The following is a 115,343-nucleotide window of genomic DNA, read 5'->3' on the forward strand; positions in this document are numbered from 1 at the left end:
TCAGCAACGGCCTGTGCGCGGTCCTTCGACAGCGCAAGGTTTTCCCGAGCATCGCCTGTGCTGTCGGTGTAGCCCTCAATGCGCACCACGCGTTTGGGATTGAATTGCAGGAACTGCACGACCTTCAGCACCGTGCGGTTGGCCGAGCTTTTCAGTTCGGCGCGGCCGGTATCAAAGAGCATGTCGCCGAGGGTCATCACCAGCCCGCGCTCGTTCTGCTGTGTCGACAGACTGATCACCTGATCTTCCGCCCACTTGCCTTGTTGCTGGGCACCGGCCAGCTTGGCTTCACGCAAAGCCAGCTGCAGGCGCTGACGCTCCAGTTCCAGTCGCGCGAGCTTTTCCTGATTCAACAGCAGCTTGCTGTGCTCCCGGGCAATGGCGCTGTAACGGCTGCTCAAGTAGGCGTAATGACTGACGTCGTCAGCGCTGCCGATATAACTCGACAGGCGCTCGGCCCGGCCGAGCAATTCGCCGGCACGGATGACATCCTTCGGCGCGCTGCGCAGGACGTTGGTGTCTTCCTTGACCTTCTGGTAATCGGCAATGGCACCCTGCAACGACTGCTCACTGCTCTGGTGGCCGGCACAGCCCGCAAGACCGGCACTGGCCAGCATGAGGCCGAGACTGAGGCTTCGCACGACAGCATTCATTGGCTGGCCCCCAACTGCTTGCGCAGACGCTCGAGCCGGGTGTTGACCTGAGCCACCTGCGCTTCGCTCTTCCGGGTCAACACTCGGGCCTCGGCCAGACGCGCGTCCAGCTCGGCCTGTTCGGCCTGCATACGCGCATCCTTGTAGGACTTGTCCGCCATGTCGGCGCGAGCCTGGGTCAGCTTCGCCTGGGCTGTCACCAAGTCCGGTTCTTCATCCGTAGCACCGACTGCAGTGGCCTGGGCAACAGCCTGTTCGGTGAGTTTGAGTTGTTCGGTGGGCGCCGGGTCGTTGGCGCAGCCGACAAGGGCGGCGAGCACGACAGCGCCAAATACAGGCTGGATTTTCAAGAGAAAGCTCAAAACACATTCCTACTGATGGAGGGCATTGCCGGACTGCTGCAATTGGTTTTTCCACAGGTCCAGATTGCGCATGACGGCTTCACCGGAGCGACCGGAAGCCGCCAATTCTGTCATTTTTTCGCCAGCTGTCCGCGCAGCCATGGATCGTTGCAAGCCGAATTGAACGACAACGCCAGATAAAACCCCGGATGATCGAGAACCGCGGGCTGGGTTTGCAGGTCTTTGGCGATGTCCAGCGCCTGGGTCACAGCCATGCCGGCGTAGCGGCCGGCCAGGACAAATTCGACCTGCCCCGCCGCCAGTTTCTGAAACGCCTGAACGAGACTGGCCTGCTTCTCCAGCGTCAACTGCGCCCTGATCGCCTGATCGAATCCGGCGGTCACCCGGGTCTTCTCTGACATGGCCCCAGGATGGCCCTGCAGATCGGCCAGTGAGTTGAACGGCTGCTCGTGGCCGTTGCGGGTCCAGACCATGATGTCGTTCTGGGCGATGGGCGGGTGAATAAAGTCCAGGGATTCCAGCTCGGCGTTGTTGAGCGGCGTGTCGGCGAGCATGTCCATGCGCCCGGTGCGCACTTCCTCAAGGGCCTGGCTGCGCTTGCCGCCATACAGCAGCTCGACCTTGACGCCGACCTGCTGCGCGACCTCCTTGAGCAGATCGGCATTGGCGCCCATCAGGTGTTTGGGGTCTTGGGGGTCGCGCCACAGGTACGGCGGCGCATCCGGGCTGCCGGTGACAATCAGCCGGTCACACTTGCCCGCAGACCAGGCCAGCGACGGCAGCAACAGCAACCCGCCCAGCAGTGAAGCCAGCGTCTGCTTTAGCGACAACATGACGACGTCCTTTTTCAGCCCATAAAAAACCCGTCAGTTCCGACTGCCTGAGCGCTGGTTCATCAAGGGAACACGCTTGCGGCAGCCCGAACGAACGGGTTCTCTTTATAAGTCAGGGAAGTGGATTAAACCAGCTTCTCCAACTCAGGGATCGCTTCGAACAGATCCGCGACGAGGCCGTAATCCGCCACCTGGAAGATCGGCGCTTCTTCGTCCTTGTTGATCGCGACGATCACTTTGGAGTCCTTCATGCCTGCCAGATGCTGGATCGCGCCGGAGATGCCGACCGCGATGTACAGCTGTGGCGCGACGATCTTGCCGGTCTGGCCGACCTGCATGTCGTTGGGCACGAAGCCTGCGTCGACGGCCGCGCGGGAAGCGCCGACCGCTGCACCCAGCTTGTCAGCCAGGGTGTAGAGGTGCCTGAAATTTTCGCCGTTCTGCATGCCGCGGCCGCCGGAAACAACGATCTTGGCAGCGGTCAGTTCCGGACGGTCGGACTTGGCCAGCTCTTCGCTGACGAAAGACGACTTGCCCGCATCGTGAGCTGCGCTGACGGCTTCAACCGAGGCAGAACCGCCTTCAGCTGCCACAGCGTCAAAGCCGGTAGCCCGAACGGTGATGACCTTCACGGCGGCCGACGACTGAACGGTCGCAATGGCGTTGCCCGCATAGATCGGGCGCTTGAAGGTGTCAGCGCTTTCAACCGAGATGATCTCGGAGATCTGGTCGACGTCCAACTGGGCGGCAACACGCGGCAGGATGTTCTTGCCGTTGGAGGTCGCCGCGGCCAGCACGTGGCTGTAGGCCGAAGCCAGCTCGACGACCAGCGGGGCGACGTTTTCCGGCAGTTGGTGTTCGTAGGCCGCATTGTCAGCCACGAGGACCTTGGACACGCCTGCGATTTTTGCAACAGCTTCGCCAACGGCACCGACATTGTGGCCCGCGACCAGAACGTGAATGTCACCACCGATCTTGGCAGCCGCGGCAACGGTGTTGAGGGTGGCGGGAGCGATTGCGCCGTTTTCGTGCTCAGCGATAACCAGGGTCGTCATCAGATCACCTTCGCTTCGTTTTTCAGTTTATCGACCAGTTCAGCAACCGACTTGACCTTGATGCCTGCGCTGCGGGCAGCCGGGGCTTCAACCTTCAGGGTCTTGTTGGTGGACGCAATCGAAACACCCAACGCATCAGGGGTCAGCACTTCGAGCGGCTTTTTCTTGGCTTTCATGATGTTCGGCAGCGACGCGTAGCGCGGCTCGTTCAAGCGCAGGTCGGTAGTGACAATGGCCGGCAGCTTGAGGGAAACGGTCTGCGCGCCGGCGTCGATTTCACGGGTGACATTGACGCTGTCGCCGGAGACTTCGACTTTCGAGGCGAACGTGCCTTGGGCATAGCCGCTCAGCGCAGCCAGCATCTGGCCGGTCTGGTTGTTGTCGCTGTCGATTGCCTGCTTGCCGAGGATGACCAGCTGCGGCTGCTCTTTGTCGACAACAGCCTTGAGCAACTTGGCCACGGCCAGGGAGGTCAGTTCGTCAGCGGATTCTACGAGGATGGCGCGATCGGCACCCAGTGCCAGCGCGGTGCGCAGTTGCTCCTGAGCCGTGGTCGGACCGATGGAAACGACAACGATCTCGGTCGCAACGCCCTTCTCCTTCAGGCGCACGGCTTCTTCTACAGCGATTTCGCAGAAGGGGTTCATCGACATTTTAACGTTGGCGAGATCGACGCCGGAGTTGTCCGCTTTGACGCGAACCTTGACGTTGTAGTCGACCACTCGTTTGACAGCTACAAGAACCTTCATGGATTCCTCGTTTCTCTCCGGTGAAAAGAAAATCGCCAGGCCATGCCCGGCGATGGGTACTCGTCAGTGTAAAGAATACCTGTGAAAACAACGTATTCGCGGTTGCCGAATGCGGATGTCAGCAAAAGCGGCGACGCTACGGCGGCAATCCAAGCCAGACGTTGATCGCCCGTGTAAACTGCAGCGCGCCGCCAGCGTGGGGCTGAAGGTGGCGCGGAGGCGATGCTCACGTTGCTTTTAGCGGTGTTCTGCTGCCAACAGGTTTGTACCGGCAGCCGAGGCGAACAGCCAGCTGGGGCGAGTGCAAAACCGCCCGTATCTTGACCGCAACGTCTGGTCGGGTCAATACGACATAAACGCCAGTCACAAGCCGCCTCACCATGATTTATCAGGGTTTCGGCCGATTCAAACAAACGTTTGTATTGGACCTGCGAGGTGGTGTAGATATAATGCGCGCCTTCACGATGACACCCGGGCGAACGACCTTCCCGGTGTCGGTTTTAGCCATCTATAAAAATACGTCTAAAAATACGCCGTTGAGCCTTGAGTAGGAGATAGCCTGTGGAACGCGAATTTATGGAGTTCGACGTCGTCATCGTCGGAGCCGGGCCCGCCGGGCTGTCTGCCGCTTGCCGCCTGAAACAGAGAGCCGCTGACGCCGGTCAGGAAATCAGCGTCTGCGTCGTGGAAAAAGGCTCCGAGGTCGGTGCCCACATCCTCTCCGGCGCGGTGTTCGAACCCCGCGCCCTCGACGAACTCTTTCCTGACTGGAAAGCCCTCGGCGCCCCGCTCAACACTCCGGTCAAAGGCGACGACATCTACGTGCTGACCGGTGCCGACGCCAGCCAGAAAGTCCCGGGCGCATTCGTTCCCAAGACCATGCACAACGAAGGCAACTACATCATCTCCCTGGGCAACCTGTGCCGCTGGATGGCACAGCAGGCCGAGAACCTGGGCGTCGAAATCTACCCGGGCTTCGCGGCTCAGGAAGCGCTGATCGATGAAAGCGGCGTGGTGCGCGGGATTCTGACCGGCGACCTGGGCGTCGACCGCGAAGGCAATCCGAAAGAAGGCCTGTACACCCCCGGCATGGAACTGCGCGGCAAGTACACGCTGTTCGCCGAAGGCTGCCGTGGTCACATCGGCAAGCAACTGATCAACCGCTTCAACCTCGACAGTGAGGCCGACGCCCAGCATTACGGCATCGGCTTGAAGGAAATCTGGGAAGTCGATCCGGCCAAACACCAGCCAGGCCTGGTGGTGCACACCGCCGGTTGGCCGCTGGACATCATGGGCACTGAAAACACTGGCGGCTCGTTCCTTTACCACCTGGAAAACAATCAGGTCGTGGTCGGGCTGATCGTGGATCTGTCCTACGCCAACCCATACCTGTCGCCGTTCGATGAATTCCAGCGCCTCAAGCATCACCCGGTCCTCAAGCAATACCTGGAAGGCGGCAAGCGCATCAGTTACGGCGCTCGGGCCATCTGCAAGGGCGGACTGAATTCGCTGCCGAAGATGGTCTTCCCCGGCGGCGCGCTGATCGGTTGTGACCTGGGCACGCTTAACTTCGCCAAGATCAAGGGCAGCCACACCGCCATGAAGTCCGGCATGCTCGCCGCTGAAGCAGTGGCGGATGCGTTGTTTGCCGGCAACGAGGGTGGCGACGCGCTGAACGGCTACGTTGAAGGTTTCAAAGCCAGCTGGCTGCACGAAGAACTGTTCGCCAGCCGCAACTTTGGCGCGGCGGTTCACAAGTTCGGCGCCATCTTCGGTGGGGCGTTCAACTTCATCGATCAGAACCTGTTCGGCGGCAAGATCCCCTTCACCCTGCACGACACCAAGCCGGACTACGCCTGCATGAAGCTGGCGGCCGACTCGAAGAAGATCGACTACCCGAAACCCGACGGCAAGCTGAGCTTCGACAAGCTGAGTTCGGTGTTCATCTCCGGCACCAACCACGAAGAAGAACAGCCCTGCCACTTGAAGCTGAAGGACCCGAGCATCCCGATCAGCGTCAACCTGCCCAAGTGGGATGAGCCTGCTCAGCGGTACTGCCCGGCGGGGGTTTACGAGGTGGTGACCCAGGAAGACGGCGCGAAACGCTTCCAGATCAACGCGCAGAACTGCGTCCACTGCAAAACCTGTGACATCAAGGATCCGTCGCAGAACATTACCTGGGTAGCACCGGAAGGCGCAGGCGGGCCGACCTATCCCAATATGTAAGGGAAGCGGCAAGCTTCAAGCTTTGAGCTGCAAGCTTCCCGGCTGAATCCGGTCCTACTGACACTGCGCGTGTTCAGTGGGACCGGCTTTAGCCGGGAAGGCGCAAGCGGCCACATCGCACAATTGATGGTGCGCACGCTGGCCTCTTCCCGGCTGAAGCCGGTCCCACAAAGACACCGCGTACCCTCGTAGGACCGGATTTAGCCGGGAAGCTTTTAAGGTTCAGCAACCACCCTCACGCTGATATTTTCAGCCGCTCGCCCTCCTCCCCGGATTGCGCTCGAAGTAGCGTTTGTACTCGCGACTGAATTGCGAGGTGCTCTGATACCCGACCTTGTGCGCGACCTGCGCCACCCCCATGCCTTCGCCGATGAGCATCTGTTGAGCCTTGAGCAGCCGCACGCGCTTCAAGTACTGAACGGGTGACAGCAGCGTGCTGCGTTTGAAATGCTCATGGAAGGTTGAAGCGCTCATGTTGGCGCAGCGGGCCAGATCCTCGACGCTCAATGCCTCGTCGTAGTGATCGCGCAGGTAGTGCAACGCTGCCGCGATACGGGCGAAGTGGCCGGTCTGCTCGACCAGCGCACGCAGCACCCCGGCTTGCGGACCGCGCAACGCGGCATACACCACTTCCCGGACCCGGGCCTGGCCCATCACTTGCGCGTCGAGTGGATCGTGCAGACAGCGCAGCAACCGCTCCACGCTCTCGCGCATCGGCGCATCCAGCTCGGCGGAGGTCATGGACTCCGGCGTCTGCGCCTTGACCTTGACGTTCGGCGCCTCGCCCATGGCCTGAACAAGCTCACCCAATAGAGCCCGATCAATTGATACGGCAACGCCATACATCGGCGCCTCGGCCGTCGCGAAGGTTTCGCACATGAACGGCACGGACAACGCCTGCACCAGATAATGACCGGCGCCGTATTCCAGGGTTCGCGGGCCCAGGCGCGCGAGCTTGCTGCCCTGAGCAATGATCACCAGGCTCGGTTCATAGATCTGCGGGCTGCTCGCGACGTAATAATCCCAGGACATCGCCTGCACGCCCGGCACTCGGGTGTCGACGAAACCCGGGCGCGGCGCCAGCGGTTTGATAAGGGAGACCAACTCGGCGTTGGCGTCGGAATGGGAGAGTGGAGACATGGGCAGCCGTACGGAGGATTTGACACCGCAATCATCGCAGATCAGCGGCGCGAAGCCCTACTCGATTGATCAAATCCGGAGGATCAGGCATGACAGGCGGAGGAATGACCATGGCCGACGATGCCCTGCGTGGGGAGAATGGACCGCCTCAACTGTCATCGTTTTCGAGGTTCTTCATGTACACAGCCATCGGTTACGCCGCCCAGTCCGCCACCAACCCCCTCGCCCCTATGACGTTCAGCCGCCGCAGTCCGCGGCCGGACGACGTGGCCATCGAGATCCTCTACTGCGGCGTCTGCCACTCCGACATCCACCAGGCGCGCAACGAGTGGGGCATCGCGGTGTACCCCCTCATGCCGGGTCATGAGATCGTCGGCAAGGTCACCGAAGTCGGCGCCAACGTCAGCAAGCACAAAGTCGGTGATCTGGTCGGCGTCGGCTGCATGGTCGATTCCTGCCGTCAGTGCGAAGCCTGCGCCCGCGACCTTGAGCAGTATTGCCTCGAAGGCGCGACCATGACCTACGCCACTCCGGACCGCGTCGACGGCAGCAACACCATGGGTGGCTATTCCAACAGCATCGTGGTCAGCGAGCACTTCGTCGTGCGTATCCCGGAGAAACTCGACCTGGCCGCTGCCGCACCGATCCTGTGTGCCGGCATCACCACCTATTCGCCGCTCAAGCATTACGGCGTCAAGGCCGGCGACAAAGTGGGCGTGCTGGGCATGGGCGGTCTGGGCCACATGGGCATCAAGTTCGCCAAGGCCATGGGCGCGGAAGTGACGCTGTTCACCCGCTCGGCGAGCAAGGCTGAAGAAGGTCGTCATCAGGGTGCCGACCACGTCATCGTTTCGACGGATGCCGAGCAGATGAAAGCGGCTGCCGGTCATTTCGACTTCCTGCTGGACACCATTCCGGTGCAGCACGACCTGAACCCCTACCTCGAAACCCTGCGATTTGACGGCGTGCACATTCTGGTCGGCCTGATCGAACCCGTGGACCCCGCGCTGCATGCCGCCAATCTGGTGATGAAGCGTCGCGTGCTGGCGGGCTCACTGATCGGCGGCATCGCCGAAACCCAGGAGGTGCTGGATTTCTGCGCCGAGCACGGCATCACCTGCGACATCGAGATGCTCGATATCAAGCACATCAACGAGGCCTACAGCCGCATGATTGCCGGTGACGTGAAATACCGTTTCGTGATTGATATGGCCACGTTGAAGGCCTGATCCACGGGTTCGCCCCGCGCGCAATGCGGGGCGAACGGCGACACCCCTACCGCGAGCGTTCAAGCCACTCCGGCTGGAGCGCCGATTCAGCATGAGGCGCCTCATCCGGCTCGGGCGCAGCGCTGGCCTCGGCGACCCCGTGAGCCAATGGTGCAACCTCGCTGGGTGCATGCTTCCGTCCCTTGACCACCGTCACCGTAGGCGTGGCAACCACCGCATTAGCCATGGCTTTCAGTGCTGTGGCTTCCCTCGTGGCGCGGCGAGCCGCAGGCGAAGGCTTCACAGCAGACTTGGCGGTCGCCTCCGTTTGTGCGGCTGGCGAGGTAGCTCCGCTGATTTCGAGTTGGCCGAGCTCGCGCTGGCGCAGCATTTCGCTGGCAGCTTCACGCACCTCGCCCACGCCCTGCAATAACGCCAGGCTTACGTGGACGTCGTGCTTGAAGTCGCGGATGTAGTGCCGGGTTTCATCAGCCTGGCGCTGCATGTCAACCAATGCTGTCTCCAGCAGTGAAATAGTGGCGCGCAGCTTCATCTGTTTTTTGCGTTTTCCGGCTGGCGTGGAGTCGAGACGGTCCCGCTGCTTGCCAAGCTTCTTCTCCACCTTGCTGTGTTTCTTTTCGAGCTTAGCGAGCTTCTTTTCAGCCCCGGCGAGCGCTTGCCCACAGGCGTGCTCAAAATGCTCCAGCAAGATCGTGGCCAGCTCCTGAAGCAGCTGCAGTGGTGTGAGCTCAGTTTTTTGTTTGTTCGCCATACCAGCCTCCCCTTCCCGAATCGCATGTGCCCTGGCCGGTCGGCCAATGGCGTCTGAACAGTTAAGACCGCGGGTCGGGGTTATGGTTGGGTCGATCACGAGCCGCTTCATCGATCGCTTCACCAGCAGGCGCTTTCCAGGATTTCAACAGGGGTGATTGCCGTCCATTGCGTCAACGTTTCGCCCGTTATCCCCTGCTCTGCTCATCTACACGCTAGCCACCCAACTCCGCAGACAACCGTGCCGCGGCGTCCTTGATCACCGGCACCAGGTCGGCCATCTTTTCCAATGGCATGTACGGCACGGTGCTGGCGATGCTGATGCCAGCGACGATCTGTTTGCTGGCGTCACGCACGGGCGCGGCCACGCAGCGGATCGACGGTTCGTTGTCTTCCAGATCGAACGCATAACCGCCCTGCACGTACTCGCGCATGCGCGCCTGCACCTGCTCCCAGGTCTGCTCTTCATGGGCCGGCCACAGCGGATTTTTGCCGGTGGTTGGCACGCTGATCTCATACAGCCGTTGCCATTCGCTTTCCGGGCTGTCCAGCAGCAGCGCCTTGCCGATGCCGGTGCGCGCCAGCGGCATGCGATGGCCCACTCGCGAACGCATCTCCGGACCATTGCGGCCGGGATTCTTGTGCAGGTACAGCACCTCGTCGCCATCGCGCATCGCCAGGTGCACAGTGTCGCCGGTGAGCGCCGATAATTCGTCGAGAAAGGGTTTGGCGAGCACCAGCAGCGGCACTTCTTCCTGGGCCTGGAACCCCAGTTCGATCAACCTGGGCCCGAGGAGATAACCCGTTTGCGGCACCACTCGCAGGTAGCGCTCCTCCACCAGACAACTGGCAAGCCGGTGCGTGGTGCTGCGGGTGGTGCCGATGAGCCGGGCGATTTCCTTGAGGTCGCGAGCGCCGCTGGCGACCGCATGAATCACGCCCAGGCCGCGAATCAGCGTTTGCGTGCCGGTGGGTGCAGGGTCTTTGCCAGTGACGGCGGTGTCGGATGCATCTTGCATGGCGCGCCTTATCGAATCAGAAAACCGGCGTCATTATCGTCGCCAGCCTTGAAGCCTGCCAGCGTTGTGCAGAATTTGCTCTGCGTCGGCACAGGGTCATGACCACTCGATGCGTTCGACCTTGCCCACCAACAGCATGTCGGACAACGCGCCGTACGCACGCTCGAAGACCATCGCATTTTCCCCAAGATTCACCTTGGTAGCACGCTTCCCAGGGCAGATAATTAAGCAGTTTCGCTGATGAAGGATTCCGCAGGCATGAGGCAAAAGGTTCTGAGACTTTCGCAAAATCACCATGGCCGTGACTTTGTCGTAGGTGACATTCACTTCAAAACCACCGACTTGTACAAAGGCCTGCACAAACTAGGCTTTGACAGCAAGACTGACCGAGTCATCGGCGTCGGCGACCTCATTGATCGCGGCCCGGGCGTGCTCGATGGGCTTAAGCTTTTGGGCGAGCCGTGGTTTTTCACCGTAATGGGCAACCATGAACAGATGCTGATTCGGGCTTACCGTGAAAACCCGGACGCTCGTTATGGCTCTCATGGTGCGGGTTGGTGGGCAACCGTCGCCGATGAGTCGAAAGAGATGATCATCGTCAAGCTTGAGACCCTCCCTACCCTCATCGAGATCGAATCACCCCTTGGGGTCGTCGGCGTTATACACGGGGATGTACCGAGAGGCTTGTCCTGGCAGCGGTTCGTCAACGATATCGACAACGCGGAAGTCGAAGAAATAGCCCTCTGGGGGCGAGAGCGGATCAAAAAACATAACCGTCAAGGCGTCGCCGGCGTATGGCGTGTTTGCACGGGTCACACATGGATTCCAGAGCCGTTACGCCTCGGGAACGTGCTCGCGCTGGATTGCACCGGAGGCGGCGACGGGCCTTTGGGGATTTACTGCGTCCAGGACGATACCCTCTATGTCGACGGTCTTTCCGTGGCGCTTGACCAAGCTGAAGTTTTCACGGAGTTGCTTAAAGATCTAGAGCGCACGCAGGCAGAACTCAACAACACGTTGAGTGCTGGCACGCTAATCGAATCCCAACGCCTGAGCCATAAGGTTGAAGGTTTAGCGGGTCGGGCGAATACTGCCTGGCGTGCACTGCAGCCTGAGCTCGAAGCGTCTCAGAAGCTCTTGAATGAGCTCCACGGGCTCAGCCTGCTTGGCGGGGAGCGTAGGGTCATGAAGCTAAAAGAATTACGGTCTGCATACGAAGGAACCCACATTGAAGGATTACTGAACAGGCTGTTCTCCTAAACGCGAGCGCTGTTGCTTCCCGACAGTAACCGGGGGCAAGACTGATGACTTGGAACAGGTGATGGATCATCGATGGCTGACCTTGCACGCCACAACTCGTTGAACATGGTGGCGCGTCTTGTGATTGCTCGGTCAGCATAACAATGGGGCGCTACCCCATAATCCAGGGTGTATTTGCCATTCGCTTGCGGTGTATTCGCTGATTGCATACGAAGTATCGTTTGCTGTGACCAGCACTGCGGGAAATTGCGCGAACGTAATCATTGCGGCAGCGAAGTCTTGGCACTCTTTCACTTAAAGACCCTTTCTGTAAATTCAAAGGTGCCGCGGGGTAAGCGCGAAGTCCCTCGAGCCACAAGTCTATCTTGCGTCGTGGCTAAGTAGTGGCTCAGCTCAAGTTCCCGCGATCTATTACTTGAATACCTCTCTATTACTCATCCCGCGTAGACATGCGACTGCGGAGGTCGCCAAGCCCCACGCTGAACCAACTAAAGACGCGCTACTTGCTCTACAGTGGAACTAAAATGCCACCATCCAGGATTGCACCTTAGTTGTGCCTGCTCCGTCTGGATGCCTCATCACAGCGCCTTGTGCCCTATCATCCGCTTGTTTTCTTGCTATTGGGTTTGTATCAAATTTGAAACAAATAAGTTGCCATCTCCTGCGCAGCGGACTATTTTCTTACGGCGCTCACTAGGGAGCTAATAAATAAAAAAGGTGTGCAGGGATGCGAAGGTTCAAGCCGTCCAATGCTGTCCGTTATTCCGTTAAACCCGCAACCACGACCGCACTTTGCGCGTTGTCTTTTACCTTTGGCTGCTCGGCTTATGCCGACTATGCGGAACAGGGAAGTTAGGTGACGCGGCCAGTTGGCGCTCGGAAGAGTTTCAGAGTGACTGGGGATTGGGCCGTATCCAGGCTGACCAGGCCTATGCTGCCGGTATCACCGGCAGCGGCGTAAAAATCGGCGCAATGGACTCAGGATTCGACCCCTCTCATCCCGAAGCCAGCCCATCCCGGTACCATGCGGTAACGGCCAACGGCACCTACGTAAATGGTTCGCCCTTTAGCGTTACGGGTGCCATCAACCCTAATAACGACACCCACGGCACGCACGTGACCGGGACCATGGGCGCGGCCCGGGATGGCGTTGGCATGCATGGCGTGGCGTACAACGCGCAAATCTATGTGGCCAACACCAACCAGAGCGACAGCTTCCTGTTCGGCCCGAGCCCGGATCCGCAGTACTTCAAGGCGGCCTATGGCGCGCTGGCCGATGCCGGTGTGCGGGCGATCAACAACAGTTGGGGTAGCCAGCCGCCGGATGTGACCTACGCGACGTTGAAAGGCGTACAGGCTGCCTATGCCCAGCATTACAACCGGGGCACCTGGCTGGATGAAGCGGCTAACGTGTCGCGCAAGGGCGTGATCAACGTCTTCAGTGCTGGCAATACTGGCTATGCCAACGCCAGTGTGCGTTCTGCGCTGCCGTATTTCGAGCCAGACCTGGAAGGCCACTGGCTGGCGGTGTCTGGCCTGGACAGCGCCAATACGCAGCGCTACAACCAGTGCGGCATTGCCAAATACTGGTGCATCACCACGCCCGGGAGGCTGATCAACAGCACCGTGCCTGGCGGCGGCTATGCGCTCAAGTCCGGTACGTCCATGGCCGCGCCCCATGCCACGGGCGCATTGGCGCTGGTGATGGAGCGCTATCCGTACATGAACAACGAGCAGGCCTTGCAGGTGCTGCTCACCACCGCGACCCAGCTCGATGGTTCGGTCACCCAGGCGCCCAATGGCACTGTGGGCTGGGGTGTGGTCAACCTGGAGCGGGCCATGCGCGGCCCAGGCCAGTTGCTGGGCTCCTTCGATGCCACCCTGGCCGCCGGCCAAACCGATGTCTGGAGTAACAATATTTCTGATCAGGCGTTGATCCAGCGTCAGGCCGAGGACACTGCTGAACAGACCGCCTGGCAGCAAACCCTGGTCAGCAGAGGTTGGCAGAACGGCGTGGCCAGCACCGCCAGCCAACAGGACCAGACCGACTACGCCGTGGGCACCGCCCGCGCTGCGGCAGCGGCTCAGCGCCAGTATCAAGGCAGCCTGATCAAGTCCGGCGCGGGCCGACTGATCCTTGAAGGCAACAATACCTATCGCGGCGATACCCAGGTCAACGGTGGTGTGCTGTCGGTCAATGGCTCCCTGGCGTCCGCCGTGCAGGTCAATGCGGGTGGCACCCTGGGCGGCAATGGCCAGGTCGGTAACCTCACCGCGTTAAACGGCGGGCAGGTTGCGCCGGGCAACTCCATCGGCACCTTGCGGGTGAACGGTGACTTAACCTTCGCGCCGGGCTCAACCTACGCGGTAGAGCTTTCGCCAACGGCCAGTGACCGCATTGTGGCCACCGGCAGTGCCACGGTGTCGGGGGCCAACATGACCCTGGCCCTGGACCCAACGCCGCTGCCATTAAATGCCACGCCCGGCCAAACCCTGATTGGCCGTCAGTACAACGTGTTGCAAGCCGCCAATGGTGTGAACGGGCAGTTTGCTGCGGTCACCTCCAACTACGCTTTCCTCGGCGGCCGGCCGGACTACGCCGCTAACGGCGTCGCGCTGAATATCGAGCGCACGGCGGCTTTCGACAGCGTGGCGCGAACCCCTAACCAGTCAGCCGTGGCCTCGGCCGCCGAGCAATTGGGGGCGGGCAACGCGGTGTATGAAAACCTGCTGCTCGCTCAAAGTGCCGCCTCGGCCCGGGAAAGTTTCCAGCAGCTGTCGGGCGAGATCTACCCGGCAGTCGCCACCCAGTTGATCAATGACAGCCGCTATGTACGTGATGCCGTTGGCGAGCGCCTGGGCGCCAGCGTGTTCGGCGCCGACGCCAATACGGCAGCGCAAGACAATGTGTGGTTCAAGGCCTTGGGCGCGTGGGGCAAAACGGATTCCGGTAGCGATACGGCGGGCTATACCTCATCCATTGGCGGCGTGCTGGCGGGTGTCGACGGCGACGTAGGTGAAGCCACGCGCCTTGGCCTGGTAGGCGGCTACAGTGACAGCTCGGTGAATATGGGCTCGGGCACCCATTCCCGTGCATCGGTAGACAGCTACCATCTGGGCGCGTACCTGGGTCATGAGATCGGCGCCTGGCGCCTGACCTTCGGCGGTGCCTACAGCTGGCACCGGATCGACGGCAGGCGCGATGTACAAGTCGGCGGCGCCAGTGGCCAGGAGAAAACCAAACACGATGCGCAAACCGCACAGGTATTCACCGAAGCGGCGTACCGTATTCAGTTGCAGCCCGCAGTGCTTGAACCCTTCGCCAACCTGGCCTATGTGCACCTTGGCACGGATAGCTTCAGCGAGAAGGGAGATGCTGCAGCGCTTGCATCCGGCAGCGATACCCGTGAAGCCGTGCTCGGCACGCTGGGTGTACGGGCGCTTAAAACCATCGCAATCAATGATCATCAGAAGCTGGATCTCTCCGGCAGCCTGGGCTGGCAGCACAACCTGAGCGACACCGATTCAGAGCAGCACATGGCCTTTGCGGCAGGCGGCAGCAGCTTTGGCATCGAAAGTTCGCCCCTGGTGCGTGACGCGGCCCTGGTGGGTGCCCATGCCCGCATGGCACTGAGCCGTGAGGCCAGCGTTAGCCTGGACTACAACGGCCAATTGGCCAGCCGTGAAAAAAGCCACGGCATCGGCTTGAGCCTTAACTGGCAGTTCTAAGAGCAAAGCGGCACGGCGAGCCAGGCCTTCGCCCGCCGCTTTCCTGAAGCGGAATGTTTCAACCTTCCCATTGTTGGAAAAAGAACGACGCGGATGCCAAGACGGCATTCGCGCGGGGTTTTGTGTGCGCTAACTAAGGACAGTTGTATTTATGAAAAAGCCATCCACCACTCGACAGGTTGCTGTCAGCTCCATTCGGCACGCTATCCGGCAAGCCCATCGCGTTTCTTGCGGCGCCCTGGCCGGTTACCTGGGCACCCTCGGTGTAGCCCAGGCTGCGCCTTACGTAGAAGCCGGCCAGGCCGGGAATGTCGCCAGTTGGCGCAGCCCGGAGTTCACGGCCCAATGGGGGCTGGGCGCGATCAACGCTGACCAGGCCTATGCGGCCGGTTACACCGGCAAGGGCGTGAAGTTGGGGATTTTCGATCAGCCGGTGTACGCAGCGCACCCGGAATTCGCCAGCCCGGATAAGGTGATCAATCTGGTGACCAGTGGCAATCGCGAGTACACCGACCCCTATATTCCGGTAAAGGCCGGCGACGCCTTCCGTTACGACGGCGCCCCTACCCCTGACTCTAACGGCCGGCTGGGTAACCACGGCACCCACGTAGGTGGCATCGCTGGCGGCAACCGAGACGGCGGGCCCATGCACGGCGTGGCCTTCAACGCCCAGATCATCAGCGCCGACAACGGCGACCCAGGCCCGGAAGACGGCATTGTGCTGGGCAACGATGGCGCGGTTTACCAGGCTGGCTGGAACGCATTGGTCAGCAGTGGCGCGCGCATCATCAATAACAGCTGGGGCATTGGCATTACCGACCGCTTTGACCAGGGCGGTCGCGACCCGGCCTTTCCGCACTTCACCGTGCAGGATGCGCAGCTGCAGTTTGATCAGATCCAACAGATCCTCGGCACTCGCCCCGGGGGCGCTTACCAGGGCGCCATCGATGCCGCGCGCAGCGGCGTGGTGACTATTTTCGCCGCAGGCAACGACTACAACCTGAACAACCCGGACGCCATGGCCGGGCTAGGGTATTTCGTGCCAGAGATCGCCCCCAACTGGCTGACGGTTGCTGCTTTGCAGCAAAACCCCAACGCCACGGCCGCCGGCGCCACGCCTTACACCTTGAGCACCTTTTCTTCTCGCTGCGGCTACACGGCCAGCTTCTGCGTGTCGGCGCCAGGTACGCGGATCTACAGCTCCGTGCTGAACGGCACCAGCTTGCAAGACCTGACGGTGGGCTGGGCCAACAAAAACGGTACGTCCATGGCCGCGCCCCATGTGGCGGGGAGCATGGCGGTACTGATGGAGCGCTTCCCCTACATGACCGGCGCACAGGTCGCCGACGTGTTGAAAACCACCGCCACCGACCTCGGCGCGCCTGGCGTGGACGCGCTCTATGGCTGGGGCATGATCAACCTGGGCAAGGCCGTCAACGGCCCGAGCATGTTCGTCACCGAGGCGGATATTCCTGCTGAGTTTCGTATCAGCGGCGCTTATGGCGACAGCCAGTTCGTGGCCAACCTGCCGGGGGTAGGCGCGGTGGTCGATGCCGGTAAACCGACCCAGCGCCTCTGCAGCGGGCCACAATGCGGGCGGGACACGTGGAGCAATGACATCTCCGGGCATGGCGGCTTGACCAAGACGGGTATCGGTACCTTGGTGCTGACCGGTGCCAACACCTACAGCGGCCCAACCCTGGTCAATGAAGGGCGCCTGGCGATCAATGGATCGCTGGCCTCGGCGGTGACCGTCAACGACACCGGCATGCTTGGCGGCAACGGCCGGGTCGCGTCCCTTACTGCCAACCGTGGCGGTACGGTAGCGCCGGGCAATTCCGTGGGGACCTTACAGGTGGCGGGCGACCTTAACCTGGCGCCCGGCGCTGTGTATGCGGTGGAGTTGTCGCCCACTGGCAGCGACCGCATCATCGCCGGCGGACAGGCTACGGTGAGCGGTGCGACCATGGCCCTCTCGCTGGAAAACGGCACCGGCTTCACCACAGGCGAGGTCAACAGCCTGATCGGCCGGCAGTTCAACGTGCTGCAAGCCGCTGGCGGCGTGCAGGGCCAGTTCGGGTCGGTGCTGGATAACTACGCCTTTCTGGATGGCGACCTGGCCTACAGCGGTACGGGCGTTGCCTTGGCCCTGGAGCGCAACGGGGATAGCTTCGCCAGCGCCGCGCAAACCGCTAACCAGGCCAACGTAGCGGCCGCCGCCGAGCAATTAGGGGCCGGTAACGCGGTGTACGAAGAGCTGCTGTTGAGCCCTGATGCGGCTACCGCTCGGCGTGCCTATACCCAGTTGTCCGGCGAAGTGCATCCGGCCATCGCCACTCAGTTGATCAACGACAGCCGCCAGCTACGCGATGCCGTAGGTGATCGCCTGCGCGTCGAAGGGCTGTACGAACAGCCTGCGGAGGGTGTTGAAGGCAACAACCTGTGGGTGAAAGGCCTGGGCGCCTGGGGCAAGAACGCCGGCAGCAGCGACAGCGCCAGTTCAACCTCATCCCTGGGCGGCCTGCTCGCCGGTGTGGACGGTTTGGTGGCTGAGCACACCCGGTTGGGCGCCATGGCCGGTTACAGCGATACCTCGCTAGGCATGGGTGACGACACCCATTCCAGCGCCTCGGCTGATAGCTACCACCTGGGTGTCTACATTGGCCACGAAGAAGGGCCGTTGCGCCTGACCGCCGGTGCATCCCATAGCTGGCACCGCATCGACGTCAAGCGAGACCTGCAACTGGGCACCTCGACCGACCGCCTGAAGGTCAAGCGCGACGCGCAATCGACCCAGGTGTTCACCGAAGGGGCCTATCGCCTGAACCTGCAGCCTTTGGCGCTAGAGCCCTTCGCCAACCTGGCCTATGTGCACTTCGACAGCGACAGCTTTACGGAGAAGGGAGGCGCCATGGCGCTGAAGGGTGATGACGACACCCGCGACACCGTGCTTTCCACCCTTGGCGTACGCGCCGGTAGCCGTTTCAACCTGACCGACACTCAGAAGCTGGACGTGTCCGGTACCTTGGGTTGGCAGCATAACCTGAGCGATACCTCGGCCGAGCAGCACCTGGCCTTTGCCAGCGGGGTGAATACCTTTGGCGTGCAAAGCGTTTCCATGGACCGGGACGCAGCCGTGGTGGGCGCCCGCGCCAGCCTTGCCCTGAACCGGGATGCGCGGATCAGCCTGGACTACAACGGGCTGCTGGGTGCCCGGGATAAAACCCACGGCGTGGGGCTGTCGCTGAATTGGGAGTTCTAACTTCTAGCGCTGCCTGAAAGCCTGCGCCAGCTTGGTGCTCTCACCCGCTACTAAAAAACCATTTGGAGGGTCGATTTGGTCCCTCCAAATGGTTCAGCAGCTATCTGGTGGAGCTCCTAAACATGGGCAACACAGCGAACTCGAAAGCCTGCTCTCTTTGATGCAGACAGCCTCTAAAGCCCGGTCCTGCCCAGGCATAGCCGCCTCCATGCCTTTCTCGGGAAACGTTCATCACGGGGCAAGTGATTGACGTTCCTCTTTACGTATCAACAGCATCATTACAACTCGATGCGTTCCACCTTGCCCACCAACAGGATGTAAGACAGCGCCCCGAGCAGCGCCAGAACGGCAATGTAGGTGATCGCTGGCGCAAAGGAATCACCCGACGCCAGGAAGCCGATGACGATCGGTGTGGCGATCGCTGCCAGGTTGCCGATCAGGTTGAACGTCCCGCCGGTCAACCCCAACAGCCGCGCCGGAGCGAGGGTCGAGACCAGCGACCAAGTGATCGACGCCAGGCCGTTGCCGAAAAACGCCAGGGCCAGGAAGGCGATCACCAGCGGGGTCGAGTCGACGTAATTGGCGCCGATGATTGAGGTGGAGATCAGCAGACCGGCGATGATCGGCGTCTTGCGCGCGAAACCCACGGTGTGACCGCGACGGATCAGCCAGTCGGAGAAGAACCCCGAGCAGAGCACGCCGACGAAAGCCGCGAGGAACGGCAGCGACGCCAGCAGGCCGGACTTGATGAAGTCCATGCCGCGGTATTTGACCAGGTAGGTCGGGAACCAGGTGAGGAAGAACCACAGCGTCGAGTTCAGGCAGAACTGGCCCAGGTAGATGCCCCACAGCTTGCGCTTGGTCAGCACGATGCCCAGGTCCTGCCAGCTGAAACCGCTCTTGCGTTTCGAGGCGTCGGTCTGCATGTCGACCAGCCCGCCGCCGTCCTTGATCAAGTCGATCTCGCCCTGATTGATCCCTTTGAAATCACGGGGTTCTCGGTAAACCATGTACCAGATCGCCGCCCAGAGCACACCGACGCCGCCGGTGGCGACGAACACCATGTGCCAGCCATAGCGGGTCTGCAGCCAGGCGAGCACCGGGGTCAGAAACGCCAGGCCGACGAACTGGCCGGAGGTATAAAAGCCGACGGCGGTGGCGCGTTCCTTTTCCGGGAACCAGGCGGTGACGACGCGGCTGTTGATCGGATACGCCGGGGCCTCCAGCGCGCCGACGGCCATGCGCAAAATGAACAGGCCGATGAAGCTGCCAACGAAGCCGAGAAAGATGGTCGCAATGGACCACAGCGCCAGCGCCACGGTGTAGAGGATGCGCGGCGGCACGCGATCCACCAGCCAGCCGCCGGGCAGCTGCATGGCGGCGTAGGTCCAGCCGAACGCGGAGAAGATCAGGCCGACATGCACCGGGTCGATGCCCAGCTCGCTGGTCAGTGCGGGCGCGGCGATGGACAGGTTGCTGCGGTCGAGGTAGTTGATCACCACGGTGATGAACAGCAGCACCATGATGAAAAAGCGTTTGCGGGTCGGCGTGGCGGTGGTCGCCCGCGCCTGGGTTGCGGTCTGTGTGCGCAAGGGAAGTGCCTCTTTTTATGGTTATCTGAGGTCTGGCGTTATGTGTTTCGTGTGTTAGTTGAGTTGTGATTGTTCCCACGCTCCGCGTGGTGAAACCGCCCGCAACGCTCCGCGTCTGGAAGTCGACGCGGAGCATCGGAAGACGCGTTACCACGCAGAGCGCGGGAACGATCATTAAGGTGGCCGGAAAGGCTCACTCTCCCTGTTGGAGCCGGCTTGCTGGCGAACGCAATTCATCATTCACCAACGCAGCGCCTGACCCGCCGCATTCGCCAGCAAGCCGGCTCCTACAGGTTCAACACCTGTCAGTCAGCACGGGTCAATTACCTCAATCACCACTCGGCGAAGCTGCCGTCGGCATGGCGCCAGATCGGGTTGCGCCAGCGGTGGCCGATGGCGGCGCGCTCCTTGACGTACTCTTCGTTGATTTCGATGCCCAGGCCCGGCCCGTTCGGGATCTTCACCATGCCTTTGTCGTAATCGAAGACTTCCGGGTTTTTGATGTAATCGAGCAGGTCGTTGCTCTCGTTGTAGTGAATGCCCAGGCTCTGCTCCTGAATGAACGCGTTGTAGCAGACGGCGTCCAGTTGCAGACACGCGGCCAGCGCGATCGGGCCCAGCGGGCAATGCAGCGCCAGCGCGACGTCATAGGCCTCGGCCATGTTGGCGATCTTGCGGGTTTCGGTGATGCCGCCGGCGTGGGAAGCATCCGGCTGGATGATGTCGACATAGCCTTCGCTCAAGACGCGCTTGAAATCCCAGCGGGAAAACAGGCGCTCGCCCAGGGCAATCGGCGTGCTGGTCAGCGGCGCCAGCTCCTTCAGCGCTTCGTAGTTCTCGCTGAGCACCGGTTCTTCGATGAACATCAGCTTGTACGGGTCCAGCTCTTTCATCAGCACCTTGGCCATCGGCTTGTGCACGCGACCGTGGAAGTCGACGCCGATGCCCACGTTCGGGCCCACGGCGTCACGCACGGCAGCGACGTTGGCCAGGGCCAGATCGACCTTGTCGAAGGTGTCGAGGAACTGCAGCTCTTCGGTACCGTTCATTTTCACCGCAGTGAAGCCTCGCTCCACCGCTTCTTTTGCCGCACGAGCGGTGTCAGCAGGACGGTCGCCGCCGATCCACGAATACACCCGAATCTTGTCGCGCACCTGGCCGCCGAGCAGGTCGCTGACCGACACGCCGAGCGCCTTGCCCTTGATGTCCCACAGCGCCTGGTCGATGCCCGCCAATGCGCTCATGTGAATGGCGCCGCCGCGGTAGAAGCCGCCGCGATAGAGCACGGTCCAGATGTCTTCGATGTTGCGAGGGTCTTTGCCGATCAGGTAGTCGGACAGTTCCTCAACCGCTGCAGCCACGGTGTGGGCGCGGCCCTCGACCACAGGCTCGCCCCAACCGGTGACGCCCTGGTCGGTTTCGACTTTCAGGAAGCACCAGCGCGGCGGAACGATGTACGTCGTGAGTTTGGTGATTTTCATGTCTTGTCTCTCTTATTCAAAAACACATGCTGTTGGCGCACTTGTTTAAAAACACATGCTGTTGGCGCACTTGTTTAAAAACACATGCTGTTGGCGCACTTGTTTAAAAACACAGCCCCGATGGCGCAACGAGCGGGTGGGTCACTGGTTGTTCGCAGGCTTGTGCTGGTTCCAGGCTTCAACGTAGGCCTTGGCGCTCTTGGCGACGTCCTCGGCGCTCATGCCCGGCTTGAACAAGCCCGAACCCAGACCGAAACCGGAGACCCCGGCGTCGAGGAACACCTTCATGTTGTCCGGGGTGATGCCGCCGACCGGAATCAGCGCCGTGCCGGCTGGCAACACCGCCAGCCAGGCCTTGACCACCGCCGGGCCCATCTGCTCGGCAGGGAACATCTTCAGCACGTCGGCACCTTCGGCAAGCGCGGCGAAGGCTTCGGTGGGCGTCGCTACGCCCGGAGACAAAAACAGGCCTTCGGCCTTGGCCGCGCGCAGCACCTTGGGATCACTGTGGGGCATAACGATAACCTGACCGCCCGCTTCCTTGACCTGACGCACTTGCTCCGGCGTCAGCACCGTGCCGGCACCGATCAGGCAATCGGCGGGCAAACTCTGACGCAGCAGGCGGATGCTGTCGTACGGCTGCGGGGAATTGAGCGGCACTTCGATGACGCGGAAACCGGCGGTGTACAGCACGTCACCGATGGCCGGTGCTTCTTCGGGGCGCAGGCCGCGCAGAATCGCGACCAGACCGTTTTGCACGAGGGCTTGCTTGAGCATGTCAGTTCTCTACGTGAAGGGGCCGGGCAGCGGCCGAAGAGGAGGATTGAATCAGACCGGCCTGCACCGCGACCTGCCAGAGGCCACGCTCGGTGGCCTGCTCGGCCAGGGTCACCTGGGCAAAGCCGTTGGCATCGAGGGCGCGCCGGTAGCGGGCGATCAGGGCGTCGCTGCCGATCAGGATCACGGCGGGCAAGTGCGCGTCGGTCTGACGCAGCAGTTGCGCCAGCGCGACGATTTCGTGGCCGATCAGCAGGCCGGACAGGTAATCGGATTGAGCGGAGCCGGACAGCACGCCGGTCAAGCCGAGGGTGCGGCAACTGAAGATGGTCGACAGGGGACCTGCCGCACCGCTGGCCGAGCAAGACACTGCCACGCCCCGGTCAAACGCTTCAGCGTCGAAGGTCTCGCTGCGCTGCATCGTGCGGCCGAGAATGGTGTGGCTGGACAGCGCCGCGTAGACCTCGCCGGTCATGAAGGTGTCGAAATGCTCGATCCGGCCGTCCACCGCCCTCACCCACTTCGAGTGGCTCCCGGGCAGGCCGATCAATAGGGGTTTGGCGGCTTCGCTGGCGGGCAGCGAGTCCAAGATGCCGAGGACCTGGGTTTCTTCGCCGCGCATCACGTTGGGCAGCTCGGAGCGCTGCAGGATGCCGGGAATAATATGAACGTCGACGCCGCGCACGCTGCGCACCGTGACCAGCGCGGAACTGAGGGCCGCGACGCTGGCGGGCGTCTGCTGGTAGACGGCTTCGCGCCAGCCCTGAGCGCTGCCGACCATGCCGCAGGCGATCACCGGCAGCGTCGGTTCGGCGTCGAGCCAGTCGCCGCAGGCTTCGTCAAACGCCAGCTCGAATCCGTTGGAGATCTGCTGCCCGCCGATCAAGCGGGGCGTCGAGGGCAGCTGCATGATGCCCGCGTCGAGCGAACGTTGTTCCAGTACCCGGCCGTGTTCGCCGAGTCGATACGCGCGAAGGGATGTCGTACCCCAATCGAGCGCGATCAATTGCGCCTGCATGGCTTCACCTGATTGTTATTAATGAGTGAATGCGGGACGGACTATAAACCGGTTGCTGGCGATATCTCAATATATAACGGACGATCCCACATATTGGGATTCCAACGAATCGTCACGCAAATTCGATAAATGCCTGTTCCGTCCGGGTTTGCGGTTCGGCATACTGCTGCCCGTCGCTGGCGACGCTTATACGAAGACCCGGATTCGTCTCGACGCATGATGACCTTGGGGCTGCTCCGCCTCACGCCGTGCCTTTCACCGGTTTTTTCATGTGCCCTGCCCACTCATCGGCCTCAGTGTCGAAGGTGGTAACTTTCCTGCCTGTCGCACCCTTTCAATGTTTGCTCTGCCCTGCACGCCTGCTGGCGCCTGTTCGCGTGCCCGCACGCCTGACTCATCTGAAAAAGGATCCTCAAGATGAAGCGATTCGTCGTGCTCGACAGCCTGCGCGGTCTCTGCGCCCTGACCTTGATTGTTCATCACTCGCACATCGAGCGAAGCATCACGGAGCTGGCGTTTTTCCGTAATGCCAGCCAATTCGCCGGTTTGTTTTTTGCGCTCAGCGGCTTTCTGATGTACCGCCGCTACGTCGGCACACTAAATAGTGCGCGGCAGCTCGGCGACTTCACGATGGCCCGCGCCTGCCGGGTGATGCCGCTGCACTTGGCGGTACTGTTGTTCTTCATCGGTTTCGAGTGTTTGAAGCTGATCATGGAGCGCTACGGGCTGCTGTTGAATTTCCCGGCGTTCAGTGGGGATCGGGCGCCCGGAGAAATCCTGCCCAATGTGTTGCTGATCCAGGCGTGGTGGCCGGGCTTCAACGCGTTGTCGTTCAACTACCCGTCCTGGTGGCTCAGCGTAGCGTTTTATCTGTGGCTGATCTTCGCGCTGATCTGCTACGCGTTGCCGAGAATGGCGCGGATGCTGTTCACGCTGCTGGGCGGGTTGGCGTTTGTCGGGCTGTTCGCAGATTCCGATCTGCTGACGCGTTATGTGTTGTGGGGCGCGGCGTGTTTCTTTGCGGGCACGGTGACGCACAGGCTCTATGCGCGGCTGCGGAATTTCGCGCCGGGCGTAGCATTGGCCAGCGTGCTTGAACTGGTCATATTGGCGACCATCGGCTGGGTGATGGTGGCCGGCGAGGCCCCGCTGACGATTGAACTGGCGCTGCTGTTTTGCTTGGCGATTCTGATATTCGCGTGGGAGGCCGGAGCGGTTTCGCGGCTGTTGCAAGCGCGGCCCTTTCCGGCGCTGGGCAGGCTGTGGCTGTCGATTTACCTGACCCATGCCGCAGTGATTTTCGTGGTCGCCACCGGGCTGACGGTGGCGGCCAAGTTCGGCGGTTATCCGCTGTTGGTGGACAGGCCGGGGGAGATGCCGGGGTCGCTGGTGCGTTATCTGAGTACAGGCACTGCCCTGAACGACAATCTGTTGTTGCTGTTGGTGGTGGTGGCGGTTGTGGTCCTTTCGATGTTGGTTCATCGCTACATCGAGGTGCCTGGGGTGCGGTTTGGGGAGTGCTTGAGACGCAGATCGTTTCGCGGCCGGCGGAGCGATGATGTCTCTCGCATCAACGTCTGAAGGCAGAGCAGAATCAAGAGTGCTGCTCTCGGTTTAGCCCGACTTCGTCGGGGACCCTCAGTCCGGTCCGGTCTGGCACATGGACCCGCCACCTTCAATGGCGGGGCTCCCGCGGCATCGGCACTCTTCGCCGAGCAGGCCATGTCCACTACTGGTGCGTCACCCAGAACGCCACCGCCCCCACAACCAGCACAATAATGAAAAGAATGGCCCATGCATCCACATGGCTCTCGGATTTGGCAACTTTCGGGTGATTTCGCATTGCATCGCCTTTTGTCTGTTTTATGGGTGATCGCAAAACTCGCGTGCCAACGACGGACGTCGTCGGCCATCGCCTCAGTAAAGTTCAGGGATGCCCTTATCACAAGTGAGGCTATGCCAACCCGACGTGCTGCTTAGCACTTTCGGTTCTGTGCATATACTCAAACATCACTTTTGCGCATATCTGCAAACTGGTAACCTCCCCCGGCTCCGCAAGGAGTGCGCGGCCGTGCGCGCAGATTTGTTCGGTAGCCTGAAAGCAGACGACAACGCATCGCCTTTCCGGCTGGCCCAGCAGCAGTGAACCGCCTGAGAACAGGACCACCATGTACGTATACGACGAGTACGATCAGCGGATCGTCGAGGACCGCGTCAAGCAGTTCCGCGACCAGACCCGCCGCTATCTGGCCGGCGAGCTCAGTGAAGAAGAGTTCCGCCCGCTTCGCCTGCAAAACGGCCTCTACATCCAACGCTTCGCCCCGATGCTGCGGGTGGCTGTGCCTTACGGCCAGCTGACGTCACGCCAGGCCCGCATGCTGGCGAAGATCGCCCGCGATTACGACAAGGGCTACGCACACATCAGTACCCGCCAGAACGTGCAGTTCAACTGGCCGGCACTCGAAGACATTCCCGACATTCTCGCCGAGCTGGCCACCGTGCAGATGCACGCGATCCAGACCAGCGGCAACTGCCTGCGCAACGTCACCACGGACCAGTTCGCCGGCGTGGCAGCCGACGAGTTGGTGGACCCGCGCCCCTGGTGTGAAATCGTCCGTCAGTGGACGACCTTTCACCCGGAATTCGCCTACCTGCCGCGCAAGTTCAAGATCGCGATCAACGGTTCGACGTCCGACCGCGCCGCCATCGAAGTGCACGACATCGGCCTGGAGCCGGTCAAGAATGCTGCCGGCGAACTGGGCTTCCGCGTGCTGGTCGGCGGCGGTTTGGGCCGCACGCCAGTGGTCGGTGCGTTCATCAATGAGTTCCTGCCGTGGCAGGACCTGTTGAGCTACCTCGACGCCATCCTGCGTGTGTACAACCGCTACGGCCGTCGCGACAACAAATACAAGGCGCGCATCAAGATTCTGGTCAAGGCCCTGACACCTGAAGTGTTCGCCGAGAAGGTCGAGGCCGAAATGGCCCACCTGCGCGGCGGCCAGACCACGCTGACCGAGGCCGAAGTGCATCGCGTCGCCAAACACTTCGTCGACCCGGACTACAAGCCGCTGACCGATTACAGCGCCGAACTGGCTGAGCTGGACAAACAGCACCCCGGCTTTGCCCGTTGGCGCTCGCGCAACGTCCTGGCCCATAAAAAGCCGGGGTACGCCGCAGTTACGCTGTCGCTGAAACCCACGGGTGTTGCCCCGGGCGATCTGACCGACAAGCAACTGGATGGCATCGCCGACCTCGCCGACCGCTACAGCTTCGGTCAACTGCGTACGTCCCACGTGCAGAACATAATCCTGGCCGACGTTGAGCAGAGCCAACTGTTCACGATGTGGGGCGAGCTGCGCGAGCAAGGCTTCGCGACGCCAAACATTGGCTTGCTGACGGACATCATTTGCTGCCCGGGCGGCGACTTCTGCTCGCTGGCCAACGCCAAGTCGATCCCGATTGCCGAATCGATCCAGCGCCGTTTCGACGACCTTGATTACCTGTTCGACATCGGCGAGCTGGACCTCAACATCTCCGGCTGCATGAACGCCTGCGGTCACCACCACGTTGGCCACATCGGTATTCTCGGCGTGGACAAAAAGGGCGAAGAGTTCTATCAGGTGTCGCTGGGCGGCAGCGCCAGCCGCGACGCCAGCCTGGGCAAGATCCTCGGCCCGTCGTTCGCACAGGACGTCATGCCGGATGTGATCGAGAAGCTGATCAACGTCTACGTCGAGAAACGCAACGAAGACGAGCGCTTCATCGATACGTACCAGCGTATTGGCATCGACCCTTTCAAGGAGCGCGTCTATGCAGCGAATCATTAAGAACAACGCGGTCATCGACGAGACCTGGCACCTGCTGCCCAAGGACACGACGTTCGACAGCCTGTCCAACTGCGACGATCTGATCGTGCCGCTGAACCTGTGGCGCGAGCATGCCCATGCGTTGAAGGCCCGCGACGGCGGTTTGGGCGTCTGGCTGGACAGCGACGAGGAAGCCGAGGAAATCGGTGACGACGCGGATCAGTTCCAGGTCATCGCCCTGAACTTCCCGGCATTCACCGACGGCCGCAGCTACTCCAACGCCCGCCTGTTGCGTGACCGCTACGGTTACAAGGGCGAGTTGCGGGCCATCGGTGATGTGCTGCGTGATCAACTGTTCTACCTGCACCGCTGCGGGTTCGACGCGTTTGCGATTCGTGCGGACAAAGACCCGTACGAAGCGCTGGAGGGTCTGAGGGACTTTTCCGTGACGTATCAAGCTGCCACCGACGAGCCGCTGCCGCTGTTCCGGCGTCGTTGATCCGACACGGATCGACAGGCAACAAAAAGCCCCGGTTTCGTGAGAAGCCGGGGCTTTTTTAGTTCTGCGGGATAAAGCTACGAACACCCTCAGTCCTGCGGTATGACGTCCGACGCCTTCCCGGCTAAAGCCGGTCCTACGAAATCACCAGAACCGCTGTTGCGTCAGCTTGCCCCACCACCCTGTCACCAAATGGTCGACCGAGGTGCTCGCCGCGATGCCCACACGCTGCTGCAGGCTTTTGCGCTCGGCGTAGTGCAGATGGAACACCTCGGCGGTTTTGGCTTTCTCCGACAGGTATTCATCGCTGGTCTTCAGCTCATCCACCAGTTGCTTGTCCTTGGCCGCGATGCCCAGCCAGATCTCGCCGGTGGCGACTTCGTCGATCTGCAACTGCGGGCGGTAGCTGGCGACGAAGTTCTTGAACAGCTCGTGGGTGATGTCCAGGTCCTCCTGGAATTTCTCGCGACCCTTCTCGGTGTTTTCGCCGAACACCGTCAACGTGCGCTTGTACTCGCCGGCGGTGAGCACTTCGAAATCGATGTCGTGCTTCTTCAGCAGGCGATTGACGTTAGGCAGCTGGGCAACCACGCCAATCGACCCCAGAATCGCGAACGGCGCACTGATGATCCGGGTGCCGATGCACGCCATCATGTAGCCGCCGCTGGCCGCGACCTTGTCGATGCAAATGGTCAGCGGAATGCCCGCCTGACGAATCCGCGCCAGTTGCGACGATGCCAGACCGTAGCTGTGCACCATGCCACCGCCGCTTTCCAGGCGCAGCACCACTTCATCCTTGGGGGTGGCGAGGGTCAACAGCGCGGTGATCTCATTGCGCATGTTCTCGGTGGCCGAGGCCTTGATGTCACCGTCGAAGTCCAGCACGTAGACACGCGACTTCACCTCGGTGGACTTCTTGTCCTTTTTCAGTTCCTTGGCCTGGGACTTGCGCAACGCCTTGAGCCGCGCCTTGTCCAGCAGCGAACCTTCAAGGCGATCACGCAGCCCTTTGTAGAAGTCATTGAGCTTGGTGACGTGCAACTGACCGCCTGCACCGCGGCGCCCACGACCTCGCATCGAGCCGATGACCACCAGCACCACGATGATCGCGATCACGATGGTGACGGTCTTTGCCAGGAAACTGGCGTAATCGAAAATGAACTCCACAGAAACTCCTTACCGGTACAGCAGATCCTCGGCAGAGGATCGCGAATGGGGCCAAGCATACCGGCGCGCCGGTCGCCGGGCCAGTGACGAGACGGGGGATTGGGGGCCAGATCGGCCAATTCAAACGAGCGTATGTTTTTTCATTGACAGACCGCGGGCCGTCCTCATAACCTCCCAGCACTTTCAACGTGCCAGGGTGACGCGGTCGTGGGCAGCATCTATCTCATACGACATGGCCAGGCCTCGTTTGGTGCGGACGATTACGACGTCTTGTCGCCCACCGGTTTTCGCCAGTCGGAAATCCTCGGCGCACACCTCGCGCAGCTGGGTCTGACCTTCGACCGCTGCATCAGCGGCGCCCTGTACCGCCAGCGCCACACGGCTGAAACGGTGATTGCCCAGCTCAACGCCGCCGGCCTCGCCACCCCCGAGCTTGAAACCGACATCGCCTTCAATGAATTCAACGCCGAAGGCGTGATCCGTGCGTTGATCCCCGCGATGCTGGATGAAGAACCCGAAGCCTTCGAGATCATGCGCGACGCCGCCAACAACCGCGCCGAGTTTCAGCGTTTGTTTGCCGCGATCATTCGCCGCTGGCTGGTGGGCGATCACGACGCCGCCGCCCTGCAGAGCTGGCAAGCGTTCGTCGAGGAGGTTGAAGCGGGCCTGAGCGGGATTCTCGACAGCGCCGGACCAAGCGATCGCATCGCCGTGTTCACCTCCGGCGGCACCATCACTGCCCTGCTCCACCTGATCACGCAAATGCCGGCCACCCAGGCCTTCGAACTCAACTGGCACATCGTCAACACCTCGCTCAACCACCTAAAGTTCCGTGAGCGCGAGGTGTCCCTGGCTTCCTTCAACAGTTACGCGCACCTGCAACTGATGAAGGCGCCGGAGCTCATCACCTACCGCTGAGCCCGGCCAACCGCACCCGCAAAGTGCTCGTCATCACTCATATAAAAGGATCACACCATGAGCTCCGTAGAAAACGCCGTTCAAGCCATGAAAGCCAAGTTCAACCCAGCCGCCGCCGCAGGCCTGGACCTGGTGTTCGGGTTCCGCATCGACGAAACCAAGAACTTCTCCCTGATCGTCAAGAACAGCACCTGCGAATTGCAGGAAGGCGAAAACCCGGACGCCCAGGTCACGCTGGTGATGGACGGCGAAACCCTGGAAGGCATCGTCAGCGGCGAGACCGACGGCATGCAGGCGTTCATGGGCGGCAAACTGCGCGCTGAAGGCGACATGATGCTGGCGATGAAACTGAGCGAGCTGTTCCCTTCCTGAGAACGCACCGTTCTTGTAAAAACCGAAGCTGCCTGGCTTCGGTTTTTTTCGTCCAGACTGCGCGCAAGACAACGACCCCGTCCGTGAATCAGGGCGGCTGATTGCCCCGTAACACCCACGCCAATAGCCCTTGTTCACGGGCGTGGGGGCGCATTAGATTAGCCAATGATCCTGGCCAACCAAAATAATCTGCAGGGATAAGCATGCCGCTCACCGACCAGTCCACCCAGGTTCGATCCGGCGAAGAACTCGACGCTGCGTTGATCGACCCTTACCTGAAAGCCCATATCCCCGGCCTGAGCGCCAGCGCGCAGATCAGCCAGTTTCCCGGTGGCGCGTCGAACCTGACGTACCTGCTGAAGTATCCGGAGCAGGAATTCGTCCTGCGCCGTCCGCCTTTGGCCACAAGGCGAAAAGCGCCCACGACATGGGCCGCGAATTTCGCATCCTGAATCAGCTGCGGGACGCCTTCCCTTATTGCCCCAAGGCGTACTTGCATTGCACCGACGAAAGCGTCATCGGTGCCGAGTTCTATGTGATGGAGCGGGTCAAGGGCATCATCCTGCGCTCGGAGTTGCCCGCCGAGCTGAACCTCGACGCCGCGCAAACCGAAGCCCTGTGCAAGAGCTTCATCGATCGGCTGGTCGAGCTGCATCAGGTGGATTACACCGCCTGTGGGCTGGGCGACCTGGGCAAACCCCAGGGCTATGTGGAGCGGCAGATTCGCGGCTGGACCGAGCGCTACGAGAAAGCGCGCACCGCCGACGCACCGAGCTGGGAAAAGGTCGCGCGCTGGCTGGACGAGAAAAAGCCCGCGGACCACCCCGTTTCCAGCCTGGTGCACAACGATTACCGCTTCGACAATGTGATCCTCGACCCCGACAACCCGATGCAGATCATCGGCGTGCTCGACTGGGAGCTGACAACCCTGGGCGATCCGCTGATGGACCTGGGCAACAGCCTGGCGTACTGGATTCAGGCGGACGACCCGGCGCCAGTGCAGCTGATGCGGCGTCAGCCCAGCCATGCGCCGGGCATGCTCACCCGCAATGAGTTCGTGGCGTACTACGCCGAGCGCTCGGGCATTGCCATCGACAATTTCGACTTTTACTACACCTACGGGCTGTTCCGTCTGGCCGGCATCGTCCAGCAGATCTACTACCGCTTCTTCCACGGCCAGACCCAGGACAAGCGCTTCGCCCAGTTCATTCACATGAACGCCCTGCTGGAGCGGATGGCCCTGCAAGTGATTGAGCATTCCAGCCTCTGATTGCGACACGACAAGGAAAACAACATGTCCAAGACCCAACTGTTCGACCTCGACGGCAAGATCGCTTTCGTCTCGGGCGCCAGCCGTGGCATCGGCGAGGCGATCGCCAAACTGCTGGCCCAGCAAGGCGCCCATGTCATCGTTTCGAGCCGCCGGATCGACGGCTGCCAGCAAGTGGCAGATGCGATCATCGCCGAGGGCGGTCAAGCGACGGCCATTGCCTGCCACATCGGTGAAATGGAACAGATCACGGCCGTGTTCGCGCAGATCCGCGAGCAGTTTGGCCGCCTGGACATTCTGGTGAACAACGCGGCCACCAACCCGCAGTTCTGCAACGTGCTGGACACCGACCTCGGCGCGTTTCAGAAGACCGTTGACGTGAACATCCGCGGCTATTTCTTCATGTCGGTGGAAGCCGGCAAGCTGATGCGCGAGCACGGCGGCGGCAGCATCATCAATGTGGCCTCGATCAACGGCGTCTCGCCGGGCGTGTATCAGGGCATCTATTCGGTGACCAAAGCGGCCGTGATCAACATGACCAAGGTCTTCGCCAAGGAGTGCGCGCAGTTCGGCATCCGCTGCAATGCCCTGCTGCCCGGCCTGACCGACACCAAATTCGCCTCGGCGCTGGTGAGCAACGAGAAGATCCTCAACACCGCGTTGGCGCAGATTCCCCTGAAGCGGGTCGCGGCGCCGAGCGAAATGGCGGGGACGGTGCTGTACCTGGCCAGCGATGCGTCGAGCTATACGACAGGCGTGGCATTGAATGTGGATGGCGGTTTCCTGTCCTGAGCCTCTTGAGCACACCTGACCCGCTGAGGTGAAACTGAGGTGTTCCTGATGGAATAAAGATTCCATCAGGAACCTCCAACCGCCTACATTTTCCGCACAACAACAGGTCTCAAAGGACACGCTGTCATGCGCGGGAATTCTCTTCCAGAACTGGGCGTCGGCCTGATCGGCACGGGTTTCATGGGTCGGGCTCATGCCCTGGCGTTTCACAACGCACGCACCACCTTCGATCTTCCCTTCAACCTCAAGCTCGTCGCGCTGGCCGATGCGGATGCTGTGCGCGCGGAACAGTGCGCAACCGGTTGGGGGTTCGAACGCAGTCAAGGCGACTGGCAGCAGTTGGTCAGCGACCCGGCGGTCAACCTGGTAGCGATCACCACGCCGAACCTGCTGCATTTCCCCATGGCGATGGCTGCTCTTGAAGCGGGCAAAGCGGTGTACTGCGAGAAGCCGCTGGCAGTGAGTCTGGAACAGGCGCGGGAAATGCAGGCGGCGGCGCGCAAGGCCGGCGTCGTGACGAGGGTGGGCTACAACTACCAGCACAATCCGATCATCGGGCTGGCGAAGCAGATGATCGAAAGCGGCGAGCTGGGGCGGATCGTCAGTTTTCAGGGGGAGTTCAGCGAGGACTTCATGGGCGATGGGCTGTCGCCCTGGTCCTGGCGCTGTGAGGAGGCCCATGCCGGCGGCGCCCTGGCGGACCTCGGCAGTCATTTGCTGGCGATGGCGCGGTACCTGCTCGGCGACGTCGACGCGGTGTGCGCGGATTCACAAACGGTCCACCAACAACGCCCGGCCACCCACGGCAGTGAGGAACGGCGGCCTATCAGCATCGATGACCAGACCTATGCGCTGTTGCGCTTTGCCAACGGCGCGCGGGGCACGTTCGGCAGCAGTTGGCTCAAGCATGGCTACAAAAATCATCTGAGTTTCGAAATCGGCGGCACCGAAGGCACGCTGTCGTTTGATCAAGAACGCTTGAACGAGCTGCGGCTGTACCGGGCAGGATCCCCCGGACGCGACGGGTTTCAGCGAATTCTGGCGGGGCCCGCGCAACCGGGGTATGCGTCTTTCTGCCCGGCGCCGGGACATCAGCTGGGGTACAACGAGCTCAAGACGCTGGAAGTGCACGAACTGATTCAGGCGCTGGGTGGGCAGGGTTCAAACGGGACCGATTTTGCCGAAGCCATGGAAGTCGAGCGCCTGGCCACAGCGATTCGCGTGGCGGCGAAGGAGATGCGCTGGGTGAGTCTTTCGGATATTTGAGCCAGGTGTCATGCCGCAGGATTGAGGGCGTTCAAACCGGCCTCTTCCCGGCTGAAGCCGGTCCCACAGTAAGAGCGCGCACCCCCTGAAACACCGCGCTCGCTGTGAGTGGGACCGGCTTTAGCCGGGAAGGCGTCAGGTGCTACACCGCGAGATTGAGGGCGTTCACACCGGCCTCTTCCCGGCAGAAGCCAGTCCTACTCCACCGCCCGCCTTGCAGGTAGAATGCTGCGCTTCCGGGCAGCCATTCTGCCCATCTGCCCGATAAGCGCCTTCCCATGCCTTTCGAACTCACCGTTGAACCCACCACCCTGCTGGTGCTGGCTGTCGTCGCCTTTGTCGCGGGTTTCATCGACGCCATCGCCGGTGGCGGCGGTCTGTTGACCACGCCTGCCCTGCTCACTGCCGGCCTGCCGCCGCACCTGGTGCTGGGCACCAACAAGCTCAGCTCGACCTTCGGCTCGGCCACCGCCAGCTACACCTTTTATCGCCGCAAGCTGTTTCACCCGGCGCAGTGGAAACGCGGGTTGATCGGTACGGCGGTGGGAGCGCTGATCGGCGCGGTCGTCGCACATTATCTGCCTGCCGAGCTGCTGAATCAGATGCTCCCGGTGATCGTGTTCGGCTGCGGGCTGTACCTGCTGTTCGGCGGCACGCCCAAAGCACCGCTGGACAGCAACGCGCCGATCAAGACCAAATGGCAGCTGCCCCAAGGCCTCGGGCTGGGCTTTTACGACGGTGTGGCCGGGCCCGGCACCGGGGCGTTCTGGACCGTCAGCACGCTGCTGATCTACCCGGTGGATCTGGTGAAAGCCAGCGGCGTCGCACGCAGCATGAACTTCGTCAGCAACGCCGCTGCGCTGATGATCTTCGCCATCAACGGCTCGGTGGACTGGGTGATCGGATTGACGATGGGCGTGGCGGTGATGGCCGGCGCCTTCATGGGCGCCAGAACCGCGATCAAGGGCGGCGCCAAGTTCATCCGCCCTGTGTTCATCACCGTGGTGCTGGGGTTAACCGTCCGCCTGGCCTGGCAACACTGGTTCAACTGAGCCTGAGCGCTGGGCAAGGTAAAGATCGATCAGATAGCGCGCAATCGAGCGACTGGCCGGCAACGGCGGCAGGTCGTGGATGCTGAACCACTGCGCGTCTTCGATTTCGTCTGCCTGGGGCACGATCTCGCCGCTGGCGTATTCGGCGTGAAAGCCGAGCATCATCGAGTGCGGGAACGGCCAGCACTGGCTGCCCTTGTACTGGATGTTCTTGACCCTCACCTGCACCTCTTCCATCACCTCACGGCGCACGCAGTCCTCGGCCGACTCTCCGGGTTCGGCGAATCCGGCCAGCGTGCTGTACACCCCGGTCACGAAACGCGGTGAACGCGCCAGCAGCACTTCGTCGCCGCGGGTGATCAGTACGATCATGCTCGGCGAGATCCGCGGATAAGCACGCAGATCGCAATGCGGGCAATACATCGCCCGCTCCCCCGTCACCTGCCGGGCCGGCTGGCCGCAACTGCCACAATAACGATGTTCACGGGCCCAGGTGCTGATCTGCGCCGCGTAGCCGAGCATCTGGAACACATCGGCGTCGTCGGCGAGCATGAACTGGCGCAGGGTTTGCCACTGCGCACCCTCTACATCCAGCGCCTGCGCATCGCGAAGTGTCTGCACGTACACCGGCTCGCCGTCAAAATGGCCAATGCCGTGCTCGTGCATCAAGGACAAATCCTGCCGCTTCAGCCACTCGCGCGGGAACAGCACGCCGTTGCTGTCCTTCAAAAAGCCCTGGTCACTCTGAACCACAGCCCAACCGCCGGGTGCCTGAACATCAAGCACGGCGGTGGTCCAACGCTTCGGGCGTGTCATGCCTCAACTCCTCTGATCACCGACCTGACCGTCTGCAGCTTGATGAAGCGCTCAGAAGCGGCAGGCAGTTATGCATTCAAATAGGTCAGTCAATTGTCGAAGACCGGCTTTTGTTTGCTCATGTGAGCCACCATCGCCAGCTTCAGGTCGGCCGATTGCAACATGGCAGCGTTCCAAGTGGCAACGTATTCGAGGCCGTCGTCCACGCTGTGATCGCGCATGTAGCCGATCATGCGCTTGCTGCCGCTGATGGCGATGGGTGATTTGCTTGCGATGTCACGGGCGATGGCGAACACGCCGTCGAGCAGCTGCGGCAGGTCGGTGAACGTGCGGTTGACCAGGCCGATGCGCAGCGCTTCTTCGGCTCCGACGTTACGGCCGGTGTAGGCCATTTCACGCATCATGCCGTCGCCGATCAAGCGCGGCAGCCGCTGCAACGTGCCAACGTCTGCCGCCATGCCCATGTCGATCTCGCGAATGGAAAACAGCGCATCGTCCGCCCCATAGCGCATGTCACAGGCGCTGACCAGATCGATGGCGCCGCCGATGCAATAACCTTGAATGGCCGCGAGCACCGGTTTGCTGCAGCGGTCGACAACGCTGAAGGATTCTTGCATCTGCAGGATCTTGCGCCTCAGCAGGCGAGCGTTGCGGCCCACATCCTTGCCCAGCTCGTTGGCTACCGACGCGAGCATCGTCAGGTCAATGCCGGCTGAAAAGTGCTTGCCGGCGCCACTGAGCACGACCACGCGGACGTCGTCGGTGTCCTCGATCCAGCGGAATATCTCGACGATCTCCTGCCAGAATGCCGCGTTCATCGCGTTGATTTTTTCCGGGCGATTGATTTGCACATGGGCAATGTGGTCGGCCAGTTCGACCTTGAACGCACTGTAGTCAGACACGATGTTGATCCTTCCGGGGGCAGACGAGGTTTATTCCTTGACGCCGGATCATAGCAAGTCAGTATGTGCGCTCGCAGGCCACGGTTCCGCCATTTGCCGGACGGCGATTACGGCGAAAACACCAGCAAATGCCACTGATCGGCCAGTAATAAACTGAACGGTCTTACCCGGTAACGGTCCAGAGTGTTGGCGATATGGGATCGGATTTTCACGACCCTGACGGCCTGGGCAGCCGAATCTGTTTTGGCGCCCGACACTTTCTCAGGTCGCAAGAGGGCGATTCTTGACTACATCAAAAGCGGCAACCGGTATCGTGGGCCTGGACGACATCCTCGCGGGTGGTCTTTCACGCAGCCACGTGTTTCTCCTGGAAGGAGAGCCCGGCACCGGCAAGACCACCGTCGCGCTGCAGTTTCTGCTGGCGGGTTCGGCAGCGGGCGAACGGGGTCTGTACATTACGTTGTCTGAAACCGAGCGCGAATTGCGCGACGGCGCACGTTCCCACGGCTGGGAGCTGGACGAGAACATTTCGGTGTTCGAGCTGACGCCTCCTGAAGACCTGTTGAACGCTGCCCATCAGCAGAGTTTGCTGTACTCCTCGGACCTTGAACTGGGCGAGGCGACCAAGCAGATTTTCGAAATTGTGGAAAAGGTCAAACCTTCCCGGGTGATCATCGACAGCCTTTCGGAAATTCGTCTGCTGGCGCAGAGTTCGTTGCGTTACCGCCGGCAGATCCTGGCGATCAAGCATTACTTCGCGCGCTACGACACGACAGTCGTCCTGCTCGACGACCTCACCACCGAGTCTCTGGACAAAACCGTGCACAGCGTTGCCCATGGCGTAATCCGCCTTGAAGGCCTGACGCCGACCTATGGCGCCGAGCGCCGCCGCCTGCGGGTGGTGAAGTACCGCGGCCAGAAATACCGCGGGGGCTATCACGACTTCAACATCATGGATAACGGCATTCAGGTATTCCCTCGCCTGGTGGCGGCGGAGCACCGTGCCGGGTATGTCAGCCGACAGCTCAGCAGCGGCATCAAGGAAATCGACGCCCTGCTCGGGGGCGGACTGGACAGCGGCTCCAGCACGGTGATTCTGGGGCCTGCAGGCACCGGCAAATCACTGATTTCTCTGATATTTGCCGCGGCGGCAGTAGCGCGCGGCGAGAAGGCAGCGCTGTTTATTTTCGATGAAGAACTGGGCCTGCTGCACACGCGGATGCGCAACCTCGGCATTGATCTTCGTGCACTTGAGGACACCGGCAATCTGCTGATCGAGCAAGTCGACGCTGCCGAGCTGTCGCCGGGTGAATTTGCCCACCGCGTTCGCCGCTGTGTTGACGAACTGGGCATCCAGACCGTGGTGATCGACAGCCTGAACGGCTATCAGGCCGCGATGCCTGAAGAGAACGCGCTGGTCCTGCACGTGCACGAATTGCTGCTCTACCTCAACCGTCATGGCGCCTCGACGTTCATGACCGTCGCCCAGCACGGCCTGGTCGGCGACATGCAGACCCCGGTGGACATCACCTACCTCGCCGACTCGGTGATCCTGCTGCGTTACTTCGAAGCGCTGGGTCAGGTCCGTCGGGCCATCTCTGTCATCAAAAAACGCACAGGCACCCATGAGTCAACCATTCGTGAATATCGCATCAGTTCGTCCGGCATGACCATCGGCAAACCGCTGGAAGCCTTTCAGGGCGTATTGCGTGGCATCCCTCAGTATCACGGTGAGAACCATCCGCTGCTGCGGGACACTGACGCGTGAGCACGCCGGGACAGCTATCGGAGCGGGCCATTATCCTGGCCCCCTCGGGCGGGACAGCCAGATCGCGTTGACGATGCTGCAGGAAGCCGGCTACCCGGCGATGATTACGGCTGATCTTGCGCAGCTGTGCAGTGAGCTGATGGCCGGTGCCGGTCTGGCAATCATCGCCGACGAGGCCCTGCGCAATGCGGACATCAACCCGCTGCTGAGGCTGCTGGCCCATCAGCCGGCCTGGTCGGACTTCCCCATCGTGTTGCTGACCCACCATGGAGGCCCGAAGCAGAATCCGTCAGCCCACTTGGGCAAAATGCTTGGCAACGTCACATTTCTGGAGCGCCCGTTTCATCCTGCGACGCTTATCAGTCTGGTGAGCACAGCCGTGCGCGGCCGTCGACGACAATACGAAGCCCGCACGCGCCTGGAAGAACTGCTGGAAAGCGAACAACGGCTGCAGCATGCACTGAAGGCTGGACGCCTGGGTTCCTGGCAGCTGGACACCGAATTTCTGGCGCTGGAGTGCTCGGACATCACCAAGGCGCATTTTGGCAGGGCCGAGCGCGACGCGCTCTCCTACCACGACTGGCTGAGTTCGGTGCATGCCGAAGATCAGCCGCGCATGCAGTCGGCTCTGCAGCACACCCTGGACAGCGGCGCGGACTTTATCATCGAATTTCGCAACGTCTGGCCGGACGGGTCGGTGCACTGGATCGATATTCGCGCACGGGCGATTCGGGCGCAGAACGGCCGCGTCAGCCTGCTTTCCGGTGTGACGTCGGACATCACCGAGCGCAAGCTGGCGGAACACCAGCTGCGCCGCCTCAACGAAACGCTGGAGCAGCAAGTCGAAGAACGCACCTCGCAGTTGCGTCATAACGAAGAAGTCCTGCGTCAGTCGCAGAAAATGGAAGCCGTGGGCCAGCTGACCGGCGGTATCGCCCACGACTTCAACAATATGCTGACCGGGATCATCGGCAGCCTCGAGCTGCTGAGGCGGCGTCTGGCACGGGGTCGCACCGACGATCTCGATGGCCTGATCGACCTCGGTGTGACGTCGGCCAACCGCGCCGCTGCCCTGACCCATCGCCTGCTGGCCTTCTCGCGGCGCCAGTCGCTCGACCCCAAGCCGGTCCTGATGAACGACTTGGTCAACTCCATGGGCGAACTGCTGAATCGCAGCGTTAATGAGAGCATCCGCCTCGACATGTGCCTTGATCCGGAACTGTGGACCGCCGAGGCCGACCCGAACCAGCTGGAAAGCGCTCTGCTCAACCTGGTGCTCAACGCCCGCGACGCCATGCCAGACGGCGGCATGCTGATGATCGAGACGTTCAACCGCCACCTCGACCGCGAGTTCACCAACGCCTACGAGAACCTGCTGCCGGGCGACTACGTGGTGCTCAGCGTGCGCGACACAGGCTGCGGGATGCCGGAGAACGTCATCAGCCGGGCGTTCGATCCGTTTTTCACCACCAAACCGATCGGCCAGGGTACCGGCCTCGGTTTGTCGATGATCTACGGCTTCAGCAAGCAGTCACACGGTCATGTCGCGATCGAGAGCCAAGTGGGCGATGGCACCACGGTGCAGCTGTTCCTGCCCCGTTATCAGGGCGCCGAACAGCAGGAGGCCCCCGCCCTTCCCAACGACACACCCCAGGCCCGTGAGGGCGAAACCATTCTGCTGGTTGAAGACGATCCGGCCGTGCGCGCGCTGGTCAGCCAGGTGCTGAGCGAACTGGGTTATGCGTACGTGGAGGCCGGTGATGCGGTCGGGGCGATTCCGATTCTGGAATCGAGCCAGCGTATCGACCTCATGATCAGCGATGTCGGCCTGCCCGGCATGAATGGACGCCAATTGGCGGACATCGGCCGACAGCTGCGGGCTGACCTGAAAGTGCTGTTCATCACCGGCTACGCGGAAAACGCCAGTGCCCGCTCGGGCTTTCTCGAGGAAGGGATGCAGATGATCACCAAGCCGTTTGCCTTTGACCAACTGACGGCCAAGGTGCGGGAGATGATCGAGATCTGAAGCAGGACGGGTTTAGACACACAAGCCGGCGATTGCCGGCTTTGTTGTTTGTTGAGGCAGGCTCAGTTGAGCAGGGTCTGGATCTGCAAATGCAGCGTTTCCATGGTGAACGGCTTGGCCAGGATCGGCGCCTTTTTGGTGATCGGGCTACCACAATCCACGATCTCTGCCGGGTAGCCACTGATGAAGATCACCTTGAGCTCCGGTCGCAGCTTGACGGCGGGCTCAGCGATCATCACGCCAGACACCCCGCCCGGCAGGCGGTAATCGGTGATCATCAGATCGAGGTGGGGTTTGGTGGCAAGAATTTCGAATGCCTGCTCCCCGTTCTCCGCCTGCAACACCCGATAGCCTTCGCCCGAGAGGTAATCGGACAGCAGCATCAGAATGAGCGGCTCGTCTTCGACGATGAGTACGACATTTTCTGCATCAGAGCTCATTTGAACGCCTTTGATCTTATAGATAGCTGCCAATACGACCATGGGCCGCGCCGGAGGTTGCGCAGATCATCAGTTATTTGATGAGGGCCTGTGGGGGGCTGACGATGGGGCGGCCTGACCGCCGAAGGATCTGTGGCAGATGGATTCAAAGGGCATCTTGCGATTCAACAGGGCTGTTGCCATCGCATCGTTACAGGCCGCGCTGGGCAGGAAATCGCCATACCAGCCGAAGCGCTGTGCAGCAGTTTTGAAAGCAACTCGTCGAAGGCGATGCAGCTCTGCCGCGAGGAAGAGCTGCAGTCACCGCAAAATCAACGCTCGAGCAGAATGCGCAACATCCGACGCAACGGCTCGGCCGCACCCCACAACAACTGGTCACCCACGGTGAACGCGCCCAGATACTGCGACCCCATGTTCAACTTGCGCAAACGCCCTACCGGGATATTCAAGGTCCCGGTCACCGACGTCGGGCTCAGCTCTTGAATGCTCGCTTCGCGGTTGTTCGGGACCAGCTTCACCCACGGGTTGTGCTGACTGATCATCCCTTCGATGTCCGCAATCGGTACATCCTTGTTCAGCTTGATGGTCAGCGCCTGGCTGTGGCACCGCATCGCACCGATGCGCACGCAAATGCCGTCGACCGGAATCGGGCTCTTGAAACGGCCCAGAATCTTGTTCGTCTCCGCCTGCCCTTTCCACTCCTCGCGGCTCTGACCGTTCGGCAGCTCCTTGTCGATCCACGGAATCAGACTGCCCGCCAGGGGCACGCCGAAGTTCTCGGTCGGAAAGCCCTCGCCGCGCATCGCCTCAGCCACCTTGCGGTCGATGTCCAGAATCGCGCTGGCAGGGTTCGCCAGTTCGTCGGCGACCGAGGCATTGATCGCGCCCATCTGCTTGATCAGCTCACGCATGTTCTGCGCACCGGCGCCAGAAGCCGCCTGATACGTCATGACGTTCATCCACTCCACCAGACCGGCCTCGAACAGCCCGCCCAGGCCCATCAGCATCAGGCTGACGGTGCAGTTGCCGCCGATGTAGTTCTTGGTGCCGGCATCCAGCTGCTGGTCGATGACCTTGCGGTTGACCGGGTCAAGGATGATCACCGCATCGTCCTGCATGCGCAGGGAGGACGCCGCGTCGATCCAGTAACCCTGCCAGCCCGCTTCACGTAGCTTGGGGAATACTTCGCTGGTGTAGTCGCCGCCCTGGCAGGTCAGCACCACGTCCAGGGTCTTGAGCTCGTCGATGCTGTAGGCATCTTTGAGCGGCGCGACATCCTTGCCCACGGACGGGCCTTGGCCGCCGACGTTGGAGGTGGTGAAAAAACCGGCTCAATGAGATCGAAATCCTGCTCTTCCAGCATGCGCTGCATGAGCACGGAACCGACCATCCCGCGCCAACCGACCAGACCTACACGTTTCATCGCAACTACACCTTAATTAAAAGTGGGGCCCCGACCGCAGAGAGCCAACGGGCTCAACCTGACAGTCGTGGGCCCGAGATATTACAGATTGCGCAGCGCGGCGACTACGGCGTCGCCCATTTCCTGCGTACCGACCCGGGCATTGCCTTCAGACCAGATGTCGCCGGTGCGCAAACCCTGATCCAGCACCCCGCTCACGGCTTTCTCGATGGCGTCGGCGGCTGTGTGCTCGCTGAAGCTGTAACGCAACATCATCGACACCGACAGAATCGTTGCCAGCGGGTTGGCCACGCCCTTGCCGGCGATATCCGGCGCCGAACCGTGGCAAGGCTCGTACATGCCCTTGTTGTTCGAATCCAGGGATGCCGATGGCAGCATGCCGATGGAACCGGTGAGCATGGAGGCTTCGTCGGAAAGGATGTCGCCGAACATGTTGTCGGTGACGATCACGTCGAATTGCTTCGGTGCGCGGACCAGCTGCATGGCAGCGTTGTCGACGTACATGTGGCTGAGTTCGACGTCCGGGTAATCCTTGGCCACCTGCTCGACGATTTCGCGCCACAACTGACTGGACGCCAGCACGTTGGCTTTGTCGACCGAGCAGAGTTTCTTGCCGCGCACGCGGGCCATGTCAAAGCCGACGCGGGCAATACGGCGAATCTCGCTTTCGCTGTAGGGCAACGTGTCGTAGGACTGACGCTCGCCGTTTTCCAGTTCGCGGGTGCCACGGGGAGCACCGAAATAGATGCCACCGGTCAGCTCGCGGACGATGAGGATGTCCAGGCCCGCCACGATCTCGGGCTTCAGGCTCGACGCATCGGCCAGCTGCGGGTAAAGAATCGCCGGACGCAGGTTGGCGAACAGGCCCAATTGCGAGCGGATCTTCAGCAAGCCGCGCTCCGGACGAATGTCGCGCTCGATGGCGTCCCATTTCGGGCCGCCGACGGCGCCGAGCAATACGGCGTCAACGGAGCGGGCAAGCTCAAGGGTCTCATCTGCCAGCGGCACGCCGTGCTTGTCGATGGCCGCGCCGCCGATGACGTCGTGGCTCAGTTCGAAACCCAGCTGGTATTTCTGACTGGCCAGCTCCAGCACCTTGACCGCCTCGGCCATGATTTCCGGACCGATGCCATCACCTGGGAGAATCAGAATCTGCTTGCTCATAAAACCCTCGTTTCAGAATATGCGTCGAGCCGGTAGATAGTGCCAACTCGGGAGCGGCAAGCTCCAAGCGGTAAGCTGCAAGAACCAGCAGTCACACCGCGGTCAACTTGCCGCTTGAAGCTTGAAGCTTGAAGCTTGAAGCTTGAAGCTGATAATTGCCCCTCAGCGAAACAGCCACGGCTGCGAAGCCCGATGCTTGCTCTCGAACGCTGCAATCGCCTCGCCGTCCACCAGGGTCAGGCCGATATCGTCCAGGCCGTTGAGCAGGCAGTGCTTGCGGAAGGCATCGATCTCAAAGCGGTACACCTTGCCATCTTCACGGGTCACGGTCTGCGCTTCCAGATCCACGCTCAACTGGTAGCCCGGTGTGGCTTCGACCACCTTGAACAGCTCATCGACCTCGCTTTCGCTCAGGATGATCGGCAGCAAGCCGTTCTTGAAGCTGTTGTTGAAGAAGATGTCCGCGTAGCTCGGCGCGATGATGCTGCGAAAGCCGTACTCTTCCAGCGCCCACGGGGCGTGTTCGCGACTTGAGCCGCAGCCGAAGTTTTCCCGGGCCAGCAAAACGCTGGCGCCCTGGTAACGCTCGGCGTTGAGCACGAAGTCCGGGTTCAGCGGACGCTTGCTGTTGTCCTGATACGGCTGACCTACGTCGAGGTAGCGCCACTCGTCAAACAGGTTCGGGCCAAAGCCGGTCCGGCGGATCGACTTCAGGAACTGCTTGGGGATGATCTGATCGGTGTCGACGTTGGCGCGATCCAGCGGAGCGACCAGACCGGTGTGTTGGGTAAAAGGCTTCATACGGGGCTCCTTATGCCTGGCTCATGGTGCGAACGTCGACGAAACGGCCGTTGACCGCTGCCGCTGCCGCCATCGCCGGACTGACCAGGTGAGTACGTCCACCGGCGCCCTGACGGCCTTCGAAGTTACGGTTGGAGGTGGACGCGCAGTGCTCGCCGCTCTCCAGGCGGTCCGGGTTCATCGCCAGGCACATCGAGCAGCCTGGCTCACGCCATTCAAAGCCGGCTTCGATGAAGACCTTGTCCAGCCCTTCCCGCTCGGCCTGTTCCTTCACCAGACCCGAGCCCGGCACGACGATCGCCTGCTTGATGGTCGACGCCACTTTACGGCCTTTGGCGATGTCCGCTGCGGCGCGCAGGTCTTCGATCCGCGAGTTGGTGCACGAGCCGATGAACACGCGATCCAGTTGAATATCGGTGATCGCCTGATTGGCCTTCAGGCCCATGTACTTCAAGGCGCGCTCGATGGAGCCCCGCTTGACCAGATCGGCTTCCTGCGCCGGATCCGGCACGTTCTGATCCACGGCCACGACCATTTCCGGCGACGTGCCCCAACTGACTTGCGGCTTGATCTGGGCTGCGTCGAGCTCGACCACGGTGTCGAACACCGCGTCGTCGTCGGACACCAGGTCTTTCCAGGCCTCGACGGCTGCGTCCCACTGCTCGGCAGTCGGTGCGAAAGGACGACCCTTCACGTAGGCAATGGTCTTTTCATCGGTCGCCACCAGACCCACACGGGCGCCGGCTTCGATCGACATGTTGCAAATGGTCATGCGGCCTTCTACAGACAGGTCGCGGATGGCGCTGCCGGCAAATTCGATGGCATGGCCGTTACCGCCGGCGGTGCCGATCTTGCCGATGATGGCCAGGACGATGTCCTTGGCGGTGACGCCGAACGGCAGCTTGCCTTCGACCTTCACTTGCATGTTCTTCATCTTCTTGGCGACCAGGCACTGGGTCGCGAGGACGTGCTCGACCTCGGAAGTGCCGATGCCGTGGGCCAATGCGCCGAATGCGCCGTGGGTCGAGGTGTGCGAGTCGCCGCAGACCACGGTCATACCCGGCAAGGTCGCGCCCTGCTCCGGGCCGATGACGTGAACGATGCCCTGACGCACATCGTTCATCTTGAATTCGGTGATGCCGTACTCGTCGCAGTTGTCATCCAGCGTCTTGACCTGCAAGCGCGACACCTGATCGACAATGGCGTCGACGCCGTCCTTGCGGTCAGGGGTGGTCGGCACGTTGTGATCGACGGTCGCAACGTTGGCGTCGATGCGCCACGGTTTGCGACGGGCCAGGCGCAAGCCTTCGAAAGCCTGAGGCGAGGTCACTTCGTGAATGATGTGACGGTCGATGTAGAGCAGCGCGGAGCCATCGTCGCGCTGCTTGACCAAATGCGAATCCCAGAGCTTGTCGTAGAGCGTTTTGCCAGCCATCAGACGGTTCCTCATCAGCGTATTTCTATGCCCCGGCCGCCGATGTCGCAATGACACCGTAAAGACCCTTGGCTTGTGGGGGAGATGCTATGGAATATGATTAAATAACTCAAATTCATATTTTTCATGCTTTGCATAACCAACAGGAATTCGAGATGGATCTGGCCAACCTCAATGCCTTTATTGCCATCGCCGAGACGGGCAGCTTCTCGGCGGCCGGAGAGCGCCTGCACCTGACTCAGCCCGCCGTCAGCAAGCGCATCGCCGGTCTGGAGCAGCAGCTGGACGTGCGGCTGTTTGATCGGCTGGGCCGCGAAGTCAGCCTGACGGAAGCCGGTCGCGCCCTTCTCCCCGCGCTTATCAGATCCTCAACGTGCTGGACGACACCCGGCGTGCGCTGACCAACCTGAGTGGCGAAGTGACCGGGCGCCTGACCCTGGCAACCAGTCACCACATTGGCCTGCACCGTTTGCCTACGTTGTTAAGGGCGTTTACCAAGACTTATCCGGACGTTGCGCTGGACATCCAGTTTCTCGATTCGGAAGTGGCCTACGAAGAAATCCTCCATGGGCGTGCGGAGCTGGCGGTGATCACGTTGGCGCCCGAGCCCCACGCGCTGGTGAAAGCCGTGAAGGTCTGGGACGACCCCCTGGACTTCGTCGCCGCACCCGAGCACCCGCTGGCCACTCAGAAAAATGTCAGCCTGGCCGACATCGCAGGCTACCCGGCGGTGTTTCCGGGCGAGAACACCTTCACTCACCACATCGTCAGCGGACTCTGCGAAGCCCAGGGCCTGAAGCCAAATATTGCCATGAGCACCAACTACATGGAGACGATCAAGATGATGGTGTCCATCGGACTGGCGTGGAGCGTGCTGCCGCGGACCATGCTCGACGAGCAAGTCACCGCCATCCCGTTGCCGGGAATTCAGTTGCGCAGGCAGTTGGGGTACATCGTCCACACCGAACGTACGCTTTCAAATGCCGCGCGGGCGTTCATGGCGCTGCTGGATGCGCAGGCTGCAGGGCTGGAGCAATCGCAGGCGCGCTGAACGCGCACAAAAAGGCGCCCCGCAGGGCGCCTTCTTACGCTGACTCGGGATCAGTGAGTCAGGGTTTTCTGAGCATTGATTTCGATGCGTTTTGGCTTGGCCTCTTCAGGCACCAGACGCAGCAGGTCAATGTTCAGCAGGCCGTTGGCCAGAGCAGCGTTCTTGACCTCAATGTGGTCAGCCAAGCGGAACGACAGCTTGAATGCACGCTGGGCAATGCCCTGGTGCAGGAAGGTCACGCCTTCCGCGGTGTTCTCGCGCTTGTTGCCCGTGACGGTCAATACGCCCTTCTCGACTTGCAACTCCAGATCTTCCTCCTGGAACCCCGCCGCCGCGATGACGATGCGGTATTGGTCATCAGCGTGTTTCTCGACGTTGTAGGGAGGGTAACTGCTGGCCGACTCGTTGCGCGCCGCCGACTCGAACAGGTCGTTGAAGCGGTCGAAGCCAACGGAGTGACGGAACAGTGGAGCCAGGGAAAATGCAGTAGTCATCTGAAAATCTCCTGATAAATCAGCAAGTGGTTATCTCCGCGACCCGACTTCGGCATCGCGTAATCCCAAAATAGGGACGGCCATTTGCGTTTCAAGAGTCCTCAAAAAAATTTTCAGGCAGCTTCCGGCACGCTCACACCGAGCATCTGGCTGATCCGCTCGCAGTCGGTTTCGCGGCGCAGGGCATCGAACAGCACGGTCGCTTCGGGGTAGCTTTTGGTCAGCAGGACCACCCATTGCTTGAGCCGGCCCGGTGCCTGAACGCGGGTCATCTTGGCCATGGCCTGCAGCCAGAAGTCTCGCAGCAGCGGCTGCAGCTCGATCCAGGTCATGGGGATGACCTCACGCCCGGCCTGAGCAGCGGCAATCTGTCGGCCCAGGTCCGGACGCGCCACCAGACCGCGACCAATCATGATGTCGCGGGGCCCGCAGATTTCCCGGCAGCGTCGCCAGTCGTCAACGGTCCAGATCTCGCCGTTGGCGATGATCGGAATCTTCACCACGTCCTGAATCTTGCCGATCCACTCCCAGTGCGCCGGCGGCTTGTAGCCGTCAACTTTGGTGCGGGCGTGAACGACGATGTGTTCAGCGCCGCCCGCTTCCAGCGCCCGGGCGCAATCAAGGGCCGGCTCGGTGCTGTCGTAGCCCAGGCGCATCTTGGCGGTGACCGGGATGTGTGCCGGCACCGCGCGGCGCACGTGGCTGAGGATGGTGTGCAGCAGCTCTGGCTCTTTGAGCAACACCGCCCCGCCCCGGGACTTGTTGACCGTCTTGGCGGGACAGCCGAAGTTCAGGTCAATGACCGGAGCGCCCAGTTCGGCCGCGAAAGCTGCATTCTCGGCCAGGCACACCGGGTCCGAACCCAGCAGTTGCACACGCAGCGGCACGCCGGCGCGGGTTTTCGAGCCCTGCAACAGCTCGGATGCGAGCTTGTGGAAGTAATGCTCCGGCAATACGCGCTCGGTCACCCGGATGAATTCGGTCACGCACCAGTCGATGCCGCCGACCTGCGTCAGCACGTCGCGCAGGATGTCGTCGACCAGGCCTTCCATGGGCGCCAGGGCAATTTGCATGGGTCACACTCGAAAAAAGTCCGGCAGTTTACGCAGAGGCCGGCGGATTGGATACGGTTTAAGCGCGCCGAACGTCAGGAGACTGTGCCGTGCAGCCCCGCCGCGTAGCCGTCGATGAACTCGCTCGGCATGCGCTTGGGTTTGCCCGACGACAGTTCGATGCAGACGAAGGTGGTTTGCGCCCGCAGCAATGTCATGCCGTCACTGGGACGTTTGAGCTGGAAGCGCCGGGTCATTTTCAGGCGTTGGTCCCAGTCGACAATCCAGGTCGCCAGTTGCAGCTCGTCATCCTGATACGCGCTGGCCAGGTAGTCGATTTCGTGACGCACCACGGCCATGGCCCGGTCGAGTCGGCGGTACTCGGTCAGGTCCAGCCCAAGTTGCTGCGAATGCCGCCATGCGCAGCGTTCGAGCCAGGTGACGTACACAGCGTTGTTGGCGTGACCCAAGCCATCGATGTCCTCCTCGCCCACCTGCAGATCAATGACGAACGGCGTTGCCAGATCCCAGACCATTTCTTCCTGCCTCCTCGGCTCATCCGGCGGGCAGTGTAACCAAAAGCATCGGACAAAACTGATGGCGGGCTTGCCTGACCAGAGATTGAGGGTGTCCCCGCTGGCGCCTTCCCGGCTGAAGCCGGTCCCACTGACTGACCGCGCGCATCTTGTAGGACTGGCTTTAGCCGGGAAGGCGTCGGGTGTCACAACGCAAAATTGAGGGTGTCCACGCTGGCCCCTTCCCGGCTGAAGCCGGTCCTACTACTGGAAAGGCTGGCGACACAGGATGTACTGCCTGACTCAGACCACCGCCGACTTCGCCGCCCTCAGCACCCGATCCGACAGTTCGCCGGGGCCCAGGGCCCGGGCGAGCGCCAGACCACCGACCATCAAGGCGATGTCGGCCAGGGTCTTGTCGGCCTCCTCCGGGCTTGCAGCGAGTTGCGCCACCATCAGTTCGACATGTTCCGCCAGGGCGTTGCGGAAATCGGCGGAGAGACGCGCCATCTCCCCGATCGCCGTCGGCAACGGGCATGCATGCTGTTGCGCGTCACGGTGCTTGCGCGACAGGTAGAACGCCGCCAGCAGCGCGCGCCGCTCATCGCCCGGTAACTGATCGTCGATCGTCGCAACCATCTCTCGGCGCTCGGCCAGCAACTGGCTGAAGGCTTCCAGCATCAGCGCTTCCTTGCTGTCGAAGTGCGCGTAGAAGCCACCCACGGTTAGCCCCGCTGCGCCCATGATCTCGTTGACGCTGGGTTCGATCGGGCCGCGCGCGATCAGCGCGGTGCTTGCAGCAGTGAGTATGCGTTCGCGGGTCTGTGCTTTTTGTCGTTCATGACCGCCTCCGGGATGATGGCGATAATATTATCCTCATCATGTGCGTTGGCAAGGACGCAACCGATGTTTGAGATCAACGACCGGGGGATGAACGACTGGAGAGACCTATCAAGGACAAGGTCTGGAACCAGACCCCGAAAAACAAAAGGGCCATTCAATAATCGAATGACCCTTGGTCTCGCAGAGCGAGAAATCGTGGCGTCCCCTAGGGGACTCGAACCCCTGTTACCGCCGTGAAAGGGCGGTGTCCTAGGCCACTAGACGAAGGGGACGCAAAACCTTCGAGCAGATTCGTCGGTGACAACATGACGAACCCTGGCAGAAATTGGTGGAGCTAAGCGGGATCGAACCGCTGACCTCCTGCATGCCATGCAGGCGCTCTCCCAGCTGAGCTATAGCCCCGACTTTACGCCTCTCGGCGGAGATCAGCTTTAACGCATCACTCGGTAAAACTGGCGTCCCCTAGGGGACTCGAACCCCTGTTACCGCCGTGAAAGGGCGGTGTCCTAGGCCACTAGACGAAGGGGACGTAACCCTTGCGTACCGCATCGGTGCTGGTTCCGAAGCGGTACAAGCTTCAAGGCAGTAAAGCGACCCTTGAAGCTTCTAATTTGGTGGAGCTAAGCGGGATCGAACCGCTGACCTCCTGCATGCCATGCAGGCGCTCTCCCAGCTGAGCTATAGCCCCACATTACACTGACAGAGAACGCCGCGTTACCGCGTGTTTCTGCGTTGCCGTGTGGACGGGGCGCATATTAAGTGCGACCCACAAAGCTGTCAAACTCTTTTTCAAACAATTCCAAAAGAATTTTCCGGGATAACAATCACTTACCGCCTCCCGCAAAAATGCACCACGCCGGGCCACCCGGCAAATGCCCCATGGCCCGGCGTCGTTCAGCCAATAGCGCCGAGCAGCTTTTCCCACTCTTTGTTCTCTTTCTTGGACACGCCGCCCAGCATGTCCAGCGCCTGGCGCAGACGGAAACGGGTCAGGTCCGGTCCGAGAATTTCCATCGCATCGGTCACTGATACCGAGTTTGCCTGACCGGTGATGGCGGCAAACATCAGCGGCATGGCATCGCGCAGCTTCAGTTCAAGGTGCTCGACCACGGCCTGAATGCAACCGGTGATCTTGTCCTTCTCCCACTGCCGCAGGGATTCCAGCTTCCACAGGATAAGTTGAATAACCTGACGCACCTGTTCCGGCGACAGCTTCTTGTGCTCGAACAGCTTGACGTCCGGCGTCACGCCACCGGCGAAAAAGAAGCCGCCCAGTGGCGCAATCTGACTGAAGGTTTCGACGCGACCCTGAACGTGGGGCGCGATCTTCATCATGTAGTCGCTGTTGAACGCCCATTTCTGCACGCGGCTGGCGAACTCTTCCACCGGCAGCTCACGCAGCCACTGGCCGTTCAGCCAAGAGAGCTTCTCGATGTCGAAGATCGGGCCGCCGAGGGAGACGCGGGTCAGGTCGAAGTGTTCGACCATTTCGTCCAGCGAGAACTTTTCGCGCTCGTCCGGCATTGACCAGCCCATGCGGCCCAGGTAGTTGAGCATCGCTTCGGGCATGAAGCCCATGCGCTCGTAGAACGTCACCGAGGTCGGGTTCTTGCGCTTGGACAGCTTGCTCTTGTCCGGGTTACGCAGCAGCGGCATGTAGCACAGCGCCGGTTTTTCCCAGCCGAAGTATTCGTAGAGCAGGATCAGCTTCGGTGCCGACGGCAGCCATTCTTCGCCGCGCAACACGTGGGTGATGCCCATCAGGTGGTCGTCGACGACATTAGCCAGGAAGTAGGTCGGCAGGCCGTCAGTCTTCATCAGGACCTGCATGTCCATGCGGTCCCAAGGGATTTCGACTTCGCCACGGAGGATGTCCGGCACCACGCAAACACCTTCGCTTGGCACCTTCATGCGGATCACATGGGGTTCGCCAGCGGCCAGGCGGCGCTCGACTTCTTCTTTCGAGAGCAACAGCGCGCGGCCGTCGTAGCGCGGGGTTTCGCCACGGGCGGTCTGCTCGGCGCGCATCTGGTCGAGCTCTTCGGCGGTGCAGAAACACGGGAAGGCATGACCGGCGTCGACCAGTTGCTGCACGTACTTCTTGTAGATGTCGCCGCGCTCGCTCTGGCGATACGGACCATGGGGACCACCGACATCGGGGCCTTCGCTCCATTCGATGCCGAGCCAGCGCAGAGCGTCGAAAATCTGTTGTTCGGACTCGCGGGTCGAGCGCAGTTGATCGGTGTCTTCAATGCGCAGGATGAATTCGCCGCCATGCTGCTTGGCGAAGCAATAGTTGAACAGCGCGATGTACGCCGTGCCAACGTGGGGGTCGCCGGTGGGCGATGGCGCGATGCGGGTGCGAACGGTGGTCATGGAAAATCCCGGATAGGTCGAACAAGCCGCGAATGTTAACAGGCGCGGCCTGCGCGGCTCCAGCGTCGGCGCTTGATGGACCCCAGAATCGTGTCGATCGCAGGACAGGCGGCCCCGCCCTCGCCGCCCGGCACGCGCTGCAACGAGTCTTGCAAGAAATGCCCCGCCATCAGTGGCGGTCATGCATGGCCGGTGACGATCTGATCCGCCCGCTGTGCTCAACCCGGATTTCGCCGGGCCACAGTTCAATCAGATTCAGATCGTGCGGGCGCGGGGCCAGCCGCTGATCGTGGTGACCAATTCCCTCAACGCAACGGCGTTCATCCAGCCCCAGGACGCGGGGTCGGCGTCGAGTCTGTCTTCATCAGGCATTTCTTTGTCATTCACAGGAATGTAGGCATCGGGGTTGTAGTCTCTTTCTGAAAAGCGCGGAATCCGCTCTTTTTGTGTTTCTGTGTTCAGACAACGCAGCTCAAAGACCTTAAATTACGGCGTCTTTCACTGAGCGGATCAAAGAATGTCTGACGCACTCTGGGCCGCTCGGGTGGGCGATGCCTTATCGCACACCTCAATGATGGCCGACATCCTCGGCGGCGTGCTGGAAGTGGCCGCCAACGTCGCCATCGGCGCGCTGGCCACCGCTGCGGTGGTCGCGGCAACGGGGATTACCGTAGCCACTGGCGGCATCGGCGCCTGCGTGCTGGGCGCGGTGGTCGGACTGGTTGTCGGCGTGGTGATGAGCAAAACCGGCGCCGACAAGGGCCTCAGTTCGTTGTGCGAGGACATCGGCAACGGCCTGTTCCCGCCCACGCCTCAGGCCACTATTACGACCGGCTCCACCGACACCTTCATCAACGGCATTCCCGCCGCGCGGGCGGCAGGGAGCGTGCCGTCGACGCTGGTGCCTGCGGGTTCACCCGACAGCGCAGAAGCCGAGGAACCCGAATCCCCGGAGGAACCGGGCTTTCTCGACATGGCCAAGGGCTTCTTCGCGCAGATGCGGCGCCCCACTGTCGCGACGCCGGGCCCGGGCGTTGTGCCCAAGCCGCTGGATCTGGTGCTCTGCACGCGTCACCCGCCGATGCCACCCCAGATGCTCGCCGAAGGTTCGGACAAGGTCACCATCAACGGGCAGCCCGCCGTGCGCAGCGGCGATCGCAGTACGTGCGACGCGACAGTCGTGTCCTCGGGGTTGATCTCGCCCAACGTGCGCATCGGCGGCGGCAAGGTGGTGGTGCGGGAAATCCGCAGCGGCAAGACGCCCGGGGTGGGCCTGGCGATCACTGCGCTGATGATGCTCAAGGGCAGCAAGGGCAAGTTCCTCAGCAACCTGCCGTGCATGCTGCTCAGTGGCGTGAACGCTTTTGTCGTCAGTTCGGCCATGGGCGCGTTGACCAACGCCATCGCCGGTTCGCCAAACCCGGTGCATGCCGCCACCGGCGCCAAAGTCCTCGGCGGTGTTGAAGAGCTGGACTTCGTGCTGCCGGGCATCCTGCCCATTGAGTGGCAGCGTTTTTACAGCAGCCGTGACGAGCGCCGCGATGGCCTGTTCGGCGCGGGCTGGAGCGTGGCGTTTGAGGTCAGTGTGCGCATCGAAGCCCATCCGGAGGGTGGCGAACGGCTGATCTACATCGATGAGCAGGCGCGCAGCATCGACATGGGGGCGATCCCACTCGGCGGCGCGGTATTCAGCGCAGGCGAAGGGCTGGCCGTGAAGCGGCATGGCAATGGTCAGTTGCTGATCGAGAGCGAGGACGGGGTTTATCGGCTGTTCGAGCCAACGTTAAGCGGTTCTTCATTGCTGCGCCTGACTCAGTTGGGCGACCGCAACGACAACCGCATTTATCTGGATTACGACGCTGAAGGTCGGCTTATTCAACTGCGCGATACCTTCGACGCATTATGCGTATCGCTGGCGTATTCGGCGCAATGGCCGCGTCGGGTTGAGCGTATCGAGCGCCTGTTCAGCGACCAAACCCGGGAAGTGCTGGCGAGCTATGCGTACGACGCTGTCGGCGATCTGGCCGAGGTACGCGATGCGCTTGGAGCGGTACAGCGACGTTTTGCTTACGACAGCGGGCGACGGATGGTCGAGCATCAACTGCCGACCGGCTTGCGCTGCTTTTATGATTGGGCGCTGAGTGATGGGCGCGAATGGCGCGTGGTTCGTCACTGGACTGACGAGGGCGATGAGTACCGCTTCGACTATGACCTGGGTGCTGGCAGCACGCAGATCACCGACAGCCTGAACCGGCGCAGCACGCGCCTGTGGAACAGTCAGCACCAGATCACCGAGTACACCGACAATCTCGGCCAGACCTGGCGGTTTGGCTGGAACGACGAGCGCCAGTTGCTCGGCGCGACTGATCCCTTGGGCGGACAGTGGTCGTACCGCTACGACGACGCTGGCAATCTCTCAGCAACGGAAGACCCGCTCGGGCGCAGTGACTCTACGGTATGGCTGGAGCATTGGTCGCTGCCCCTGGTCGAGACCGACGCTGCCGGCAGCAGTTGGCAATACCGCTATGACCCGAGGGGCAACTGCACCCACGAGTCCGATGCGCTGGGCCATGTCACACGCTATCGCTACGACGAACGTGGTCAGGTGATCGAGATCACCGATGCGGCCGGCAAGCGCAAACAGCTGCGCTGGAATGAATTCGGTCAGTTGATCGAATACGTGGACTGCTCAGGCTATCCGACGGCATTCAGTTACGACGTGCACGGTCATCTGCAGAGCGTCACCGACGCGCTGGGGGAGCCCACGCTTTATCAACACGACGCCCAGGGCCGGCTATTGCGCAGCCAGTTGGCGGACGGTCGGGTTGAACACTACGTGCGTGATGCCAGCGGATTGCTCACCGGCTATACCGATCCGGCCGGCCATACCACCCGCTATGAGTACAACAGCCGGGGTCAGGTGCGTCAGCACGTCGACGCCCACAATCGCCAGGTTCAGTTCAACTATGACGCCTATGGCCGGCTGCGGGCGCTGACCAACGAGAATGGCGAGCACTATCGCTTTGCCTGGGATGCCACTGATCGGCTGGTGGCGCAGCAGGATCTGGATGGCAGCCAGCGGCGCTATGGCTACGACGCGCTGAGTCATCCGGTTCGCGTAGAGCAGTTGCCTGCGCCTGATGAAACCCAGCGTGTTGCGGATTCGATTGTTCACTCACTGGAGCGCGACGGGGCGGGTCGCCTGATTGCCAAGGTCACTGGCGACGGGCGTACTGAGTACCGCTACAACCCCCTGGATCAGCTGATTGAGGTCGCGTTTACTGATGAGCTTGGTCAGCAACAGACGCTGGGGTTTGCTTACGACGCGATGGGGCAGTTGCTCAGCGAGCACACGGCGGCTGGCGTGCTGCAGCATCACTACGACGAACTGGGGAATCTGACTCAGACGCAACTGCCCGACAGCCGCTGGCTCAATCGCCTGCATTACGGCAGCGGTCATCTGCACCAGATCAATCTCGACGGGCAGGTCATCAGCGACTTCGAGCGTGATCGCCTGCATCGCGAGGTGCTGCGCAGCCAAGGGCAGATCAGCACGCGCAGCCAGTACGACCGCACGGGGCGTCTGCGTTCCCGGTTACGTCGGGCCACGCATCAACCGCCGCAATTGCCTGCCGAATCGAGCAGGGAATTTGAATACGATCCCGCCGACAACCTGATCGGACGACTGAATCGCAACCGCCAGCGTGACCAGCGAACGCTGCTGCACTACGACGCCACGGCACGGATCATGGCCAGTCAGGACAACCTTCAGGGAAACAGCGAAACCTTCGCCTACGACGCCGCCGCCAACCTGCTCGACGGCCCGCAATCCGGTGCCGGGCGGGTCGTGCACAACAGACTGCTGACGTATCAGGACAAGCGTTATCGCTACGACGGCTTCGGGCGGATGATCGAAAAGCGCAGCGCCCGCCACGGCACCCAACGGTTTGCCTACAACGCCGACAGCCGTTTGACCGAAGTGCACAACCCCAACGGCCACGTCGTGCGCATGAGCTACGACCCGCTGGGCCGACGCATCGGCAAAAGCGAACACGACCGAAACGGCCAATTACTCGGCGAAACTCGCTTCACCTGGGACGGCCTGCGCCTGCTGCAAGAACAACGCAACAGCCTGACCAGCCTGTACGTCTACGCCGACGGCAGCCACGAGCCCCTCGCCCGCATCGACGGCGACGGCGCCTTGCAAAAAATGCGTTATTACCACAACGACCTCAACGGCCTTCCCGAACAACTCACCGAAGCCGACGGCCACCCCGTCTGGCACGCGCGTTATCAGGTCTGGGGCAACACCGCCGAAGAGGCCCGCGAACCGTATTTCATCGAGGAACAGAATCTCAGATTTCAGGGCCAATACCTTGATCGCGAAACCGGACTGCATTACAACACCTTCAGGTTCTACGACCCGGATGTGGGACGGTTCACGACGCCGGATCCGATTGGGTTGGCGGGTGGGATTAATCTCTATCAGTACGCGCCGAATCCGGTTGGGTGGGTGGATCCGTGGGGTTGGAGTTGCAACCCCAACAAGAAGACGTCCTATCAGGCGACAAGCAGAAGGGATGCGTTTCGACAATTAAAGCGTGATGCCGGTATTCCAATCAGCGCAGCTCCAACAAGGCTTTATAGACAATCGCTTGATGATGGATACGGCAGTCCGGTTATGAAAAATGGACAACCTGTGATGACAAGAAACTATGAGTACGACAATATCAGGGGTAACAAAATTACTATTCAAGAGCACAGTTACGGCCACTCGAAGGCAACACATATGCATGGCGCAGAACCACACTTCAACGCTCGGCAGGGAGATAACCTCCGCTCCGGCTCAGCGGACGGCACTCACGGCCACTACAATTTTGGCACCGAAAAATGAACATAATCGACTGTATCTATAACAACACGTTCCTTAAAAGCATCTTTCCTGAAGGACTCACGGATACTGCACTCATTGCGCACATCGGCTTGGACCCAAACTCTGAGTTCAGTCTAAACATCCATACACGACAGAAACCGTCTCGAGAGATACCCAAATGGGGCGCTTGGGGAGTGAATTACGACACTGTCGTCATCGTGATGCTAGGCACGGGGATTGATGACATAGAAATTGCGGATTGGAACAAAATCGATTACGGCAATATGGAGTGCGAATTACGCGACCGCAAATTTTGTATCCAAACCAAAGGCGAGGGCTGGAAAATAGCATTTACAGTTGGCACGCTGACATTTCAACAGTGCAGGACGTACCTTTCTTAACGATTGCCCACCTGATCCTGACGCGGGCATTGGGCAATGATTTTTACTGCCGTTATCAAACCGCCAACAACCGATCCCGCAGCTTGCCGATCCCGTCGGGCATCTGTGCCGCGGCTTCGAACTCCAGATCACGGGCCAGTTGGGGCGACTTGGGCTCCACTCCCATAACTGCGAGGAAGCCAGACTTCAGAGGCGGACCTCGCAGTTGGCAAGCGTCGAAGGGAAGAATCGGTGGTGGGAATCAGGGCAAAACGTCAGGCTGGCGGGACGATGAGCTAGAGCATCCTGAGTTTGGCGCAGGACCTCATGTCAACGCTTGGAACAATGAAAAGGCATTTTCGACAACTTGCGTTTGGATTACTGAAAAATGGAAAAAATTGTTCTTTTATCCGACTCCGACGACGAAAAAGCGCGCGAAACAGGTAGCCCATCATATTGGTACACCGTAGTTCACGATAATGCCAATTCAATTGATCTGACAAAGAAAAATCCATGGAACATGGATGAGTCAATTTATGAAAAACGATGCTACCTTATGGACGACTGTATCATCTCGATCCGACCAGCCCGGTTCGAAGACAGGATCAGCAAACAACAGGACCACAACAAAGGGTTTTATTTCTTGGAGATAGCAAACCAAGAGAGCTCTCAAATTTTCACATCCAGAAGCGTCTATACATGGGAAAATTTGCTTGAGCTAATCGGACATTTCAAAGGACTTTCTTTTACCGCTGCCACTCGCGTCTGGAAAGTAAAAAAGCTGTGACCCATCAAATTACTATTCTTGTGACCTATGGCGGTGTGCTTGAGTTAGCGGTTAAGTAGCCATCACGGCCCTGGCGATATAATTAAGCCCGGGACCACAAGGCGACAATTAGAGCAGGCTACCCAACAGGAATGACACGCTGAAAGATAACGAGAGTATCGAAATTCCCGGCTCCGAGGCGATAGAGGCACTTAGTGAAATCGAATACATATTGATTTCCCTGAAGAAAATCGCGAGTTACTACTATGAGCGTGTCGACTCCCCTCCAACCGACACCACACCTGTTGAATATGCGCTGGAGACGACTCGATTCATTGATGAAAATGAAGTAACTCGTCGCTTGGCCAAGACAAGAAAAATCATCTCTTCAAAATTCAATCATGAGCTTGGCGATGACGATATGGATGATGTCGAAAGAGCATTCGAAAGCATCGTGTACTGGGAAAAACCAGGTGACTAGTAGCGCCGCAAGAACGATTCATAACTATTTGCTCAGTAGCTGTCCAACCTAAGTAATTCTTTGACGTGATGTCATGGCAGCTGTTGGTTCTTTGCAACAGGCTTGAGGTGCAGAAACCCACTTAAATGCAAGATCGAAAAAGATTAGGGACAGGTAATATGCCCAGCACTCAAGGACATTACAACTTTCAGGGACCTAAAATGATTTTTTTAGATTACATCAATAACAGCTTTTTCTTAAAGAGGATATTCCCCGAAGGACTGGTCGGAATCATCCTTATCGGTCAAGTACGATTTGATGTCGAAGGCAGATTCTCTATCAATCTACACACCATGCAGAAACCCTCAATCGAAATAGCTAAATGGGGGATTCATGGCCAAGATTATGATGTGATCGTGATTAAACTCTTTGGCAGCAACGCTACTGACGTATCTATAAAGAACTGGCGAAACATTTCTTACGCCCATTTTTTCGTAACCCAGGAGGATGGTAGATTAAATTTAAGAGCAAGCGAACGAGATTGGGCTTTTAGCGCCGTTGTTGAAACGCGAACACGAACAAAACGGGCAACGGCTCGGCGAAACGCGCTTCACTTGAGACGGGCTGCGCCTGCTGCTGCAACAGCGCAACGAACCTGTCAGCCTGTACGTCTACGCCGACAGCATCCACGCACCCCGTCAGACGCACATGCCCCTTTAACGATCCTGGTGACAGACCATGAATTTTCAGCAACTCACCCGCCTCGCCCAAGTCAGCAGCCCGTTGGGGCCCGACGTGTTGCTGCTCAAACACATGAGCGGCGGCGATGAGCTGGGGCGTATGTTCGATTACGAATTGCAGCTGACATCGAACGACGCGGCCATTGACCTGAACCAGTTGCTGGGCAAGCCCATGAGCCTGTCGCTGCAGCTGATTGACGGCAACGAGCGCTATTTCCACGGGCTGGTTGCGCGGTGCAGCCAGAACGTCGATGCCGGTCAGTTCGCCAGTTATCAGGTCACGCTGCGGCCTTGGCTGTGGTTGCTGACGCGCACCTCTGACTGCAAGATTTTCCAGCACCAGAGCATTCCGCAGATCATCAAACAGGTGTTCCGCGACCTGGGCTTCTCCGACTTTGAAGACGCCCTCAGCCGCCCCTATCGCGAGTGGGAATACTGCGTTCAGTACCGGGAAACCAGCTTCGACTTTGTCAGCCGCTTGATGGAACAGGAAGGAATTTACTATTTCTTCCGTCATGAAAAAGACCGTCACGTATTGGTCCTGGCTGACGCTTATGGCGCGCATCAACCGGCGCCTGGCTATGAGTCTGTTCCCTACTACCCACCGGACGGTCAGCACCGCGAGCGCGATCACCTCAATGACTGGCGGCTGGCGCAGGAAGTCCAGCCGGGCTCTCTGGAGCTCAACGATTACGACTTCCAGCGCCCCGGCGCTCGCATCGATGTGCGCTCGGCCATGCCACGACCTCATGCGGCAGGCGATTATCCGCTGTATGACTACCCCGGCACGTACGTGCAAAGCGAGGACGGCGAGCACTACGCCCGCACGCGCATCGAGGCGATTCAAAGCCTGCACGAACGCGTCGAGTTCAGCGGCAATACACGCGGACTGGGATCGGGGCATCTTTTCAGCATGACCGGCTTCAGCCGCCCGGACCAAAACCGCGAATACCTGATCGTTGCCGCCAGCTACATGATCAGCCAGGAAAGTCTGGAAACCGGCACCAGCGGCGCAGGCCTGCAGTACGAAAGCGCGATGTCGTGCATCAGCGCGCAACAGAGCTTCCGGCCACTGCCCAAGACCGTGCGCCCCATCGTCAAAGGGCCGCAGACCGCACGGGTGGTCGGCCCCAGCGGCGAAGAAATCTGGACCGACCAGTTTGGCCGGGTGAAGGTGCATTTCTACTGGGACCGTCACGACCAGTCCAACGAAAACAGCTCGTGCTGGATTCGTGTATCGCAAGCCTGGGCGGGGAAGAACTGGGGCTCGGTGCAAATCCCGCGCATCGGTCAGGAAGTCATTGTCAGCTTCCTCGAGGGCGACCCCGACCGCCCGATCATCACCGGCCGCGTTTACAACGCAGAACAAACTGTGCCTTACGACCTACCCGCCAATGCCACGCAAAGCGGGATGAAAAGCCGGTCAAGCAAGGGCGGCACGCCTGCGAACTTCAACGAAATCCGCATGGAGGACAAAAGAGGGAGTGAGCAGCTGTACATCCACGCCGAGCGTAATCAGGACATCGTCGTCGAAGTGGACGAAAGCCACTCGGTGGGGCACGACCGGAACAAGAGCATCGGCAACACCGAGACGGTGACGATTGGGCTCGACCGACTGCGCGCCGTGCAGCACGACGATGTTTTGCTGGTGGGTTCGAGCAAGACCGACAGCATTAGCCGCAGCTACCTGATCGAGGTCGGCGAAAACCTGCGTCTGGTCTGCGGCAAGAGCGTGCTTGAGCTCAATGCCAGCGGGCAGATCAACCTCACTGGCGTGCAGTTCAACTTCAACACCGAGGGCAGCGCCGAGATCAACACGGGCGGCCATCTGCACCTGAACATCGGCGGCGGGCCGGGTGCCACGCCTGACGGCCAAGGCGAAAAAGGCAGTATCGACGCAGCCGTCAAAGCCATGTTCCCCGAGCCGAAATCCGGCCAGTAAACACCTTATTCGAGAGAAATCGCCGTCATGCAGTACCGCATCAACGAATTCCAGTTCGCCCTGCCGGATAGCGCGTTGCAGGACGCCTCGATCAACATCCTCAAGTTTCCCGCGCTGGGCACTTCGCTGATCGTCAGCCGCAGTTTTCTGGCGCAAGACGAAACCCTGCACAGCAACTTCGACGCCCAGCTCAAGCGCCTGGAACAGCAGGTAAAAGAGCTGCGTTATCAGCCAGCGCTAGCCATTCGAGTCGGCGCCGCGCAGGACATCGAGGCGCTTGAGCTGCGCAGCCAGTTCAGCAAAGGCGAGGAGATGGTGTTCCAGTATCAGCTGGCGTTGGTGCTGCCCGGCACGCGCAAGATGCTCGCCCTCAGCTATGTAAAGGCGCAGCCGCTGGGCGAGTCCGAAGCAGGGCATTGGGCGCCGATCAAACAGTCACTGCAGTTCGACAGCATTTAGCGGGTTTTCAAGTGCTCTTCATGAGTGCGTTGAATGTCTGACGCACTCATGGCCGCCCAGCTGGATGATGCCCTTCCCCCTCCTGCCAAGATTTTTGGCAGCAGTGGGTGTCTCAAGCGCACTCAGCATTTGTAGGAGCGCGCTTGACCGCGAAGAGGGTGTATCAGCCTGCATCTGGATAACTGATCCACCGCACTTGCCAGCCAGCGGGCGCCTGAAAAGTGCCTTGCGACAGACGATGATCGTGCATCAAACCGCCAACAACCGCTCCCGCAGCTTGCCAATCTCATCACGCATCTGTGCCGCCGCCTCGAACTCCAGGTCACGGGCCAATTGGTACATCTTCTCTTCCAATTGACGAATGCGCTTGGTGATTTCGCTCGGCGAGCGCAGTTCGGCTTCGTACTTGGCGTTCTCCTCGGCAGCTTTGGCCATGCCCTTGCGCTTCTTGCTGCGCGAGCCGGGCACGGTGGCGCCTTCCATGATGTCGGCGACGTCCTTGATCACGCTTTTCGGCGTGATGCCGTTGGCCAGGTTGAACGCGATCTGCTTCTCGCGACGACGGTCGGTTTCTTCGATCGCGCGTTCCATGGAGCCGGTGATGCGGTCGGCGTACAGAATCGCCCGGCCGTTGAGGTTACGCGCGGCGCGGCCAATGGTCTGGATCAGCGAACGCTCGGAACGCAGGAAGCCTTCCTTGTCGGCATCGAGAATCGCCACCAGCGACACTTCCGGCATATCCAGACCTTCGCGGAGCAGGTTAATCCCCACCAGCACGTCAAAAGTGCCCAGGCGCAGATCGCGGATGATCTCGACACGCTCGACAGTGTCGATGTCCGAGTGGAGGTAACGCACCCGCACGCCGTGGTCGGCCAGGTAATCGGTAAGGTCTTCGGACATGCGCTTGGTCAGCGTGGTCACCAGCACCCGCTCCTCGATCGCCACGCGCTTGTGAATCTCGGAGAGCAAGTCGTCGACCTGGGTCAGCGCCGGACGGATCTCGATCTGCGGGTCAACCAGACCGGTCGGTCGCACCACCTGCTCGACGATCCGCCCCGCGTGCTCGGCCTCATAGTTACCCGGCGTCGCTGAGACGAAAATGGTCTGCGGGCTGACGTTTTCCCACTCATCGAAACGCATCGGCCGGTTGTCCAGCGCCGACGGCAGGCGGAAACCGTATTCCACCAGCGTCTCCTTGCGCGAACGGTCGCCCTTATACATGGCGCCGACCTGGGGCACGCTGACGTGGGATTCATCAATCACCAGCAGCGCGTCAGCCGGCAGGTAGTCGTACAGCGTCGGCGGCGGCGCGCCGGACGGACGCCCGGACAGATAACGCGAGTAGTTTTCGATGCCGTTGCAATAACCCAGTTCGAGGATCATCTCCAGGTCGAAACGGGTGCGCTGCTCCAGACGTTGTGCTTCCACCAGCTTGTTGGCGCCGCGCAGGTATTCCAGGCGCTCGTTCAGCTCGGCCTTGATGCCTTCCATTGCCTCCAGGAGGGTTTCCCGCGGGGTCACGTAGTGGCTCTTCGGATAGAAGGTGAAGCGCGGCAGTTTGCGAATGACCTCGCCGGTCAGCGGGTCGAACGCCGAAAGGCTCTCGACTTCGTCATCGAAAAGCTCGATGCGGATGGCTTCCAGGTCCGATTCAGCCGGGAAGATGTCAATCACGTCGCCACGGACACGGAAGGTCGCCCGGGCAAAATCCATGTCGTTGCGGGTGTATTGCAGGTCGGCCAGCCGGCGCAGCAAGGCGCGCTGATCGAGCTTGTCGCCGCGGTCCACGTGCAAAACCATGCGCAGGTAGGTTTCCGGACTGCCCAGACCGTAGATGCACGACACCGTGGTGACGATGATCGAGTCTTTGCGCTCCAGCAACGCTTTGGTCGCGGACAGGCGCATCTGTTCGATGTGGTCGTTGATCGACGCATCCTTCTCGATGAAGGTGTCCGATGACGGCACGTAGGCTTCGGGCTGGTAGTAGTCGTAGTAGGAAACGAAATATTCGACCGAGTTGTTCGGGAAAAACGCCTTGAACTCGCCGTACAGCTGCGCGGCCAGGGTTTTGTTCGGCGCCAGCACCAAGGTCGGGCGCTGCACTTGCTGAATGACGTTGGCGATGCTGAAGGTTTTGCCCGAACCGGTTACACCGAGCAGGGTCTGGTGCGACAGGCCGGCGTCGATGCCTTCAACCAACTGACGAATCGCCTCCGGTTGATCGCCGGCCGGCTCAAAACGGGTAACGAGCTGAAACTCGGACATAAGGTACCTCTGGAGGGGCCACTGCCAGATAAATCCTGCAGCAACGCAATTGAGCACGGACGGCTGATCCCGTCAGGGAAAAGACGTACATAAAAGAAGTGATGGGACTACAAGTGGAGTCGACGGCGCCACCTTTCAAGCCACCCTCCCGAGATTAGTCCGCGGCACTGGACTAACGGTCGAAAAATTTCGCCAAAAAGCGGGAAAAACCTGCTCCGGCCTGTCGCCCGCACTGGCCCGTGTCTTTATACTAGCTCCCCGTTTGTGCACCGCTCTAGTGCAATCGGCTGGAGCGACGCGACCCATTCACTCCCCAACTCAGAGCCCCCGCACAATGAGCCTGTTCTCCGCTGTCGAAATGGCACCACGCGATCCTATCCTGGGCCTCAACGAAGCATTCAACGCCGATACCCGTACGACCAAGGTCAATCTGGGTGTCGGTGTTTACAGCAACGAAGAAGGGAAAATTCCGCTGCTGCGCGCCGTTGTCGAAGCGGAAGAAAACCGGGTGGCCCAACACCTGCCCCGCGGCTACCTGCCCATCGACGGCATTGCCTCTTATGACAAGGCCGTGCAAGCCCTGCTGTTCGGCGCCGAGTCGCCGCTGCTGGCGTCGGGCCGGGTGATGACGGTTCAGGCGGTCGGCGGTACGGGCGCTCTGAAGATCGGCGCTGACTTCCTCAAGCAGCTTTCTCCCGACGCCGTTGTGGCGATCAGCGACCCAAGCTGGGAAAACCACCGCGCGCTGTTCGAAACCGCCGGTTTCCCGGTGCAGAACTATCGCTACTACGACGCCGCCACCCATGACGTGAACCGCACGGGCATGCTGGAAGATCTGCAGAACCTGCCGTCCGGCTCGATCGTCGTGCTGCACGCCTGCTGCCACAACCCGACCGGCGTTGACCTGACCCTGGAAGACTGGAAGAAGGTCCTTGAGGTGCTGAAGGCCAAGGGTCATGTGCCGTTTCTGGACATGGCGTATCAGGGCTTCGGTGACGGCATTGACGAGGACGCGGCGGCGGTGCGTCTGTTTGCCGACAGCGGCCTGACGTTCTTTGCCTCGAGTTCGTTTTCGAAGTCGTTTTCGCTGTACGGCGAGCGGGTCGGCGCGCTGTCGATCGTGACGGATTCGAAGGAGGAGACGGCGCGGGTGTTGTCTCAGGTGAAGCGTGTGATCCGCACGAACTATTCGAACCCGCCGACCCACGGCGCGTCGATTGTGGCGGCGGTGTTGAGCAGCCCTGAGTTGCGTGCGAAGTGGGAAGAGGAGCTGGGCGAGATGCGCCTGCGGATTCGTGGGATGCGTGAGGAGATGACCCAGCGTCTGGCGAATAATGCGGCGGGGCAGGATTTCAGTTTTGTCGCGCGGCAGCGGGGATGTTTTCGTATTCGGGTCTGACGACGGCGCAGGTTCATCGGTTGCGCAATGAGTTCGGGATTTATGCGCTGGATACCGGGCGGATTTGTGTGGCGGCGTTGAACCAGGGGAATATTGGGGCGGTTACTGAGGCGATCTTGGCGGTTATCTAAACCGCTGAACATTTAAGATCAAGAGCGTCTACCTAAGGGCAGACGTTTCGCCTTCGGCGACTTACTTTTGAAAAGCACCAAAAGTAAGCAAAAGTGCCTGCTCTCGGTTGGGCCCGACTTCGTCGGGTTCCTTCACTCCGGTCTCGCTCCGTGGGCCCGCCGCCATCCGCCATCCATGGCGGGGGCGGCTCTCGCGGCATCCATGCCGCTCGGCCCACGGAGCGAGACCTGCGTTCAGCCTGCACCAAAGTCGCGTTTGGTGTTGTCTGGACTTTTTGTGGTTGAAGATCAACAGCACATCGGAAGCACATCAAAGGCTTCCCGGCTGAAGCCAGTCCTACGGACTGCCGCCGGTCCCACTGACTGTATGCGGCGTTTTAGTAGGACCGGCTTTAGCCGGGAAGAGGCCGGTGTGGGCGCTCGAAATTGTTGCTGACCGGACACCCTCCTGTGGGATCGAGCTTGCTCGCGAATGCTGTTGTCGTAGCTGATCGATCCCCCGCCGCGCTGCCAGTTAGCACTTTGATCGAACCCTTGCCCTTAGTTGCCCTCGATATCTGTAAGTCCTGCGAACGGGATATGACAGAAGAGGTGCATATGGCTACCCAGAACAATGATCAAACCGTCAACCGCAACGATCCGGCGATTAATCCAGAGACGCCGGACAGTAGCCTGGCGCAGAACGATGCGTTGAAGAACCAGAGCGGGTCGCAAAGCCAGTCCGAGGACGGCGTGCAGAGTCAGGAGAACAATGGCAACCTGACGGGCGAGAACAGTTTCACACCTGATTTTGAGCCCGAAGAGCATGAGTCGCCGGACACGACCAAAGAGGAACGGCAGACCGGCGAGCTGGATAAAGACATTGATACAGCGGGGGTTGAGGTCGGATACCCGATCAGAGTTCTGCTCTGATCATGGGGTCCGACTTTCATGAGTATCTGTGGGAGTGAGCTTGCTCACGAAGAGGTCGGTACAGCCGCTGAATCTCTTTGGGTTTAGCCTAAGTCTTCGCGAGCAGGCTCGCTCCCACAGGGATTTCAGCGTTATCCATTTTTGCAGCTTCGCACTTGAAGGCGGCACCCGGCGCTCACTCTCGCGGATCTGTCATTGCATAGCCCCTTAACAAAACGGCACCATCGCGCTTTCGTCTGCGCCTGCAGACCCGCCTGAAGTTCATCCCCGGAGCGTTGTCGATAATGGTCCAGCCCGCCACTCAGGATGCGCCGCGCGTCGGCAATAAACTCACCCCTCGCGAGTTTCGCGGCATGGCGGCGATTTTGATGTCGATCGCCCTCGCCACCCTCGACACCGCCATCGCCAACACTGCCCTCCCCGCCATCGCTGCCGATCTGCACGCCTCGCCCGCCGCATCAGTGTGGATCATCAACGCCTACCAGCTCGCTGCCGTCGCCACGCTGCTGCCGTTCGCGGCGCTGGGTGGTGTGCTTGGCCATCGCAAGGTGTATCTGGGCGGGCTGATTCTGTTTGTGGTGTCGTCGGCGTTGTGTGCACTCGCCTGGTCGTTGCCCACGCTGACTGTTGCTCGCGTGCTGCAGGGCATCGGCGCCAGCGCGATCATGAGCGTCAACGCCGCGCTGATCGGCTCGATCTTCCCCCATGAACGGCTCGGGCGCGGGCTGGGCATGAACGCGCTGGTGGTCGGCACATCGTTCTCCATCGGCCCGACCGTCGCGTCGCTGGTGTTGTCGGTGGCGAGTTGGCCGTGGCTGTTTGCGATCAACCTGCCCATCGGCCTGTTCGCGCTGGTGTTCGCCTGGAATTCGCTGCCCGCGACGCGCCTCGGCACGCTGACCTTCGACCGCGTCACCGCCGTGCTCAACGTGATCACCTTCGGCGCCCTGATCTTCGCCCTGAGTCAGGCGGCGCAGCTGGGTTCGATGGCCAGCGTGCTGATCGCGCTGGCGATCTTTCTGGTGGGGGCGCGCTGATGCTCAAGCGCGAGGTCGGGCACCCTGCGCCGATGTTCCCCCTGGATCTGCTGAAGCGGCCGATGTTTGCGTTGTCGGCGCTGACGGCGTTCTGTTCGTTCGCCACCCAGGGTCTGGCGTTCGTGTCGCTGCCGTTCTTTTTGAAAGCACCCTGGGCCGCGACCCGATCCAGACCGGATTTCTGATGACGCCGTGGTCGGTGGTGGTGGCGATGATCGCGCCGTTTGCCGGGCGCATGTCTGACCGCTATCCACCGGGGCTGCTGGGCGGGATCGGCCTGGCGATGCTGTGCCTGGGGATGATTTCTCTGGCGAGCATGCCGGCTGACGCCAGCGTAATGTCGATCATCGCGCGAATGATGCTGTGCGGTATCGGCTTCGGGTTCTTCCAGGCGCCGAATCAGAAAGCGCTGATGACCAGCGCGCCAAAGGAACGCTCCAGCGGCGCCAGCGGCACGATTGCGACCGCTCGCCTGATCGGTCAGGCCACGGGTGCGGCGTTGGTAGCCTTGAGTTTCGGCATTTCCAGCACCCACGGCCCGGTGCTGGCGTTGAGCATCGGCGCGGGCTTCGCAGCGGTGGGCAGTGTGGCGAGCGGCTTGCGGTTGGTGACGAAGAATACGGCCAATCCGCGGGTGTGAAATGCAGGCGGTCTGCCCTTTGTAGGAGTGAGCTTGCTCGCGATTGCGGCGTGTCAGTTGCACGTGAGTTGACTGACACACCGTGATCGCGAGCAAGCTCACCCTACAGGATGACCGGCAGTCTTCCCATGGCAGCGGCAAGCCGGGGCAGGATCAGGCAATCATCGCGTAGGACTGGGTCATCGGTTTTGGGCGAAGGGTTCCTACCATGGGGGCCTGCCATCAACGGCTTAGGCCTCATGAGGAAACGCGCAATGAGCAAAACCAAAACCCTGTTCATCACCGGTGTCAGCAGCGGGTTCGGCCAGGCGTTGGCGCAACAGGCGCTGGCCGCGGGTCACACCGTGATTGGCACGCTACGCAATGAAAACGCCGTTCAGACATTCGAAGCCCAGGCACCCGGCCGCGCCCACGGCGTGCTGCTGGACGTCACCGACTTCGACGCCATCGACCGCGTGGTGGCCGAGGCCGACACCGCGTTCGGACCCATCGATGTGCTGGTGAACAATGCCGGTTATGGCCACGAGGGCATTGTGGAGGAGTCGCCGCTCGATGAGCTGCGTCGTCAGTTCGACGTCAATGTGTTCGGCGCGGTCGCGATCATCAAGGCCTTCGTGCCGCTGTTCCGCCAGCGTCGAAACGGGCACATCCTCAACGTGACCTCCATGGGCGGCTTCATTACGATGCCGGGCATCGCGTATTACCACGGCAGCAAGTTTGCGCTGGAAGGCATTTCCGAGTCGCTGAGCAAGGAGCTGAAGCCGTTCGACGTGTTTGTCACGGCCGTGGCGCCGGGCTCGTTCCGCACTGATTGGGCGGGCCGTTCGATGCAACGGACTGCACGACAGATCGCCGATTACGACGCCAGCTTCGACCCGATCCGCAAGGCCCGCGAAGAACGCAGCGGCAAACAGCCGGGCGATCCGGTCAAGGCGGCAGATGCGATGCTCAAACTGATCGACAGCCCTAACCCGCCAGCGCATTTGTTGCTCGGCAGCGATGCGTTAAAGCTGGTGCGGGAAAAGCTGGCGCAGCTGGAGGCCGAGTTTGCGGAATGGGAAGAGGTGTCGCGCTCGACGGATGGGTGAGGCTTCGCTGGCAGTTCGGAAAATGTAGTTGATGTGTGGGATGCAGGCCACGATGCGGCCCCTGTGGGAGTGAGCTTGCTCACGAAAGCGCCGGTCCAGCCACTGCATATTTAGCGGCTGGAAGTCAGCATTCGCGAGCAAGCTCGCTCCCACAGGTTCTCCGTCATCAGTCTCATTTGCAGTGTCCAGACAAGGTCGCTAAAGGTTGGGCGGCAGCCGGGAAAATGTGGGGCTGATTGGAAAGCTACACCCCGCCCCGGCTGAAGATCCGGATGACTTCATCCAGATGCCCCGCCATCGCCTGCTTCGCGGCTTCTGCATCCCGGTTTTGCAGGGCGTCGAGGATCAGGCGGTGTTCGTGCTCGGAGCGGAACGGCATGTCGTCGGAGGTGTAGTGCGCCTGTAGCCGCTGGAACATGCTGCCGTACTGATGCCCGAGCAGGTGCTTGATCATCAGCGCGTAGGCCGGATTGCCCGAGGCTTGGGCAATCCGGATGTGGAACAGGCGGTCACCCGGATGGGTGTGGGAATGCTCGCGGTTGTCCCGCGCATTGCGTTCGAAGGCCTCCCGGATCGCTTCGAGCTCTTCATCGCTGGCGTGATGCGCGGCGAGCGCCGCCGCTTCCGGTTCAATCAGCCGTCTTGCCTGGAGCAAGGCAAAGGGCGGGATTTCCGCGCTGAAATCCACTTCAATGCCAAGCTCGGGGTCGACGTCCTTCCACTGGTCCCGGGTGACCTGGGTCATCACCGGTTCATCGGACAGCTTTTGCCCCGGCGGTTCGCAGACCAGCACGCCATTACCGACGCGCACATCCACCAGCCCGATCACCTCCAGCGCGATCATCGCCTCGCGCACCGACGCCCTGCTCACCCCCAGCATCTTCGCCAGTTCACGTTCGGCCGGCAGGCGGCTGCCCGGTGGAAATTCACCGCTGTCGATCAGCGCGCGGAGCTGATCGGCGATCTGGCGATAAAGTCTCTGGTTATCAATTACTTGGATTGGCATCGGAAATCGGCTCGGAAAATTACAGCGCACTGGATCGAAAAATGACCTTGTTGCGGTCCATGACAAGTGCTAAAAACAGGACCAATGGCCTGACCATTGGAGCACTGAAGTGAGCGGAGCATAGCAAACCCCACGAGGGTTCGCGTGCATCGAATCCAGCTCATCGCGCGGCCCCGGTTAGATCAACAGACCCCACAGCCGGGTCGTCTCAACAATAAAAACAAGGGATCAACATGGACCTCACCGGTAAGCGAGTGCTCATCACGGCCGCCGCCCAGGGCATCGGCCAAGCCAGCGTCGAGGCTTATCTGAAGGCCGGCGCGGAAGTCTTTGCCGTCGACATCAACGGCGCAGCGCTGGATCACCTTCAAGGCGTGCATAAGCGTGTCCTCGACGTCACCGATCACGCTGCCATCGAACGGCTGGCCGCCGACGTGGGCGCGCTGGACGTGCTGTTCAACTGCGCGGGCGTGGTACACAGCGGCAACATCCTCGAATGCTCCGACGACGATTGGCGCTTCGCTTTCGACCTCAACGTCACGGCGATGTACAAGATGATCCGCGCGTTTCTGCCGGCGATGCTGGGCAATGGCGGCGGCTCGATCATCAACATGTCGTCGGTCGCCTCGGCCATCAAAGGCGTGCCCAACCGCTTCGCCTACTGCGCCAGCAAGGCCGCCGTGATCGGCATCACCCGTTCGGTCGCGGCCGACTTCGTCGGGCAGAACATCCGCTGCAACTGCATCTGCCCCGGCACCGTTGAATCCCCTTCCCTGCGTCAGCGGGTGGCCGATCAAGCGGCGCGCGAGGGGCGCGAAGAGGCGGAAGTCTACGCGGCGTTCGAAGCACGCCAGCCCATGGGGCGCCTGGGCACGCCCGAGGAAATCGCCCAACTGGCGCTGTACCTGGGCTCGTCCGCCAGCGGTTTTACCACTGGCACCGCGCAGATCATCGACGGCGGCTGGAGCAACTGAGCCCGCCGCCAATCCCGCTTGTTGGTTACACCGAATTCTGATCACTCAATCCTGATTTTTACCTGCAGAGGACACCCCATGAAATTGCTGCGTTACGGCGAACCCGGTCAAGAGCGCCCTGGCCTGCTGGACAGCAACGGCCGCATTCGCGATCTGACCGATCTGATTGGCGACCTGTCGGGCACCGCCCTGAGCCCGGAAAGCATCGCGCACTTGCAGTCCCAGGACGTCAACAGCCTGCCGCTGGTTGAGGGCAATCCGCGCCTGGGCCCGTGCGTGGGCAAGATCGGCAAGTTCATCTGCATCGGCCTGAACTATGCCGACCACGCGGCTGAAACCGGCGCGGATATTCCAAAAGAACCGATCATTTTCAACAAGTGGACCAGCGCCATCGTCGGTCCCAACGACAACGTGGAAATCCCGCGTAATTCGAAGAAGACCGACTGGGAAGTCGAGCTGGGCGTGGTCATCGGCAAGGGCGGTCGCTACATCGACGAGGCCGATGCGCTGGAGCACGTGGCGGGTTTTTGCGTGATCAACGACGTGTCCGAGCGTGAGTTCCAGATCGAGCGCGGCGGCACCTGGGACAAAGGCAAGGGTTGCGACACCTTCGGCCCGATCGGCCCGTGGCTGGTGACCCGCGATGAAATCGCCGATCCCCATCAGCTCAACCTGTGGCTGGAAGTCGACGGCAAGCGCTATCAGAACGGCAACACGCGCACGATGATTTTCCAGATTCCCAAACTGGTGAGCTACCTGAGCCAGTTCATGAGCCTGCAGCCGGGCGACGTGATTTCCACCGGTACGCCGCCGGGCGTGGGCCTGGGGATCAAACCGGAGCCGGTGTTCCTGCGCGCTGGCCAGACCATGCGTCTGGGCATCGAAGGCTTGGGCGAACAGCAGCAGTTGACAGTCGACGCGTGACCAATGACTTGATGAATGCCTGCGGATAGCAAGGTTGACACAGCACCTGTGGGAGCGAGCTTGCTCGCGAAGAGGCCAGTACATCCACTGAATTTCTGTGGGTAGAGATGCCGCCTTCGCGAGCAAGCTCACTCCCACAAGATCTCCATCCGCTTGAGATCATGTGGGACTTGAAAACACAGGATTTCAACTCCCTTAAGATCGCCATCCAGTTGAGATCATGGGGTGCCTGAGATCACAGGGTTTCGCCGGACTGAGATCACTGTGGTGCCAAGCTGAAAAGTTTTAACCGAATTCCCAAGCAAGCCGCGCTGCCCATAACAATGCCAAAGGGACCCGCCATGACCACCATCACCGCCTTGCGCGTTGAAGACATTCGTTTCCCCACCTCGCAATTTCTCGACGGCTCCGACGCGATGAACCCAGACCCCGATTACTCGGCGGCCTACGTCATTCTCGAAACCGATCACCCTACCCTCCAGGGCCACGGCCTGACGTTCACCATCGGGCGCGGCAATGAGATCTGTTGTGCCGCGATCAAGGCGCTGGCCGGCGTAATGATCGGCCTGAAACTGGAATGGATCGCTGAAGACATGGGCCGTTTCTGGCGCCACGTCACCAGCGACAGCCAGTTGCGCTGGATCGGCCCGGACAAGGGCGCGATTCACCTGGCGACCGGCGCCGTGGTCAATGCCACATGGGATTTGTGGGCCAAGTCCGAGGGCAAGCCGGTGTGGCAACTGGTGGCGGAAATGACCCCGGCGCAACTGGTGCGCTGCATCGATTTTCGTTACATCACCGACTGCATCACCCCGGACGAAGCCCTGACCCTGCTAACCGAGCGTGCAGAGGGCAAGGCGCAACGGCTGCAAACGCTACTGGCCGACGGTTACCCCTGCTACACCACGTCGGCGGGCTGGCTCGGCTATCCGGACGACAAGCTGCGCCGGCTGTGTCAGGAAGCGGTCGACGGCGGTTTTTCCCACATCAAACTGAAGGTCGGCCGCGATCTGCAGGACGACATTCGCCGCGTGCGCATCGCCCGCGAAGTGCTGGGGCCGGATCGCCATTTGATGATTGACGCCAATCAGGTCTGGGAGGTCGGCGAGGCCATCGACTGGGTCCGCGAGCTGGCGTTCGCCAAACCCTGGTTCATTGAAGAACCGACCAGCCCCGACGACGTCGAGGGCCATCGCACCATTCGTCTCGGCGTGCACCCGGTGAAGGTGGCGACTGGCGAGATGTGCCAGAACCGCATTGTCTTCAAGCAGCTGATCATGCGCGGGGCCATCGACGTGGTGCAGATCGACGCTTGCCGCCTCGGCGGGGTCAACGAGGTGCTGGCGGTGATGCTGATGGCCGCCAAATACCAGCTGCCGGTCTGCCCCCATGCCGGCGGCGTCGGGCTGTGCGAGTACGTGCAGCACCTGTCGATGATCGACTTTCTCTGCATCGCCGGGACCCATGAAGGTCGGGTCGTGGAGTACGTCGATCACCTGCATGAGCATTTTGAAGACCCTTGCGTGATTCGCGATGCGGCGTATCTGCCACCGGCCGCGCCGGGGTTCTCGATTCAGATGAAAGCCGCTTCGCGGGAGCACTACGCGTACAAAGGCTGAGGACCCCGCCAGAGCTTTGCCCAGGCATGAAACGGACGGAGTACAACAACAATGTCGTCCCGACACTCAAGCGTTCCGGCACCGCCCTTGCGAGTGGATGCCCATCAGCATTTCTGGACTTACACCCCGCAGGACTACCCGTGGATTGACCAGCGCCATGGCGTGTTGCAACGGGACTTTCTGCCGGACGATCTGAAGCCTCTGCTCGATCAGCACAGTATCGACGGCAGCATCGCGGTCCAGGCGCGTCACAGCCTGGATGAAACCGACGTTCTGCTGAGCCATGCCGCCAATCACCCATGGATTCTAGGCGTGGTCGGCTGGGCGGATCTGCGGGCGCACGATCTCGACGCCCAGCTGGCACGCTGGACCGACGCGGCCAAACTGGTTGGCATTCGCCACTTGATTCAGGACGAACCCGCGCCGTCGCTGTTCCTCCAGGACCCGGCCTTTGCCCGTGGCATGCGTCAGTTGCAAACCCTCGGCCTGACGTACGACGTGCTGATAAAAGACAAGGACCTGCACGCCGCCACTGACTTCTGCCAACGCCACGACCAGCATCACCTGATCCTTGATCACCTCGGCAAACCGGATCTGTCACTGGAAGACCCCATCGCCTGGGCCGATCGGCTCGCCCCGCTCGCGGCCCTGCCCCATGTCGCCTGCAAGCTGTCCGGGCTGATTACCGAAGCGGACTGGCAACGCTGGCGACCGGTGGAACTGCTGCCGTATTTCTATCTGGCGCTGGAATTGTTCGGGCCGCAGCGACTGATGTTCGGTTCCGACTGGCCGGTCTGTCAGGTCGCCGGCAGCTACAGCGACGTTCACCAGCTGTTTGAATCCGCCATCAGCACGCTCGCCGTCGATGAGCAAAACGCGCTGCGCGGCGGCACCGCCATTCGCCTCTATGGCCTGCAAGGAAACTGCCCATGAATCTGCACCTGCAAGACAAAATCATCATCGTCACCGGCGGCGGCTCGGGGATTGGCGCGGCCATCTCGCTGGGGCTGGCCGAAGAAGGCGCGATCCCGGTGATCTTCGCCAATCAGCCGCTGCCTGCCGAATTGGCCGCCGAGCTGGACAGACGCCAGCCGCAAACCCTGTTCGTGCAGGTCGAGCTCCGTGACGAGGCCGCATGTGCGGCGGCGGTGAGCCATGTGCTGGAGCGTTTCGGGCGCATCGACGGGCTGGTGAATAACGCCGGGGTCAACGACAACGTTGGGCTGGACGCCGGTCGCAGCGCGTTCATCGAGTCCCTGGAGAAGAACCTCATTCACTACTACGTCATGGCGCATTTGTGCGTTGACGCGCTGAAGGCCAGCCAGGGCGCCATCGTCAACATCGGCTCGAAAACCGCCCTCACCGGCCAGGGCGGTACCAGCGGTTACACCGCGTCGAAAGGCGCGCAACTGTCGCTGACCCGGGAGTGGGCGGCGTCACTGCTGAGTGATGGCGTGCGCGTGAATGCAGTGATCCCGGCCGAGGTCATGACCCCGCTGTACGAGCGCTGGATTGCCAGTTTCGACGACCCTGAGGCGAAGCTGGCGAAGATCGTCGGAAAGATCCCCCTCGGCCAGCGCATGACCACACCGACGGAGATCGCCGACAGCGTGCTGTTTCTGCTGTCCCCGCGCGCGTCCCACACCACCGGGCAGTGGCTGGTGGTCGACGGCGGCTACACGCATCTGGATCGGGCACTGACATGAGCGCGCTGACATGAGTACCGGCATGGCCGCGCAGCGGTTCTGTCTGGCCCTGGACCTTGCCGATGACGAGGCGTTGATTGCCGAGTATGAGCAACTGCATTGGCGCATCTGGCCGCAGATTGCCGCGCACCTGCGCAGCCAAGGCGTGCTGGACATGCAGATCTGGAGGCTGGGCACGCGGCTGTTCATGGTGATGGACACAGCGCCGGGCTTCAGTGCCGACGCGATGGAACTGGCGTCAGCGGCGAACCCCAAGGTGCAGGAATGGGAGGCATTGATGTGGCGGTTTCAGAGGCCGACGCCGTGGACCGAGCCGGGCAACAAATGGCAGCCGATGGCGCAGATTTTCAGCCTGGCGGATCAACCGCCTTGAAGCGCTCCAATTGTGGGAGCGAGCTTGCTCGCGAAGGGGCCGAAATACCTCCTAGATCTCTAGCGCCTGAAACTCCGTCTTCGTGAGCAAGCTCACTCCCACAGGTACGAGTGCAGGGCTTCGATCCCTGCACGACCGAACATCTGCTTCATCACGCTGCACGCTTGAACAACAACAAAAAAGGAGAGCGTTATGTTGACCAAACACAGCAAAGTACAGACTGGGGTGTACCGGCACGCTGAGCCGTCGGTGCGGGTGGCATTGATGCTGGTGACCAGTCTGTTTTTCCTCTGGGGCCTGTCGTACGGGCTGCTGGATGTGCTGAACAAGCATTTTCAGGAAACGCTGCACGTCAGCAAGGCCCAGTCCGGGCTGTTGCAAGCCGCGTACTTCGGCGCGTATTTCATCATCGCTCTGCCCGCCGGCTTCTTGATGGACCGCTTCGGCTACAAGGCCGGGATCCTGTTGGGCCTGTGCCTGTATGCGGCCGGTGCGTTGCTGTTCATGCCAGCGGCGAATGCGGCGAGCTTCCCGTTCTTCCTGTTTGCGCTGTTCGTCATCGCCTTAGGGTTGGGCTGCCTGGAGACCGCGGCCAATCCCTACGCGACGGTCCTGGGCGATCCGAAAGGCGCGGAGCGTCGGCTCAATCTGGCGCAGTCATTTAACGGCCTCGGCCAGTTCGTTGGGCCGCTGCTGGGGGGCGCGTTGTTCTTCGGCGGCAGCAACGCCGGCAGTGACAACAGCTCGCTGCAAACCACCTACGTGGTCATCGCGGTCATCGTTTTGCTGGTGGCCGCGCTGTTCGCCCGCACGCCGATGCCCGATCTGCGCGAGCAGGAATCGAGCATTCAACGCTACGACAACAAGACCCTCTGGCAGCACAGAGAATTCGTCGGCGGCGTGGTGACGCAGTTTTTCTACGTGGCGGCACAGGTCGGTGTGGGCGCGTTTTTCATCAATTACGTGACCGAACACTGGGCGAGCATGACCAGCCAGAGCGCCGCGTACCTGCTGTCGGTGGCGATGATCTGCTTCATGTGCGGGCGTTTTTTCAGCACCTGGCTGATGGGCCGCATCCCGGCACAGCGATTGTTGATGGTCTACGCCTGGATCAACGTTGTGCTGTGCGCGGTGGTGGTCAGCGGCGTGGAAAGCGTGTCGGTGGTGGCGCTGGTCGCGGTGTTCTTCTTCATGTCGATCATGTTCCCGACCATCTTCGCCATGGGCGTGAAAAACCTCGGCCCGCACACCAAACGCGGCAGCTCGTTCCTGATCATGGCCATCGTCGGCGGCGCGCTGATGCCGTATTTCATGGGCCTGGTGGCGGACCACTTCTCCACGGCGCTGGCGTACCTGCTTCCGCTGGGTTGTTTTGTGGTGGTGGCGTTTTATGGGCGCAGCGGGTTGCGCGGACAGGAGGCGTGATCGGGCTTTTGCGGTGTGGCGACCGATGCCTTCCCGGCTGAAGCCGGTCCCACAAATCGGGCATCCAGCTATTAATGATCGTTCCCACGCTCTGCGTGGGCACGCATCTCGCGTCGCGTCGCAGAGACGCCGGAATGTGCGTCGTTTCATCGACGCAGAGCGTCGGGCGCTGCATTACCACGCGGAGCGTGGGAACGATCAGAGATCGAGGCTCCACCCGGTGCCACTGACTGTACGCATTCCTCCCGTGGGACCGGCTTTAGCCGGGAAGAGGCCAGTGGCAGCACCCTCACTTTTGCGGTGTGAAGACCGACGTTTTCCCGGCTGAAGCCGGTCCTGCATTGGGTTCGCAGTCAGTCAGGAGAGCGGGCAGTTGGAGCAGTAGTCGAGGCCGTCGACGCGATAACGGATGCAGCACACGCGGCGTTCGCGCTTTGGTTTGTCTTGGCCGTCGGGGTTGATGTAGCGCACCGGTTGATAGAGCGGATTACGACGTCCGTCCGACAGGTGTCGGGCGTTCAGCAGCTGGTGACCGTGACGCACATCGGCGTGGGGCATTGCGTTGGCGAGCACGCCCAATAGCCATTCGAAATAGTTGCCGGCATTGCTCCACAGCACTTTCGGGGACAGGTGCACATGGCGGGCGATGGCGTCGATAAAGGGCCTGAGCTGATGTTCGAGCAACTCATCGAAACGCTCGAAAGCATCGGCCGGTGTGGGCGTCCAGCCCTGGCCTGGATCAGGCAGCTTGAAAGCGGCAGGCAGGGCATTGTCATCGAGGATCAATTGCAGATGATCGAGGTGCAGTGGCAGGCGGTGGTTGAGGATCAGCGACGCCGCCACCACCGGCGGAATCAGCTTGATGAAGTAGTGCTTGCTCCACAGCGACGCCAGTCCGCGAGGGTCGCTGGGCGGATAGGCGCTGCCGAATCGCGTGAGCACGTCGCTTAAACCGTCGCCGGTCAGAATCGTACGCAACGGCACGCCGGCGCGGGGATCGTCGGGCAGCACCAGGACGCCGCGATAGTGCTGAAAATCGGCAATGAACAAAGGCGCCAGCGCAGGAATCATGGGGCGACTCGCTGCGCTGGCGACCTGTTCACCCGCATACGATCAATAAGACCGCTGCCGCGCCAGCACCCACAACCCCTGCTCCAGCGCCGGAAACAGGCTGTTGTTGAAGTTATTCCAACGCAGTTCGAGGATGGTGTCGTACGCCGCGATGGGGGTGTCGAGCACATCGAACACCACTTCACCGGAATCGATGCCGGTGTCGACGTAATGGAAGGACGCGCCGGTCATGTTCACCAGCGGAATGTCGACCATCTCCCGCGTGGTCCAGTCGACCACTTTCTTGCCGCGGGCGCCGTACAGCGCGTCGAGGGTGGCGTACGCGCCGCGCCGCTCGTAAGGCGATTCCAGACGCGTGATGCCCGGGTGCACGTTGAAGATGCGCCGATGGAAATCAGCGCCTTCACGCACCAGTTCATCGAGGATCACCAGCAGCCCGTCGAGCACCACGATGTCTGCGCCCAGCGCGTGCAGGCGCTCGCCGAGACGTCGCTCGAAATCCGACTTGCCGGCCGGCCGCGCGCTGTCGCCCAAAGGCAAGGCGCGGTAGCTCGACGGCACGTTTTCAAGCAGGTCATCGACCTTGCGCCCCTGCACCGTCAGGCCCGGCGGGTAGAACCAGTGCGCGCCCTGCCCCGGCGCGAAACCGTAATCCTTGATGCTCTCGCGGTCCCGTGCGGACTCGGGGTTCTCGTCGTAGATGATCGCTTCCAGGGAATAGTGATCGCCGAGGGCAGTCTCATTGAGCGCCTTGACCAGGTACTCCAGTGGCGAGGTCATGTAACGCTGTTCGCCGTGGTAATCGACGTATTGACCGGCCTTGTCCGCCGCTGCGTTACGCAGTGACCAGACGTAAACAAGCTTGGTTTTCTGCATGAATATCGGACTCAGGAAAGGGTGTGCAGGGTGTTGCCGCTGACGCCTTCAGCCATGGCGACCACGACTTTTCGTTCGCCGCTGAACGGCTTGCGCGAGTGCGCCGTGAGCATGTTGTCGAGCATCAGCACATCACCGGTCTGCCACGGGAAGACCACTTCGCATTCGCTCAGCACGCCACGAATTTCCGCCAGCGCGTCGGCCTCCAGCGGGCTGCCGTCGCCGTAGTAGACGTTGCGCGGCAAGCCTTCTTCACCGACGGTGTCGAGGAGGATTTCCTGCATCTCTGCGTCCAGGTTCGACAGGTGAAACAGGTGTGCCTGATTGAACCAGACCCAGTCTTTGGTGCGCGGATGCTGAGCGACGCCTTGCACCAACTGCCGGGTGCGCAGGTCGCCGTCCTCGTTCCAGTCGCACTGGATGCCCCGAGGGCGGCAGTAATCCTCGACGTCGCTGTGGCGGTCGGTGTTGAAGACCTGCTGCCAGGTCAAGTCGAGGCCGTTGCCGTAGTTGCGCACGTACATAAGCCGCTTCTCTTCGAAGCGTTTGCGCAGGGCCGGACTGATGCGCTGGAACACGCGGCGGCTGTCGGCAATCGGCGTTTCGCCTCCGCTAACAGCGGCTTTGGCGCAGTAGAAGAAGATGCGCATGGGCCATTCGGTGGTGTAGGCCTGTTCGTTGTGCAGGGGGATCGAGCGGTGGGCCGGGTATTCGGTGGAGGTGTAGACGCCTTTGCCATCGACCTGGCTGCGCGGCGTGGAGCCGAATTCGTAGTTGAGCAACGGGTGGCCGAACGCGGCGGCAAATCGCTGGAAGCCTTCGACCCCTTCAGGGGTGAATCCGCTGAACAGGATGGCGCCGTCGCGCTCCAGGGATTGGTTGACGATGCTGCGCAGGGCGTCGATTTCGGCAGCCAGGGAACCCCGGCCTGGCCGGGCTGGACGCGCAGGGGAAAGCCGGCTTCGAGGCGCAGGCGTTCGGGGGTGAGCATGCGCATGTTCATGGGCAGTACGCTCCTGATGTGGCTGAAGGGGGTGGATTCAGGCCATCGCCTTGCGCAGGCTCAGGGGACGCATGTCGGTCCAGACGCTTTCGATGTGGTTGAGGCAGGTCTGTTTGTCGCCTTCGACGCCGACGCTTTTCCAGCCGTCCGGGATGGCTTTGTAGTCGGGCCAGATGGAGTACTGTTCTTCGTGGTTGATGACGACCCGGAACTGTGTGCTTTCGCTGTCGAAGCTCATGTGTAAACCCTCATGGTGTTGGAACGGCGCAGGTAAGCGCGCCTTACCTGAAAGACGAATAAGGGCGCGAAGTGGTTAGTCTTTTTTAAAAACCTTCAAAGCCGATCAAGGGCGGATGAGGTGCGACGCACAGGGTGAAGTGAATGTGTCCACCTAAGGGTCGGTACACACACCGAATATCGGGGTTCGAGATAAAGCATTCGCGCGCAAATCCACCGCACATTCAAGGCGCTTGCGCCGTCACGTGAGCTTTCATGCAAATCATTCCCTCATCCATTTGACGCAGCCCTCGGCTTTCACCAAGCTAGCCGCCTTCGCATGATTCTCAGGAAACACCCCGCGTGATGACCACAAGCCTGCACTGGCGCCGTTTCGTATTTTGCCTCGCTCCCCTGATCGCCCTGCTCGCCGCCTGTGACGGCGGCGCGCCGAAGACCAAGCCTTCCGAAGCGACGACCTACGTCAGCGTCGAGTGGGACAAACTGCCGGCGGTGAACGACACCGACCTGATGGCCGGCTACAACAGCTGGTTCTCGGCGTGCAAGCGTCTGGCCAAGGACCCGGTCTGGGGCGGCACCTGCGCCCTCGCCGCCCAGGTGCCGCAGAACCCGGCTGCCGTGCGCGACTTTCTCAAGAATCAACTGCAGGTCTACAGCCTGCGCTCCTCCGAGCATGGCGCCAACGGGCTGATCACCGGCTATTACGAACCGATCTACAAAGGGAGCGAGCAACGCAACGACGCACACCCGGTGGCGGTGTACGGCGTGCCCGATGACCTGATCATCGTCAACCTCGACAGCATCTATCCCGAACTCAAGGGCAAGCGCCTGCGCGGACGCCTAGATGGCCGTGTGCTGCGTCCCTACGACGATGCCGCAACCATCGGCAACAAAGGCGCCAAAGCCCCCGTACTGGCCTGGCTGGAAAACCCCATCGACCTGCAGTTCCTGCAAATCCAGGGTTCGGGTCGGGTTCAGCTGGAGAATGGCCGTCAGTTGCGCATCGCCTACGCCGATCAGAATGGCTACCCCTACAAGCCGATCGGCCGCTGGCTGGTGGAGCAAGGGCAATTGACCAAGGACGAAGTGTCGATGGGCCGCATCCGCGACTGGGCGATCGCGCACCCCGAACGCGTGAATGAACTGCTGGGCAGCAACCCGAGCTATGTGTTCTTCACCCTGCGCCCGGACAGTACCGAAGGGCCGCGCGGCTCGCTAAATGTGCCGCTGACCGCTGGCTACAGCGTGGCGATTGATCGCAAGGTCATCCCCCTCGGCAGCTTGTTGTGGCTGTCCTCGACCCGCCCCGACGGCACGCCGCTGGTGCGCCCGGTCGCGGCGCAGGACACCGGCGGCGCCATCGCCGGCGAAGTCCGCGCTGACATGTTCTGGGGCACCGGCGATGCGGCTGGCGAGCTGGCGGGCAACATGAAGCAGCAAGGCCAGATCTGGATGCTGTGGCCCAAGGGCGCCGCCCTGCCCGACGCCAAACCCAAGGACTGACCAAGCTGAACCGCCGACTGATGCGCCACCCGCATCAGCCGGCGGGTATCGCGGGTTGAACTGAAATCGGTTTCAAGCATCACAGCATGCTTCTTCCCGGAAACCCTCCTCGATCTCCCATGACTACCTCCCACACTCCCCCGGCCTTCAATATGGGCTGGCTGCTGTTCGCCCTTGCCATGGGCGCGTTTGCCATCGGCACATCCGAATTTGCGTCAATGACGTTGCTGCCTTTTATCGCCAATGACTTCCAGGTGACCCAGCCCCTCGCCGGACATGCCATCAGCGCCTACGCGCTGGGCGTGGTCATCGGTTCGCCGGTGATCATGGTCCTCGGCGTGCGCCTGCCCCGTCGAGCCTTGCTGGTAGCGCTCGCCGCCTTCATCGGAATCGCCAACGCGCTGAGTGCCATTGCGCCTTCGCTGCCATGGCTGGTGTTCTTCCGCTTTCTCAGCGGCTTTCCCCATGGCGCGTATTTCGGCGTCGCCATGCTGCTGGCCGCTTCGCTGGTGCCGAAGAACCGTCGCGCCCAGGCGGTCTCCCGCGTGTTCCTGGGGCTGACCATCGCCACTATCATCGGCGTGCCGTTCGCCACCTGGATCGGCCAGACCCTCGGCTGGCGCTGGGGTTTGGCCATCGTCGCCGGACTCGCCGCGATCACGGCGGTACTGATCCGCTGCCTCGCGCCCGCGTCGCCTGCCGAAGCTGACGCCAGCCCGTTGCGCGAACTCAACGCCCTGCGCTCGCGGCAAGTTTGGTTGACTCTGGGCATCGCCGGCATCGGCTTCGGCGGGATCTTCTGCGTGTACACCTATCTGGCGGCCACGCTGATCGAGGTCACCCACGCTTCCGATTTCATGATCCCGGTGGTGATGGCCGTGTTCGGCGTGGGCACGACGGTGGGCAACCTGATCTGCGGATGGGCCGCCGACCGCGCAACCATGCTCGCCGCGGGCGTCTCGCTGGGCTTCACCGCGCTGGTGCTGGCGCTCTATCCGTCGGCCACCGGTAACCTGTGGCTGCTCATTCCGCTGGTGTTTTTCATCGGGTGCGGTGTGGGCCTGGCAGCGATTCTGCAAACCCGCCTGATGGACGTTGCCCCCCACGCGCAATCCCTGGCGGGCGCACTGGTGCAAAGCGCATTCAACGTGGCCAACGCCATCGGGCCACTGGTGGGTGGTTTGGTGATTGCGGCGGGCTGCGGTCTGCCGGCCACGGGCTATGCGGCAGCGGCGCTGACCCTTGGCGGGTTGGGCATGTGGTATTGGGCACTGATGGATGCGCGGCACGCCGAGCGCCGCGTTGTCAGGCAACCGACCGGGTCAGTTTGAATGCTGAGCGCTGGTGCCCGATTGTGACGTTGATCCAAGCGTCGCCCTGACACTGCGCCCGGGCGCGCTCTGGACCTCTCATGCGTCGGGGCCTGACTCGTCGGGCGACGGGAACAAGGTATCGACCTTATGCTTGCTGGAAGTGCGGACCGGGGCCATGGCGGCGGACTCCGCCAGGCGCGTGGCCATTTCCCAGTGACGGGATTCCTGCCCTTCCGGCTTGCCTTCGGTCTCCCAGATCAACTGGGCCAACTGACGAACAGTGTCTTCGTCGACATTCATGCGTATCCCCCATTTATGCTTGCGCAAGACATTGGCCGGCGCCAAGGCGGTGCCGAATCCATCGTCCGCTACGGTACCCGCCATGAACAGTACCAGCCGGTAACGAGGGTAAATGACGGGCGTGCAGAGGCCGGCGAACGCCAGCCGGCCGCTGGTTGGACTTAACGGATCCACCGGAAATCGACGGCGAACCACGATGGCCTCCTCAATCCCTGTTGCGTTTGAGCAGCAGGCTGGCCACCAGGCCCAGTCCCGCAGCCGCACCGACGGCGGCCCATGGATGGGTCGTCACGTAGGACTTGGCATTGCCCACCGCTCGGGTCAGCGCGGGTTGGGCGTCCATTTCGATTTCGCTCACCGCAGTGGTGCCACGGGCAAGGAAATCCTTGAGCCGCTCATGGGCCTGAGTGGTGCGATCCTCATTCAAGGCATCCCCTGCCGCCAGCAAGGCATTGGTCTCGTCAAGAAAAGTGTTCAGCTCGGAACGGGTTTTCTGATAAAGATCTTCACGAAGTTGCTCAGTGATATCGCTTGCCATAATAATTCTGCCTCCTGGGTGTGAGAAAGGTTGACTGAAGCGCGAATCGATTCGTTCCAGTGACTTTTAAAAAACCGCCTTTCGCAACGCCTGGCGTGATGAGCATCGCTCGCCGACCGGCATGGGGCGGGACTCAATAGCCTTATGATCTGTTTAAAAAGAGACTCCATGAACATCGTGCCGATCCTCGAGCTGCCCGTTGACCAGCAAGCCCACGTCCGGCAACTGCGCAATCAACCCGACGTGCGTAAGTTCATGTACACCGACCATGAGATCAGCGAGGCCGAGCATCTAAACTGGCTAGAAGGGCTTCGTGCCAGTTCTCGCCAGCAAGTCTTCGTCGTGCTGATTGAGGGTGCGGCGGCGGGCGTTGTCTCGCTGAGCGCCATCAACACCACCCACCGCACAGCAGATTGGGCCTTCTATCTCGACACCACGCTGCAAGGCAAAGGCTTTGGCAGTCAGGTGGAGTTATGGATGCTCGACCACGCGTTCGGCGCCGCAGCGCTGGAGAAACTCAACTGCGAAGTGCTGGAGATCAATCCGGCAGTGATCAAGATGCATCAGAAATTCGGTTTTTTGATCGAGGGGGTTCGACGTGAAAACATCATTCGCGACGGCAAACGCGTCAGCGTGGTGCTGTTGGGCATCACCAAAAGCGAATGGCAAACACAGCGGCCCAAGGTGCTGGCTGCGGTGGAGCGTATTGCCGGGCGTCGGTAGAGAGTCGCCCGAGCTGCGCAGCTAAGAGCGAGCAGGATCGCCCAGCAGAAAGGCGCGCGTCAGGCGATATTCATCAGCCGGACAGCGGGACGTTCATCGGCCTTGCAGTACAAGTAGTCGCGCCACTTTCTGAAGGCGCTCTGCTGCCTGACAAACGCCTCTTCCCACTGCGTTCCTCCGACGTGCTCAACAGGGATAGACATCATTTGCTCGGTAGCCTGATCCAGCTCGCTGATCAGGTCGAGGGCGTTAGGAATATCGAAAGTCTGAGGTCGCATAATCGATCCGTTTTTTTGGCTACTGAATGGAGTAGCCAACTCGTTGATAGTGCGCGCGTTCCGACGAGTGGCTCATTTATGTTACACATTTGCCATGTTGCAGAAAAACCCCACACGGGGTGGGGTTTGATCTGACGCCAAGCGCTAGCTGTTCCCTGGAGAGGGCTCTTCGTCCTCGTCGACGGGAGGATTGTCAGGGATCTCAATCTCGTCCAGCCCTTTGTTACGGGCGGCGATGGCTGCGTCCTCTTCATTGTCGATGCCTTCAGCCGAGTCAGCACTTGCGTCGGGATAGACCTCTTCTTCGCTACCCGGCTCGGCAGGGCCTGGATACGCGTTCTCTGGCCCGTTGTCTTCAATACCCATGATGACCTCCAGTACGAGACGCAGGAAATCTGCGCTTATGGGACAGAGGTGGGTTGAGGGGAATTAGTGCCGGGTGATTGATGAGCGGTTTGTCGGCGTGCTGTTTGACCGGTGCTGAAATTCAGGGTCTTTTCTGATGTACAGCAGCCACGCGGCAAATGCAGCTTGCTGACGACGATGCGCCAGCTGCCATTGCTCACGCCCGAAAGCGGCACTGTCCATGGACATCAGCTCTGCCGTGGCTCGGTTGAGCCCATCCAGCAGGCGCTCGCTATCTTCGGCGATCATGTCTGAGGCAAGCATATCTTTGCTCGTTACGAAGGGATAACTCTGACCCCGTGACTGGCGGTTCATTGCAAATTGACGCTAAGGCCGGACGAGCGGTAGCCATTGGCCGTCATTTGAGGGCGAGTATGGCGGTGAGTTGAGAAGTTTGGTCAGGGATTCGACCATGTAGGCTGGAATGTTGTAGTAACAGGGCTTCAACGACTTCGTGAGAGCGCAGTTCCTGGACAGCGCTGCGCGGCTTTTGCGCAGGCTGAAAATGAAGAGGGGAATCGAGCCGCTAAGTGGCTGATTCCCTCTCAACTGAATATGGTCAGGATGGAGTGATTCGAACACTCGACCCCTAGCACCCTATGCTCCGATATTTCCAAGCTGTTGATTCGCTGGGCGGTGGGAATCAATCAACGGCGCCGTTGCGTGGGATGCGAACCCATGGGTCTGGGTCGTCGAGTTCAAACGGATAAGGGCATTTGCGGACCCGGTGGGCAGAGGCTCAGTCCCCTTCGCCTCTGCGCCGGTTCGCAATCTTTGCACCACCGAGAAGCACAAACACAAATGCGGCCTTCATTGCGATACCCGGCATCTTCGACGGGTCCCAAAATAACGCAGCCGTAAGGTCAGCGACAAAGACTGCAACTAAGAACCACTTCGCGATTTGAATATCGCGCTTTCTCAAAAGAAACACTGGTCGACTCCATCCATAGATTTGATGCTCTGGAATCTACCATGCCGTCCAGGCTCAGCCACCCCTTCCCATCTATCCACATGCCTGCCGGTGTACGGCCAGGTAGAGACCCTGGCGCACCGGTCCTCAGAGCCAGCCCCTCAGAATTATTTTCAAAGACTCGTACCAGCTTACGAAGCGGGAATTACCGGCGCGACCGTAGAAAATGCTTGGCCAAATCATGGCCAGGCCGAAAAGGAACAGGGCTGCTGCAGAACCCTCCAGGTCAAGGGACAGCAAGTAGAGAGCCATCGCCCATAGCGCAACCCCCAGCAGCACGACCATCGCAACCCACCCAATTCAATTACGTTTCTGACGGTAGTGCATTGTCACCGCCGCCGTCCACCCCTCCACATTGAAGCCAGCCTGCATACGGCGGGCGAGGAATTCCATGCTCGAAATAAACGGAGGCTACGGCCACGCTACTCATGTCAGCACGCCGCAGTGGATTGAGCTGCTCACCCTCGACCAGATGCGTCGAGCTGTCGAGCTGATGGGCGAAAGGATAACCGCCGAGCTCTATGACCTGACCACATGGGATGTAGATGCCTTTCCGGAGCGTACCCGCCGCAATTGTAGAGGCGGCATCCACAAGCGCCTTGAACAGCTGGAAGAGTCGGCAGTCATTCATGCGATCCACGTCTGCGACGCCGAACAAATATTCAACGATGCCGCTTGACCATGATGTCCGGTTGGCCGTAATTTGGCCCCATCATGTAGATCTTGCGTGCGGTGATAAGCAGCGACCAACAACATACAACCCGACCATCTCGTCGGGTTTTTTTAGAGTCCGGAAAACATAAGGACATGGGCATGCGGCTGGTCATTTTCGCAAGTTTTATAGCTGGGGCACTTTCCGGCTGCTCTGGAATACCTTCAGTCCCCTACGACGAACACTCTCAAACTGAGAACTTCGCTCGAGTTCGGGTCATCACTAACTCAGATGCGTTTGGTGATAGCGTCATCGGCAGTTGCGCTCCGGCTATCCGTCATGAAATGGCTCGGGCCGGGCGTTTTGGGCGTGACGGACAGCCCAGCATCAATTATGTGCAATACCCGTTAAAGCCGAAAAAAATAGGGATACCCGGAAGAGTTGCACCCGAACTTTCTGAGTACGTTCCTGCGACTCGAATGGCTGAAGGCGTCCACAAGGAGATCGTAACCGAGTATCGGGTCAGAGCTGATCTGCCGTTCCAGCTTGCAACTAGGGGCGCAACTTTTGGTAATAATGGCCGCTCTTTCTCGTCATGCCCTGGCCAGGCCCTCATCTATCATCTGGAGCCTGGGAAGGACTACGAAGCATTGATAGGGCTCCGGTTCAGCATTAACGCAAACGGAGCGCCAGCTCCTACTTGCGTATTCGGAATTGCCGAGCTCGTATCTCTCCCTGGTACTAAGATCGTGATACCTAAACGAATGGAGCCTGATGCGCCTCCGCAGACGCTTTGCAAGAAGTGACAGCTTAGGCAGCAATGGGATTCGTACATATTTTTGGGTGTTTTGCGAGCAATCGGTTTCGATGTGTCGCTTTGTGTCCGGGCAGACCTGATCGGAAGAGGCAAAAGCAGTCTGAGACCAAAGAGCACTGGACCAAGAAGGTTGAGTAGCGTTACCTGACGCGCGCATTCAAGGACGCCAGGGAGGCGGCGGATTGCTACAACGGATGGAAGGAAAAAGAGATGCCAGACTTCCACGAAGTCGGGGCACTGTCACTGCACCTGTACAAGAAAGCCGGGAAAGATGGGCAGAAGATCGCCGGGCACGCCAGCGAGGAGATGACCAAAAACTACCAGAAGGAGCACGCCGAGGTGATCTGGTCGGAGGCCATTCCGGACCTCGATATCAGCGAAATCGCCGGATAGTTTTGCGCCAGTTTTGCGCGGGTTTTGCGCAAGCCAGAAATGAAAAAGGGAATCGAGCCGCTAAGTGGCTGATTCCCTTTACAAAATATGGTCGGGACGGAGTGATTCGAACACTCGACCCCTAGCACCCCATGCTAGTGCGCTACCGGACTGCGCTACGCCCCGACTAGGCGTTACTCACTGCTACTTCTGTGTTGCGGGTTCTTGCGAAAGCGTCGAGGAATATACCCTAAGCTTTTGAATGATGGAAGTATTTCGACTCACCGCGCGATGTCACTTGCGCAGCACGACCAGCACATCTTCCAGCTCGACAATCATCTGTTTGATCAACTGCTTGTATTGCAGTGAATCATCCTTGACCTCATCGCTGGACATGCGCAAACGCGCGCCGCCAATGGTGAAGCCCTGATCGTAGAGCAGCGCGCGGATCTGGCGGATCATCAACACGTCCTGTCGCTGATAATACCGGCGGTTTCCGCGGCGCTTGACCGGGTTGAGTTGAGGAAACTCCTGCTCCCAATAACGCAGAACGTGCGGTTTGACCGCGCAGAGCTCGCTGACTTCACCGATGGTGAAGTAGCGTTTGCCGGGGATAGGCGGTAGCTCGTCGTTATGACTTGGTTCCAGCATAAGCCTCAACTCGGGCCTTCAGTTTCTGCCCTGGGCGAAAGGTGACCACACGGCGAGCGGTAATCGGGATTTCTTCCCCTGTCTTGGGATTTCGGCCCGGTCGCTGGCGTTTATCGCGCAGATCAAAGTTGCCGAATCCGGACAATTTGACCTGCTCGTTATCTTCCAGAGCGTGCCTGATTTCCTCAAAGAACAGCTCGACCAGTTCCTTGGCTTCTCGTTTGTTCAGGCCTAGCTCTTCGTACAGACGTTCGGCCATCTCAGCTTTCGTCAGAGCCCCCATACGCTACATCCTTAACGTGGCGTTTAACCTTGCCTCTAGCGAGGTGAGAATTTGCTGCGTCGAAGCGTTTACCTCATCGTCGGTAAGAGTGCGCGATGGATGTTGCCAGGTCAAGCCGACTGCAAGGCTTTTTCTAAGCGGATCAATGCCTTTACCCTGGTAAACATCAAACAGCCTGAGGTCTGTGAGCCATTCCCCTGCATTCTCTCGAATAACGTCCAGCACGGCAGTCGCCGAAACATCACGATCGGCCAGCAGCGCCAGGTCGCGACGCACTTCCGGGAAGCGTGAAAGCTCATGGAATTTTGGCAGGCGGCCTGTCGCCACTTCAGCCAGAACCAGCTCGAAGACGAACACGGGACGATCAAGGCCCAGGGTTTTTGACAGTTCCGGGTGCAGTGCGCCGATATAGCCGACTTCACGCCCGTCACGCTCGATACGCGCGGTCTGACCCGGGTGCAACGCGGGATGGCTTCCGGGTACGAAACGGAAATCACCCTGCGCACCGGCGAAGCCCAGCACGGCCTCGACGTCGGCCTTGACGTCGAAGAAGTCGACGACATCACGGCCTTGCGCCCAGCCTTCCGGCAGACGGCTGCCACAGATCACACCGGCCAGCATCGGCTCTTGCTTCAAGCCTTCCAGTTGACCGACGAAACGCAACCCGCTCTCGAACAGACGCACGCGGTCCTGCTGGCGATTGAGGTTGTGTTGCAGCGACTTCACCAGACCCGGCCACAGGGACGAACGCATCGCCGACATGTCAGCCGAGATCGGATTGGCCAGCAGCAGCGGCTCAACGCCCGGGCTGAACAGCTCGAACCATTTTTGGTCGATGAAGCTGTAGGTGATCGCTTCCTGATAACCGCGAGCCACCAGCAGACGACGCAACGCCGGCAGATCGCTCCGAGCCTCGGCACGCGGTTGCGGTGCCAGGCGCGCCTGTGGGTAACGAACCGGCAGACGGTTGTAACCGTGGAGGCGGGCCAGCTCTTCGATCAGGTCGACTTCGAGGGAGATATCGAAGCGGTGGCTCGGCACCTCAACGCGCCATTGCTCACTGGCGTGAGACGCGACGGTGAGGCCGAGCGCTGTAAGCAGACGCTCGATTTCCGCTGCGTCCATCTTCATGCCCAGCATCTGCTCGATACGCTCGGCACGCAGGATGATCGGCTCAATGGACGGCAAATGCTGGTCACTGACAGTCTCGATGACCGGACCGGCGTCGCCACCGGTGATTTCCAGAAGCAGGCCAGTGGCGCGCTCCATGGCTTCGCGGGCCAGCTGCCAGTCAACGCCACGCTCATAGCGATGGGAAGCGTCAGTGTGCAGGCCATACGAACGGGCCTTGCCGGCAACGGCGATCTGATCGAAAAAGGCGCTTTCAAGGAAGATATCACGGGTGGTCGCGGACACACCGCTGTGCTCGCCACCCATGACACCGGCGATGGCCAGGGCACGCTGGTGGTCGGCAATGACCAGGGTATCGGCGCGCAGGCTGACTTCCTGACCGTCCAGCAAGACGAGCTTCTCGCCCTCCTCCGCCATGCGCACACGAATGCCGCCGTTGATTTCGGCAAGGTCGAACGCGTGCAGCGGCTGACCCAGCTCAAGCATCACGTAGTTGGTGATGTCGACTGCAGCGTCGATACTGCGAACGTCCGAGCGACGCAGGCGCTCAACCATCCACAGCGGGGTAGGACGTGACAGGTCGACATTGCGGATAACGCGGCCCAGATAGCGAGGGCACGCCGCAGGCGCGAGCACTTCAACCGGACGTACTTCATCGTGCACGGCCGGAACCACGGCAACCTGAGGACGCGTGACGACTGCATCATAGAGCGCACCCACTTCACGGGCCAGACCGGCCACCGACAGGCAGTCGCCACGGTTGGGCGTCAGGTCGACTTCGATGCTCGCGTCGTCCAGTTCCAGATACACGCGCACATCCTGGCCCACCGGCGCGTCGGCCGGCAGCTCCATCAAGCCGTCGTTGCCCTCGCCCACCTGCAACTCGGCTTGCGAGCACAGCATGCCGTTGGACTCGACGCCCCGCAGCTTGGCTTTCTTGATCTTGAAATCGCCCGGCAACTCGGCGCCGATCATGGCAAACGGGATCTTCAGACCGGGGCGCACGTTCGGCGCGCCGCATACAACCTGGAAGGTCTCAGCGCCATTACTGACCTGGCAAACGCGCAGCTTGTCAGCGTCCGGGTGCTGTTCGGTGCTCAGCACCTCACCCACCACAACACCGCTGAAAACGCCCGCTGCCGGGGTGACGCTGTCTACTTCGAGGCCGGCCATCGACAGACGAGCAACCAGCTCGTCGCGGGATACTTGCGGGCTTACCCAGCCGCGCAGCCATTGTTCACTGAATTTCATCCTGCTCTCCTAAAGAATTCGTTACGGGCGACCTAGCGAAATTGCGCGAGGAACCGCAAGTCGTTGTCGAAGAACAGGCGCAAGTCGTTGACGCCATAGCGCAGCATCGCCAGACGTTCTACGCCCATGCCGAAGGCGAAGCCCTGGAATTCTTCCGGATCGATGCCCGACATGCGCAGCACGTTCGGGTGGACCATGCCGCAGCCCATGACTTCAAGCCAGCCGGTCTGTTTGCACACGCGGCAGCCTTTGCCGCTGCACATCACGCACTCCATGTCGACTTCGGCCGAAGGCTCGGTGAACGGGAAATACGAAGGACGGAAACGCACTGCCAGCTCTTTTTCAAAGAACACGCGCAGGAATTCCTCGATGGTGCCTTTCAGGTCGGCGAAGTTGATATCGCGGTCGACCAGCAGGCCTTCGACCTGGTGGAACATCGGGGAATGGGTGATATCGGAGTCACTGCGATACACACGGCCTGGGCAGACGATGCGGATCGGAGGCTTTTGCGATTCCATGGTGCGGACCTGAACCGGCGAGGTATGGGTGCGCAGCAACATGTTCGCGTTGAAATAGAAAGTGTCGTGCATCGACCGGGCCGGGTGATGGCCTGGGATGTTGAGCGCTTCGAAGTTGTGGTAATCGTCTTCCACCTCAGGGCCTTCGGCGATGCCGTAACCGATGTGGGTGAAGAATTGCTCGATTCGTTCCAGAGTGCGGGTAACCGGATGCAGACCGCCAGTGGTCTGGCCACGGCCAGGCAGGGTCACGTCAATGGATTCGGCCGCGAGCTTGGCCGCAAGATCGGCCTCCTCAAACGATGCCTTCCGCGCATTGAGAACCTCTGTGACACGTTCCTTGGCTTCATTAATCAGCGCGCCGACTTTCGGGCGCTCATCAGCAGGCAGATTTCCCAGGGTCTTCATCACCTGAGTCAATTCGCCTTTCTTGCCAAGGTACAGAACCCGGATTTGCTCCAGGGCATTGATATCTTCGGCGCTTTGCACAGCCTCAAGTGCTTGAGAGACCAGCGCGTCCAGGTTTTCCATGTACAGACTCCAGATACAAAATAGGGGAAGAGCTTACAAGGCTCTTCCCCTATTTATGACGTTTAACACCGAACCCCGAGGGGGTCCGGTGATTGCCGGGGACTTAGGCCAAAGTGGCTTTAGCTTTCTCGACAATCGCAGCAAACGCCGCTTTTTCGTTCACTGCCAGATCAGCCAGAACCTTACGGTCGATCTCGATCGACGCTTTTTTCAGGCCAGCGATGAAACGGCTGTAGGACAGACCGTTGATACGCGCACCAGCGTTGATACGAGCGATCCACAGAGCGCGGAACTGACGTTTTTTCTGACGACGGTCACGGTAGGCGTATTGGCCAGCCTTGATTACCGCTTGCTTGGCAACACGGAATACGCGTGAACGCGCGCCGTAGTAGCCTTTAGCAAGTTTCAGAATTTTTTTGTGACGCTTACGGGCAATGACGCCACGCTTTACACGAGCCATGAGTTAATTCCTCTGTTCTTGATCAAAATTAGCAAAGGCGCAGCATGCGCTTGACTTTTGCCACGTCGGACGGATGCAGCAAGCTGCTTCCACGCAATTGACGCTTACGCTTTGTCGACATTTTGGTCAGGATGTGGCTCTTGAAAGCGTGCTTGTGCTTGATGCCATTCGCAGTTTTCAAAAACCGCTTAGCTGCACCACTTTTAGTCTTCATCTTTGGCATGTTCGGATACTCCGCATTCAGTTGATAAACATAACCGCAAGGCCTGCCGTGCCCTGGTGGTTATTTCTTCTTTTCGGGGCGATGACCATGATCAGCTGGCGTCCTTCCATCTTAGGATGCTGTTCGACCGAACCGTATTCGAGCAGGTCAGCTTCGACCCGCTTCAACAGTTCCATCCCCAGCTCCTGGTGGGCCATCTCACGACCGCGAAATCTCAAGGAAATCTTGGCCCTGTCCCCGTCACTCAGGAAACGTACCAGGTTGCGTAGTTTTACCTGGTAATCCCCTTCCTCCGTCCCTGGACGAAACTTGATTTCTTTAACCTGGATCTGCTTCTGATTCTTCTTGGCGGCAGCAACCTGTTTCTTCTTCTCGAAGATCGATTTGCCGTAGTCCATCAGTTTGCAAACAGGGGTACTGCATCGGCGGAAATTTCCACCAGATCCAGTTTGGCCTCTTCAGCCTTAAGAAGCGCGTCTTCAATTGACACAATCCCAAGCTGCTCACCCTCAGCCCCAATTAAACGAACCTCACGTGCCGAGATATTCTCGTTGATCGGGGCTTTCGGTGCAGCTCGTTTATCTTGTCTCATTTCACGCTTAATAATAATTACTCCGAATCTTGGCGACCACGCCGGGAAACCGCTTGTGCAAGGAACTCCGAGAACTGGGCGACCGGCATCGAGCCAAGGTCTGCGCCTTCACGTGTACGCACAGCGACAGTTTGCGTTTCAACCTCCCGATCCCCAATCACGAGGAGATACGGAATTTTGAGCAACGTATGCTCGCGGATTTTAAAGCCGATCTTTTCATTTCTCAAGTCGGACTTGGCACGGAATCCGCTTTGCGCCAATGTTTTTTCCACCTCAAGGGCAAAATCAGCCTGTTTGTCAGTGATATTCATGATCACTGCTTGAGTTGGAGCAAGCCACGCAGGAAACGCGCCTTCGTAATGCTCGATCAGGATTCCGATGAAGCGCTCGAAGGAGCCAAGAATTGCGCGGTGCAACATGACCGGGTGCTTGCGACCGTTGTCTTCCGACACGAATTCGGCGCCCAGACGGATCGGCAGGTTGAAATCGAGCTGCAGAGTACCGCATTGCCAGACGCGACCCAAGCAATCCTTGAGAGAAAATTCGATCTTCGGACCGTAGAACGCACCCTCGCCCGGTTGCAAATCGTACGGCAGGCCAGCACTGTCAAGGGCTGCAGCCAGTGCGGACTCGGCGCGATCCCACAACTCGTCGGACCCTACACGTTTCTCCGGACGGGTCGACAGCTTCATTTCGATGTCTTTAAAACCGAAATCGGCGTAGACGGCCATGGTCAGCTTGATGAACGCGGCGGATTCAGCCTGCATTTGTTCTTCGGTGCAGAAGATATGCGCGTCGTCCTGAGTGAACGCTCGAACACGCATGATGCCGTGCAGTGCGCCCGAAGGTTCGTTGCGGTGGCAGGCGCCGAATTCGGCCAGACGCATCGGCAACTCGCGGTAGCTTTTCAGGCCCTGATTGAACACCTGCACGTGGCAAGGGCAGTTCATCGGCTTGATGGCGTAGTCGCGGTTTTCCGACTCGGTGGTGAACATGTTCTCGGCGTAGTTCGCCCAGTGCCCGGACTTCTCCCACAGGGAGCGGTCGACGACCTGAGGCGTCTTGATCTCCAGGTAGCCGTTCTCGCGCTGGGTCTTGCGCATGTACTGCTCGAGAACCTGGTAGAGCGTCCAGCCGTTCGGGTGCCAGAAGACCATGCCCGGCGCTTCTTCCTGGGTATGGAACAGGCCCAGACGCTTGCCGATCTTGCGGTGATCGCGCTTTTCGGCTTCTTCAATGCGCTGAATGTAAGCGGCCAGCTGCTTCTTGTCGGCCCAGGCCGTGCCATAAACGCGCTGCAATTGCTCGTTTTTGGCATCGCCGCGCCAGTAGGCGCCGGACAGCTTGGTCAATTTGAACGACTTCAGAAAACGCGTGTTCGGCACATGCGGGCCGCGGCACATGTCGACGTATTCTTCGTGGTAGTACAGGCCCATGGCCTGCTCGTTTGGCATGTCTTCGACCAGACGCAGCTTGTAGTCTTCGCCACGGGCCGTAAACACGTCGATCACTTCCGCGCGCGGCGTGACCTTCTTGATGACGTCGTAATCCTTTTCGATCAGCTGTTGCATGCGCTGCTCGATCGCCGCCATGTCGTCCGGCGTGAAAGGACGCTCATAGGCGATGTCGTAATAGAAGCCATCATCGATGACCGGGCCGATCACCATCTTTGCAGTCGGATAGAGCTGCTTGACGGCGTGGCCGACCAGGTGCGCGCAGGAGTGACGAATGATCTCCAGGCCTTCCTGATCCTTGGGGGTGATGATTTGCAGGCTCGCATCGGTGTCGATGATGTCGCTGGCATCAACCAGTTGACCGTTGACCTTGCCGGCCACGGTGGCTTTGGCCAGGCCCGCACCAATGGATGCTGCGACCTCGGCAACGGATACCGGGTGATCGAAAGAACGTTGACTGCCGTCGGGAAGAGTAATAGTTGGCATGGCGCCTCCTCTCCTAGTGGTGACCCCTACCAAAGGTCACGTGGGTGGGATAGAGCCAGTACGCGATTCGGTGGTATGCCTGCCTCACAGTGGCAGGAGCCCGAAGGCCAACCTAAAGACCGAACCAGAGTGACTGGAACTTACGAAATCGACAGAACTTGCAGCAGGGCACCGGGGCCCCGCGAGACGCGAGCTAATCTGCAGGCGCGCATGCTATCACAGCGTTTCGGCAGGGTCAGCTAAACGGTGGCTGGCGTCGCACGCGGATCAGCAATTGAACCAAGCCGCAGCAGCGCCACGGAACTGGTGCGCTTCAAGGACCTCAGATTATCCGTAGTACATGTTCAAGGCCTGACACCTCGACGGCCACCGACAAAAAGGAAATCACCATGAAGCTTCTACGCGTTGCCGCCCTTCTCGCCCCGCTGGCCCTGACACTGCCCCTCAGCGCTCATGCCGCGATGGATGCGAAAACCAAGACCAGCTACATGAACGAATGCACCACCGCAGCCACCCAGAGCAATCCATCGATGGACGCCAGTGCAGTCAAAGCGCACTGCGAGTGCGGCGCTCAACAGATCAACAAGAACTTCTCCGACAAGGAGATTGCGTCGCTGAATGACAAAACGACGCCTCCCAGTACCGATATGACCTCTCGCCTACAGGCTGCGGTGAGCAAAAATTGCCTGAACGGCAAAAAATAAAAAATTTACATTTCCTTGATGCCCCACACCGGGGCGTAAAGAAGCGGGTCAAGGCTGACACGCTGAAGGCCACGAATTCTGCGGGTTTCGGGCATACCGGAAGGGTTTGCCGATGCACCCGTTGATGATGGAAAACAGGCCTCTGGAGCGCCTTTGGGGCGTTATATCGAGGATGCTGACGCAAAGTTCTAATCGAAAAAGTCCAGCATTCACACAATTCGACTATGATAGCGCTCGTGTGCCCAGTTGGCCTGAGCAACACAGCACTACTGAAAATTATGTTCCTGGAGATACACCATGTCTAATCGCCAATCCGGCACCGTAAAATGGTTCAACGATGAAAAAGGCTTCGGCTTCATCACCCCACAGGGTGGCGGCGACGACCTTTTTGTACATTTCAAAGCCATTGAATCCGACGGTTTCAAGAGCTTGAAAGAAGGCCAGACTGTTTCCTTCGTGGCTGAGAAAGGCCAAAAGGGCATGCAAGCTGCTCAGGTTCGCGCGGAGTAATCCCAGCGATCTGAAAAAACCCCGTCACTGACGGGGTTTTTTTATGCCTGCAATTTCGTGATGCGCCAGCGTTAGCCGCAATTGACGCGGTTCACCTTCCCTGAATCGTCAGTGTTGAGGTTCAGACGGTCCGAGCGGTATTCCAGTGTCACGATGTCATGGGGCCCGAGCACCCTGGCGGTCTGCGCGCCGGCCTTGGCCTTCGCCTGATCCAGCAATGCCGCTGACGCCGGCTTGCCAACAGCGAACTGCACCGCTGCCGCGTCACAACGGGCATAACCACCAGCGGAACTGGCCGGGGAACTGGCGACGCTCTCCTCAGGCTGGCTCGTAGACTCCGACGTGCTGCTGCAACCGGCCAGCAGCGCTGCGGCGAGCACCAGACCTGATGATGCGTATTTCCAGGGCATACAACCTCCTAACGTTTAACTAAAGCAGAACCTCTGCGACAGCGGTCGAGCGGCTTCGTTTCGCCATGGATAAACCAGGGCGAGCAAACCTCCCCTGTCGAGGACAGCGCAGGAGTCTGCCCCAAGCGTCACTCGCCCGGCGCATTCAATCGTGACAAAACGTTTAAAACAGCGCCCGCAGGACCCATTGAGCGGGATGGGCGCGGCTCAGTAGACGTCCACGTAATCCGTGGTGGGGTTGGCCCAGTTGTCGCGAAGGGCATTGTAGATCTGCGTCACCCATACGGCATCGCTGGCAGCCACCGGGCCCACGCAACCGGAACCGGCCGCCCAGGTCTCCAGACGAAACAGCAGTCCCCCAATGTCCACGCCGCCCACCGCGTCGCTGGAAATCCACGCGCGACCGTCCCGGCTGACGCGCAACTGGTTATGCACGCCATCCTGCGCAGCCGCGATCATTTGCCGGACAGCGTCGAGGGTGAGGGAATCGGAATTATTGAGATCGATAGACACGGTTTTGCACCTTGATTGCTCTGCGCCGAGCATCGGGATGCCACACGGCGCAGCACGGCGGATTTACTTCAGAAGACCGAGGCGCTGAGTCAACAAATCAAAAAAGCCTTGGGCATCGCCATTTTCCACCCAGAACACATTTTTGTTCTGAGCAAGGGTGTCGTACCAGTCGGCAATGGTCTGGCCGTGGGTCACACCCTCACGGTTATCGATCACCAGATTGACCTGCCTGCCGCTGAACAGCTCCGGCTTGATCAGCCAGGCAATCACGCTCGCATCATGCACCGGCCCGCCGGGCAGGCCGTAATGGACCATGTCAGCCTTGACGTACTCGTTGAGGATACCGCTGACCAGCTTGCCGGCCTGATTGTTCAAGCCATCGATCTGCTTGATACGCGCTTCACTGGTGAGGATCTTGTGGGTGACGTCCAGCGGCACATAGGTCAGCTTCACACCGCTGGCCAGGACAACCTTCGCCGCGTCGGGATCGGCGTAGATATTGAACTCGGCCACCGGGGTGATGTTGCCACCGTTGAAGTGGGCGCCGCCCATGACCACGACTTCCTTGATGCCCTGGGTGATTTCCGGCGCCTGAATCAGCGCGAGCGCCAGGTTGGTCTGCGGCCCGAGCATGGCGATGGTGATGCTGTGGGGCGCAGCTTTCTTCAGGGTGTCGACCAGGTACTGCACGGCATTGCCTTCAGCCAACGGCTTCTTCGGCTCATGCACTTCCACGCCCGGCAGTCCTTCCTTGCCGTGAATGTTTTCGGCGTAGATCGGCGTGCGCACCAGCGGTTTGCCGGCACCGGCGTACACCGGCACTTCTTCGCGGCCGGCCCATTCCCGAGCCAGCCTGGCATTGCGGGAGGTCTTGTCGATGCGCACGTTGCCCGCCACGGTGGTGATCGCCATGACATTGAGTTCTTGCGGCGACGCCAGCGCCAGGAGCAGTGCGACGACGTCGTCGGCGCCCGGGTCGGTGTCGATGATCACGTTGCGCTTCTCGGCGGCATGCACGGACGTGGCGGATAAAATGGCCAACAGCGCGGCACTCCTGATCAGTCCGGTGAAAAAATGTCGGGTTGTGTTCATGGGAACTCCTTGTTCCTGACGGCTAAAGATGAAAAAACGGCGTTAAAAAACCACGCCCGCCACCAGCGCGATGTTGGTGTATGGCTGGCATTCGCCGGTGCGAATGATAGCCCGAGCACCACGGCTCAGCTGTTTCAATGCGTCATGAGTCACCAGGCGTTGCTCACCGAGGCTGCCCGAAGCATGCAAGCTCGAAACGGTGGCCAACGCTGGCGGCTGTTTCGACAGCATCTCTTCAGCGAGGACATGACTCTCGACCTGCATTTCAGTCAGCACCACATTCAGCACGCTGAGGAAATCGGGCACACCGTGGGTCAGGGCCAGATCGATCAGCTCGACGCCGGCCGGCACGGGCATGCCCGCATCGACGATCATCAGGATGTCACCGTGCCCCAGGGACGCGATGGCGCGGGACAGGGCGATATTCAGCAGCGGTGTTTTTTCATGATTGATGCCCTTGTGCAGCGGAGTTTGCCGCAGAGACCTGAACCTCGGCGAACGTCAGGAATGGAAGGCTGGGCACCGGAACGGGTAACGGAGAGCGCCGCAGCGACCTGACCGAAGCGAATGGCGTCCGACTCAGATTTGCCATCGGCCAGCGCCGCCGCGAAGCCGCCGACAAAGGTATCGCCGGCCGCCGTGGTGTCAACGGGCTGGACCTTTGGCGCCGGGAAGTGCTCGGAGCGAGACGCGCTGGCAAACAGGGCACCCTGCTCGCCCAGCGTGACGATCACCTTGCTGACGCCGGCTTTCAGCAATGCCGATGCAGCGGCGTCTGCGCTGGCGGTACTGTCGACTGGCAAACCGGTCAGCGCGGTGGCCTCGCTTTCATTCGGGATCAGGTAATCGATCCAGGCGAACCATTCGGCCGGCAGCGGGCCACTGGCCGGCGCCGGGTTGAGGATGACGGTCTTACCCAGTTCGTGGCCGCGCTTGAGGACGTGGCCGACCGTGTCGAGCGGCACTTCAAGCTGGCAGATGATGACGTCGGCACCGGACAGCAACGCATCGAAGCTGTCCACCACGGAGGCGGTGACGTGGCCGTTGCCGCCCGCCACGATGACGATTGCGTTCTGGCTGTTGTCATCAACGACGATCAATGCGACGCCGGTGGACTCGCCGGTGACGCGGGTCACTGCCTGGCAATCGATGCCTTCGGCCAGCAGCGCGGTGCGAAGTTGTTCGCCGTAAGCATCATCGCCGACGCAACCGATCATGGCGACACTGGCGCCCAGTCGCGCCGCCGCCACCGCCTGATTGGCGCCCTTGCCGCCCGGCACGGTGACGAACGACTGCCCGGCCAATGTTTCTCCGGCCCGGGGCAAACGCGGCGCGCGCGTCACCAGGTCCATGTTCAGGCTGCCCACTATCACTACTTTTGCTTGCATGACGTCTACTCTTCAGAACGCTTTCTAGACCGGGCGGAGCGCTCGGCTTAACGAAATTCGGTAAATACCTGGGGTGGAGGCGCCGTGGATTCGCGCAGCACGATACTCGGCGCAACGACCAGGTGTTCGACAGCGGTTTCGCCCCGCGAGGAGATCCGCCGCAGCAGCATCTCGGCAGCGCGCTCGCCCAGTTGCAGAATGGATTGGCCGACGGTGGTCAGGGCCGGGTAAACGTATTGGCTCATCTGGATGTCGTCGAAGCCGATGACCGACAGATCGGCCGGGACCCGCACGTTACGCTCGGCGGCGGCGCGCAATACGCCGATACCGACCATGTCGTTGGCCGCGAAAATGGCGGTCGGCGGATCCCGCTCCAGCAGTTTCACCGCAGCAAGATAGCCACTGGGGCCGGTGAAATCGCTTTCTACCACCCAGCTTTCCGGCACGTCGACCGAAGCTTCCTGCATCGCCCGGTGATACCCCGCCAGACGCATCTTCGCCACGCTGGTCTGGGCCGGGCCGCAGATACAGGCGATGTGCCGGTGGCCGAGGGACAGCAAATGCGACGTCGCCAGGTACGCGCCCAACTCGTGGTCGATGCGCACCAGATCAGCCGTCACTCCGTCCAGGTCCCGGTCGACGATGACCAAAGGCGTGCGAACTGCGGACAAGCCCTCGACGAGGCTGTCACCGCCGCCGACCGACGAGACGATCAGGCCGTCGACGCGTTTTTCCAGCAGCACACGCAGGTAGCTGCGCTGCTTGTCGGGGTTGTCATCGGAATTGCAGAGGATCACGCAGAAGCCGTTGCGCTCGCAGTAATCCTCGATGCCCCGGGCCAGTTCGGCGAAGTACGGGTTGATGCCGTTGGGAATCAACAGGCCGATGGTCGCCGTGGCCTTGGCCTTGAGCGACCGCGCAACGGCGCTGGGCACGTAATCCAGCTGCACGATGGCGGCTTCGACCTTTTTACGCACCTCTTCACTGACCGGTCGGGTGCGGTTAAGGACATGAGACACCGTGGTGTAGGAAATCCCGGCAATCGCCGCTACGTCCTTGATGGTTGCCATGTCAGCCGCGCCGCCGCGCGCGATTGCTGCGGTACGTATCGAGGACCACAGCGACGACGATCACGGCGCCAGTGATGATGCGTTTGGTCGGTTCGGTCGCGCCGATCTGTGCCAGCCCTGCCGCCAGGACCGAGATGATCAGCACGCCGAAGAAGGTGCTGATCACCGAACCGCGCCCGCCCATCAGACTGGTGCCGCCGATGACCACTGCAGCAATCACTTGCAGCTCAAGGCCGGAACCGGCGTTAGGGTCCGCCGCTTCCAGGCGTGAAATCTGGAACAGCGCGGCAACGCCGGCCAGCAGGCCCATCAGCGAGAATACGAGGATCTTGTAGGGCTTGGGATTGATCCCCGCCAGACGCACGGCTTCCTCATTGGTGCCGATGCCAATCAGGTAGCGGCCGAACACGGTGCGCGTCAGCACGGCCTGGGCGGCGAAGATGACGATCAGGGCAATGACGAACGAAGGCGAAATACCGAATGCGAAGGGATTGGACAACCACGCAAAGGAGTCACCGATGTACGCAGTGCGCGAGTCGGTCAGTTGGTATGCCACGCCGCGGGCCATTTCCAGCACGCCGAGGGAAACGATAAACGAAGGAATGCGCCACGCCACGGTGATCGAGCCGGTCAGCGTACCGGCCGCCGTTGCGCAGGCAATGCCCAGCAACGCCGACGGAAACACGCCCCAGCCCCAGCCGAGCATGGCCACACTGACCGCCGAAGCAGCCAGCGCCAGCACCGAACCCACCGACAGGTCGATGCCGCCGATGATCAGGATGAAGGTCATGCCGACCGCCAGCACCATCAGGTCGGGAATCTGGTTGGCCAGCGTGCTGAAGGTTTCGTACGACAGGAAATGATCGCTGAGCAACGAGAACAACACGATCATCGCCAGCAGTGCGCCTGCCAGCCCGAGGTAGGTGCCCAGGCCGAAGTAGTTGCCGCTGCGCTTGCCCGGAGACGGCAGCGCGGCAGGAGAAGTAGAAGTTTTCATCAGTCGATCCTGGGCGCGGCTTCAGACAGCAGCGCGTCACGTTTTTGATAGCCCGCGAAGGCAGCGGCAAGCAGTTCGTCCTGGGTCCAGGTGTCGCGCTCGAAGGTGTCAATCAGGCGCCCGGCAGACAGCACGCCGATGCGGTCGCAGATCAGCATCAGCTCGCGCAGATCACTGGAGACCACCACCAGCGCCCTGCCCTGGCGGGTCAGTTCACCCAGCAGCGCGTAGATGTCGAACTTGGCGCCGACGTCGATGCCGCGCGTGGGCTCGTCGAACAACATCACCTGGCAATCGCGCTCCAGCCAGCGGCCGATCACGACCTTCTGCTGATTGCCGCCCGACAGTTCCGACACCAGTTGCGTCGGGCTCGAACTGCGAATGCGCATGGCGCCTACCTGACGCTGAGCCAAAGCGATCTCCGAATTGCCGTTGACCACGCCGGCACTGGAAATGGCCTCCATGTTGCCCAGCGCGATGTTGGCACTGATCGATTGCGACAGCAGCAGGCCCTCGCCTTTGCGGTCTTCGGTGATCAAGGCGATGCCATGACCCACGGCGTCCACCGGCGACTTGATCTGCACGCTGCGCAGGGGGCTGCCCACTGCAATGCTGCCGCTGTCGGCCACGTCCGCGCCGTAGATCAGCCGCAGCAACTCGGTACGCCCGGCACCGATCAGCCCGGAAATCCCGAAGATTTCACCGGCCCGGACATCAAAGGAAACGTCGCGGACCTTGTCAGCGCGATTCAGGCCTTTGACCGACAGCGCCACTGCGCCAATCTTACGCTCGCCCAGATCGATCTTCTCGCCCAGCTCACGGCCAACCATCAACGTGACCAGTTGCTCGCTGTTGTAGTTGGCCATGAAGTCGACGCAGACCAGCTTGCCGTCGCGCAGTACCGCGATGCGCTGGGCGACGCGGGCCAGTTCTTCCAGGCGGTGGGAGATGTAAATGATGGAAACGCCGCGATCCTGAAGACGAGTGATCTGCTCAAAGAGCATTTCCACCTCACGCGCCGTCAGCATCGCCGTCGGCTCGTCGAGAATCAGCACATGGCAGTCGCCGATCAGGTTGCGGGCGATTTCGACCATCTGCTGATGGCCGATGCCCAGTTCGCTGACCAGCGTATCCGGGTCAATGGCCTCAAGGCCGACCTGGGCCATGGCCTTGATCGCCTCTTCGCGCAGCTTGCGACGATTGATGAAACCGGCGCGGCTGGGCAGGTTGTCGAGAAACAGGTTTTCCGCCACCGACAGCGTCGGCAGCAGATTGAGTTCTTGCATGACCATGCGCACGCCGAGCTTTTCGGCCTGGGTGCGACTGGCAGGCTGGTAGGGTTGCCCCTGAAATTGCATCTGTCCGGTGGTCGGCGTGACCAGCCCGCCGATGATTTTCGACAGCGTGCTTTTGCCCGCGCCGTTTTCCCCGGTCAAGGCCAGCACTTCCCCACGCATAAGCGTCAGGTCGATGTCACCGAGTACGGGTTGGGCGTAGGTTTTGCCAATACCACTGACAGATAGAACAGCGGCCTGAGCAGACGCTGACATAACGATCTCCACGCACCTGCCCTCACGGGCAGGCGGTACATATTTGGAACTGCGGGTTTGGAATGTGTTGACTGAGCAACCAGGCCGGCTTACTGCGGCTTGGTTACCAGCTCGACCGGGGTCTCGATCACGCCGTTGGTGATCTCGAGCTTCTCGCCCTTGACCATTTTCAGAGCGGTGTCGATACCGAACACGGCTTGACGCGCCGCGAACTGGTCAGCGGTGGCCAGAATGCGGCCGTCTTTGAGCATCGGCTTGATGGCGTTGATGTTGTCGTAGCCGACGACCTGAACCTTGCCCGCCTTGCCTGCCGCACGGACGGCCGAGACCGCGCCGAGCGCCATGCTGTCGTTGCCGGCCAGCAGCGCTTTCAGGTTCGGGTATTCGTTGAGCATGGCGGACGCCACCGCATTGCCCTTGTCGATTTCCCAGTTACCGGACTGCGTGGAAACGATCTTCATCTGCGCAGCGTCCATCGCGTCCTTGAAGCCCGCGGTGCGTTGCTGCGCGTTGGTGGTGGTCGGCACGCCTTCGATGATCCCGACTTCAGCACCCGCCGTCAGCTGCTTGGCCAGGTAGTCGCCCACCAGCTTGGCGCCCTTGCGGTTGTTCGGGCCTACGAAAGGCACTTCCATGCCTTTGCTTTTCAGCACGTCGGCGTCCAGCTGGTTGTCGATGTTGACGACCTTGATGCCCGCGTCCATGGCCTTTTTCAAGACCGACGCCAAGGCCTTGGAATCGGCCGGGGCAATGACCAGCGCGTCGACTTTCTTGACGATCATCTGGTTGACGATGTCGATCTGCGCGGCCGTGTCGGACTCGTTCTTGATGCCGTTGGAAATCAGGTCAAAGTCAGCGGAATGCTCTTTTTGATACACCTTGGCGCCGTCTTCCATGGTCAGGAAGAATTCATTGGCCAGGGATTTCATCACCAGCGCAACGGTCGGCTTTTTCGCGTCGTCGGCAAAGGCAGATGAGAGAGGCAGGGACGCAGCAGAAGCGGTAAGCATGGCAACAGCAAGAAGACGTGCAGCGAATGGCAGCTTCATGGATCACTCCGACATTATGATTGTTGTTATCGGCAGCGTTTACGCGTCAGTGACGGATCGACGGAATCGCAAACGTTTGCGTGGACGAAACTATGGGAAGCGCCAGGGCGTTTGTCAACTCAGTAAAGCACGAATTTTAGAGCGGGCCATGGATCGCCCTGCTCCTCCGATTGCCGTGGCGACGCTGGTGACCTGCGCCCTGAACCGGAGGATAGAAAGGAACGATCACTTGAGCAGATTAAGTCAAGCACGTTCCTGACGGGCGGTTGGACGTCGACCGGCAGCGTGGAGCTTCAGATCTTCTTTGAGAATGGCGATCAGATTGGCGATGGCGCGGCTGGAGTTGAGCGAGCTGACCGGAATACCCCCGGCCAGGAGGTCGGCGTGGCCCCTTTCGCGATCAAATATCTGCACCATTATTTGATCGTTGGCATCGATGGTGCACTTGCACTTGGCAGGCAGGAAGCCTGATTCGACGATATGGCAGAGTTCAAGTGTGGAGATCATGGCAAATTTCCTTATTTAGTTATGCACGGTGGATGTCGACCGGTGCCAGCAATTCCACGAGTTTGTCATTAATGGGACGAACGGACGTGACGCAGATCACCGGGTACGCGTGCCCTGAATTCTCAAGAGGATTACCTTCGCGACAGCGCGCCGCCGAACGCTGCGGTTTCAGCCGGTTGGATGGCGTAAATAGCACGGGTTTGACGGCGTCATGCAGGAAACAAATCAGTAAGCTGAGCGCCTCGGAAATGGCCATTAGCCAATATGCTTGCGCCGCAGTGAACTTATCACGCGCGGGACGGCCAGAGTGGCTCGCACTGCAACATGGCAGTCGCTGCACAAGCAAGCTTTCTACAGTATTTGGAGCGCAAGATGGGTCGGGGCAACAACGAGTTTGAGTTCTGGTGGGGCACGTCAGGCCCGTGGGTCGAGCCGCCGAATGTACGCCGCAGCGGGACCAGCGGCGTGCAGCGCGTGGTTCACGATGGCAAGACGTTCTACGTCAAACGCCAGACCGGCCATTTGTTTCGCAGTTTGCGCTACCCCACCGGGCGCCCGACTGCCCTGCGTGAAGGCATCGCGCTGACAAAACTTGAAGAGCTTGGCATCAACGCGCCACGTCCTGTGTTTTATGGCGCTCGCAAGGTTGCCGGCGTCTGGCAAGGCGTTCTGGTCACGAAGGATCTGGGTGGCTTCATCGATCTCGACACTTGGAATGCACAGGGCGGCGCCGCCACGCTGAGCACCGAGCAACATCAGCGACTCTTCAAGCGTCTGGCTGAAACGCTGGCGAAGATGCACCTGGGCAAGTGGCAGCACGGCTGCATGCGCTCCAAGCACATTTTCATCAAGGCGACCGTCACTGACACGCGCTTTGATTTCGAACTGGCGCTGCTGGATCTGGAAAAATCCCACGGGCGAATCACCGCGATGGGTGCCGCCCGTCACGACATTCCGCAGCTCAGAAGGCATTCATTCTGGGATGAGTCCCAATGGCAGTACTTTCTGTCGTGCTACGAGCAGGCCATCGGCCGAGCCATCTAGACGACGCAGCCGCCCTTCATGCCATTCGGTACCTGGCATGAAGGGCTCAGCGTGAAGGGCTCAACCCATCAAGAGGCGTGACCGGCCTGCTCCCTGATCAACGCCGGCACCCGCCGATCGCTGATCGCCTGCGCCACTTTGGTCGCGATATCGGCACGGCTGAAGGGCTTGGCCAGCATCTCGAAACCGGCAATCTGCTTGGACGATTCGCTGGTGTAACCGGTGACAATCAGCACCGGCAGCGCAGGCAGGACTTCGCGCAGACTCAGGGCGAGCTGCGTGCCGCTTTTCTCCGCCATCAGTTGATCGGTGACAAGTACGTCCGGCCGCAAGCCTGCGCTGACCATCTGTTCGGCAGCAGAGGGCGACGCCGCTTCGGTCACCCGATAGCCCAGGTCACGCAGTTGCAGCGCAACGGTGTAGCGGACCAGTTCTTCGTCATCCACCACCAGCACGTGAAAGGGATGATCCGCGCCAGGCGCCGGGTCTGCATCGACATCGCCGGCTGCCGGTGTCTGTAGATCGGCGCTGGAAATCGGCAGCCAGATGTCGACCCGCGTACCAAGACCCGGCGCCGACTGAATGTCAAATCCGCCCCCGGATTGCAGGGCCAGCCCTTGCACCATCGACAGCCCCAGGCCGGTGCCCTTGCCGACGCCTTTGGTTGAATAGAATGGCTCAACGCAGCGCTGCAATATGTCCTCGCTCATGCCGCTGCCGTTATCCGTTACCGTCAGCCTGACGTAGCAACCGTGCGCCGGCGATGGACCCAGGCCCGCACCGTCGGCGACCACCTCGGAGCAGGCACTGATCTTCAAGTAGCCGCGTTCGGCGATTGCGTCACGCGCATTGACCGCGAGATTGAGCACGCCTAACTCAAGCTGATGGGGATCGATGAGGATGTTCGGCAATCCTGGCGGGATCTCGACGATGACTTCAATGGTCGGCCCCAGCGAACGCTGGATGAGGTCGCGCATATCGTTGACCAGGCTGTCCAGCGCCACGACTTGAGGTTTGAGGGTCTGCCTGCGGGCAAAGGTCAGCAGACGACCTACCAGGATTCGCGCGCGATCCGCCGCTTGCAGCGCAGCGTCGATCAACCGATGGGAGCGGTCGTTGCTGACAGGCTGGCGCCGCAGCAACTCCAGCGATGTCATGATCGGCGTCAGCAGGTTATTGAAGTCATGGGCGATGCCGCCGCCCAACTGACCGACCATTTCGATCTTGCGCGACTCGTGCAGCAGAGAAATGGCCGCCTCTCGCTCGGCCACTATCGTGGCGACGCGCTGTTCGAGACTCTCGTTGAGTTCGATCAACTGATGTTCGGCGCCAACCCGCGCGGTGATGTCGACGCAAACAAACAGCAAGCCGCTGAGGTGTTGTTGCGCGTCGAGCAGCGGCGTCACGTGGGTCTGCACCCAGACGACGGAGCCGTCTGCGAGGACATGGTGCTGGGTCAGCTCAAAGGGCGCTTCGGCGGTCAGGAATGTCTCGTAGAACATCGGCTGCGAATTGGCTGGCAAGTCTTTCTGTAACTCGAGGATCGAGCGGCCGGCAATCATCTGACGTTGCAGCCCCATGATCTCGCAGTAGCGATCATTGACTTGCTGGAAGACGCCTCGGCGATCACACAGCGCAATCCCGGCGCCCGCCTGCTCGAACATTCCGGCAAGTTGCGCGGAACTGGCGTGTAGCGCCGCTTCGGACCGCATGTGGTTGATCCACTGCCAGCCCAGCTTGGCCGCTTCTTCGATGATATGGATGTCATGGGGGCTGCATACCCGCAGCCCTTCGAACTCGACCGTAAACACCCCGGCCAACGTGTCATGGCGCATCAGCGGGACATGTACGACCAGACTCGCCGTGCCGTCTGGCTGAAGAGCGCCGGCGTACGAGTTGGCCAGAACAGGATCGGCATTTGTCGCCGCTTGCACGGTGACACCCTGACGCAACGCCGAACAGGTGTCATCACCGACAGAGATCAGCCCTGATCGAGCTGTCACATCACCTTGCCGGTATTCACGGCGCAGGCCGAACTCACCGACCTCGTCAGCCTCTGCGATATGGACACGGGCTGCGCCCAGCTCGCCACCGATACGCCGTATGAGGTCCGCTTCGATCTGCTCGGGGTCGTGAATGGACGGAAAAGCCTGGCCCAGCTCAAGCAGCAGCGCCTGACGACGCTCGAAATGAACGCGTTCGGTGGTTTCAGTGACAATGCAAAGCACGCCTCCGACGGATCCATCGTTCTGGTGCACCGCAGAATAAGAGACGTCAAAGTAGACGGTCTCACCGTAACCGTGCCGCTCGATATAGAACGGGCGATCTTTGGCAGCAAAGGTTTGCCCGGTTTCCCTTACGCCACGCAGCAGCGGCTCGAGGTCGTCCCATAGCTCGCGCCAATTCTCGATGGCGGGACGGCCGAGGGCGCGGGGATGTTTCTCTCCGATGCTTGGCGCATAGGCGTCGTTGTAGAGCGCCACGAAATCGGGCCCCCAGAAGAGCACGATCTGCGCCTGCACAGGGAGAATCGTGCCCATCAGGGCTTTTAGACTGTCCGGCCAGTCAGAGGGCTGGCCGAGGGGCGAGCCGTCCAGCAATGAGGACTGAAGCAGATCACCGACCGCACCGCCGTTGGCAAGGAAACGCAGGGGTGCTGCGCTGAACCCGGTGTTGGGTGGGGTATCCATAATTAGGGCCTGACAGGAAATATCGTGAGCAGATAGCCTCGTTTAGAGCGACGTTAATGCGAATATGTTCCACTCAGATTGGCACGACTTTGCATACAGCCGGGCCCGGTGGCCATGCCAGTCGGGCCCTGGCGTGGCTCAATCCTCTTCTTTGACGGTGGCTACCTCGTCAGCGCGAACGCGGATGGTTTTGCCGGAGATGTCTTCGAACTCATAAAAGCCGTCTTTGCTCTTGGTCTTTGGCGCATCCTTGGTTACGTACTGGGTACCGTTTTGCAGGGTAACCACGGTGGACGTGGAGCAACCTGCCAACGCTGCACAGCAGGCGAACGCGACCGGCATCAGCAATGATTGAATCTTCATAAAGCCTCCTGGTTTGCATGACTCGTGTGCAGTGCGCTTGAGCGCTGAATCGTCGTGTAGCAGATCAGATCAGCCGGATCAACTTTGGTTCGCGGCCCGAACAATCAGACGAAAAATCAGCGACTTGAGTCAATCACGGTTTTTGTCTGATCCGTAGTTGCGAAACGTCCGACACTCAAATACTGTATGCGCATACAGCGAACAGGAGGGTCACTTCATGTCTGACACCCATGCAGCAACCGCAGCATCGCCAGGGCACTACGAGCGCATGGCCGTGCGGGTGCAGAAAATCATCAATTCCCAGAGCGCGCAGAAAGCCCGCGCGGCACTGATTTTTCGGCTGGCGGACGAGCTTGAGGACGACTGGAAACAGTTGCTGGAAGAGATCGACGAGAACGACAACGTGACCCTGGCCTGGCGAGACGACGGCGGTGTGCAGATTTTCTGGACAGTGCCCAAGGAAGATTGACCTGCAAACCGCCCCACCCCTTGATGAACTACCCAGTTGGAAAACATGCTTAGATTTTGTGTCGCACTGCTTTTGGCTTTTACCTTTCTGCAAACCGCTTCTGCTGACGTCAACATTGGCACCTGGAACCTGGAGCACTTGAGCGTGCGCCCGAACAAGGACTTTCAGGGCATCGCCAAGGTCGCGCAGAAGGTCGACTTTCTCGCCGTTCAGGAGCTGATGAGCGAAGACGCGCTGGAGGCGCTGGCCAAGGAGCTGACTCGGCAGACGGGCAAGCACTGGAGTTCAATGGCTTCCCATGCCGTCGGCCGCTCTTCCTACAAGGAAATGTACGGATTCGTCTGGCGGGATGACGCCGTTGCCTATGAGGACGGCGCCGTGAGCTACCTCGACCGCACCGATACCTTCGAACGCGAGCCGTACTCCGCGCAGTTCCGGTCGCTCAAGGACGGCAAGACCTTTGTCGTTGCTACTGTGCACATCCTGTACGGCAAGAACCAGGCGGATCGCGCTTCGGAGATCGTCGCCCTGTCCAATTACTGGACCTGGCTGCAGGGGACCTACCCCGGCAACAACCAGATCATGTTGATGGGCGACTTCAACACCCCGCCCAACTCGCCCGCGTGGGACAAGCTCGACAGCAGCGCCAGGCCGCTGGTACTTGATGGCGCCAGCACGCTGTCTACCGAGGATGGCAAATTCGCCAACCTTTACGACAACATCTTCATCAGCAAGCAGTCGGCGATCCGGGTGAACAAGGTCGAGGTGTTCGATTACCCGAAATTCCTCGGCCTGACACACGCCAAGGGCCGTGACAGCGTGTCCGACCACGCACCGATTTTTCTCAGCGCCAGTTTGAGCGGCGCCCACGGGACGGCCAGCGCGTCTGCCATCACGGCGCAGGCCCGGCCCACTGCGAGCAATTCAACAAAGCCCGTTGCGAGTGCCGGCGGCAGTGCAGCTAACCTGACGCTGGCGATTCGCGGCAACAAGAAGACCCTGGTTTACCACCGCCCGGACTGCCCTTCGTACAATGCGATCGCCGAGAAAAATCGGGTTGAGTTCAAAAGCCCGGCGGCAGCCGAAGCGCAGCATTACCACTTGGCCGGCAACTGCCATTGATCCGCAGCGGCAGACACGAGTCCATGTTTCCGTCGCCAGGCACACAGTGGCAGGCGACGGATAGCTGTTAAAAACGAATGACCGCTTGAGTTATTTACGCGTCGGATTGCAGGATCCAGCCCTCGTGCAAGCTCTTCCTCAGATGGGTAAATCCAGGCTCCGAGGGGACTCATTTTATTCATTCAATGCTTTTGGATGCATGGCCAATATCCATATCGATATGGCACATGGCCGCCCATCGGCGAGCGATTTTAAACGCTCACGAAGGTGTGTAATTCTCTGCCGGGCCAGCCGCTCCGCAACCTGTTGGCGGACGTCCCGCCCCGGTCAAAAGGCATTAGGATTCAACGCCATCGGGATTTGATCAGCCTGTATCCATCTTGAAGTGAAGGTACCGACGATGCAGTCGACCTCCATGCTGTCAGGCACGTGAAGGAAGTACTCACTCAACCGGCGTCACCGCACGCCTCCACAGGCTGAGACAAATGAATGACTATAAGGATTTTGAAATTCATTACTGGTTTCAAGGTGAGCCGCGGCGATTCAACCACCAGGGAAACCATCTTTGCGACAGTGACGCGCTGCATTTCGCGACTTTGCATGCAGGGGTGGGCGCGGTCGAGGGCCACATCTGCGCGGGCCCGGTGAAACGTGCGCTGCTTTACGCCGAGGGACTGGGCGTCACACAGGTGCAATGGAAACGCACCTGATCGAGGAAAACAGCAAACAAACGTGGATTCACGTGGTCGGAATTTACAAGCAGCGCTCATTACACCAGCAAAGCGAGGTAAACATGACCATCGATAACGCACTCAAGCAGGAAGTCCTGACCCGATTGCTGCATGCCCACCCGGCAGGCCTGGGTAAGGAAATTCTGGACAACTACCGAGGGGAGAACGCCGTTGCAGACACCCTTGAGCATTTGCAACAGGCCGGGTTGATTCATGACGGTTGCGTTAACCGCCCCGCCGACGGGGATCGCACGCTGAAGTACCCCGTAAAACTGAGTTCCTCCGGCGTCGTGGCTGCCAAGCAACTTGAAGCTGAGCCTTCTAAACAGTAAGTTTTGCGCAGGCAACAAAAAAACCGGCCAAGGCCGGTTTTTTCAGGTGTTCGATAAAGTGGTGTTCTCCCCTGGCGCTACCTGCACTGATCATCCTAAGCCTGTCAGGAAGCAGCACCACAGGGGAACGAGAACAAGCCTACAAGCCAGGTCTTGTTTTCGTCACGCCCGCTTTTGTGACTTCATGCGTCCAGACCCTGTCGCCAGGCTTTGCACCCATCGCCTGCGCTCAGACCGCCGGATAATCGCCGGTGCCATCCGGCCATGGGGTCAGCAGCTCGAAGCCGGTCTCCGTCACCGCCACCATGTGTTCCCACTGCGCCGACAATGACTGATCCCGGGTGAGCACTGTCCACCCGTCTTCCAGCACATAAGTGCCCGGCTTGCCGGCGTTGATCATCGGCTCGATGGTGAAGACCATACCGGTTTTGAGTTTCAGCCCCTTGCCCGCTGCGCCGTAGTGCAGCACTTGAGGTTCTTCGTGGTATTTGCGACCGATGCCATGCCCGCAGTATTCGCGCACCACGCTGAAGCCTTCGCGGTATGCCACGCTCTGAATGGCGTGACCGATGTCGCCCAACGTCGCACCGGGTTTCACTGCGTGTATGCCTGCCAGCGTGGCCTCGTACGTGGTTTCGACAAGGCGCCGGGCGAGCGGGCTGACCTCGCCGACGTAGTACATACGGCTGGTGTCGCCGTACCAGCCATCCTTGATGACCGCGACGTCGATATTGACGATGTCGCCATCCTTGAGCACGTCATCCGCCGAAGGAATCCCGTGGCAGACGACCGTGTTGGGCGAGATGCAGGTCGTTTTGGTGAACCCGTGGTAACCGACGTTGGCAGGAATCACTTTCAGCTCGTTGACGATGTAGGCGTTGCAAATGTCATCCAGCGCCTCGGTGCTTATGCCTGGCTTGACGTGCTCCGCGATCATCGCCAATACATCTGCGGCCAGACGCCCTGCCACACGCAGGCCGACCAGGTCGGTTTCAGTCTTGATAGTAATGCTCACTGGGACACCGCCCTGGCCGGAGCAAGATCCGGTACGAGGTCGCAGGCCTGAAGGATCAACACGGCGCCGCCGGACGTCTCAGCGCGAATCAGCAACTGGCAGATCTCGCTGTAATTCAGACCGGGGTGCAGCTCGGCCAACATGCCCACCCGCATCCAGTGTTCGGCCTGAGCATTGATCGAGCGGCTCAGGGCCGCGCTGGCGCAGCGAATGTTGGCGTGCATCTGTTCGGAAATTTTTACCAGTCCCATAGCGACCTCGCGAAGTATATACGGAGCATATACGTTTCATATATTTTCACGCAACCGCTGCGGGCATCTCTTGAGACAAACGTCCTTACGCCGAGCGCGATTGGGAGAACTCGGTCGCGCACTCGGAAAGCGACGTGGCCAATTGCGAAATCGCCTCGCGGTCGTCTTCGCTAAGCGCCCGGTAATGAGTAATGACCGCCCGCTCTGCCTCGTTCAGTGTATCGGTGGCGATGGGCGTCCGCTCACCCGACAACACGTACATGACGTCAATGCCTTTTTTGCCAAGCGCCGCCAGGTAATCGGAGCGCGGAATGCGCTCACCGCTCTCGTACTTGCCTTGGGCATTGGCCTCTACGCCACCAATGGAACCGAAGTCCTGTTGCGACAGCCCGAGCCGTTTGCGTTCTTCTTTCAGACGTGAGCCGAGATCTTTCATAAACGAGGGTCCTGAAATTGACTATGTTCAAAGAGCAAGACCCCATTGGTCCGAGGGAGTTGCGCCCTTGGGCCCATTTGGTCAATCTTCCGAATTGACGGCTCAAGGAATCCCCTTCGTGGCCGATAGGTTCTGATGTACCGCTATTCTTTTCGAATGGCAGCCCGATTTCTGTAGTTCGGAGAACCAGACGATGATTTCTTTCTTACTGGGTTGGTTGGCGCTATCGGCCGTCGGCACCTTGATTGCGCTGGCCATGATTCGCACCGGTAAATCGCGTCAGCCTGACGCAGACGACACAGTGCGCGGTCAAACGCCCGTCCCGGTTCTGGTGCGATTCAAGCCCTGAATCGATTGTGGCCGTGTTGCGTGGAGCACGCGCCCTCACATCACTCCCCCGCGAGCTGACCCTGCTCATTTCCAGAGCTGCTTGCATGGGCCATTGCATAGCCTGTCGCGTAGCCTGCGCTAGGTGGCGCGAATGCCAGGTCGGCCTGACTGGCGCTGAACTGGCGAAGTCCTGATGCCAGGGCAAGAAAATCCTCACGCTGCATCTCGTTGCCCCACACACTGCTGAACGACGACTCGTTCTTCTGCGCAGAGAATTCCGGACGGGTGTTGGATTGATTGGTTTGCATGATCGCGCTCTTCTTCTCGATACTGTTTAAACATACAGTATTTTCAACGAACCCCGAGCGCAAGTCCTGTCGCGACGAATGGTCATGGCGATCAGGTTCGACAGTGTGATCACTCACGCCTGCCTTTCTGGCGCCAAACGGCGCCGATCCTGAAGCCAGACGCTTAAATCCGTGCCAGCGCCTCGAGCCGATCAAGGTCATCTGCCGCCAACACAATCCCCTCCTTCAATGACTGTTCACGCTGGCGGTAGCGGCGATCACCCGGCATGCGCTGCTGGCCGACGCCGTGCATCTGCCGGACCAGTTCCTCGCTGCGTTCGGCGAATGCCTGACCACTGCCCTTGTCCGGATCGATGACGATGATGACCTGGCCGGTCCACGGGGTTTGCGCCCCGGGCGACGTGGACATATCGAACTCGAACGAGAAATTGCCGCCCGTGAGTGCAGCTGACAGCAGCTCCACCATCATCGACAGCGCGGAACCCTTGTAACCTCCGAACGGCAGCAACGCGCCACCGTCGAGAATGGCTTTCGGGTCTTCGGTCGGCGCGCCGTTGCGATCGACGCCCATTCCCGGCGGCAGCATGCGCCCCTCTCTGGCGGCAATCTGCACGTCGCCGTGGGCGATGGCGCTGGTGGCCATATCGAACACGATGGGCTGACCCTCAGCGCGTGGCGCGGCGAAGGCGACAGGGTTGGTGCCAAACAAGGGTTTTTGCGCACCGTGGGGCACGACGCAGGTCATGCTATTGACCACGCTCAACGCCACCAGCCCTTCCTGAGCGAACGGCTCGACGTCCGGCCACAGCGCGGCGAAGTGATGGGAGTTGCGGATGGCCAGAATGGCGATCCCGGCGTTTCGCGCTTTTTCGATCACCAGGGCTTTCGCCGCCTGCATCGCCGGCTGGGCAAAGCCGCCCATGGCATCGACGCGCACAAACGCCGCGCCGACGTCTTCGACCTTTGGCTCAGCCTGACCATCGACCCAACCCGCCGCCAGCGACGACAGATAACCCTTGATGCGGAAGATGCCATGACTATGGGACCCGTCGCGCTCGGCGGCCGCGCAATTGGCGGCCAGTACCCGCGCCACCTCGGGCGAGGTGTCATGGCGCACAAAGATCTGCCGAAGCAGCTCTGTCAGATCGGCAAAGGAAATTGTCCGGGTGGTCTGGCTGTCGTGCATCGAAGGCATCTGAAGCTCCTTTGTGATTATTGGATGTGGAAGCGGAACAGAAAAGACAGGTGTCTGGAGACGCTCGTTTGAAGAGTAATGCCCAGCAACAAGCCGGTAAACTGCGGGCCTGCTGCAGTGGCTGCCC

The 115,343-nt window shown here is 60.5% G+C and carries 99 protein-coding genes, 5 tRNA genes and 12 pseudogenes (1 of these 116 only partly in view); 48 read left to right on the forward strand and 68 right to left on the reverse strand.

Translation table 11 applies throughout. The features are described from left to right. The 5 genes and pseudogenes from JN403_RS19375 to JN403_RS19395 all read right to left on the reverse strand — a co-directional run. A protein-coding gene (locus tag JN403_RS19375) for an OmpA family protein (protein ID WP_172611786.1) crosses the window boundary here: on the reverse strand, window positions 1-653 show its 5' portion. Its footprint begins 163 nt before the window's first position; the window shows 653 of its 816 coding nt (coding positions 1-653); its start codon is at window positions 651-653; the stop codon falls past the left edge of the window. Further along, the gene (locus tag JN403_RS19380; RefSeq protein WP_205487522.1) at window positions 650-1,003 is read right to left on the reverse strand and encodes a DUF4398 domain-containing protein; all 354 of its coding nucleotides are present in this window, start codon (window positions 1,001-1,003) and stop codon (window positions 650-652) included. The genes JN403_RS19375 and JN403_RS19380 overlap by 4 nt, the downstream gene beginning before the upstream one ends. A gap of 21 nt (window positions 1,004-1,024) precedes the next feature. After that, window positions 1,025-1,848, reverse strand: a pseudogene (locus tag JN403_RS19385) (transporter substrate-binding domain-containing protein). Between the two features lie 125 nt (window positions 1,849-1,973). Then, window positions 1,974-2,903: an FAD-binding protein gene (locus JN403_RS19390; RefSeq protein WP_205483874.1), complete on the reverse strand. Its 930-nt coding sequence runs from the start codon at window positions 2,901-2,903 to the stop codon at window positions 1,974-1,976. Then, complete coding sequence (locus JN403_RS19395; RefSeq protein WP_065986283.1) at window positions 2,903-3,652, reverse strand: electron transfer flavoprotein subunit beta/FixA family protein; 750 nt, start codon at window positions 3,650-3,652, stop codon at window positions 2,903-2,905. The genes JN403_RS19390 and JN403_RS19395 overlap by 1 nt, the downstream gene beginning before the upstream one ends. 561 nt (window positions 3,653-4,213) lie before the next feature. Between JN403_RS19395 and JN403_RS19400 the strand changes: the two genes are divergently transcribed. Further along, window positions 4,214-5,878 (forward strand): electron transfer flavoprotein-ubiquinone oxidoreductase, encoded by a 1,665-nt coding sequence (locus JN403_RS19400; RefSeq protein ID WP_205483876.1) that lies wholly within the window; start codon window positions 4,214-4,216, stop codon window positions 5,876-5,878. Between the two features lie 249 nt (window positions 5,879-6,127). On the opposite strand, the gene JN403_RS19405 is transcribed toward JN403_RS19400, so the two are convergent. Continuing rightward, window positions 6,128-7,018 (reverse strand): AraC family transcriptional regulator, encoded by an 891-nt coding sequence (locus JN403_RS19405; RefSeq protein ID WP_205483878.1) that lies wholly within the window; start codon window positions 7,016-7,018, stop codon window positions 6,128-6,130. A gap of 176 nt (window positions 7,019-7,194) precedes the next feature. Between JN403_RS19405 and JN403_RS19410 the strand changes: the two genes are divergently transcribed. After that, window positions 7,195-8,247: an NAD(P)-dependent alcohol dehydrogenase gene (locus JN403_RS19410; protein ID WP_205487524.1), complete on the forward strand. Its 1,053-nt coding sequence runs from the start codon at window positions 7,195-7,197 to the stop codon at window positions 8,245-8,247. 46 nt (window positions 8,248-8,293) lie between these two features. Here JN403_RS19410 and JN403_RS19415 read toward each other — a convergent pair whose 3' ends face one another. Further along, window positions 8,294-8,998 carry an AlgP family protein gene (locus JN403_RS19415; protein ID WP_205483880.1) on the reverse strand — a complete coding sequence of 235 codons (705 nt, stop codon included), beginning with the start codon at window positions 8,996-8,998 and terminating at the stop codon, window positions 8,294-8,296. A 214-nt stretch (window positions 8,999-9,212) separates the two neighbouring features. Beyond that, window positions 9,213-10,016 (reverse strand): IclR family transcriptional regulator, encoded by an 804-nt coding sequence (locus tag JN403_RS19420; protein WP_122538373.1) that lies wholly within the window; start codon window positions 10,014-10,016, stop codon window positions 9,213-9,215. 240 nt (window positions 10,017-10,256) lie between these two features. On the opposite strand from JN403_RS19420, the gene JN403_RS19425 reads away from it, so the two are divergent. The 3 genes and pseudogenes from JN403_RS19425 (at window position 10,257) to JN403_RS19435 (ending at window position 18,267) form a co-directional block, all read left to right on the forward strand. Further along, entirely contained in the window at window positions 10,257-11,276 is a 1,020-nt protein-coding gene (locus JN403_RS19425) for a metallophosphoesterase (RefSeq protein ID WP_240356681.1), read from the forward strand. Between the two features lie 727 nt (window positions 11,277-12,003). Then, window positions 12,004-15,005 (forward strand): annotated as a pseudogene (locus tag JN403_RS19430) (autotransporter domain-containing protein). A gap of 151 nt (window positions 15,006-15,156) precedes the next feature. Next, window positions 15,157-18,267: an autotransporter serine protease gene (locus tag JN403_RS19435; protein WP_205483882.1), complete on the forward strand. Its 3,111-nt coding sequence runs from the start codon at window positions 15,157-15,159 to the stop codon at window positions 18,265-18,267. 278 nt (window positions 18,268-18,545) lie between these two features. Here the strand turns inward: JN403_RS19435 and JN403_RS19440 are convergent, their stop codons facing one another. From JN403_RS19440 to JN403_RS19455, 4 genes are all read right to left on the reverse strand, one after another. Beyond that, the gene (locus JN403_RS19440) at window positions 18,546-19,790 is read right to left on the reverse strand and encodes an MFS transporter (RefSeq protein WP_240357016.1); all 1,245 of its coding nucleotides are present in this window, start codon (window positions 19,788-19,790) and stop codon (window positions 18,546-18,548) included. A gap of 401 nt (window positions 19,791-20,191) precedes the next feature. Continuing rightward, window positions 20,192-21,340: a galactonate dehydratase gene (dgoD, locus tag JN403_RS19445; RefSeq protein ID WP_065986272.1), complete on the reverse strand. Its 1,149-nt coding sequence runs from the start codon at window positions 21,338-21,340 to the stop codon at window positions 20,192-20,194. A gap of 141 nt (window positions 21,341-21,481) precedes the next feature. Next, a complete protein-coding gene (locus JN403_RS19450; protein WP_122538364.1) occupies window positions 21,482-22,117 on the reverse strand; it encodes a 2-dehydro-3-deoxy-6-phosphogalactonate aldolase in 636 nt (211 codons plus the stop codon). 1 nt (window position 22,118) lies between these two features. Continuing rightward, on the reverse strand, window positions 22,119-23,135 hold the full coding sequence (locus JN403_RS19455) for a 2-dehydro-3-deoxygalactonokinase (protein WP_205483886.1): 1,017 nt from the start codon (window positions 23,133-23,135) through the stop codon (window positions 22,119-22,121). A gap of 417 nt (window positions 23,136-23,552) precedes the next feature. Here JN403_RS19455 and JN403_RS19460 point away from each other — a divergent pair, with 417 nt between their 5' ends. The 3 genes from JN403_RS19460 to JN403_RS19470 all read left to right on the forward strand — a co-directional run bounded on the left by JN403_RS19460 (window position 23,553) and on the right by JN403_RS19470 (window position 27,440). Further along, entirely contained in the window at window positions 23,553-24,716 is a 1,164-nt protein-coding gene (locus JN403_RS19460) for an acyltransferase (protein ID WP_205483888.1), read from the forward strand. 587 nt (window positions 24,717-25,303) lie between these two features. Then, window positions 25,304-26,962, forward strand: coding sequence for a nitrite/sulfite reductase (locus JN403_RS19465; RefSeq protein ID WP_205483890.1), 1,659 nt, complete (start codon window positions 25,304-25,306; stop codon window positions 26,960-26,962). Next, on the forward strand, window positions 26,946-27,440 hold the full coding sequence (locus JN403_RS19470; RefSeq protein ID WP_074887803.1) for a DUF934 domain-containing protein: 495 nt from the start codon (window positions 26,946-26,948) through the stop codon (window positions 27,438-27,440). Before JN403_RS19465 ends, JN403_RS19470 begins: the two co-directional genes overlap by 17 nt. Before the next feature lie 144 nt (window positions 27,441-27,584). On the opposite strand, the gene sohB is transcribed toward JN403_RS19470, so the two are convergent. Beyond that, window positions 27,585-28,607: a protease SohB gene (gene sohB / locus JN403_RS19475; RefSeq protein ID WP_122538352.1), complete on the reverse strand. Its 1,023-nt coding sequence runs from the start codon at window positions 28,605-28,607 to the stop codon at window positions 27,585-27,587. A gap of 207 nt (window positions 28,608-28,814) precedes the next feature. On the opposite strand from sohB, the gene JN403_RS19480 reads away from it, so the two are divergent. The 6 genes and pseudogenes from JN403_RS19480 to JN403_RS19505 all read left to right on the forward strand — a co-directional run bounded on the left by JN403_RS19480 (window position 28,815) and on the right by JN403_RS19505 (window position 34,277). Further along, complete coding sequence (locus tag JN403_RS19480; RefSeq protein WP_205483892.1) at window positions 28,815-29,525, forward strand: histidine phosphatase family protein; 711 nt, start codon at window positions 28,815-28,817, stop codon at window positions 29,523-29,525. 57 nt (window positions 29,526-29,582) lie between these two features. Further along, window positions 29,583-29,897, forward strand: coding sequence for an SCP2 sterol-binding domain-containing protein (locus JN403_RS19485; RefSeq protein WP_205483895.1), 315 nt, complete (start codon window positions 29,583-29,585; stop codon window positions 29,895-29,897). Between the two features lie 203 nt (window positions 29,898-30,100). Next, window positions 30,101-31,167: pseudogene (locus JN403_RS19490) on the forward strand (phosphotransferase family protein). Window positions 31,168-31,191: 24 nt separating this feature from the next. Continuing rightward, complete coding sequence (locus JN403_RS19495) at window positions 31,192-31,959, forward strand: SDR family oxidoreductase (RefSeq protein WP_065991408.1); 768 nt, start codon at window positions 31,192-31,194, stop codon at window positions 31,957-31,959. 126 nt (window positions 31,960-32,085) lie between these two features. Beyond that, a complete protein-coding gene (locus tag JN403_RS19500) occupies window positions 32,086-33,225 on the forward strand; it encodes a Gfo/Idh/MocA family oxidoreductase (RefSeq protein WP_205483897.1) in 1,140 nt (379 codons plus the stop codon). A gap of 278 nt (window positions 33,226-33,503) precedes the next feature. Then, window positions 33,504-34,277 (forward strand): TSUP family transporter, encoded by a 774-nt coding sequence (locus JN403_RS19505; RefSeq protein ID WP_205483900.1) that lies wholly within the window; start codon window positions 33,504-33,506, stop codon window positions 34,275-34,277. Here JN403_RS19505 and nudC read toward each other — a convergent pair. Continuing rightward, on the reverse strand, window positions 34,239-35,093 hold the full coding sequence (nudC, locus tag JN403_RS19510) for an NAD(+) diphosphatase (RefSeq protein ID WP_205483903.1): 855 nt from the start codon (window positions 35,091-35,093) through the stop codon (window positions 34,239-34,241). The two genes, JN403_RS19505 and nudC, sit on opposite strands and share 39 nt — an antisense overlap. 89 nt (window positions 35,094-35,182) lie before the next feature. Then, window positions 35,183-35,995, reverse strand: coding sequence for a crotonase/enoyl-CoA hydratase family protein (locus JN403_RS19515; RefSeq protein WP_205483905.1), 813 nt, complete (start codon window positions 35,993-35,995; stop codon window positions 35,183-35,185). A gap of 283 nt (window positions 35,996-36,278) precedes the next feature. Here JN403_RS19515 and JN403_RS19520 point away from each other — a divergent pair, with 283 nt between their 5' ends. Then, entirely contained in the window at window positions 36,279-37,763 is a 1,485-nt protein-coding gene (locus JN403_RS19520) for an ATPase domain-containing protein (protein WP_205483908.1), read from the forward strand. Continuing rightward, a pseudogene (locus JN403_RS19525) lies at window positions 37,760-39,789 on the forward strand (response regulator). Before JN403_RS19520 ends, JN403_RS19525 begins: the two are co-directional and overlap by 4 nt. A 62-nt stretch (window positions 39,790-39,851) precedes the next feature. Here the strand turns inward: JN403_RS19525 and JN403_RS19530 are convergent. From JN403_RS19530 to leuC, 5 genes and pseudogenes are all read right to left on the reverse strand, one after another. Continuing rightward, window positions 39,852-40,229, reverse strand: a complete 378-nt coding sequence (locus JN403_RS19530; protein ID WP_122538696.1) for a response regulator — start codon at window positions 40,227-40,229, stop codon at window positions 39,852-39,854. A 311-nt stretch (window positions 40,230-40,540) separates the two neighbouring features. After that, window positions 40,541-41,652, reverse strand: a pseudogene (asd, locus tag JN403_RS19535) (aspartate-semialdehyde dehydrogenase). A gap of 81 nt (window positions 41,653-41,733) precedes the next feature. Continuing rightward, window positions 41,734-42,816 carry a 3-isopropylmalate dehydrogenase gene (gene leuB, locus JN403_RS19540; RefSeq protein WP_205483911.1) on the reverse strand — a complete coding sequence of 361 codons (1,083 nt, stop codon included), beginning with the start codon at window positions 42,814-42,816 and terminating at the stop codon, window positions 41,734-41,736. Window positions 42,817-42,978: 162 nt separating this feature from the next. Next, window positions 42,979-43,617: a 3-isopropylmalate dehydratase small subunit gene (gene leuD, locus JN403_RS19545; RefSeq protein ID WP_074885036.1), complete on the reverse strand. Its 639-nt coding sequence runs from the start codon at window positions 43,615-43,617 to the stop codon at window positions 42,979-42,981. A gap of 10 nt (window positions 43,618-43,627) precedes the next feature. Next, entirely contained in the window at window positions 43,628-45,052 is a 1,425-nt protein-coding gene (gene leuC, locus JN403_RS19550) for a 3-isopropylmalate dehydratase large subunit (protein WP_205483913.1), read from the reverse strand. A 155-nt stretch (window positions 45,053-45,207) separates the two neighbouring features. Between leuC and JN403_RS19555 the strand changes: the two are divergent. Further along, a pseudogene (locus JN403_RS19555) lies at window positions 45,208-46,103 on the forward strand (LysR family transcriptional regulator). A gap of 50 nt (window positions 46,104-46,153) precedes the next feature. On the opposite strand, the gene JN403_RS19560 reads toward JN403_RS19555, so the two are convergent. The 9 genes from JN403_RS19560 to gltX form a co-directional block, all read right to left on the reverse strand. Beyond that, window positions 46,154-46,597 carry an Hsp20 family protein gene (locus JN403_RS19560; protein WP_122538320.1) on the reverse strand — a complete coding sequence of 148 codons (444 nt, stop codon included), beginning with the start codon at window positions 46,595-46,597 and terminating at the stop codon, window positions 46,154-46,156. A gap of 113 nt (window positions 46,598-46,710) precedes the next feature. Further along, entirely contained in the window at window positions 46,711-47,670 is a 960-nt protein-coding gene (locus JN403_RS19565; protein ID WP_205483915.1) for a tRNA-dihydrouridine synthase, read from the reverse strand. Window positions 47,671-47,744: 74 nt separating this feature from the next. Then, window positions 47,745-48,185, reverse strand: a complete 441-nt coding sequence (locus tag JN403_RS19570) for a thioesterase family protein (protein WP_205483917.1) — start codon at window positions 48,183-48,185, stop codon at window positions 47,745-47,747. 282 nt (window positions 48,186-48,467) lie between these two features. After that, window positions 48,468-48,974: a TetR/AcrR family transcriptional regulator gene (locus JN403_RS19575; RefSeq protein ID WP_205487529.1), complete on the reverse strand. Its 507-nt coding sequence runs from the start codon at window positions 48,972-48,974 to the stop codon at window positions 48,468-48,470. 229 nt (window positions 48,975-49,203) lie between these two features. Beyond that, window positions 49,204-49,279: transfer RNA gene (locus JN403_RS19580), tRNA-Glu, on the reverse strand. Between the two features lie 54 nt (window positions 49,280-49,333). Further along, window positions 49,334-49,409: transfer RNA gene (locus JN403_RS19585), tRNA-Ala, on the reverse strand. Window positions 49,410-49,460: 51 nt separating this feature from the next. Further along, window positions 49,461-49,536, reverse strand: a tRNA-Glu gene (locus JN403_RS19590). 83 nt (window positions 49,537-49,619) lie between these two features. Beyond that, window positions 49,620-49,695, reverse strand: a tRNA-Ala gene (locus JN403_RS19595). 206 nt (window positions 49,696-49,901) lie between these two features. Beyond that, window positions 49,902-51,383: a glutamate--tRNA ligase gene (gene gltX, locus JN403_RS19600; protein WP_205483919.1), complete on the reverse strand. Its 1,482-nt coding sequence runs from the start codon at window positions 51,381-51,383 to the stop codon at window positions 49,902-49,904. A gap of 214 nt (window positions 51,384-51,597) precedes the next feature. On the opposite strand from gltX, the pseudogene JN403_RS25660 reads away from it, so the two are divergent. The 7 genes and pseudogenes from JN403_RS25660 to JN403_RS19630 all read left to right on the forward strand — a co-directional run. Continuing rightward, window positions 51,598-51,741, forward strand: a pseudogene (locus JN403_RS25660) (hypothetical protein); the annotation flags it as partial. Window positions 51,742-51,900: 159 nt separating this feature from the next. Then, on the forward strand, window positions 51,901-56,277 hold the full coding sequence (locus tag JN403_RS19605; protein ID WP_205483921.1) for an RHS repeat-associated core domain-containing protein: 4,377 nt from the start codon (window positions 51,901-51,903) through the stop codon (window positions 56,275-56,277). Window positions 56,278-57,024: 747 nt separating this feature from the next. After that, window positions 57,025-57,423: a hypothetical protein gene (locus tag JN403_RS19610; protein ID WP_205483924.1), complete on the forward strand. Its 399-nt coding sequence runs from the start codon at window positions 57,025-57,027 to the stop codon at window positions 57,421-57,423. A 211-nt stretch (window positions 57,424-57,634) separates the two neighbouring features. Beyond that, window positions 57,635-57,883 (forward strand): hypothetical protein, encoded by a 249-nt coding sequence (locus tag JN403_RS19615; protein WP_240356683.1) that lies wholly within the window; start codon window positions 57,635-57,637, stop codon window positions 57,881-57,883. A gap of 158 nt (window positions 57,884-58,041) precedes the next feature. Continuing rightward, the gene (locus JN403_RS19620) at window positions 58,042-58,692 is read left to right on the forward strand and encodes a hypothetical protein (protein WP_205483926.1); all 651 of its coding nucleotides are present in this window, start codon (window positions 58,042-58,044) and stop codon (window positions 58,690-58,692) included. After that, a complete protein-coding gene (locus tag JN403_RS19625; protein WP_205483946.1) occupies window positions 58,601-60,544 on the forward strand; it encodes a type VI secretion system tip protein VgrG in 1,944 nt (647 codons plus the stop codon). The genes JN403_RS19620 and JN403_RS19625 overlap by 92 nt, the downstream gene beginning before the upstream one ends. 27 nt (window positions 60,545-60,571) lie before the next feature. After that, window positions 60,572-61,003 carry a DcrB-related protein gene (locus JN403_RS19630; protein ID WP_205483948.1) on the forward strand — a complete coding sequence of 144 codons (432 nt, stop codon included), beginning with the start codon at window positions 60,572-60,574 and terminating at the stop codon, window positions 61,001-61,003. Between the two features lie 249 nt (window positions 61,004-61,252). On the opposite strand, the gene uvrB is transcribed toward JN403_RS19630, so the two are convergent. Further along, on the reverse strand, window positions 61,253-63,268 hold the full coding sequence (gene uvrB / locus JN403_RS19635; protein WP_205483950.1) for an excinuclease ABC subunit UvrB: 2,016 nt from the start codon (window positions 63,266-63,268) through the stop codon (window positions 61,253-61,255). Window positions 63,269-63,602: 334 nt separating this feature from the next. Between uvrB and JN403_RS19640 the strand changes: the two are divergent. From JN403_RS19640 to JN403_RS19655, 4 genes and pseudogenes are all read left to right on the forward strand, one after another. Continuing rightward, window positions 63,603-64,798, forward strand: a pseudogene (locus tag JN403_RS19640) (amino acid aminotransferase). A gap of 597 nt (window positions 64,799-65,395) precedes the next feature. Next, window positions 65,396-65,710, forward strand: a complete 315-nt coding sequence (locus tag JN403_RS19645) for a hypothetical protein (protein ID WP_205483952.1) — start codon at window positions 65,396-65,398, stop codon at window positions 65,708-65,710. A gap of 353 nt (window positions 65,711-66,063) precedes the next feature. Next, window positions 66,064-67,387 (forward strand): annotated as a pseudogene (locus JN403_RS19650) (MFS transporter). A gap of 254 nt (window positions 67,388-67,641) precedes the next feature. Continuing rightward, window positions 67,642-68,475, forward strand: a complete 834-nt coding sequence (locus JN403_RS19655) for an oxidoreductase (RefSeq protein ID WP_205483954.1) — start codon at window positions 67,642-67,644, stop codon at window positions 68,473-68,475. A 244-nt stretch (window positions 68,476-68,719) separates the two neighbouring features. Here the strand turns inward: JN403_RS19655 and JN403_RS19660 are convergent, their stop codons facing one another. Continuing rightward, window positions 68,720-69,481, reverse strand: coding sequence for a FadR/GntR family transcriptional regulator (locus JN403_RS19660; RefSeq protein ID WP_205483957.1), 762 nt, complete (start codon window positions 69,479-69,481; stop codon window positions 68,720-68,722). Between the two features lie 233 nt (window positions 69,482-69,714). Between JN403_RS19660 and JN403_RS19665 the strand changes: the two genes are divergently transcribed. From JN403_RS19665 to JN403_RS19695, 7 genes are all read left to right on the forward strand, one after another. Then, window positions 69,715-70,455, forward strand: coding sequence for an SDR family oxidoreductase (locus JN403_RS19665; RefSeq protein ID WP_205483959.1), 741 nt, complete (start codon window positions 69,715-69,717; stop codon window positions 70,453-70,455). A 78-nt stretch (window positions 70,456-70,533) separates the two neighbouring features. Continuing rightward, the gene (locus JN403_RS19670) at window positions 70,534-71,379 is read left to right on the forward strand and encodes a fumarylacetoacetate hydrolase family protein (RefSeq protein WP_205483961.1); all 846 of its coding nucleotides are present in this window, start codon (window positions 70,534-70,536) and stop codon (window positions 71,377-71,379) included. A 341-nt stretch (window positions 71,380-71,720) separates the two neighbouring features. After that, window positions 71,721-72,998, forward strand: coding sequence for an L-fuconate dehydratase (locus tag JN403_RS19675; protein WP_205483963.1), 1,278 nt, complete (start codon window positions 71,721-71,723; stop codon window positions 72,996-72,998). Between the two features lie 51 nt (window positions 72,999-73,049). Beyond that, entirely contained in the window at window positions 73,050-73,931 is an 882-nt protein-coding gene (locus JN403_RS19680) for an amidohydrolase family protein (RefSeq protein ID WP_205483965.1), read from the forward strand. Further along, window positions 73,928-74,704, forward strand: a complete 777-nt coding sequence (locus JN403_RS19685; RefSeq protein ID WP_205483967.1) for an SDR family oxidoreductase — start codon at window positions 73,928-73,930, stop codon at window positions 74,702-74,704. Before JN403_RS19680 ends, JN403_RS19685 begins: the two co-directional genes overlap by 4 nt. 22 nt (window positions 74,705-74,726) lie before the next feature. Then, a complete protein-coding gene (locus JN403_RS19690; protein WP_205487534.1) occupies window positions 74,727-75,077 on the forward strand; it encodes an L-rhamnose mutarotase in 351 nt (116 codons plus the stop codon). A 264-nt stretch (window positions 75,078-75,341) separates the two neighbouring features. Beyond that, entirely contained in the window at window positions 75,342-76,502 is a 1,161-nt protein-coding gene (locus JN403_RS19695; RefSeq protein WP_345945855.1) for a sugar MFS transporter, read from the forward strand. Window positions 76,503-76,859: 357 nt separating this feature from the next. Here JN403_RS19695 and fhuF read toward each other — a convergent pair whose 3' ends face one another. The 4 genes and pseudogenes from fhuF to JN403_RS19715 all read right to left on the reverse strand — a co-directional run bounded on the left by fhuF (window position 76,860) and on the right by JN403_RS19715 (window position 79,690). Beyond that, on the reverse strand, window positions 76,860-77,573 hold the full coding sequence (gene fhuF, locus JN403_RS19700; protein WP_205483971.1) for a siderophore-iron reductase FhuF: 714 nt from the start codon (window positions 77,571-77,573) through the stop codon (window positions 76,860-76,862). A 42-nt stretch (window positions 77,574-77,615) separates the two neighbouring features. After that, window positions 77,616-78,449, reverse strand: a complete 834-nt coding sequence (locus JN403_RS19705; protein WP_205483972.1) for a N(5)-hydroxyornithine transformylase PvdF — start codon at window positions 78,447-78,449, stop codon at window positions 77,616-77,618. Window positions 78,450-78,460: 11 nt separating this feature from the next. Beyond that, window positions 78,461-79,452: pseudogene (locus JN403_RS19710) on the reverse strand (TauD/TfdA family dioxygenase). A 37-nt stretch (window positions 79,453-79,489) separates the two neighbouring features. After that, a complete protein-coding gene (locus tag JN403_RS19715) occupies window positions 79,490-79,690 on the reverse strand; it encodes an MbtH family NRPS accessory protein (RefSeq protein ID WP_122538284.1) in 201 nt (66 codons plus the stop codon). A 344-nt stretch (window positions 79,691-80,034) separates the two neighbouring features. Between JN403_RS19715 and JN403_RS19720 the strand changes: the two genes are divergently transcribed. Beyond that, window positions 80,035-81,192: an MltA domain-containing protein gene (locus JN403_RS19720; protein ID WP_205487539.1), complete on the forward strand. Its 1,158-nt coding sequence runs from the start codon at window positions 80,035-80,037 to the stop codon at window positions 81,190-81,192. A gap of 119 nt (window positions 81,193-81,311) precedes the next feature. Continuing rightward, window positions 81,312-82,523, forward strand: a complete 1,212-nt coding sequence (locus tag JN403_RS19725) for an MFS transporter (RefSeq protein ID WP_205483974.1) — start codon at window positions 81,312-81,314, stop codon at window positions 82,521-82,523. A gap of 78 nt (window positions 82,524-82,601) precedes the next feature. Here JN403_RS19725 and JN403_RS25665 read toward each other — a convergent pair whose 3' ends face one another. Further along, window positions 82,602-83,000 carry a DUF2934 domain-containing protein gene (locus JN403_RS25665; RefSeq protein ID WP_240356686.1) on the reverse strand — a complete coding sequence of 133 codons (399 nt, stop codon included), beginning with the start codon at window positions 82,998-83,000 and terminating at the stop codon, window positions 82,602-82,604. A gap of 10 nt (window positions 83,001-83,010) precedes the next feature. After that, window positions 83,011-83,343 carry a DUF883 family protein gene (locus JN403_RS19735; protein ID WP_205483976.1) on the reverse strand — a complete coding sequence of 111 codons (333 nt, stop codon included), beginning with the start codon at window positions 83,341-83,343 and terminating at the stop codon, window positions 83,011-83,013. Between the two features lie 168 nt (window positions 83,344-83,511). Here JN403_RS19735 and pseH point away from each other — a divergent pair, with 168 nt between their 5' ends. After that, window positions 83,512-84,066, forward strand: coding sequence for a UDP-4-amino-4,6-dideoxy-N-acetyl-beta-L-altrosamine N-acetyltransferase (gene pseH / locus JN403_RS19740; RefSeq protein ID WP_205483977.1), 555 nt, complete (start codon window positions 83,512-83,514; stop codon window positions 84,064-84,066). 59 nt (window positions 84,067-84,125) lie between these two features. Here pseH and JN403_RS19745 read toward each other — a convergent pair whose 3' ends face one another. The 4 genes from JN403_RS19745 to JN403_RS19760 all read right to left on the reverse strand — a co-directional run bounded on the left by JN403_RS19745 (window position 84,126) and on the right by JN403_RS19760 (window position 86,004). Next, complete coding sequence (locus tag JN403_RS19745) at window positions 84,126-84,344, reverse strand: hypothetical protein (protein ID WP_122538275.1); 219 nt, start codon at window positions 84,342-84,344, stop codon at window positions 84,126-84,128. 144 nt (window positions 84,345-84,488) lie between these two features. Then, complete coding sequence (locus JN403_RS19750; RefSeq protein WP_205483978.1) at window positions 84,489-84,710, reverse strand: hypothetical protein; 222 nt, start codon at window positions 84,708-84,710, stop codon at window positions 84,489-84,491. Between the two features lie 63 nt (window positions 84,711-84,773). Next, window positions 84,774-85,013, reverse strand: coding sequence for a hypothetical protein (locus JN403_RS19755; protein ID WP_205483979.1), 240 nt, complete (start codon window positions 85,011-85,013; stop codon window positions 84,774-84,776). Between the two features lie 793 nt (window positions 85,014-85,806). Continuing rightward, the gene (locus JN403_RS19760) at window positions 85,807-86,004 is read right to left on the reverse strand and encodes a hypothetical protein (protein ID WP_205483981.1); all 198 of its coding nucleotides are present in this window, start codon (window positions 86,002-86,004) and stop codon (window positions 85,807-85,809) included. A 106-nt stretch (window positions 86,005-86,110) separates the two neighbouring features. Between JN403_RS19760 and JN403_RS19765 the strand changes: the two genes are divergently transcribed. Further along, entirely contained in the window at window positions 86,111-86,398 is a 288-nt protein-coding gene (locus JN403_RS19765) for a hypothetical protein (RefSeq protein WP_205483983.1), read from the forward strand. Window positions 86,399-87,260: 862 nt separating this feature from the next. Continuing rightward, window positions 87,261-87,581: pseudogene (locus JN403_RS19770) on the forward strand (integrase); the annotation flags it as partial. Between the two features lie 88 nt (window positions 87,582-87,669). Here JN403_RS19770 and JN403_RS19775 read toward each other — a convergent pair. From JN403_RS19775 to thrS, 9 genes and pseudogenes are all read right to left on the reverse strand, one after another. Then, window positions 87,670-87,746 (reverse strand) — tRNA-Pro (locus JN403_RS19775). A gap of 108 nt (window positions 87,747-87,854) precedes the next feature. After that, window positions 87,855-88,211 carry a MerR family transcriptional regulator gene (locus JN403_RS19780; protein ID WP_074887387.1) on the reverse strand — a complete coding sequence of 119 codons (357 nt, stop codon included), beginning with the start codon at window positions 88,209-88,211 and terminating at the stop codon, window positions 87,855-87,857. Further along, window positions 88,192-88,494 (reverse strand): integration host factor subunit alpha, encoded by a 303-nt coding sequence (gene ihfA / locus JN403_RS19785; protein WP_002553164.1) that lies wholly within the window; start codon window positions 88,492-88,494, stop codon window positions 88,192-88,194. The genes JN403_RS19780 and ihfA overlap by 20 nt, the downstream gene beginning before the upstream one ends. 3 nt (window positions 88,495-88,497) lie before the next feature. Beyond that, the gene (gene pheT / locus JN403_RS19790; protein ID WP_205483985.1) at window positions 88,498-90,876 is read right to left on the reverse strand and encodes a phenylalanine--tRNA ligase subunit beta; all 2,379 of its coding nucleotides are present in this window, start codon (window positions 90,874-90,876) and stop codon (window positions 88,498-88,500) included. Window positions 90,877-90,908: 32 nt separating this feature from the next. Continuing rightward, entirely contained in the window at window positions 90,909-91,925 is a 1,017-nt protein-coding gene (gene pheS / locus JN403_RS19795; protein ID WP_065991532.1) for a phenylalanine--tRNA ligase subunit alpha, read from the reverse strand. A gap of 103 nt (window positions 91,926-92,028) precedes the next feature. Then, entirely contained in the window at window positions 92,029-92,385 is a 357-nt protein-coding gene (rplT, locus tag JN403_RS19800; protein ID WP_007905879.1) for a 50S ribosomal protein L20, read from the reverse strand. A gap of 28 nt (window positions 92,386-92,413) precedes the next feature. Continuing rightward, window positions 92,414-92,608, reverse strand: a complete 195-nt coding sequence (rpmI, locus tag JN403_RS19805) for a 50S ribosomal protein L35 (RefSeq protein ID WP_003442181.1) — start codon at window positions 92,606-92,608, stop codon at window positions 92,414-92,416. 17 nt (window positions 92,609-92,625) lie between these two features. Then, window positions 92,626-93,218, reverse strand: a pseudogene (infC, locus tag JN403_RS19810) (translation initiation factor IF-3). Then, entirely contained in the window at window positions 93,218-95,140 is a 1,923-nt protein-coding gene (gene thrS / locus JN403_RS19815; RefSeq protein WP_122538259.1) for a threonine--tRNA ligase, read from the reverse strand. The pseudogene infC and the gene thrS overlap by 1 nt, the downstream one beginning before the upstream one ends. A gap of 389 nt (window positions 95,141-95,529) precedes the next feature. Here thrS and JN403_RS19820 point away from each other — a divergent pair, with 389 nt between their 5' ends. Then, entirely contained in the window at window positions 95,530-95,844 is a 315-nt protein-coding gene (locus JN403_RS19820) for a hypothetical protein (RefSeq protein WP_172611732.1), read from the forward strand. Between the two features lie 297 nt (window positions 95,845-96,141). Further along, on the forward strand, window positions 96,142-96,354 hold the full coding sequence (locus JN403_RS19825; protein WP_065991529.1) for a cold-shock protein: 213 nt from the start codon (window positions 96,142-96,144) through the stop codon (window positions 96,352-96,354). A gap of 71 nt (window positions 96,355-96,425) precedes the next feature. Here the strand turns inward: JN403_RS19825 and JN403_RS19830 are convergent, their stop codons facing one another. From JN403_RS19830 to JN403_RS19880, 11 genes are all read right to left on the reverse strand, one after another. Further along, window positions 96,426-96,764, reverse strand: coding sequence for an I78 family peptidase inhibitor (locus JN403_RS19830; RefSeq protein ID WP_205483986.1), 339 nt, complete (start codon window positions 96,762-96,764; stop codon window positions 96,426-96,428). 207 nt (window positions 96,765-96,971) lie between these two features. Continuing rightward, a complete protein-coding gene (locus JN403_RS19835) occupies window positions 96,972-97,277 on the reverse strand; it encodes a hypothetical protein (RefSeq protein ID WP_122538251.1) in 306 nt (101 codons plus the stop codon). Between the two features lie 63 nt (window positions 97,278-97,340). Beyond that, on the reverse strand, window positions 97,341-98,369 hold the full coding sequence (locus tag JN403_RS19840) for a nucleoside hydrolase (RefSeq protein ID WP_205483987.1): 1,029 nt from the start codon (window positions 98,367-98,369) through the stop codon (window positions 97,341-97,343). A 42-nt stretch (window positions 98,370-98,411) separates the two neighbouring features. Then, entirely contained in the window at window positions 98,412-98,822 is a 411-nt protein-coding gene (gene rbsD, locus JN403_RS19845; RefSeq protein ID WP_205487551.1) for a D-ribose pyranase, read from the reverse strand. Beyond that, on the reverse strand, window positions 98,795-99,757 hold the full coding sequence (gene rbsK, locus JN403_RS19850) for a ribokinase (RefSeq protein WP_205483988.1): 963 nt from the start codon (window positions 99,755-99,757) through the stop codon (window positions 98,795-98,797). The genes rbsD and rbsK overlap by 28 nt, the downstream gene beginning before the upstream one ends. A gap of 47 nt (window positions 99,758-99,804) precedes the next feature. Then, complete coding sequence (locus JN403_RS19855) at window positions 99,805-100,827, reverse strand: LacI family DNA-binding transcriptional regulator (protein ID WP_122538243.1); 1,023 nt, start codon at window positions 100,825-100,827, stop codon at window positions 99,805-99,807. 1 nt (window position 100,828) lies between these two features. After that, window positions 100,829-101,827, reverse strand: a complete 999-nt coding sequence (locus tag JN403_RS19860) for an ABC transporter permease (protein ID WP_172613085.1) — start codon at window positions 101,825-101,827, stop codon at window positions 100,829-100,831. Next, complete coding sequence (locus JN403_RS19865) at window positions 101,824-103,374, reverse strand: sugar ABC transporter ATP-binding protein (RefSeq protein ID WP_205483989.1); 1,551 nt, start codon at window positions 103,372-103,374, stop codon at window positions 101,824-101,826. The genes JN403_RS19860 and JN403_RS19865 overlap by 4 nt, the downstream gene beginning before the upstream one ends. An 89-nt stretch (window positions 103,375-103,463) precedes the next feature. Next, window positions 103,464-104,423 (reverse strand): sugar ABC transporter substrate-binding protein, encoded by a 960-nt coding sequence (locus tag JN403_RS19870; RefSeq protein WP_122538237.1) that lies wholly within the window; start codon window positions 104,421-104,423, stop codon window positions 103,464-103,466. Window positions 104,424-104,666: 243 nt separating this feature from the next. Then, on the reverse strand, window positions 104,667-104,930 hold the full coding sequence (locus JN403_RS19875) for a DUF1652 domain-containing protein (RefSeq protein ID WP_205483990.1): 264 nt from the start codon (window positions 104,928-104,930) through the stop codon (window positions 104,667-104,669). Between the two features lie 19 nt (window positions 104,931-104,949). After that, window positions 104,950-105,186: a hypothetical protein gene (locus tag JN403_RS19880; RefSeq protein ID WP_205483991.1), complete on the reverse strand. Its 237-nt coding sequence runs from the start codon at window positions 105,184-105,186 to the stop codon at window positions 104,950-104,952. Window positions 105,187-105,302: 116 nt separating this feature from the next. Between JN403_RS19880 and JN403_RS19885 the strand changes: the two genes are divergently transcribed. Next, a complete protein-coding gene (locus JN403_RS19885; RefSeq protein ID WP_205483992.1) occupies window positions 105,303-105,974 on the forward strand; it encodes a lipopolysaccharide kinase InaA family protein in 672 nt (223 codons plus the stop codon). Window positions 105,975-106,042: 68 nt separating this feature from the next. Here JN403_RS19885 and JN403_RS19890 read toward each other — a convergent pair whose 3' ends face one another. Further along, the gene (locus JN403_RS19890) at window positions 106,043-108,664 is read right to left on the reverse strand and encodes a PAS domain S-box protein (RefSeq protein ID WP_205483993.1); all 2,622 of its coding nucleotides are present in this window, start codon (window positions 108,662-108,664) and stop codon (window positions 106,043-106,045) included. A gap of 138 nt (window positions 108,665-108,802) precedes the next feature. Beyond that, window positions 108,803-109,027 (reverse strand): YgdI/YgdR family lipoprotein, encoded by a 225-nt coding sequence (locus JN403_RS19895; RefSeq protein ID WP_037010898.1) that lies wholly within the window; start codon window positions 109,025-109,027, stop codon window positions 108,803-108,805. A gap of 217 nt (window positions 109,028-109,244) precedes the next feature. On the opposite strand from JN403_RS19895, the gene JN403_RS19900 reads away from it, so the two are divergent. The 4 genes from JN403_RS19900 (at window position 109,245) to JN403_RS19915 (ending at window position 111,681) form a co-directional block, all read left to right on the forward strand. Then, window positions 109,245-109,496 (forward strand): DUF1654 domain-containing protein, encoded by a 252-nt coding sequence (locus JN403_RS19900; protein ID WP_122538227.1) that lies wholly within the window; start codon window positions 109,245-109,247, stop codon window positions 109,494-109,496. A 72-nt stretch (window positions 109,497-109,568) separates the two neighbouring features. Beyond that, on the forward strand, window positions 109,569-110,618 hold the full coding sequence (locus tag JN403_RS19905) for an endonuclease/exonuclease/phosphatase family protein (RefSeq protein ID WP_205483994.1): 1,050 nt from the start codon (window positions 109,569-109,571) through the stop codon (window positions 110,616-110,618). A gap of 485 nt (window positions 110,619-111,103) precedes the next feature. Further along, window positions 111,104-111,328 (forward strand): DUF6555 family protein, encoded by a 225-nt coding sequence (locus tag JN403_RS19910; RefSeq protein WP_122538223.1) that lies wholly within the window; start codon window positions 111,104-111,106, stop codon window positions 111,326-111,328. A gap of 83 nt (window positions 111,329-111,411) precedes the next feature. Further along, window positions 111,412-111,681 (forward strand): hypothetical protein, encoded by a 270-nt coding sequence (locus tag JN403_RS19915; RefSeq protein ID WP_122538689.1) that lies wholly within the window; start codon window positions 111,412-111,414, stop codon window positions 111,679-111,681. 229 nt (window positions 111,682-111,910) lie between these two features. Here the strand turns inward: JN403_RS19915 and map are convergent, their stop codons facing one another. The 3 genes from map to JN403_RS19930 form a co-directional block, all read right to left on the reverse strand. Next, entirely contained in the window at window positions 111,911-112,696 is a 786-nt protein-coding gene (map, locus tag JN403_RS19920; protein ID WP_205483995.1) for a type I methionyl aminopeptidase, read from the reverse strand. Then, window positions 112,693-112,947, reverse strand: a complete 255-nt coding sequence (locus tag JN403_RS19925) for a ParD-like family protein (protein WP_205483996.1) — start codon at window positions 112,945-112,947, stop codon at window positions 112,693-112,695. The genes map and JN403_RS19925 overlap by 4 nt, the downstream gene beginning before the upstream one ends. A gap of 85 nt (window positions 112,948-113,032) precedes the next feature. Continuing rightward, window positions 113,033-113,383 (reverse strand): helix-turn-helix transcriptional regulator, encoded by a 351-nt coding sequence (locus JN403_RS19930; protein ID WP_122538217.1) that lies wholly within the window; start codon window positions 113,381-113,383, stop codon window positions 113,033-113,035. Between the two features lie 193 nt (window positions 113,384-113,576). Between JN403_RS19930 and JN403_RS19935 the strand changes: the two genes are divergently transcribed. Further along, the gene (locus JN403_RS19935; RefSeq protein WP_205483997.1) at window positions 113,577-113,732 is read left to right on the forward strand and encodes a hypothetical protein; all 156 of its coding nucleotides are present in this window, start codon (window positions 113,577-113,579) and stop codon (window positions 113,730-113,732) included. Window positions 113,733-113,772: 40 nt separating this feature from the next. Here JN403_RS19935 and JN403_RS19940 read toward each other — a convergent pair whose 3' ends face one another. Beyond that, a complete protein-coding gene (locus JN403_RS19940) occupies window positions 113,773-114,021 on the reverse strand; it encodes a hypothetical protein (RefSeq protein WP_205487708.1) in 249 nt (82 codons plus the stop codon). A 163-nt stretch (window positions 114,022-114,184) separates the two neighbouring features. Next, complete coding sequence (locus JN403_RS19945) at window positions 114,185-115,216, reverse strand: Ldh family oxidoreductase (protein ID WP_205483998.1); 1,032 nt, start codon at window positions 115,214-115,216, stop codon at window positions 114,185-114,187. Between the last annotated feature and the right edge of the window lie 127 nt (window positions 115,217-115,343).

The organism is Pseudomonas sp. 15A4, from assembly GCF_016925575.1.
Lineage (GTDB): Bacteria > Pseudomonadota > Gammaproteobacteria > Pseudomonadales > Pseudomonadaceae > Aquipseudomonas.

Excerpts from the sequence above, each read along its gene's own strand:
- JN403_RS19780 (WP_074887387.1), bottom strand. The coding sequence starts at position 88,211 with ATGCTGGAACCAAGTCATAACGACGAGCTACCGCCTATCCCCGGCAAA.
- JN403_RS19940 (WP_205487708.1), bottom strand. The coding sequence starts at position 114,021 with ATGCAAACCAATCAATCCAACACCCGTCCGGAATTCTCTGCGCAGAAG.
- JN403_RS19840 (WP_205483987.1), bottom strand. The coding sequence starts at position 98,369 with ATGAACACAACCCGACATTTTTTCACCGGACTGATCAGGAGTGCCGCG.
- leuC (WP_205483913.1), bottom strand. The coding sequence starts at position 45,052 with ATGGCTGGCAAAACGCTCTACGACAAGCTCTGGGATTCGCATTTGGTC.
- JN403_RS19670 (WP_205483961.1), top strand. The coding sequence starts at position 70,534 with ATGAAATTGCTGCGTTACGGCGAACCCGGTCAAGAGCGCCCTGGCCTG.
- JN403_RS19745 (WP_122538275.1), bottom strand. The coding sequence starts at position 84,344 with ATGCGACCTCAGACTTTCGATATTCCTAACGCCCTCGACCTGATCAGC.
- JN403_RS19755 (WP_205483979.1), bottom strand. The coding sequence starts at position 85,013 with ATGCTTGCCTCAGACATGATCGCCGAAGATAGCGAGCGCCTGCTGGAT.
- JN403_RS19505 (WP_205483900.1), top strand. The coding sequence starts at position 33,504 with ATGCCTTTCGAACTCACCGTTGAACCCACCACCCTGCTGGTGCTGGCT.
- uvrB (WP_205483950.1), bottom strand. The coding sequence starts at position 63,268 with ATGTCCGAGTTTCAGCTCGTTACCCGTTTTGAGCCGGCCGGCGATCAA.
- leuD (WP_074885036.1), bottom strand. The coding sequence starts at position 43,617 with ATGAAGCCTTTTACCCAACACACCGGTCTGGTCGCTCCGCTGGATCGC.
- JN403_RS19425 (WP_240356681.1), top strand. The coding sequence starts at position 10,257 with ATGAAGGATTCCGCAGGCATGAGGCAAAAGGTTCTGAGACTTTCGCAA.
- JN403_RS19890 (WP_205483993.1), bottom strand. The coding sequence starts at position 108,664 with ATGGATACCCCACCCAACACCGGGTTCAGCGCAGCACCCCTGCGTTTC.
- pheT (WP_205483985.1), bottom strand. The coding sequence starts at position 90,876 with ATGAAATTCAGTGAACAATGGCTGCGCGGCTGGGTAAGCCCGCAAGTA.
- JN403_RS19645 (WP_205483952.1), top strand. The coding sequence starts at position 65,396 with ATGGCTACCCAGAACAATGATCAAACCGTCAACCGCAACGATCCGGCG.
- rplT (WP_007905879.1), bottom strand. The coding sequence starts at position 92,385 with ATGGCTCGTGTAAAGCGTGGCGTCATTGCCCGTAAGCGTCACAAAAAA.
- JN403_RS19875 (WP_205483990.1), bottom strand. The coding sequence starts at position 104,930 with ATGATCTCCACACTTGAACTCTGCCATATCGTCGAATCAGGCTTCCTG.
- JN403_RS19925 (WP_205483996.1), bottom strand. The coding sequence starts at position 112,947 with ATGGGACTGGTAAAAATTTCCGAACAGATGCACGCCAACATTCGCTGC.
- JN403_RS19405 (WP_205483878.1), bottom strand. The coding sequence starts at position 7,018 with ATGTCTCCACTCTCCCATTCCGACGCCAACGCCGAGTTGGTCTCCCTT.
- fhuF (WP_205483971.1), bottom strand. The coding sequence starts at position 77,573 with ATGATTCCTGCGCTGGCGCCTTTGTTCATTGCCGATTTTCAGCACTAT.
- JN403_RS19415 (WP_205483880.1), bottom strand. The coding sequence starts at position 8,998 with ATGGCGAACAAACAAAAAACTGAGCTCACACCACTGCAGCTGCTTCAG.
- JN403_RS19760 (WP_205483981.1), bottom strand. The coding sequence starts at position 86,004 with ATGGTCGTGCTGCTGGGGGTTGCGCTATGGGCGATGGCTCTCTACTTG.
- JN403_RS19910 (WP_122538223.1), top strand. The coding sequence starts at position 111,104 with ATGAATGACTATAAGGATTTTGAAATTCATTACTGGTTTCAAGGTGAG.
- JN403_RS19830 (WP_205483986.1), bottom strand. The coding sequence starts at position 96,764 with ATGCCCTGGAAATACGCATCATCAGGTCTGGTGCTCGCCGCAGCGCTG.
- JN403_RS19870 (WP_122538237.1), bottom strand. The coding sequence starts at position 104,423 with ATGAAGCTGCCATTCGCTGCACGTCTTCTTGCTGTTGCCATGCTTACC.
- JN403_RS19560 (WP_122538320.1), bottom strand. The coding sequence starts at position 46,597 with ATGACTACTGCATTTTCCCTGGCTCCACTGTTCCGTCACTCCGTTGGC.
- JN403_RS19455 (WP_205483886.1), bottom strand. The coding sequence starts at position 23,135 with ATGCAGGCGCAATTGATCGCGCTCGATTGGGGTACGACATCCCTTCGC.
- JN403_RS19420 (WP_122538373.1), bottom strand. The coding sequence starts at position 10,016 with ATGCAAGATGCATCCGACACCGCCGTCACTGGCAAAGACCCTGCACCC.
- JN403_RS19495 (WP_065991408.1), top strand. The coding sequence starts at position 31,192 with ATGTCCAAGACCCAACTGTTCGACCTCGACGGCAAGATCGCTTTCGTC.
- JN403_RS19685 (WP_205483967.1), top strand. The coding sequence starts at position 73,928 with ATGAATCTGCACCTGCAAGACAAAATCATCATCGTCACCGGCGGCGGC.
- JN403_RS19465 (WP_205483890.1), top strand. The coding sequence starts at position 25,304 with ATGTACGTATACGACGAGTACGATCAGCGGATCGTCGAGGACCGCGTC.
- JN403_RS19680 (WP_205483965.1), top strand. The coding sequence starts at position 73,050 with ATGTCGTCCCGACACTCAAGCGTTCCGGCACCGCCCTTGCGAGTGGAT.
- JN403_RS19690 (WP_205487534.1), top strand. The coding sequence starts at position 74,727 with ATGGCCGCGCAGCGGTTCTGTCTGGCCCTGGACCTTGCCGATGACGAG.
- rbsK (WP_205483988.1), bottom strand. The coding sequence starts at position 99,757 with ATGCAAGCAAAAGTAGTGATAGTGGGCAGCCTGAACATGGACCTGGTG.
- JN403_RS19435 (WP_205483882.1), top strand. The coding sequence starts at position 15,157 with ATGAAAAAGCCATCCACCACTCGACAGGTTGCTGTCAGCTCCATTCGG.
- JN403_RS19820 (WP_172611732.1), top strand. The coding sequence starts at position 95,530 with ATGAAGCTTCTACGCGTTGCCGCCCTTCTCGCCCCGCTGGCCCTGACA.
- JN403_RS19715 (WP_122538284.1), bottom strand. The coding sequence starts at position 79,690 with ATGAGCTTCGACAGCGAAAGCACACAGTTCCGGGTCGTCATCAACCAC.
- pseH (WP_205483977.1), top strand. The coding sequence starts at position 83,512 with ATGAACATCGTGCCGATCCTCGAGCTGCCCGTTGACCAGCAAGCCCAC.
- pheS (WP_065991532.1), bottom strand. The coding sequence starts at position 91,925 with ATGGAAAACCTGGACGCGCTGGTCTCTCAAGCACTTGAGGCTGTGCAA.
- JN403_RS19930 (WP_122538217.1), bottom strand. The coding sequence starts at position 113,383 with ATGAAAGATCTCGGCTCACGTCTGAAAGAAGAACGCAAACGGCTCGGG.
- JN403_RS19765 (WP_205483983.1), top strand. The coding sequence starts at position 86,111 with ATGCTCGAAATAAACGGAGGCTACGGCCACGCTACTCATGTCAGCACG.
- JN403_RS19630 (WP_205483948.1), top strand. The coding sequence starts at position 60,572 with ATGCAGTACCGCATCAACGAATTCCAGTTCGCCCTGCCGGATAGCGCG.
- JN403_RS19945 (WP_205483998.1), bottom strand. The coding sequence starts at position 115,216 with ATGCCTTCGATGCACGACAGCCAGACCACCCGGACAATTTCCTTTGCC.
- JN403_RS19395 (WP_065986283.1), bottom strand. The coding sequence starts at position 3,652 with ATGAAGGTTCTTGTAGCTGTCAAACGAGTGGTCGACTACAACGTCAAG.
- JN403_RS19705 (WP_205483972.1), bottom strand. The coding sequence starts at position 78,449 with ATGCAGAAAACCAAGCTTGTTTACGTCTGGTCACTGCGTAACGCAGCG.
- JN403_RS19610 (WP_205483924.1), top strand. The coding sequence starts at position 57,025 with ATGGAAAAAATTGTTCTTTTATCCGACTCCGACGACGAAAAAGCGCGC.
- JN403_RS19390 (WP_205483874.1), bottom strand. The coding sequence starts at position 2,903 with ATGACGACCCTGGTTATCGCTGAGCACGAAAACGGCGCAATCGCTCCC.
- JN403_RS19720 (WP_205487539.1), top strand. The coding sequence starts at position 80,035 with ATGACCACAAGCCTGCACTGGCGCCGTTTCGTATTTTGCCTCGCTCCC.
- JN403_RS19865 (WP_205483989.1), bottom strand. The coding sequence starts at position 103,374 with ATGTCAGCGTCTGCTCAGGCCGCTGTTCTATCTGTCAGTGGTATTGGC.
- JN403_RS19885 (WP_205483992.1), top strand. The coding sequence starts at position 105,303 with ATGGGTCGGGGCAACAACGAGTTTGAGTTCTGGTGGGGCACGTCAGGC.
- JN403_RS19900 (WP_122538227.1), top strand. The coding sequence starts at position 109,245 with ATGTCTGACACCCATGCAGCAACCGCAGCATCGCCAGGGCACTACGAG.
- gltX (WP_205483919.1), bottom strand. The coding sequence starts at position 51,383 with ATGACCACCGTTCGCACCCGCATCGCGCCATCGCCCACCGGCGACCCC.
- JN403_RS19470 (WP_074887803.1), top strand. The coding sequence starts at position 26,946 with ATGCAGCGAATCATTAAGAACAACGCGGTCATCGACGAGACCTGGCAC.
- JN403_RS19655 (WP_205483954.1), top strand. The coding sequence starts at position 67,642 with ATGAGCAAAACCAAAACCCTGTTCATCACCGGTGTCAGCAGCGGGTTC.
- JN403_RS19735 (WP_205483976.1), bottom strand. The coding sequence starts at position 83,343 with ATGGCAAGCGATATCACTGAGCAACTTCGTGAAGATCTTTATCAGAAA.
- JN403_RS19570 (WP_205483917.1), bottom strand. The coding sequence starts at position 48,185 with ATGGTCTGGGATCTGGCAACGCCGTTCGTCATTGATCTGCAGGTGGGC.
- JN403_RS19410 (WP_205487524.1), top strand. The coding sequence starts at position 7,195 with ATGTACACAGCCATCGGTTACGCCGCCCAGTCCGCCACCAACCCCCTC.
- JN403_RS19725 (WP_205483974.1), top strand. The coding sequence starts at position 81,312 with ATGACTACCTCCCACACTCCCCCGGCCTTCAATATGGGCTGGCTGCTG.
- JN403_RS19620 (WP_205483926.1), top strand. The coding sequence starts at position 58,042 with ATGCCCAGCACTCAAGGACATTACAACTTTCAGGGACCTAAAATGATT.
- JN403_RS19530 (WP_122538696.1), bottom strand. The coding sequence starts at position 40,229 with ATGAGCTCTGATGCAGAAAATGTCGTACTCATCGTCGAAGACGAGCCG.
- JN403_RS19450 (WP_122538364.1), bottom strand. The coding sequence starts at position 22,117 with ATGCTCAAGCAAGCCCTCGTGCAAAACGGTCTGGTCGCGATTCTGCGC.
- JN403_RS19625 (WP_205483946.1), top strand. The coding sequence starts at position 58,601 with ATGAATTTTCAGCAACTCACCCGCCTCGCCCAAGTCAGCAGCCCGTTG.
- JN403_RS19665 (WP_205483959.1), top strand. The coding sequence starts at position 69,715 with ATGGACCTCACCGGTAAGCGAGTGCTCATCACGGCCGCCGCCCAGGGC.
- JN403_RS19565 (WP_205483915.1), bottom strand. The coding sequence starts at position 47,670 with ATGCAAATTGCCCTGGCGCCCATGGAAGGCCTGGTCGACGACATCCTG.
- JN403_RS19825 (WP_065991529.1), top strand. The coding sequence starts at position 96,142 with ATGTCTAATCGCCAATCCGGCACCGTAAAATGGTTCAACGATGAAAAA.
- JN403_RS19485 (WP_205483895.1), top strand. The coding sequence starts at position 29,583 with ATGAGCTCCGTAGAAAACGCCGTTCAAGCCATGAAAGCCAAGTTCAAC.
- rpmI (WP_003442181.1), bottom strand. The coding sequence starts at position 92,608 with ATGCCAAAGATGAAGACTAAAAGTGGTGCAGCTAAGCGGTTTTTGAAA.
- JN403_RS19695 (WP_345945855.1), top strand. The coding sequence starts at position 75,342 with ATGCTGGTGACCAGTCTGTTTTTCCTCTGGGGCCTGTCGTACGGGCTG.
- JN403_RS19605 (WP_205483921.1), top strand. The coding sequence starts at position 51,901 with ATGTCTGACGCACTCTGGGCCGCTCGGGTGGGCGATGCCTTATCGCAC.
- JN403_RS19500 (WP_205483897.1), top strand. The coding sequence starts at position 32,086 with ATGCGCGGGAATTCTCTTCCAGAACTGGGCGTCGGCCTGATCGGCACG.
- JN403_RS19915 (WP_122538689.1), top strand. The coding sequence starts at position 111,412 with ATGACCATCGATAACGCACTCAAGCAGGAAGTCCTGACCCGATTGCTG.
- ihfA (WP_002553164.1), bottom strand. The coding sequence starts at position 88,494 with ATGGGGGCTCTGACGAAAGCTGAGATGGCCGAACGTCTGTACGAAGAG.
- JN403_RS19935 (WP_205483997.1), top strand. The coding sequence starts at position 113,577 with ATGATTTCTTTCTTACTGGGTTGGTTGGCGCTATCGGCCGTCGGCACC.
- JN403_RS19750 (WP_205483978.1), bottom strand. The coding sequence starts at position 84,710 with ATGGGTATTGAAGACAACGGGCCAGAGAACGCGTATCCAGGCCCTGCC.
- JN403_RS19440 (WP_240357016.1), bottom strand. The coding sequence starts at position 19,790 with ATGGTGCTGCTGTTCATCACCGTGGTGATCAACTACCTCGACCGCAGC.
- JN403_RS19855 (WP_122538243.1), bottom strand. The coding sequence starts at position 100,827 with ATGGCAACCATCAAGGACGTAGCGGCGATTGCCGGGATTTCCTACACC.
- JN403_RS19460 (WP_205483888.1), top strand. The coding sequence starts at position 23,553 with ATGAAGCGATTCGTCGTGCTCGACAGCCTGCGCGGTCTCTGCGCCCTG.
- JN403_RS19660 (WP_205483957.1), bottom strand. The coding sequence starts at position 69,481 with ATGCCAATCCAAGTAATTGATAACCAGAGACTTTATCGCCAGATCGCC.
- JN403_RS19675 (WP_205483963.1), top strand. The coding sequence starts at position 71,721 with ATGACCACCATCACCGCCTTGCGCGTTGAAGACATTCGTTTCCCCACC.
- dgoD (WP_065986272.1), bottom strand. The coding sequence starts at position 21,340 with ATGAAAATCACCAAACTCACGACGTACATCGTTCCGCCGCGCTGGTGC.
- JN403_RS19895 (WP_037010898.1), bottom strand. The coding sequence starts at position 109,027 with ATGAAGATTCAATCATTGCTGATGCCGGTCGCGTTCGCCTGCTGTGCA.
- nudC (WP_205483903.1), bottom strand. The coding sequence starts at position 35,093 with ATGACACGCCCGAAGCGTTGGACCACCGCCGTGCTTGATGTTCAGGCA.
- JN403_RS19880 (WP_205483991.1), bottom strand. The coding sequence starts at position 105,186 with ATGGCCATTTCCGAGGCGCTCAGCTTACTGATTTGTTTCCTGCATGAC.
- thrS (WP_122538259.1), bottom strand. The coding sequence starts at position 95,140 with ATGCCAACTATTACTCTTCCCGACGGCAGTCAACGTTCTTTCGATCAC.
- leuB (WP_205483911.1), bottom strand. The coding sequence starts at position 42,816 with ATGAGCAAGCAGATTCTGATTCTCCCAGGTGATGGCATCGGTCCGGAA.